This window comes from Streptomyces sp. NPDC055506 (assembly GCF_053643595.1).
In genome coordinates this window covers 1-112,277 of the sequence record NZ_JBSHKH010000006.1, presented here as the reverse complement: position 1 = coordinate 112,277, position 112,277 = coordinate 1, and the positions used below count along the sequence as shown (strand labels likewise).

Annotated in this window: 100 protein-coding genes, 1 other RNA gene, 3 pseudogenes and 1 riboswitch (1 of these 105 running past the window's edge); of the genes and pseudogenes, 54 read left to right on the top strand and 50 right to left on the bottom strand. The window is 71.7% G+C overall.

The annotated features are described in order from the left end of the window. Positions 1–1,881 carry the 3' portion of a DHA2 family efflux MFS transporter permease subunit gene (locus ACWIF2_RS04430; protein ID WP_454358537.1) on the top strand. Its footprint begins 198 nt before the window's first position, so only the last 1,881 of its 2,079 coding nucleotides appear in the window; its start codon lies off the left edge, out of view; the stop codon is at positions 1,879–1,881. A gap of 8 nt (positions 1,882–1,889) precedes the next feature. Here the strand turns inward: ACWIF2_RS04430 and ACWIF2_RS04425 are convergent, their stop codons facing one another. Continuing rightward, complete coding sequence (locus ACWIF2_RS04425; RefSeq protein WP_454358536.1) at positions 1,890–2,381, bottom strand: GNAT family N-acetyltransferase; 492 nt, start codon at positions 2,379–2,381, stop codon at positions 1,890–1,892. Positions 2,382–2,529: 148 nt separating this feature from the next. Between ACWIF2_RS04425 and ACWIF2_RS04420 the strand changes: the two genes are divergently transcribed. Together ACWIF2_RS04420 and ACWIF2_RS04415 are read left to right on the top strand one after the other, a co-directional pair. Next, complete coding sequence (locus tag ACWIF2_RS04420) at positions 2,530–3,237, top strand: hypothetical protein (RefSeq protein WP_454358535.1); 708 nt, start codon at positions 2,530–2,532, stop codon at positions 3,235–3,237. 4 nt (positions 3,238–3,241) lie between these two features. Further along, positions 3,242–3,736, top strand: coding sequence for a hypothetical protein (locus tag ACWIF2_RS04415; protein WP_454358534.1), 495 nt, complete (start codon positions 3,242–3,244; stop codon positions 3,734–3,736). A 24-nt stretch (positions 3,737–3,760) separates the two neighbouring features. On the opposite strand, the gene ACWIF2_RS04410 is transcribed toward ACWIF2_RS04415, so the two are convergent. Further along, positions 3,761–4,168 carry a DnaJ family domain-containing protein gene (locus tag ACWIF2_RS04410; RefSeq protein WP_454358533.1) on the bottom strand — a complete coding sequence of 136 codons (408 nt, stop codon included), beginning with the start codon at positions 4,166–4,168 and terminating at the stop codon, positions 3,761–3,763. Between the two features lie 80 nt (positions 4,169–4,248). On the opposite strand from ACWIF2_RS04410, the gene ACWIF2_RS04405 reads away from it, so the two are divergent. Then, positions 4,249–4,641, top strand: a complete 393-nt coding sequence (locus ACWIF2_RS04405; protein ID WP_382492868.1) for a hypothetical protein — start codon at positions 4,249–4,251, stop codon at positions 4,639–4,641. A gap of 16 nt (positions 4,642–4,657) precedes the next feature. Here ACWIF2_RS04405 and ACWIF2_RS04400 read toward each other — a convergent pair whose 3' ends face one another. Both ACWIF2_RS04400 and proP read right to left on the bottom strand, forming a co-directional pair. Beyond that, the gene (locus tag ACWIF2_RS04400; protein WP_454358532.1) at positions 4,658–5,329 is read right to left on the bottom strand and encodes an O-methyltransferase; all 672 of its coding nucleotides are present in this window, start codon (positions 5,327–5,329) and stop codon (positions 4,658–4,660) included. A 104-nt stretch (positions 5,330–5,433) separates the two neighbouring features. Next, on the bottom strand, positions 5,434–6,828 hold the full coding sequence (proP, locus tag ACWIF2_RS04395) for a glycine betaine/L-proline transporter ProP (protein ID WP_454358531.1): 1,395 nt from the start codon (positions 6,826–6,828) through the stop codon (positions 5,434–5,436). Positions 6,829–7,103: 275 nt separating this feature from the next. Here proP and ACWIF2_RS04390 point away from each other — a divergent pair, with 275 nt between their 5' ends. The 4 genes from ACWIF2_RS04390 (at position 7,104) to ACWIF2_RS04375 (ending at position 12,338) form a co-directional block, all read left to right on the top strand. Further along, positions 7,104–9,155, top strand: coding sequence for a bifunctional glycosyltransferase 87/phosphatase PAP2 family protein (locus ACWIF2_RS04390; protein WP_454358530.1), 2,052 nt, complete (start codon positions 7,104–7,106; stop codon positions 9,153–9,155). Between the two features lie 142 nt (positions 9,156–9,297). Beyond that, complete coding sequence (locus ACWIF2_RS04385) at positions 9,298–10,506, top strand: argininosuccinate synthase-related protein (protein WP_454358529.1); 1,209 nt, start codon at positions 9,298–9,300, stop codon at positions 10,504–10,506. An 81-nt stretch (positions 10,507–10,587) separates the two neighbouring features. After that, complete coding sequence (locus ACWIF2_RS04380) at positions 10,588–11,319, top strand: 2OG-Fe dioxygenase family protein (protein WP_454358528.1); 732 nt, start codon at positions 10,588–10,590, stop codon at positions 11,317–11,319. A gap of 50 nt (positions 11,320–11,369) precedes the next feature. Then, positions 11,370–12,338 (top strand): DMT family transporter, encoded by a 969-nt coding sequence (locus ACWIF2_RS04375; RefSeq protein WP_454358527.1) that lies wholly within the window; start codon positions 11,370–11,372, stop codon positions 12,336–12,338. Here the strand turns inward: ACWIF2_RS04375 and ACWIF2_RS04370 are convergent. Then, positions 12,273–13,265 carry a helix-turn-helix transcriptional regulator gene (locus ACWIF2_RS04370; protein WP_454358526.1) on the bottom strand — a complete coding sequence of 331 codons (993 nt, stop codon included), beginning with the start codon at positions 13,263–13,265 and terminating at the stop codon, positions 12,273–12,275. The genes ACWIF2_RS04375 and ACWIF2_RS04370 overlap by 66 nt on opposite strands. Positions 13,266–13,636: 371 nt before the next feature. Here ACWIF2_RS04370 and ACWIF2_RS04365 point away from each other — a divergent pair, with 371 nt between their 5' ends. Beyond that, positions 13,637–14,449: a hypothetical protein gene (locus ACWIF2_RS04365; RefSeq protein ID WP_454358524.1), complete on the top strand. Its 813-nt coding sequence runs from the start codon at positions 13,637–13,639 to the stop codon at positions 14,447–14,449. Positions 14,450–14,454: 5 nt separating this feature from the next. Here ACWIF2_RS04365 and ACWIF2_RS04360 read toward each other — a convergent pair. Beyond that, positions 14,455–14,844: pseudogene (locus ACWIF2_RS04360) on the bottom strand (ATP-binding protein); the annotation flags it as partial. Between the two features lie 93 nt (positions 14,845–14,937). Here ACWIF2_RS04360 and ACWIF2_RS04355 point away from each other — a divergent pair. Then, positions 14,938–15,774, top strand: coding sequence for a helix-turn-helix domain-containing protein (locus ACWIF2_RS04355; protein WP_454358523.1), 837 nt, complete (start codon positions 14,938–14,940; stop codon positions 15,772–15,774). Then, positions 15,746–15,943 (top strand): DUF397 domain-containing protein, encoded by a 198-nt coding sequence (locus tag ACWIF2_RS04350; protein ID WP_454358522.1) that lies wholly within the window; start codon positions 15,746–15,748, stop codon positions 15,941–15,943. The genes ACWIF2_RS04355 and ACWIF2_RS04350 overlap by 29 nt, the downstream gene beginning before the upstream one ends. On the opposite strand, the gene ACWIF2_RS04345 is transcribed toward ACWIF2_RS04350, so the two are convergent. After that, positions 15,927–17,096, bottom strand: coding sequence for a steroid 3-ketoacyl-CoA thiolase (locus ACWIF2_RS04345; RefSeq protein ID WP_454358521.1), 1,170 nt, complete (start codon positions 17,094–17,096; stop codon positions 15,927–15,929). The two genes, ACWIF2_RS04350 and ACWIF2_RS04345, sit on opposite strands and share 17 nt — an antisense overlap. A 217-nt stretch (positions 17,097–17,313) precedes the next feature. Between ACWIF2_RS04345 and ACWIF2_RS04340 the strand changes: the two genes are divergently transcribed. Further along, positions 17,314–18,549 carry a cytochrome P450 gene (locus tag ACWIF2_RS04340; protein ID WP_454358520.1) on the top strand — a complete coding sequence of 412 codons (1,236 nt, stop codon included), beginning with the start codon at positions 17,314–17,316 and terminating at the stop codon, positions 18,547–18,549. 11 nt (positions 18,550–18,560) lie between these two features. On the opposite strand, the gene ACWIF2_RS04335 is transcribed toward ACWIF2_RS04340, so the two are convergent. The 7 genes from ACWIF2_RS04335 to ACWIF2_RS04305 form a co-directional block, all read right to left on the bottom strand. Next, complete coding sequence (locus ACWIF2_RS04335; protein ID WP_454358519.1) at positions 18,561–19,559, bottom strand: CU044_5270 family protein; 999 nt, start codon at positions 19,557–19,559, stop codon at positions 18,561–18,563. After that, positions 19,556–20,197: an RNA polymerase sigma factor gene (locus ACWIF2_RS04330; RefSeq protein WP_454358518.1), complete on the bottom strand. Its 642-nt coding sequence runs from the start codon at positions 20,195–20,197 to the stop codon at positions 19,556–19,558. The genes ACWIF2_RS04335 and ACWIF2_RS04330 overlap by 4 nt, the downstream gene beginning before the upstream one ends. A 226-nt stretch (positions 20,198–20,423) precedes the next feature. Next, a complete protein-coding gene (locus ACWIF2_RS04325) occupies positions 20,424–21,263 on the bottom strand; it encodes an ECF transporter S component (protein ID WP_454358517.1) in 840 nt (279 codons plus the stop codon). Further along, positions 21,260–22,927 carry an ABC transporter ATP-binding protein gene (locus ACWIF2_RS04320; protein ID WP_454358515.1) on the bottom strand — a complete coding sequence of 556 codons (1,668 nt, stop codon included), beginning with the start codon at positions 22,925–22,927 and terminating at the stop codon, positions 21,260–21,262. The genes ACWIF2_RS04325 and ACWIF2_RS04320 overlap by 4 nt, the downstream gene beginning before the upstream one ends. Further along, positions 22,924–24,042: an energy-coupling factor transporter transmembrane component T gene (locus ACWIF2_RS04315; RefSeq protein WP_454358574.1), complete on the bottom strand. Its 1,119-nt coding sequence runs from the start codon at positions 24,040–24,042 to the stop codon at positions 22,924–22,926. The genes ACWIF2_RS04320 and ACWIF2_RS04315 overlap by 4 nt, the downstream gene beginning before the upstream one ends. Then, a complete protein-coding gene (locus ACWIF2_RS04310) occupies positions 24,038–24,676 on the bottom strand; it encodes an SCO2322 family protein (protein WP_454358514.1) in 639 nt (212 codons plus the stop codon). Before ACWIF2_RS04310 ends, ACWIF2_RS04315 begins: the two co-directional genes overlap by 5 nt. Further along, entirely contained in the window at positions 24,673–25,881 is a 1,209-nt protein-coding gene (locus tag ACWIF2_RS04305) for a prenyltransferase/squalene oxidase repeat-containing protein (RefSeq protein WP_454358513.1), read from the bottom strand. The genes ACWIF2_RS04310 and ACWIF2_RS04305 overlap by 4 nt, the downstream gene beginning before the upstream one ends. A 109-nt stretch (positions 25,882–25,990) precedes the next feature. Next, a riboswitch (cobalamin riboswitch) is annotated at positions 25,991–26,132 on the bottom strand. A 42-nt stretch (positions 26,133–26,174) separates the two neighbouring features. Here ACWIF2_RS04305 and ACWIF2_RS04300 point away from each other — a divergent pair. Then, positions 26,175–26,843, top strand: a complete 669-nt coding sequence (locus ACWIF2_RS04300; RefSeq protein ID WP_454358511.1) for a phosphotransferase — start codon at positions 26,175–26,177, stop codon at positions 26,841–26,843. Between the two features lie 42 nt (positions 26,844–26,885). Next, positions 26,886–27,701: an SAM-dependent methyltransferase gene (locus ACWIF2_RS04295; protein WP_382492804.1), complete on the top strand. Its 816-nt coding sequence runs from the start codon at positions 26,886–26,888 to the stop codon at positions 27,699–27,701. A gap of 17 nt (positions 27,702–27,718) precedes the next feature. On the opposite strand, the gene ACWIF2_RS04290 is transcribed toward ACWIF2_RS04295, so the two are convergent. From ACWIF2_RS04290 to ACWIF2_RS04280, 3 genes are all read right to left on the bottom strand, one after another. Then, positions 27,719–28,627, bottom strand: coding sequence for a helix-turn-helix domain-containing protein (locus ACWIF2_RS04290; protein WP_454358510.1), 909 nt, complete (start codon positions 28,625–28,627; stop codon positions 27,719–27,721). 92 nt (positions 28,628–28,719) lie between these two features. After that, complete coding sequence (locus tag ACWIF2_RS04285; RefSeq protein ID WP_454358573.1) at positions 28,720–29,175, bottom strand: nuclear transport factor 2 family protein; 456 nt, start codon at positions 29,173–29,175, stop codon at positions 28,720–28,722. A gap of 53 nt (positions 29,176–29,228) precedes the next feature. Beyond that, on the bottom strand, positions 29,229–30,281 hold the full coding sequence (locus ACWIF2_RS04280) for an MBL fold metallo-hydrolase (RefSeq protein ID WP_454358509.1): 1,053 nt from the start codon (positions 30,279–30,281) through the stop codon (positions 29,229–29,231). A gap of 90 nt (positions 30,282–30,371) precedes the next feature. On the opposite strand from ACWIF2_RS04280, the gene ACWIF2_RS04275 reads away from it, so the two are divergent. After that, on the top strand, positions 30,372–31,823 hold the full coding sequence (locus ACWIF2_RS04275; RefSeq protein ID WP_454358508.1) for an aldehyde dehydrogenase: 1,452 nt from the start codon (positions 30,372–30,374) through the stop codon (positions 31,821–31,823). A gap of 2 nt (positions 31,824–31,825) precedes the next feature. Further along, the gene (locus tag ACWIF2_RS04270) at positions 31,826–32,059 is read left to right on the top strand and encodes a ferredoxin (protein WP_382499620.1); all 234 of its coding nucleotides are present in this window, start codon (positions 31,826–31,828) and stop codon (positions 32,057–32,059) included. 57 nt (positions 32,060–32,116) lie between these two features. Here ACWIF2_RS04270 and ACWIF2_RS04265 read toward each other — a convergent pair whose 3' ends face one another. Together ACWIF2_RS04265 and ACWIF2_RS04260 are read right to left on the bottom strand one after the other, a co-directional pair. Next, the gene (locus ACWIF2_RS04265; RefSeq protein WP_454358507.1) at positions 32,117–32,437 is read right to left on the bottom strand and encodes a GYD domain-containing protein; all 321 of its coding nucleotides are present in this window, start codon (positions 32,435–32,437) and stop codon (positions 32,117–32,119) included. Positions 32,438–32,767: 330 nt separating this feature from the next. Beyond that, a complete protein-coding gene (locus ACWIF2_RS04260; protein ID WP_454358506.1) occupies positions 32,768–33,481 on the bottom strand; it encodes a TetR family transcriptional regulator in 714 nt (237 codons plus the stop codon). Positions 33,482–33,640: 159 nt separating this feature from the next. Between ACWIF2_RS04260 and ACWIF2_RS04255 the strand changes: the two genes are divergently transcribed. From ACWIF2_RS04255 to ACWIF2_RS04245, 3 genes are read left to right on the top strand one after another with little or no spacing between them, the layout of a single operon-like run. Further along, the gene (locus ACWIF2_RS04255) at positions 33,641–35,101 is read left to right on the top strand and encodes a glycosyltransferase family 4 protein (protein ID WP_454358505.1); all 1,461 of its coding nucleotides are present in this window, start codon (positions 33,641–33,643) and stop codon (positions 35,099–35,101) included. Next, positions 35,095–35,844, top strand: a complete 750-nt coding sequence (locus tag ACWIF2_RS04250) for a class I SAM-dependent methyltransferase (RefSeq protein ID WP_382499613.1) — start codon at positions 35,095–35,097, stop codon at positions 35,842–35,844. Before ACWIF2_RS04255 ends, ACWIF2_RS04250 begins: the two co-directional genes overlap by 7 nt. Further along, positions 35,841–36,911, top strand: a complete 1,071-nt coding sequence (locus tag ACWIF2_RS04245) for a prenyltransferase (protein ID WP_454358504.1) — start codon at positions 35,841–35,843, stop codon at positions 36,909–36,911. Before ACWIF2_RS04250 ends, ACWIF2_RS04245 begins: the two co-directional genes overlap by 4 nt. A 121-nt stretch (positions 36,912–37,032) precedes the next feature. Here the strand turns inward: ACWIF2_RS04245 and ACWIF2_RS04240 are convergent, their stop codons facing one another. The 5 genes from ACWIF2_RS04240 to ACWIF2_RS04220 form a co-directional block, all read right to left on the bottom strand. Further along, a complete protein-coding gene (locus tag ACWIF2_RS04240; protein ID WP_175432264.1) occupies positions 37,033–37,326 on the bottom strand; it encodes a hypothetical protein in 294 nt (97 codons plus the stop codon). 46 nt (positions 37,327–37,372) lie between these two features. Then, positions 37,373–38,383 (bottom strand): LLM class F420-dependent oxidoreductase, encoded by a 1,011-nt coding sequence (locus ACWIF2_RS04235; RefSeq protein ID WP_454358503.1) that lies wholly within the window; start codon positions 38,381–38,383, stop codon positions 37,373–37,375. Between the two features lie 98 nt (positions 38,384–38,481). After that, complete coding sequence (locus ACWIF2_RS04230; RefSeq protein ID WP_454358502.1) at positions 38,482–39,318, bottom strand: DUF5336 domain-containing protein; 837 nt, start codon at positions 39,316–39,318, stop codon at positions 38,482–38,484. 238 nt (positions 39,319–39,556) lie between these two features. Continuing rightward, entirely contained in the window at positions 39,557–40,048 is a 492-nt protein-coding gene (locus ACWIF2_RS04225; protein ID WP_454358501.1) for a hypothetical protein, read from the bottom strand. Positions 40,049–40,227: 179 nt separating this feature from the next. Beyond that, the gene (locus tag ACWIF2_RS04220; protein WP_454358499.1) at positions 40,228–41,178 is read right to left on the bottom strand and encodes an N-acetylmuramoyl-L-alanine amidase; all 951 of its coding nucleotides are present in this window, start codon (positions 41,176–41,178) and stop codon (positions 40,228–40,230) included. A gap of 126 nt (positions 41,179–41,304) precedes the next feature. On the opposite strand from ACWIF2_RS04220, the gene ACWIF2_RS04215 reads away from it, so the two are divergent. Continuing rightward, positions 41,305–41,676, top strand: coding sequence for a hypothetical protein (locus ACWIF2_RS04215; RefSeq protein WP_454358498.1), 372 nt, complete (start codon positions 41,305–41,307; stop codon positions 41,674–41,676). Between the two features lie 145 nt (positions 41,677–41,821). Here the strand turns inward: ACWIF2_RS04215 and ACWIF2_RS04210 are convergent, their stop codons facing one another. The 3 genes from ACWIF2_RS04210 to ACWIF2_RS04200 all read right to left on the bottom strand — a co-directional run bounded on the left by ACWIF2_RS04210 (position 41,822) and on the right by ACWIF2_RS04200 (position 44,740). Further along, positions 41,822–42,133: a hypothetical protein gene (locus ACWIF2_RS04210; protein WP_454358497.1), complete on the bottom strand. Its 312-nt coding sequence runs from the start codon at positions 42,131–42,133 to the stop codon at positions 41,822–41,824. A gap of 108 nt (positions 42,134–42,241) precedes the next feature. Beyond that, the gene (locus tag ACWIF2_RS04205) at positions 42,242–42,895 is read right to left on the bottom strand and encodes a class I SAM-dependent methyltransferase (protein WP_454358496.1); all 654 of its coding nucleotides are present in this window, start codon (positions 42,893–42,895) and stop codon (positions 42,242–42,244) included. Positions 42,896–43,000: 105 nt separating this feature from the next. Beyond that, a complete protein-coding gene (locus ACWIF2_RS04200; RefSeq protein WP_454358495.1) occupies positions 43,001–44,740 on the bottom strand; it encodes an MFS transporter in 1,740 nt (579 codons plus the stop codon). A gap of 197 nt (positions 44,741–44,937) precedes the next feature. On the opposite strand from ACWIF2_RS04200, the gene ACWIF2_RS04195 reads away from it, so the two are divergent. After that, the gene (locus ACWIF2_RS04195; RefSeq protein ID WP_454358494.1) at positions 44,938–46,368 is read left to right on the top strand and encodes an MFS transporter; all 1,431 of its coding nucleotides are present in this window, start codon (positions 44,938–44,940) and stop codon (positions 46,366–46,368) included. A gap of 40 nt (positions 46,369–46,408) precedes the next feature. On the opposite strand, the pseudogene ACWIF2_RS04190 reads toward ACWIF2_RS04195, so the two are convergent. Together ACWIF2_RS04190 and ACWIF2_RS04185 are read right to left on the bottom strand one after the other, a co-directional pair. After that, a pseudogene (locus ACWIF2_RS04190) lies at positions 46,409–46,961 on the bottom strand (response regulator transcription factor). Positions 46,962–47,002: 41 nt separating this feature from the next. Beyond that, complete coding sequence (locus ACWIF2_RS04185) at positions 47,003–48,226, bottom strand: hypothetical protein (protein WP_454358493.1); 1,224 nt, start codon at positions 48,224–48,226, stop codon at positions 47,003–47,005. A gap of 1,136 nt (positions 48,227–49,362) precedes the next feature. Between ACWIF2_RS04185 and ACWIF2_RS04180 the strand changes: the two genes are divergently transcribed. Genes ACWIF2_RS04180 through ACWIF2_RS04170 form a run of 3 tightly spaced genes read left to right on the top strand, consistent with a single transcriptional unit; the run spans position 49,363 to position 52,297 of the window. After that, the gene (locus ACWIF2_RS04180; protein ID WP_454358492.1) at positions 49,363–50,220 is read left to right on the top strand and encodes a MaoC/PaaZ C-terminal domain-containing protein; all 858 of its coding nucleotides are present in this window, start codon (positions 49,363–49,365) and stop codon (positions 50,218–50,220) included. Positions 50,221–50,267: 47 nt separating this feature from the next. Beyond that, entirely contained in the window at positions 50,268–51,344 is a 1,077-nt protein-coding gene (locus ACWIF2_RS04175) for a Zn-dependent alcohol dehydrogenase (RefSeq protein ID WP_454358491.1), read from the top strand. Positions 51,345–51,355: 11 nt separating this feature from the next. Beyond that, positions 51,356–52,297, top strand: a complete 942-nt coding sequence (locus tag ACWIF2_RS04170; protein ID WP_454358490.1) for a 3-oxoacyl-ACP reductase — start codon at positions 51,356–51,358, stop codon at positions 52,295–52,297. A gap of 69 nt (positions 52,298–52,366) precedes the next feature. On the opposite strand, the gene ACWIF2_RS04165 is transcribed toward ACWIF2_RS04170, so the two are convergent. Beyond that, positions 52,367–52,534: a hypothetical protein gene (locus tag ACWIF2_RS04165; protein ID WP_454358489.1), complete on the bottom strand. Its 168-nt coding sequence runs from the start codon at positions 52,532–52,534 to the stop codon at positions 52,367–52,369. Between the two features lie 97 nt (positions 52,535–52,631). After that, on the bottom strand, positions 52,632–53,891 hold the full coding sequence (locus ACWIF2_RS04160; protein WP_454358488.1) for a hypothetical protein: 1,260 nt from the start codon (positions 53,889–53,891) through the stop codon (positions 52,632–52,634). A gap of 280 nt (positions 53,892–54,171) precedes the next feature. Here ACWIF2_RS04160 and ACWIF2_RS04155 point away from each other — a divergent pair, with 280 nt between their 5' ends. From ACWIF2_RS04155 to ACWIF2_RS04145, 3 genes are read left to right on the top strand one after another with little or no spacing between them, the layout of a single operon-like run. After that, positions 54,172–55,026, top strand: a complete 855-nt coding sequence (locus ACWIF2_RS04155; RefSeq protein WP_454358487.1) for a Nif3-like dinuclear metal center hexameric protein — start codon at positions 54,172–54,174, stop codon at positions 55,024–55,026. Further along, the gene (locus tag ACWIF2_RS04150) at positions 55,023–55,766 is read left to right on the top strand and encodes a zinc ribbon domain-containing protein (RefSeq protein ID WP_454358572.1); all 744 of its coding nucleotides are present in this window, start codon (positions 55,023–55,025) and stop codon (positions 55,764–55,766) included. The genes ACWIF2_RS04155 and ACWIF2_RS04150 overlap by 4 nt, the downstream gene beginning before the upstream one ends. Before the next feature lie 14 nt (positions 55,767–55,780). After that, positions 55,781–57,064: a bifunctional RNase H/acid phosphatase gene (locus tag ACWIF2_RS04145; protein ID WP_454358486.1), complete on the top strand. Its 1,284-nt coding sequence runs from the start codon at positions 55,781–55,783 to the stop codon at positions 57,062–57,064. On the opposite strand, the gene ACWIF2_RS04140 is transcribed toward ACWIF2_RS04145, so the two are convergent. The 4 genes from ACWIF2_RS04140 to ACWIF2_RS04125 all read right to left on the bottom strand — a co-directional run bounded on the left by ACWIF2_RS04140 (position 57,039) and on the right by ACWIF2_RS04125 (position 59,927). Beyond that, positions 57,039–57,686, bottom strand: a complete 648-nt coding sequence (locus tag ACWIF2_RS04140; RefSeq protein WP_454358485.1) for a bifunctional 4-hydroxy-2-oxoglutarate aldolase/2-dehydro-3-deoxy-phosphogluconate aldolase — start codon at positions 57,684–57,686, stop codon at positions 57,039–57,041. The genes ACWIF2_RS04145 and ACWIF2_RS04140 overlap by 26 nt on opposite strands. A gap of 74 nt (positions 57,687–57,760) precedes the next feature. Continuing rightward, the gene (gene yaaA, locus ACWIF2_RS04135; protein ID WP_454358484.1) at positions 57,761–58,543 is read right to left on the bottom strand and encodes a peroxide stress protein YaaA; all 783 of its coding nucleotides are present in this window, start codon (positions 58,541–58,543) and stop codon (positions 57,761–57,763) included. Between the two features lie 53 nt (positions 58,544–58,596). Beyond that, on the bottom strand, positions 58,597–59,175 hold the full coding sequence (locus ACWIF2_RS04130) for a hypothetical protein (RefSeq protein ID WP_454358483.1): 579 nt from the start codon (positions 59,173–59,175) through the stop codon (positions 58,597–58,599). After that, positions 59,172–59,927: a MerR family transcriptional regulator gene (locus ACWIF2_RS04125; RefSeq protein ID WP_454358482.1), complete on the bottom strand. Its 756-nt coding sequence runs from the start codon at positions 59,925–59,927 to the stop codon at positions 59,172–59,174. Before ACWIF2_RS04125 ends, ACWIF2_RS04130 begins: the two co-directional genes overlap by 4 nt. A 132-nt stretch (positions 59,928–60,059) precedes the next feature. Between ACWIF2_RS04125 and ACWIF2_RS04120 the strand changes: the two genes are divergently transcribed. From ACWIF2_RS04120 to ACWIF2_RS04040, 17 genes and pseudogenes are all read left to right on the top strand, one after another. Then, positions 60,060–60,626 (top strand): Uma2 family endonuclease, encoded by a 567-nt coding sequence (locus ACWIF2_RS04120; protein WP_454358481.1) that lies wholly within the window; start codon positions 60,060–60,062, stop codon positions 60,624–60,626. Between the two features lie 42 nt (positions 60,627–60,668). Next, positions 60,669–61,499, top strand: coding sequence for an AraC family ligand binding domain-containing protein (locus tag ACWIF2_RS04115; protein ID WP_454358571.1), 831 nt, complete (start codon positions 60,669–60,671; stop codon positions 61,497–61,499). A gap of 19 nt (positions 61,500–61,518) precedes the next feature. Next, positions 61,519–62,298 (top strand): annotated as a pseudogene (locus ACWIF2_RS04110) (DMT family transporter); the annotation flags it as partial. Positions 62,299–62,413: 115 nt separating this feature from the next. After that, positions 62,414–62,823: RNase P RNA component class A (gene rnpB / locus ACWIF2_RS04105), an RNA gene on the top strand. A 174-nt stretch (positions 62,824–62,997) separates the two neighbouring features. Beyond that, on the top strand, positions 62,998–64,029 hold the full coding sequence (locus tag ACWIF2_RS04100; protein ID WP_454358480.1) for a lytic transglycosylase domain-containing protein: 1,032 nt from the start codon (positions 62,998–63,000) through the stop codon (positions 64,027–64,029). A gap of 55 nt (positions 64,030–64,084) precedes the next feature. Then, the gene (locus tag ACWIF2_RS04095) at positions 64,085–65,185 is read left to right on the top strand and encodes a sigma-70 family RNA polymerase sigma factor (protein ID WP_454358479.1); all 1,101 of its coding nucleotides are present in this window, start codon (positions 64,085–64,087) and stop codon (positions 65,183–65,185) included. A 138-nt stretch (positions 65,186–65,323) separates the two neighbouring features. After that, on the top strand, positions 65,324–66,256 hold the full coding sequence (locus tag ACWIF2_RS04090) for an ABC transporter ATP-binding protein (protein ID WP_454358478.1): 933 nt from the start codon (positions 65,324–65,326) through the stop codon (positions 66,254–66,256). Next, positions 66,253–67,023, top strand: coding sequence for an MlaE family ABC transporter permease (locus ACWIF2_RS04085; protein WP_184592005.1), 771 nt, complete (start codon positions 66,253–66,255; stop codon positions 67,021–67,023). Before ACWIF2_RS04090 ends, ACWIF2_RS04085 begins: the two co-directional genes overlap by 4 nt. Before the next feature lie 3 nt (positions 67,024–67,026). After that, entirely contained in the window at positions 67,027–67,830 is an 804-nt protein-coding gene (locus tag ACWIF2_RS04080; protein WP_086842861.1) for an MlaE family ABC transporter permease, read from the top strand. Between the two features lie 8 nt (positions 67,831–67,838). Then, positions 67,839–69,089, top strand: coding sequence for an MCE family protein (locus ACWIF2_RS04075; RefSeq protein WP_454358477.1), 1,251 nt, complete (start codon positions 67,839–67,841; stop codon positions 69,087–69,089). Continuing rightward, entirely contained in the window at positions 69,086–70,123 is a 1,038-nt protein-coding gene (locus tag ACWIF2_RS04070) for an MCE family protein (RefSeq protein WP_454358476.1), read from the top strand. The genes ACWIF2_RS04075 and ACWIF2_RS04070 overlap by 4 nt, the downstream gene beginning before the upstream one ends. Further along, complete coding sequence (locus ACWIF2_RS04065) at positions 70,120–71,280, top strand: MCE family protein (protein ID WP_454358475.1); 1,161 nt, start codon at positions 70,120–70,122, stop codon at positions 71,278–71,280. Before ACWIF2_RS04070 ends, ACWIF2_RS04065 begins: the two co-directional genes overlap by 4 nt. Next, positions 71,277–72,392: an MCE family protein gene (locus ACWIF2_RS04060; RefSeq protein ID WP_454358473.1), complete on the top strand. Its 1,116-nt coding sequence runs from the start codon at positions 71,277–71,279 to the stop codon at positions 72,390–72,392. The genes ACWIF2_RS04065 and ACWIF2_RS04060 overlap by 4 nt, the downstream gene beginning before the upstream one ends. Continuing rightward, a complete protein-coding gene (locus ACWIF2_RS04055; RefSeq protein WP_454358472.1) occupies positions 72,389–73,699 on the top strand; it encodes an MCE family protein in 1,311 nt (436 codons plus the stop codon). The genes ACWIF2_RS04060 and ACWIF2_RS04055 overlap by 4 nt, the downstream gene beginning before the upstream one ends. Next, positions 73,696–74,973, top strand: a complete 1,278-nt coding sequence (locus ACWIF2_RS04050) for an MCE family protein (protein ID WP_454358471.1) — start codon at positions 73,696–73,698, stop codon at positions 74,971–74,973. The genes ACWIF2_RS04055 and ACWIF2_RS04050 overlap by 4 nt, the downstream gene beginning before the upstream one ends. Positions 74,974–74,993: 20 nt before the next feature. Then, positions 74,994–75,458: a hypothetical protein gene (locus ACWIF2_RS04045; RefSeq protein ID WP_454358470.1), complete on the top strand. Its 465-nt coding sequence runs from the start codon at positions 74,994–74,996 to the stop codon at positions 75,456–75,458. A 48-nt stretch (positions 75,459–75,506) separates the two neighbouring features. Then, a complete protein-coding gene (locus ACWIF2_RS04040; RefSeq protein ID WP_454358469.1) occupies positions 75,507–76,295 on the top strand; it encodes a hypothetical protein in 789 nt (262 codons plus the stop codon). Between the two features lie 81 nt (positions 76,296–76,376). On the opposite strand, the gene ACWIF2_RS04035 is transcribed toward ACWIF2_RS04040, so the two are convergent. The 4 genes from ACWIF2_RS04035 to ACWIF2_RS04020 are packed head-to-tail and all read right to left on the bottom strand — an operon-like array spanning position 76,377 to position 82,105. Further along, positions 76,377–78,371: an acetoacetate--CoA ligase gene (locus tag ACWIF2_RS04035; protein WP_454358468.1), complete on the bottom strand. Its 1,995-nt coding sequence runs from the start codon at positions 78,369–78,371 to the stop codon at positions 76,377–76,379. An 11-nt stretch (positions 78,372–78,382) separates the two neighbouring features. After that, positions 78,383–79,960, bottom strand: coding sequence for a bifunctional 3-(3-hydroxy-phenyl)propionate/3-hydroxycinnamic acid hydroxylase MhpA (gene mhpA, locus ACWIF2_RS04030; protein ID WP_454358467.1), 1,578 nt, complete (start codon positions 79,958–79,960; stop codon positions 78,383–78,385). A 59-nt stretch (positions 79,961–80,019) separates the two neighbouring features. Then, positions 80,020–80,958 carry a fumarylacetoacetate hydrolase family protein gene (locus ACWIF2_RS04025; protein ID WP_454358466.1) on the bottom strand — a complete coding sequence of 313 codons (939 nt, stop codon included), beginning with the start codon at positions 80,956–80,958 and terminating at the stop codon, positions 80,020–80,022. Positions 80,959–80,986: 28 nt separating this feature from the next. Then, positions 80,987–82,105, bottom strand: a complete 1,119-nt coding sequence (locus tag ACWIF2_RS04020) for a VOC family protein (RefSeq protein ID WP_454358465.1) — start codon at positions 82,103–82,105, stop codon at positions 80,987–80,989. Between the two features lie 136 nt (positions 82,106–82,241). Here ACWIF2_RS04020 and ACWIF2_RS04015 point away from each other — a divergent pair, with 136 nt between their 5' ends. Both ACWIF2_RS04015 and ACWIF2_RS04010 read left to right on the top strand, forming a co-directional pair. Then, the gene (locus tag ACWIF2_RS04015; protein ID WP_454358464.1) at positions 82,242–82,877 is read left to right on the top strand and encodes a TetR/AcrR family transcriptional regulator; all 636 of its coding nucleotides are present in this window, start codon (positions 82,242–82,244) and stop codon (positions 82,875–82,877) included. 15 nt (positions 82,878–82,892) lie between these two features. Beyond that, positions 82,893–83,537 carry a TetR/AcrR family transcriptional regulator gene (locus ACWIF2_RS04010; protein ID WP_454358463.1) on the top strand — a complete coding sequence of 215 codons (645 nt, stop codon included), beginning with the start codon at positions 82,893–82,895 and terminating at the stop codon, positions 83,535–83,537. A gap of 39 nt (positions 83,538–83,576) precedes the next feature. Here the strand turns inward: ACWIF2_RS04010 and ACWIF2_RS04005 are convergent, their stop codons facing one another. Next, complete coding sequence (locus ACWIF2_RS04005) at positions 83,577–84,155, bottom strand: TetR/AcrR family transcriptional regulator (RefSeq protein WP_454358462.1); 579 nt, start codon at positions 84,153–84,155, stop codon at positions 83,577–83,579. A 126-nt stretch (positions 84,156–84,281) separates the two neighbouring features. Here ACWIF2_RS04005 and ACWIF2_RS04000 point away from each other — a divergent pair, with 126 nt between their 5' ends. Continuing rightward, positions 84,282–85,913: an MFS transporter gene (locus ACWIF2_RS04000; protein ID WP_454358461.1), complete on the top strand. Its 1,632-nt coding sequence runs from the start codon at positions 84,282–84,284 to the stop codon at positions 85,911–85,913. A gap of 21 nt (positions 85,914–85,934) precedes the next feature. Here ACWIF2_RS04000 and ACWIF2_RS03995 read toward each other — a convergent pair whose 3' ends face one another. The 4 genes from ACWIF2_RS03995 to ACWIF2_RS03980 form a co-directional block, all read right to left on the bottom strand. Continuing rightward, the gene (locus ACWIF2_RS03995; protein ID WP_454358460.1) at positions 85,935–96,602 is read right to left on the bottom strand and encodes an amino acid adenylation domain-containing protein; all 10,668 of its coding nucleotides are present in this window, start codon (positions 96,600–96,602) and stop codon (positions 85,935–85,937) included. Then, the gene (locus tag ACWIF2_RS03990) at positions 96,562–97,899 is read right to left on the bottom strand and encodes an MFS transporter (RefSeq protein ID WP_454358459.1); all 1,338 of its coding nucleotides are present in this window, start codon (positions 97,897–97,899) and stop codon (positions 96,562–96,564) included. Before ACWIF2_RS03990 ends, ACWIF2_RS03995 begins: the two co-directional genes overlap by 41 nt. A gap of 114 nt (positions 97,900–98,013) precedes the next feature. Beyond that, a complete protein-coding gene (locus ACWIF2_RS03985) occupies positions 98,014–98,355 on the bottom strand; it encodes a MazG-like family protein (RefSeq protein ID WP_454358457.1) in 342 nt (113 codons plus the stop codon). Positions 98,356–98,402: 47 nt separating this feature from the next. After that, positions 98,403–98,960 carry a DoxX family protein gene (locus tag ACWIF2_RS03980; protein ID WP_454358456.1) on the bottom strand — a complete coding sequence of 186 codons (558 nt, stop codon included), beginning with the start codon at positions 98,958–98,960 and terminating at the stop codon, positions 98,403–98,405. Between the two features lie 157 nt (positions 98,961–99,117). Here ACWIF2_RS03980 and ACWIF2_RS03975 point away from each other — a divergent pair, with 157 nt between their 5' ends. Next, a complete protein-coding gene (locus ACWIF2_RS03975; protein ID WP_454358455.1) occupies positions 99,118–99,444 on the top strand; it encodes a nuclear transport factor 2 family protein in 327 nt (108 codons plus the stop codon). 272 nt (positions 99,445–99,716) lie between these two features. Here ACWIF2_RS03975 and ACWIF2_RS03970 read toward each other — a convergent pair whose 3' ends face one another. After that, on the bottom strand, positions 99,717–100,475 hold the full coding sequence (locus ACWIF2_RS03970; RefSeq protein WP_454358454.1) for an SDR family oxidoreductase: 759 nt from the start codon (positions 100,473–100,475) through the stop codon (positions 99,717–99,719). A gap of 134 nt (positions 100,476–100,609) precedes the next feature. Here ACWIF2_RS03970 and ACWIF2_RS03965 point away from each other — a divergent pair, with 134 nt between their 5' ends. After that, the gene (locus ACWIF2_RS03965; RefSeq protein WP_454358453.1) at positions 100,610–102,250 is read left to right on the top strand and encodes an alkaline phosphatase D family protein; all 1,641 of its coding nucleotides are present in this window, start codon (positions 100,610–100,612) and stop codon (positions 102,248–102,250) included. Here the strand turns inward: ACWIF2_RS03965 and ACWIF2_RS03960 are convergent. Beyond that, positions 102,237–103,280 (bottom strand): Gfo/Idh/MocA family protein, encoded by a 1,044-nt coding sequence (locus ACWIF2_RS03960; protein ID WP_454358452.1) that lies wholly within the window; start codon positions 103,278–103,280, stop codon positions 102,237–102,239. The two genes, ACWIF2_RS03965 and ACWIF2_RS03960, sit on opposite strands and share 14 nt — an antisense overlap. Positions 103,281–103,366: 86 nt before the next feature. Between ACWIF2_RS03960 and ACWIF2_RS03955 the strand changes: the two genes are divergently transcribed. Genes ACWIF2_RS03955 through ACWIF2_RS03945 form a run of 3 tightly spaced genes read left to right on the top strand, consistent with a single transcriptional unit; the run spans position 103,367 to position 106,847 of the window. Continuing rightward, a complete protein-coding gene (locus tag ACWIF2_RS03955) occupies positions 103,367–104,683 on the top strand; it encodes a multidrug effflux MFS transporter (protein WP_454358450.1) in 1,317 nt (438 codons plus the stop codon). Further along, positions 104,617–105,810, top strand: coding sequence for a serine hydrolase domain-containing protein (locus tag ACWIF2_RS03950; RefSeq protein ID WP_454358449.1), 1,194 nt, complete (start codon positions 104,617–104,619; stop codon positions 105,808–105,810). Before ACWIF2_RS03955 ends, ACWIF2_RS03950 begins: the two co-directional genes overlap by 67 nt. A gap of 47 nt (positions 105,811–105,857) precedes the next feature. Further along, on the top strand, positions 105,858–106,847 hold the full coding sequence (locus tag ACWIF2_RS03945; RefSeq protein ID WP_454358447.1) for a small ribosomal subunit Rsm22 family protein: 990 nt from the start codon (positions 105,858–105,860) through the stop codon (positions 106,845–106,847). Here ACWIF2_RS03945 and ACWIF2_RS03940 read toward each other — a convergent pair whose 3' ends face one another. Then, positions 106,848–108,203, bottom strand: coding sequence for a S28 family serine protease (locus tag ACWIF2_RS03940; RefSeq protein WP_454358445.1), 1,356 nt, complete (start codon positions 108,201–108,203; stop codon positions 106,848–106,850). Between the two features lie 129 nt (positions 108,204–108,332). Continuing rightward, the gene (locus tag ACWIF2_RS03935) at positions 108,333–108,545 is read right to left on the bottom strand and encodes a DUF6243 family protein (RefSeq protein ID WP_454358444.1); all 213 of its coding nucleotides are present in this window, start codon (positions 108,543–108,545) and stop codon (positions 108,333–108,335) included. 111 nt (positions 108,546–108,656) lie between these two features. On the opposite strand from ACWIF2_RS03935, the gene ACWIF2_RS03930 reads away from it, so the two are divergent. Continuing rightward, entirely contained in the window at positions 108,657–109,286 is a 630-nt protein-coding gene (locus ACWIF2_RS03930; RefSeq protein ID WP_454358442.1) for a TetR/AcrR family transcriptional regulator, read from the top strand. On the opposite strand, the gene ACWIF2_RS03925 is transcribed toward ACWIF2_RS03930, so the two are convergent. After that, complete coding sequence (locus tag ACWIF2_RS03925; RefSeq protein WP_454358441.1) at positions 109,265–110,185, bottom strand: glycerophosphodiester phosphodiesterase; 921 nt, start codon at positions 110,183–110,185, stop codon at positions 109,265–109,267. The genes ACWIF2_RS03930 and ACWIF2_RS03925 overlap by 22 nt on opposite strands. Before the next feature lie 192 nt (positions 110,186–110,377). Between ACWIF2_RS03925 and ACWIF2_RS03920 the strand changes: the two genes are divergently transcribed. Further along, positions 110,378–111,106, top strand: a complete 729-nt coding sequence (locus tag ACWIF2_RS03920; protein WP_454358439.1) for a bifunctional DNA primase/polymerase — start codon at positions 110,378–110,380, stop codon at positions 111,104–111,106. A gap of 27 nt (positions 111,107–111,133) precedes the next feature. On the opposite strand, the gene ACWIF2_RS03915 is transcribed toward ACWIF2_RS03920, so the two are convergent. Continuing rightward, positions 111,134–112,126: a hypothetical protein gene (locus tag ACWIF2_RS03915; RefSeq protein ID WP_454358438.1), complete on the bottom strand. Its 993-nt coding sequence runs from the start codon at positions 112,124–112,126 to the stop codon at positions 111,134–111,136. Positions 112,127–112,277 lie beyond the last annotated feature (151 nt).

Below are 112,277 nucleotides of genomic sequence, written 5' to 3'. Positions count from 1 at the left end.
CTGTCCTGGGTCGTCACCGCCTACCTGCTGGCCGCCACCGCCGCCACCCCCCTGTGGGGCAAGCTCGGCGACCAGTACGGCCGCAAGAGGCTGTTCCAGACGGCGATCGTGATCTTCCTCATCGGCTCCGCGCTGTGCGGGGCCGCGCAGGACATGACCCAGCTCATCGCCTTCCGGGCCCTGCAAGGGCTGGGCGGCGGCGGGCTGATCGTGCTGTCGATGGCCGTCGTCGGGGACCTCGTCCCGCCCAGGGAACGCGGGCGCTACCAAGGGCTGTTCGGGGCCGTGTTCGGCGCGACCAGCGTGCTCGGGCCGCTGCTCGGCGGGCTGTTCACACAGCATCTGAGCTGGCGTTGGGTGTTCTACGTCAATCTGCCCGTCGGCGTCGTCGCGCTCGCCGTGATAGCGACCGTCCTGCACCTCCCGCGCCGGTCGCAACGGCACGTCATCGACTACCTCGGCACCTTCCTCATCGCGGCCGTCGCCACCTGCCTGGTGCTGGTCGCCTCCCTCGGCGGGACGACCTGGGGATGGGGATCCGCGCAGATCGTCGGGCTCGCCGTCCTCGGCGTCGTCCTCGCGGTCGCCTTCGTGGCCGTCGAGCGGCGCGCCGCGGAACCCGTGCTGCCGCTCAAGCTGTTCCGCGTCCGCACCTTCACGCTCGCCGCCGTGATCAGTTTCGTCGTGGGCTTCGCCATGTTCGGCGCGATGACCTACCTGCCGACCTTCCTCCAGGTCGTGCAGGGCGTCAGCCCGACCATGTCCGGAGTGCACATGCTCCCGATGGTGCTGGGGCTGCTGCTGGCCTCGACGGCCTCCGGGCAGATCGTCAGCCGTACCGGGCGCTGGAAGGTGTTCCCGGTCGCCGGCACCGGCGTCACCACGCTCGGGCTGCTCCTGCTGCACCAGCTCGACGAGCACAGCTCCACCGTCCAGCTGAGCGGCTTCTTCCTTGTGTTCGGGCTGGGGCTCGGTTTGGTGATGCAGGTCCTCGTGCTCATCGTGCAGAACGCCGTCCCGTACGAGGACCTGGGCGTCGCCACGTCCGGGGCGACGTTCTTCCGCTCGATCGGCGCGTCGTTCGGCGTCGCCGTCTTCGGCACGATCTTCGCGGGCCGGCTCGGCGACGAGCTCACGGACGCCTTCCGGGGCGCACGGCTGCCGCCCGGAGTCTCCGTGGACTCGCTGGAGGCCGACCCGCGCGGCATCGCCGCCCTGCCGTCCGGCCTGCAGCCGCCTGCCCTGCACGCCTACGCCGTCTCCATCACGGACGTCTTCCTCTACGCCGCCCCGGTCGCGCTCCTCGGCTTCGTGCTGGCCTGGTTCCTGAAGGAGGACCGGCTGCGCGGCTCGGTCACCGCGCCCGACGTCACGGAGACCCTGGCGAGCAACCCCGTCCAGCGGACCTCGTACGACGAGGTGTGCCGCGCGCTGTCGGTGCTCGGCACCCGCGCGGGGCGGCGCGAAGTCTACCGGAAGATCACCGAACGGGCGGGCTACGACCTGCTGCCCGCGGCGAGCTGGCTGCTGCTGCGGATCCGGAGATACGGCGAGGTGGAGCCTGCCGTGCTGGCCGACAGCATGCCCGTGCCGCTGACCGTGATCATCGAGGCCGCCCGGCAGATCGAGGAACGGCGGCTCGCCGTGCGCGAGGGCCTCGGCCTGGTCCTGACCGGCCAGGGCCGCGAGGTCGCCGACCGGCTGGCCCGAACCCGCGAGGAGTCCCTCGCCGAGCTGCTCGGCGACTGGTGGACCCCCGACCGGCCGGCCGATCTGGTCCAACTCGTAAAGGAGTTGAACGGCGAACTCTGCGGGTCACGCCGCGAGCGACCGTACGACGACGGCCCCTCCGAGGAACGGCGCGTGGCACAGCTGGGCTGAACGCCGGTTCAGACGAGGGACTTGGCGAACCAGTGCTCGGCGTACCGGTCGTCGTTGTACGGCTCGGTCTCCGCGTAGCCCAGCCGGGCGTAGAGGGCACGGGCCTCGACGAGATCACCGCGGGTGTCGAGAATCAGCCGCACGGCACCGAGCGCACGGGCGGCGTCCTCGGCGGCCCGGACCAGGAGCTGGGCACCGCCCCTGCCGCGCATCGACGGGTGCAGGAACACCCGCGTGAGTTCGGCGGTCGTGCCGTCGTACAGCCGTACGCCCGCGGTGCCGGCCGGTTCACCGCCGTACCGGGCGACCAGCAACCGCCCGCGCGGCGGCGCGAGGTCGCATCCCGGCTCGGCGGCGATCTCCCGCTCCAGCTCCTCCGGGTCGGTCCTGCGACCCTCGTGCAGCAGGTACCAGCGGTCGCTGACCTCGGTGTAGTACGCCCGCCACAGAGCGGCGGCGACGGGGGAGTCGTACGGCTCCGGGGCCACGGTCCAGGTCATGAGCGCATTCTCGGCCACTGCCGCACCGTGCCCGCAACCGGATTTGTGTGACCGCCGTGTGCCGTTTGGGGGCGGGATTCCGGGCTACCCGGTGCGGCGAACCGGTCCGTGAGGAGGGCCGGTTGGGCCGAGAACCCGGAAGGCATCCATGTCCACTGGCCTGATCATTGCTCTGATCGTGATCGCGGCGGTCGTCATCATCATCGCGGCCGCCATGACCTTGCGCGCCCGCGGGCCTCGTCGCGGCCCGAGCCTGAAGCGGCGCTTCGGACCCGAGTACGAGCGGGCCGTCGCCCGCCACGACGGCGACGCCAAGGCCGCCGAGCGCGAACTCACCGAGCGGGTGCACCGCCACGGCGACCTGCGCGAGCGGTCGCTGGACCCGGCGCAGCGCGAGCGGTACGAGGCGCGCTGGACGGCCGCCCAGGAGCGGTTCGTCGACTCGCCGCGGGAGGCCGTCGCCGAGGCGGACCGGCTGCTCGCCGAACTCGCCGGCGCCCGGGGCTTCCCGGACGGCGGCCAGTACGAGGAGCAGCTCGCCGCGCTGTCCGTGCACCACGCCCATCACGTCGACGGCTACCGGCGCGTGCACCGTGCGGCACATCTGCGCGCGGAGGACGCCCGCGACGGCGGCACCGGTACGGAAGACATGCGGGAGGCCATGGTGGCGGCCCGCGCCCTGTTCGAGGAACTGGTACGGCCGGCCCGCCACGACGGCGGCACCGGACGGCACGAGGACGGACGCCATGAGGACGGACACCGCCGTGCCGGACTGAACGGCGGCCGCAAGGCCGCGAACACCCGTGGCGGACACCTGCCGTGGGCGCTCAACCGACGCCAGGCGAAGGAGAGTTGAGGCAATGTCCGACGTGACCCGACCGTCCGGCGAGAACACCGCCGCCGCCCCCGACGCTCGAGGCGAGAGCGCCCTGGGCACCGGCCACGGCACCGGCGCCACGAACAAACTCACCGTCCCCAAGGACACCAGCGCCCCCGGCCCCACCCGGGAGAGCACCCCCCGAGAGGGCACCTCCCGAGAGGGCACCTCCCGAGAGGGCAAGCACGCCCACCTCTTCCCCCACGACGAGTCCGACAAGCTCGGCCTGCAGTTGCAGCACGCCGTCGCAGGGTTCGTCGACGGGCCCCGGGCCTCCGTCGAGGAGGCCGACCACGTGCTGGAGGAGATCGCGGCCCGGTTCACCGAGGCCGTGGCGCAGCGTCGCCGCACCCTGCGTCACTCCTGGCAGTCCGTCGAGAGCGGGGAGGGCAAGCCGGTGTCGAGCGCCGACACCGAGCAGCTCCGGCTGGCCCTGAAGGACTACCGCGAGCTGGCGGAGCGGCTCCTGCACGTGTGAGCCACCCCGTTCACCACTCCCCGTTCACCGATCCGCCCGGCGCTCCCGCCACTGCCGTACGACGTCCTCGACGTCGTACGGCTTCTTGCCCAGCGGGGGGCCGGGCGGCGGCTTGAACATCATCTCTCGGATCTTGTCGTTGATCTCCGTGATGATCTTCCGCGCGATCCGTTCCGAGGGCGCCGCGAGGGCCGCGACCAGCGCGTCCTCGGCCTCCTTGCGCAGCGCCAGCGCCGGCGGCAGGACGGAGAAGCCCTCGCGGGCCATCTTCCGCTTGATCCACCACAGTTCGTCGTAGGCGGAGTCCACGTCGGCCGGCAGCGGCTTGCCCGCCCCCGGCAACCGTTCGAACTCGCCGCGGGTCTCCGCGTCGCGGATCTGTTTGTCGACCCAGGACTCGAAGTCGACGCCGGGTGGCTTTCGCTCGGTCATGACCCCATTGTGCCGGACAGCACGCAGCCGGGCGTTCTATCATGCGGCGGGCCCAGACCCACGTCACAGGAGGAGCGCACGTGCTCGAACTCACCATGGCCGCCGTGTCCCCGGCGGAGGAGGGTGCCACGGCCGGCATGCTCATGGCCGACGCGCCCAGCGAGCCGGGTGCCGTGCTGCGGGTGGGCCGCGACAAGTCGGTGTGCCGGCTCTCGACGCCGGACGACTGGCTGTTCGTCTCCCGCGTCCATCTGGAGTTCCTGTGCGGCCCCGACGGGACCTGGCAGCTCACCTGGCTGCGCGGCTCGCAGCCCGACCCGTCCTCCGAAGTCCGGCTGACGGTCGGGGAGTACGCCCAGCCCCTCGCCTACGGCGGCACCGTCCCGCTTCCCCGGGGCGGCAGCGGCGAGATCATCATCCAGGACCGCACCGCCCCGCGCAGCGTCAACGTGGGCTTCTACCACGAGGTCTGACGGCGACCCGGCGCTCTCAGGCCAGCACCCGCGCCACCGCGAACCCGTCGTAGCCCTTCGTGCCCACCGTCTGGATCGCCGTCCCGCTCAGCCTCGGATGGCTGCCGATCAGCTCGATCGCGGCGCGGGTGCCCACCACGTCCGGGGCCGTGCTGGCGGCGTCGGTCACGCGGCCGCCGCGGACGACGTTGTCGAGGACGATCAGGCTGCCCGTGCTGCTGAGCTTCACGGCCCACTCGACGTAGTGCGGGTTGTTGGCCTTGTCGGCGTCGATGAAGACCAGGTCGAACGGGGGCGGGTTCTCGTCGGCCAGCTTGGGCAGCGACTCCAGGGCCGGGCCGACCCGCACCTCGACCAGCTTGTCCAGGCCGGCGCGGGCGATGTTGCGGACGGCGACCTCGGCGTGCAGGGGGTCGTACTCCAGGGAGACCAGCCGCCCGTCGGCGGGCAGGGCGCGGCCCAGCCAGATGGTGCTGTAGCCGCCGAGCGTGCCGATCTCCAGGATGTGGCGGGCGCCCTGGATCTGGGCGAGGAGCTGGAGCAGCTTGCCCTGGTTCCCCGCGACGTTGATGTGCGGAAGCCCTGCGGCGTCGCTGTCCCGCAGCGCCGCCGCCAGGTCTTCGTCGTCCGGTGCGAGGTGGGCGGTGAAGTAGGCGTCGACCTCGCCCCAGACGTGCGACTCGCTCATGCACCTCTACCTTTCGTACGCATAGTTAGATTCGCTAACTACTGACGTTGTCGAAGATAGTTGGTGCGGCGGTCCGCTGCCAGGGGGATTTCACCCGGCGTGTCTCAGCCCGTCACGGACGGTGCCGAGCCGGGCAGCGGGCGCCCCGCCGACTCCGCCATGCGCCACACCGCGAAACCGCCGACCACGGCCGCGGCCATCATGTAGTAGGCGGGCATCATCATGTCCCCGGTCGCGCCGATCAGGGCCGTGACCACCAGCGGGGTCGTGCCGCCGAACAGGGATACGGAGACGTTGAAGCCGATGGAGAGCGAGCCGTAGCGGACCCGGGTCGGGAACAGCGCCGGGAGCGCGGACGGCATCGCCGCCGTGAAGCACACCAGCAGCATGCCCAGCGCGCCCATGCCGAGCCCGACCGCGAGCAGGCTGCCCTGGCGGATCAGCAGCAGGGCCGGGACGGACAGCAGCAGGAAGCCGGCACAGCCGGTGGCGATCACCGGGCGGCGTCCGGCGCGGTCGGTCAGCGCGCCGACGAACGGCTGGGCGATCATCATCAGCGCCATCACACCGAGGACGACGAGCAGACCGTGCGTCTCGTCGTAGTGGAGCTGACCGGTCAGGTAGCTCGGCATGTACGACAGCAGCATGTAGTCGGTGACGTTGAAGACCAGCACCAGGCCGACGCAGAGCAGCAGTGCGCGCCACTGGCCGGTGATCATCTCGCGCAGCGGCACCTTGGGCCGGTTGTGCTCGGCCTTCTCGGCCTCGGCGGCGAACGCCGGGGTCTCCTCGAGGCGCATCCGCAGGTAGAGGCCGACGATGCCCATCGGGCCCGCGATCAGGAACGGCAGGCGCCAGCCCCATGAGGTCAGGTCGTCGGCGGAGAGCAGGGCGGTCATCAGGGTGACCAGGCCCGCGCCGCCGATGTAGCCGGCGAGGGTGCCGAACTCCAGCCAGCTGCCGAGGAAGCCACGCCGCTTGTCGGGGGCGTACTCGGCGATGAAGGTGGAGGCGCCCGCGTACTCGCCGCCGGTGGAGAAGCCCTGCACGAGGCGGGCCACGAGGAGCAGGATCGGCGCGCCGACACCGATCGTCGCGTACGACGGGATCAGACCGATCGCGAAGGTGCCCGCGGCCATCATGATCATGGTGAGCGCGAGGACCTTCTGGCGGCCGACGCGGTCGCCGAGCGGGCCGAAGACCATGCCGCCGAGGGGACGGACCAGGAAGGCCGCGGCGAAGGCGCCGAAGGTGGAGAGCAGCTGCGCGGTGGGGTTGCCCGACGGGAAGAAGACCTTGCCCAGGGTGACCGCGATGTAGCTGTAGACACCGAAGTCGAACCATTCCATCGCGTTGCCCAGTGCGGCCGCCTTCACGGCGCGCTTGACCAGCGCGGGGTCGGTGACGGTGGTGTCCTGGGCCTTCGCCGTGCGGCTCTTGAGCGCGGACGTGGGAGCAATGACTGAGGCAGTCACAAGACTCGCTCGCCTACCTTTCATCGGGGACTGGGGCGCGGTCCGCGCGGCGGCGCTGTCGAACGGGCCGAAAAAGCGACGATAGGCGGAGAATGCCCGCTCACGGGCGGTATGCCTTTCGTTGCAGGGTGCATCTAAACACCGGCTGTGCAGGCACGCATGCCCGGCTGGGAGCGGTTCCCACGTGATCTTGGTGTGATCCTTCTCGCGTTCACGAGAGGCAACCGCGCGTCGCGCGCACTATCGTCAACCGGATGAAGGGGGCGTAAGGGTCATACAGCGCAGAAGGCCGACGAGGCGTGACGAATGCGGAGCGCGGCGGGCGACCGACGGAAGCCTTCGGAGCGACGGCCGTCGGCAGACCTCACGCACGCCTGCGCATGGCCTGCCTCGGGCTCTGGCTGATCGTCGCCGTCCTCGCCGCACGGCAGGTGGCCGTCGTCCTCGGCACCCCGCGCGGGGAGCGGCTGACGGACCTGGAGACCTGGGTCGGGCCGAACGGCGTCCTGCACGTGAACGGCTCGCTCTACGACTCGACGCGCTTCACCGGCACCCCCTTCAACGGACTCGTCCTCAAGCCCCTCACTCGCTCGGCCGAACAGGCCCTCGGCTGGGGCTGGACCTTCGGCACGCTGCTGCTGGTCGCCGCCCTCGGACTGATCGCCGCCCGCGCCCTGCCCCAGCCCATCGGCCGCCGCACGGCGCTGCTGGCCGCCCCCGTCGCCATCGGCCTGCTCATGCTGTCCCTGCCGGTCCGCAACACCCTGTGGCTCGGCCAGACCAGCATCATCCCGGTCCTGCTCGTCCTGCTCGGCTGCTTCGTCGCCCACGGCCAGCGGACCAGCGGACTGCTCATCGGGGTCGCGGCCGCGCTCCAGCCCACCCTGCTGCTCTTCACGCCCCTGCTGTGGTGCACGGGCCGCAGACGCGCCGCGCTCTCCGGCGGCGCCACCTTCGCCGCCTGCACCGCGCTCGCCTGGGCGGCGATGCCGCACGACTCCTCCGTCTACTGGGTCCACCACCTGGCCGGCGCCGGCCTCGGCGGCCGGGCCGACGACCTCGGCAACCAGTCCCTGCACGGCGCCCTGCTGCGACTCGGCCTGAACGGCCCCCTGGAGGTCGCGCTCTTCCTGGCCCTCGGCGCGGCCGTCGCCGTCCTCGCCCTGCGCCGCGCCGTGCGGTACTTCGCCGACGGCCAGCTGCTCCTCGCCGTCGCGATCACCGGCTGCGCCGCCATCGTCGTCTCGCCCACGGCCTGGCAGCACCAGCTGCTGTGGGTGCTGCTCGCGGTCGTCGGCAGGGCCGGCAGACGCGCCCGCGACCGGTACGTATGGCCCGTCGCCGTCGTCCTGGTCATGACCCTGCCGACCAGGCTGCTGCTTCCGGACATGGCGGCACTGGAACCGCTGCGCGCCGACCTCGTCCTGCTGGCCGCCCTGGCCGCCGCCGTGGCCGTCCCGTTCCTGTCCCGCGCCTCGCCGTACTACCAGTCGCCGATACCGACCGAGTACGCGCCCGCCGCCCCGGCCCGCTTCCGGCACATGCCGCTGCCCCTCCTGCGCCGGGCCCTCACCCGGCCGAACCTCCTCCTGGAGCTTCTCCTCCTCCGGGTGGCCTACGCCGCCTACTCCCAGGTCCGGCTCGCCGCCACCGGCGGCAGCATCTCGGCCGGCCGGGCCGAGGCCGAGGAGCACGCCTGGCAGATCCTCGGCCTGGAACGCGCCCTGCGCATCGACATCGAGCACTGGGCCAACCACGCCGTGGTGCGGACCGACTGGCTGCGGGACTTCTCCGACTTCTACTACGAGTCGTTCCACTTCGTCGTCCCGCTGGCCGTCCTCGCCGTCCTGTACTGGCGCCGCCCCGCCGACTACCGCTGGGCCCGCTCCGCCATCGGCTTCGCCACCCTGCTCGCCCTGGCCGGCTTCTGGCTCTACCCGCTCGCCCCGCCGCGGCTGATGCCGACACTCGGCTTCATCGACACCGTCCACGGCGTCCAGGACTTCTCCCAGCCCGACTACGGCACGCTCACGGGCATCACCAACCAGTACGCGGCGATGCCGTCGCTGCACTTCGGCTGGGCATTGTGGTGCGGCGTCGTGATCGCCGTGCTGCCGCGCCGTTGGTGGCTGAAGGCCCTGGGGCTGGTGCACCCCCTGCTCACCGGCTGCTCGATCGTGACGACCGGTAACCACTGGGTGCTGGACGCGGCCGGGGGAGCGGTGGTGGTCGGAGCGGGCTTCGCGCTGACGTACCTGCTGTCCGGGCCCCGGGCGGCCACCGCAGCCGCGCGCCGGGCGTCCCGGGCGGCGGATCCGAGCACCGGCCGGTCGGCCAGTTCCGTCGGCTGACGCACCGCACCGGCCGGATCAGCGTGTCGGAAACCGTTTCCGGGTCCGGTCATGGCCGGGCACGGACGCCGGAATCCGTTGTCGGGCGCTTCCCGGCACGGAAGTCTCCTCCTCTGTGACCAGTGCAGAGGTTGAAGAGGCCATGCGTTCCCCGCTCATACGTTCCTTCTCGCAGCTCGGCTCCCTGGACCCGGGCCGCCCCGTCGTGACGCTGTTCAGCGGCGGACTCGACAGTTCGTATCTGCTGCTGCGGCTGCGCCGGATGGGCATCCGCGAGGTGCACGCCGTGAGCGTCGACATCGGCGAGGACGAGTCCAGTACCTACAAACGCCAGGTGGCCGAAGCGCTCGGCGCGACGATCCACATCCTCGACCGGCGTGCCGAGTTCGCCGACCGGTACGTGGCTCCCGCGATCGCCGCTCAGGCCGTCTACCTCGGTATCCACCCCGTCAGCTCCACGCTGAGCCGCCCACTGATCGCCCACAGTGCGGTCGGGCTGGCCCGTGCGCTCGACGCGCAGGCCGTGCTGCACACCGCCAACCGCTCCCAGAACACCCTGCGCCGCCTCAACGGGGCGCTGGGGCTGCTCGGTTACGAGGGCGCGTTCGGCAGCCCGTACGATCTCGATCCCGTCACTCGCGACGAGAAGCTCGTCGAACTGCGCGCCGCCGGCATCGATCTGCTCGCCGGGCGGATCGTCAGCGGCGATTCCAACCTGTGGTGCCGCGAGTTCGAGTCGGGCATCCTCGACGACCCCGAACTCCACGAGGTCCCCGAAGAGATGTACACCTGGAGCCGGCCGACCGCCCGCCCCGGTGACACCGACACCCTGACCGTCACCTTCGAACACGGGCTGCCCGTCGCTCTCGACGGAGAACCGCTGCCGCTGACCGGGCTGGTCGAGCGGCTCAACCGGCGGGTCGGCGCGTACGGGCTCGGCCGCTACTCCGGCCTGGAGCACCTCGATCACGGCGAGAAGGTCCTCGAGATCCGTGAGATGCCCGCCGCCTGGCTCCTGCTCAGCAGCTACCGGCACATCGAGAGCGCCTGCCTGGACGCCGAACTCATCCGCGAGAAGCGGCATCTGGAACAGGTCTGGACGCGGGAGGCCCTCGAGGGCCGCTGGTTCGGCGAACTGCGGCTCGCGGCCCAGGTGTTCATCGACGCCTGCGCCGCCCGCACCACCGGGTCCGTGACCTGGCGGCTGCGCACCGGCGGCGCCGACACGCGCTCCATCGCCGTCGGATCACCGCTGTATCTGCGTGACCGGGAGGCGTGGGAGGAGCGGGCGATCAGCGCGGAGTCGGCGCCGTTCGTCCCTGCGGCGGAGACCGTTCTCGCCGCGGTCTGAGTGCTCCCTCCCACCCTTCTCGCCATCTCCCCCCCTCCCCGCGTCGTCCCCTCGTCTGCTCTTCTCCCTCTGGAGTACGCCATGACCACTGCCGCCATCCATCACCCCGCTGCCGTCGATGCCGTCAACGCCCTCGCCGGGCCCGGCGGTCATCTGATGCCCGCCGCACAGCTCTCCGCGCTGGCCGGTGTCGGCTCAGCCGACTGGGCGCGCTTCGCCGCCCACTGGGACGAGCTCACCCTCGACACGTACATGGCCGACGGAGGCACGTACCGGTTCCGTCGCTACGGACAGTTCGAGCTCGACCCCGTCGAGGGCGAACTGACCCTGCTTCCGCACGCGCCGTACCGCCAGGAGTCGGACATCAATCCGCTCAACGGCGGCATCGAGCGGGTATTCGACCCGCTGACCGAGTCCTTCGCCGGTGACCCGCTGCTGCGTTCCGTCCTCGTCGAACTCGGCCGCATCTTCACCGCCGTCGACGGCACCGAGTCGTGGAACGTGAAACTGCACCCGTACCGCATCAGCGCCTCCACGGACCAGCAGGGTCAGCCGGCGCCCGAGGGCCGGCACCGTGACGGCGTCACCTTCATCACCTCGCTGCTGATCGGCCGCAGCAATGTCACCGGTGGTGAGAGCGGCGTCTACACCGACGAGGGCGATCACCTGCTCACGGTTACCCTGTCCGAGCCCGGTGACCTGCTGCTGGGCGACGACCGCCGCACACTGCACTCGGTGACCCCGGTGCAGCCGGTGGACCCCGAACTCGCCGCCCATCGCGACGTGCTGGTGATCGCCTACACCGCGCGCTGAGCCGCCGCTCCAGCCCCATATTTCATCGTCCGCCGCCCTAGGAGTCCCCCATGCCCGTCAACGCGGCCCGCCGTGCCTGGCTGACCGATCTGCCCGTCCTGCTGGTCGCGGTGGTGTGGGGCTCCAGTTATCTCGCGGCCAAGGACATCACCACGACCCAGACCGTCCTCGCCGTGCTCGTCCTGCGGTTCGGGGTGGTGCTGCCGGTCCTGGTCGTCACAGGGTGGCGCAAGCTGCGGGCGCTCGACGGGGCACAGATACGGGGCGCCGGCGTCCTCGGGCTGATCCTGTCCGGGATCTTCCTCCTGGAGACGTACGGCGTCGTGCACACCTCCGCGACCAACGCCGGGCTCATCATCAGCCTCACCATGATCTTCACGCCGCTCGCGGAGAGCCGGCTCACCGGCACCCGGCCCTCCCGGTCGTTCGTCGCGGCCGCGGGGCTCTCGGTGCTGGGTGTCCTGCTCCTCACCCAGGGCGCCGGGTTCAGCGCACCGTCCCTCGGCGACCTGCTGATGCTGGGCGCGGCCGTGGCCCGTACCGTGCACGTCCTGGCGATGTCGCGCATGCGGTCGGTGCAGGGTGCGGACGCGCTGTCGATGACCACGGCTCAACTGGGCAGCGCGGTCATGGTGTTCGCGCTCTTGCTCGCGGCGCCCGGTACCGGCAGCACCCCGTGGGCGGCCGCGGCGGACTTCGACGCCGGGGACTGGCTCGGACTGCTCTACCTGTCGGCGTTCTGCACCCTGTTCGCGTTCTTCGTGCAGATGTGGGCCGTACGCCGGACCTCGCCCTCCCGGGTCAGCCTGCTGCTCGGTACCGAGCCGGTGTGGGCCGCCGTCTTCGGAATCGCACTCGCCGGGGACCGGCCGGGATGGCTGGGGCTGCTGGGCGCGCTCCTCGTGCTCGCGGGCACGGCATGGGGCCGCAGCGCGGCCGCCCCGCGGCAGACGTCAGTCGTCGAGCCAGCCGAGCCGGACGGCGCAGACACCGGCCTGGAATCGGCTGGCCGTTCCTAGCCGTTCGGTCAGTTCGGAGACGAGGCGGCGGACCGTGCGCTCGGAGACCCCGAGCTTGCGGGCCATCGCCTCGTCGGTGAGTCCGCCCCCGAGCATCCGCACCAGCTCGCGGTGGCGGCCGGTCGGGTGCCAGTCGCCCTCGGGGCTGTCGGTCGCGGACTCGGTCAGCACAGTGGCACTGGCCCAGCAGTGCTCGAAGATCCCCCGGAACACCCCGACCAGCGTCTCGCCGCGCAACACGACGGCGGCGATCTCCCCGTCCGATGTCTGGGACGCGGGCACGATCGCCAGCGAGCGGTCCACCACGATCAGCCGCAGCGGCAAGGTGTGCGCGGTGCGGACCTGGGCGCCCGCCCCGTTCAGCCGCCGCAGATAGGCCGTCATGTGCGGAACGGCGGCCGCCGAGCTCAGATGGATCGTACGCATCCGTACGCCGCGGCCCAGCACGATCCGGTCGCGTTCGAGTCCCGCCTCGACCATCCCGGCGGGCAACGCGCGGCCGGGGTGCAGTGAGAGCACCTCCTCCTCCGCCCGCCGCGAGGCGTCCTCCAGGACCGTCGACACGTTGGCCAGACCATTCACCACCTCCATCTGCGCGGAGGCCAGGTCACGGGCGTGCACCGGCTGGAAGTCCGCCAGGACCTGGGCGAGCGAGGAGCGTGTCTGCCGGACGGTGGTCAGCAGGGCGTTCGTGTGCCGCTCCTCGTCGAGGAGCAGCTTGCGCAGCGCGGTGTCCGGGGCGAGCGCCGTCCAGCCGTTGTGGTTGTCCGAGGACGGTACGAACAGGCCGAGTTCGCCGAGCAGCCGGAGCGCCTCGGCGAGTTCCGTCCCGCTCCAGCCGCGGTTCTCGGTGAGGGTCTCCGGGCGCCAGGCCGCGTTGTCGAGAGCGAGCCGGTAGAGCTCCTGTGCTCGGGCGCGTGCGTCCACGTGGATATCCCCCCACCGATCAACGGGCGCCGTCCCCCTGACGCTCCGTCGGGGATCTTAGAAACGGTTCTGTCCATCGGGAAAGCCACCATCCGCTATACGGACAGCCGGCCGGTTCCGCGCCGCGCCCCGGCCGTCGTCCGCCCCTGGCCATGGCCGGTCCCGGAACTCCCGTCGCCGTAGCCGCGAACGGGTTCGCCACAACATGCTGAGCCCCCGGCCTTCGCCGCTGACCACACGCTCGACGACCGTCGAACGACGACCTTTCGGACGACAATCCAGGGGGACCCTCATGTCTGCTCCTACTCACCTGCTCCGTGGCCTGATCGTGGTGCTCGCGAGCAGCGACTCGCTGATCTGGGGATGAGCCGATGGCCGGACCGAGAGTCGCCGTCGTCGCACCGCTGACCGGTCCGCGTACGGACTGGGGAGCGACCCTTCTCAGTCATCTGGAACGGGTCAGGGCGGCCCGCCCGGACGCCGCAGAATGGCACATACATGATGAGACACCGGAGGTCGCCCGTACTGTCGCCGCCGCCGGTTACGCGGCCGTCGTCGGCCACACCGACGCGGCGGGGGCCCGCCGAGCCCTGCCGGTGTACCAGGCCGCTGGGCTGCCCTGTCTGATGCCCTTCGTACGGGCCGGGGCGCCCGCACTGAGCTGGGCGCCCGACGGGGACGCACTGGCCCGCAGGATCGTCGAGGGAGCGCTGGCCCTGGGGGTGAACGCGCTCGCCGTCGCCCACGACGAGGAGCCCGGCTGGGCGGCGCTCGGGCTCGCGGTCGGCGAGGAGGCCGGGCGAGCGGGGCTCGCGCCGGGCCCCGGTGGCGCGCTGGCGGTGCTGGCACCGCAGGGCCGGTTCGCGCGCTTCGCACAGGGTGCGGGCCCCGTCCTCACCCCGACGGACTGCGGGCTGGTCTCCTTCGCTCAGCTGCGCCACGCGGCATCGGACCGCGAGGTGTGGGCCGTCCACCCCCAGATGTGCGCGGCACGCCGGGTCGGAGCCGCCGTCACGGCACTCGCGCAGGCACTCTCCGAGGCTCCCGCACTGCGCGGAACGGAACTGCTGGATGCCGTACGAGTCCGCTCGGGAACCCTGCTCACCGCCGAGGGAGCCCCCTTGGGCGACGGCTGGCTGATCTCCCGGCTGCCGTGGGCGTGCGCGGTGGGGACCCCGCTCTGACCCTCTGTTCCGCATTCGAACCACACGGTCTTCCCACCGTCACGCCATACCGACACGCCCCACTTGTCGGTCATCGCGTCGAGCAGGAGCAGTCCACGGCCGTTCTCGGACTCCGGGTCCGGCCGGGGCGGGGAGACGGGCAGCCGGTCGCTGCCGTCCGACACCTCGACCCGCACGCCGTGCGGCTGCCGCAGCAGCAGCAGGGTGCAGCGCCGGTCCGGGACGTGCCGTACGACATTGGCGAGCAGTTCGGTGACGCCGAGTTCTACGGCGTCGGACAGCTCGGGCGTACGCCACTCTTCGAGGAAGGAGCGGACGATACGGCGGATGTGGCGGGCGGCGTGATCACCGACGGTGAGGCGGATCGTGTACTGGGCGGGAAAGTATTCGTTCACAGGACGAGGCTGACGTGCGGTGACTACTCTCGGCTATGGAACGGATACAACCGGTCCTGTAGTGGGCCGTGTTGCGCGAGAGGGGCTTCTGTCGTGACTCACATCAATGCCCTTGACCCGGGTGCGTCGCCGCTCGATTACTACGGCTTCGAGTTGCGGAGGTACCGGGAGGCGGCCGGGCTGACGCAGAAACAGCTTGGGGAGATCGTCAACTACACCGGCTCGCTCGTCGGCCAGATCGAAACGGCTCGGAAGCTTCCGACGCCGGAGTTCAGTCAACGGGCGGATGCGGCACTGGAGACGGGAGGGCAGTTGTCCCGGCTGGTCGACCTGGTGCTGCGCAGTCAGCTTCCGGCATGGTTCCAGCAGGTGGCGGAGCTGGAGGCGCGGGCCACGGAGATCTGTACGTTTCAGACTCACGTGGTGCATGGGCTCCTTCAGACGCGGGCGTACGCACGTGCCGTGCTCGGCGTGCTGGATCAGACCAACCTCGACGACCGCACGGCAGTCCGGCTGGCTCGCCAGCGCATCTTCGAGAAGGAGGAGTCGCCGGTCCTGTGGATGGTCATCAGTGAGGCGGCTCTGTATCAGGAGATCGGCGGGTCAGAGACCATGCGAGGCCAACTGGCCCACTTGTTGTCCTTCTCGCACAACCCCCGGATCAACATTCAGGTGCTCCCATTTTCCGCCGGAGCGCACGCCGGACTCCAAGGCGCATTCAATCTCTATCGGTTCGATCGCGACCCGGACATTGTCTATACCGAGGGGTATGGCAGCGGGCATCCGACCGCGAATCCGGACACCGTCAAGGACTGCTCGCTCCGTTACGATCATCTTCAGGCCGCCGCGCTCTCCCTCAGGGATTCGGCGGAGTTGATCCGGCGACTGATGGAGGAACGCTATGGCGAGCAAGGGGATCCAGTGGCGTAAGTCCAGCTACAGCGGTGACCAGGGCGGTGATTGTGTAGAGGTCGGCGAAGACCCTGCCATCATCGCAATACGCGACTCCAAGAACCCGGCGGGACCGATCCTCACCCTCGATCCCGCCACGTTCACCACCTTCATCAACTGGACGACGGCGACTACAGCCGCTGAATGATCGTGCCGGTGGCCAAACCGCCCCCCGCACACATGGTGATCAGCGCGAACTCCTTGTCCGTGCGCTCCAGTTCATGAAGCGCCGTCGTGATGAGCCGGGCCCCGGTGGCTCCCACCGGGTGCCCGAGCGCGATCGCGCCGCCGTTCACGTTCACCTTCTCCAGGTCCTGCTCGAAGACCCGCGCCCAGCTCAGCACCACGGACGCGAACGCCTCGTTGATCTCGACCAGGTCGATGTCCTCGAGGGACATCCCCGCCTTGCCCAGCACGGCGTTGGTCGCGTCGATCGGTCCGTCCAGGTGGAAGTGGGGGTCGGCTCCCACCAGCGCCTGGGCGACGATCCGGGCCCGGGGCCGCAACTTCAGGGCGCGAGCCATCCGCTTCGACGCCCACATGATCGCGGCCGCCCCGTCGGAGATCTGCGACGAGTTGCCGGCCGTGTGCACCGCCGTAGGCATGATCGGCTTCAGGGAGGCCAGCGCCTCCGCCGACGTGTCGCGCAGACCCTCGTCCTTGTCGACCAGGCGCCACATGCCCTGCCCGGCGTGCTGTTCCTCCTCCGTCGTCGGGACCTGGACGGCGAAGGTCTCTCGTTTGAAGCGCTCCTCCGCCCAGGCAAGGGCGGCTCGTTCCTGGGAGGCGAGCCCGAGGGCGTCGACGTCCTCCCTGGTCAGGCCACGATGGCGGGCGATGCGCTCGGCCGCCTCGAACTGGTTCGGGAGGTCGACGTTCCACTCGTCGGGGAACGGCTTCCCGGGTCCGTGCTTCGAGCCCGACCCCAGCGGCACCCGGGACATCGACTCCACCCCGCACGAGATGCCGACGTCGATCACGCCGGTGGCGACCATGTTGGCCAGCATGTGCGAGGCCTGCTGGGAGGAGCCGCACTGTGCGTCGACGGTCGTCGCCGCCGTCTCGTAGGGCAGCCCCATCGTGAGCCAGGCCGTGCGCGCGGGGTTCATGGACTGCTCGCCGGCGTGGGTGACCGTGCCGCCGACGATCTGTTCGACGCAGTCGGCGGGGATGCCGGTGCGGCCCAGGAGTTCGCGGTAGGTCTCGCCCAGCAGATAGGCGGGGTGCAGATGGGCGAGCGCGCCGCCGCGCTTGCCGATCGGGGTGCGTACGGCTTCGACGATCACGGGTTCGGCAGCCATGGGTGCGGGTCCTCTCCGGGAGGCTACGCGGAACTAGTACGCGTTCTAGTTCTGTCAGCAGTGTGCTGACGGCCACTCGGTGACCGCAAGGGTCGTGCGGGCAATTGAGGGGTCCATGCCTCTTGCTAGTTGTAGAACCCGTTACTACCGTCACCGCAACTCCGCACAGCTGATGGACCGTCAGAACAAGAGTCGGTACGAGTGGTGGGAGCCGCCCATGCCCTGTCCCGCGCTGCCCGACGGGTTCGACTTCACCGACCCGGACCTGCTCCATCAACGCGTGCCCCTGCCGGAGTTCGCCGAGCTGCGCCGGGTCGAGCCGGTCTGCTGGGTGCCACAGCCGGCTGGTCTCGCCGGTTTCCAGGACGAGGGGTACTGGGCCGTCACCCGGCACGCCGACGTCAAGTACGTCTCCACGCACCCGGAGTTGTTCTCGTCGTACCTCAACACGGCGATCATCCGCTTCAACGAGCACATCGACCGGGACTCCATCGACGCCCAGCGGTTCATCCTGCTCAACATGGACCCGCCGGAGCACACCCGGGTCCGGCAGATCGTGCAGCGCGGGTTCACGCCCCGGGCGATCCGCGCCCTGGAGGAACGGCTGCGGGCCAGGGCCCTCGCGATCGTCGGACACGCCCGTACGCACACGGGGCCGTTCGACTTCGTCACCCAGGTCGCCTGCGAACTGCCCCTCCAGGCGATCGCGGAGCTGATGGGCGTGCCGCAGGAGGACCGGGACAAGATCTTCGACTGGTCCAACAAGATGATCGCGTACGACGATCCCGAGTACGCCATCACCGAGGAGGTCGGAGCCGAGTCGGCCACGGAGATCATCGCCTACGCGATGAACATGGCCGCCGAGCGCAAGCAGTGCCCCGCCCATGACATCGTCACGCAACTGGTCGCGGCGGAGAACGAGGGCAACCTCAACTCGGACGAGTTCGGCTTCTTCGTGCTGATGCTGGCCGTCGCGGGCAACGAGACCACCCGCAACGCCATCACCCACGGCATGCACGCCTTCCTCACCCACCCCGAGCAGTGGGAGCTGTACAAGAGGGAGCGCCCCTCGACGACGGCGGAGGAGATCGTGCGCTGGGCGACCCCGGTCGCCGCCTTCCAGCGCACCGCCACACAGGACACCGAGCTGGGCGGCAAGCGGATCCGCAAGGGCGACCGCGTCGGCCTCTTCTACGCCTCCGCCAACCACGACCCCGAGGTCTTCGACGAACCGGACGACTTCGACGTCACCCGCGACCCCAACCCGCACCTCGGCTTCGGCGGGGGCGGCCCGCACTACTGCCTCGGCAAGTCCCTCGCGGTACTGGAGATCGACCTCATCTTCAACGCCATCGCGGACGCCATGCCGGGTCTGAAACTGGTCGACGATCCACGCCGGCTGCGGTCGGCGTGGATCAACGGTGTGAAGGAACTCCGGGTGAGTACGGGCTGACAGAGGTCGGCCTAAGGGGCTTGTCCGGCCCCGTCGACGATGCCGCTGTTGACGACGGCGACGGAGGTGACGACAGTGCCGGCCTTGCCCCAGGCGGTGTCCTCCACGAGGACTGTGCGCTCACCCAGCAGGCGTGCCGTGCTCTTGTCGAAGATCCACTCAGTGCGTTCGCCGTCGTGTGTTCGGGCGACGGCGACCCCGTTTCGGCCTGCCGCGTCGACGGCGTCGGGGGCGACGTCGACTCCGGGAATGAGAGCAGCGGCGCGGTAGAGGGCCGCAGTGGTCTCGGGGGGAGTCACTCCGTTGCGCAGCAGGTCGCCGATCATGACGAAGGCTTCCTGGTCCGGTCCCGTCGTGGAGTCGGAACCGGCTCCGTGATTCTTCTCAGCGTCGTCGCGGATCCGCTTCAGCAGAGCGCCGGGGTCGGTTGGCAGGGCAGCCAGGAAGTTGTAGGTCGGTGAGTTCAGATCGCCTCGGCCCGGAGTGCCCGGCAGCAGTTTGTCGTTGCCGTCTTTGCGCTGCAGAGTCTGTTCATTGCCGTCCACCGAGATCCACTGCTCCATGGCCTCGTTTTGGCGCAGGAGTTCCATCTCGCCGGACTTGGTCTCTGACAGCACCGATGTGTGGCCGACCGTCTTCACGTACGAGTACTGCCCGGCGCGCACCTTCGTCTGGGGCGTCGTAGCGGCGGCCAGAGCGGCTCTCTCCAGCAATTCGACCGACGCTGCCGAAGCCGGTGGCACGTCAGGCCGAGCGCCAGGGGAGCCGAAGTCGAGCGTGAGAACGACGACGGCCGCTCCAGCGGCCACTGCCGCTCCCAGCATCAGCCCCCAGCGCCCTGTCGACCGCAGCGCCAGACGGGGAGAGCGGGATCGCGCCTGCCGGTCGACCTCGCCTAAGAAGTGCTCACGGCGGGCTTCCACTCGTCCGGGTGCAGGCTCCGGACAGGGAGCCGGAGGCAGCATCCGACTCGCCTGCTCACGCTCGAGCCTTTCCTGCTCCGAACTCATCGTGCACTCCTCCTGTGGGAAGGGCGGGCTGCGGCCTCCCCGCTCTGCGATATGTGTCCGCTGCCGGTCCGCAGTTCCACACCTCGCGGATCTGCCACAAGCTCCTCCTCGACGAGCCGACGCAGCTTCTCTCTCGCTCGGGAGAGCCGGGAACGTACGGTGCCCACAGGAATTCCCAACGCCTCAGCGGCCGCGGCGTACCCCAGATCGGACCAGACGACCAAGGTGAAGACCTCGCGTTCGGTTCGCTTCAGACGTTGCAACGCTCGGGCTGCGGCGGACAGCCGCTGAGCGTCGGCCAACTGGCCGACCACCTCATCCGAGAAGTCAGGCAACGCTTCCGGCGGTGGTAGACGGGACATCGCCTCCCGATGCCGACGTGCCGCCCGGGCGATGTTGCGCATCACATTGGTCGCGATGCCTAAAAGCCACGCCCGGACGCTTCTGACCTCCTCGCGCAGCTTGTCGCGCAGCCGCCAGGCCTCCAGAAAGGTGAGGGACATGACGTCCTCGGCGAGGGCCCAGTCACCCGTAGTCCTGATCGCATGGGCATAGACGACACGCGCATGTTCGTCGAAAATCTCGGCGAACGCCGTCCGATCGCCAGACCGAACCCGTTCATGCAAGGGGGAGTCCACAGCAACAAGTGTCCGCACAGCTACAGCGGTTCCACTTCCACTCCGCGACTGCCGTCTGAAAGGCGGCGGCCCCGGGGATCAGGGGACCGCCGCCTGGTCGTCAAGAGAAACAGCGTCTGCCGATGCCTGCAATGTCCACCTTTACTAGGTGCGGCAACATTCAGTGGTGTGGTCCGGCCGGTGACCGGGACTGGTCCCTACGGCCTCGCTTCGTACGTGACGTGGGTCATGTGGGGGGCTTCACTGCCGTGGGCGCGTCGAACGTGACCGGCGTCTCGAACGCCGCCCGGCGCGTGGCTCGGCGCAGCGCCCTGAGCACCGCCGGACCGAGGGTGAGCGTCAGGACGACCGTGACGACGGCTCGGCCCAGGTCCCAGCCGAGCGAGGTGGCCAGGCAGTACGCCAGGAAACGGGCCAGATTGGCGGGGACCGCCGCCTGCGGGTCGAAGGCGACGTTCGAGGCGAGCGCGCTCATGAAGGGCCAGCCCGCCATGTTCATCACCGTGCCGTAGGCGAAGGCGGCGAGGAAGCCGTATGTCGCCAGGAGGGTCAGTTCCGTACGGCCGCGGAGGCGGTCCGGGCCCGGCAGGAGGCCCGCGCCCATGGCGAACCAGCCCATCGCCAGCATCTGGAACGGCAGCCACGGGCCCACCCCGCCCGTGAGCAGCGCGGACGCGAACATCGTCACCGAGCCGAGGACGAACCCGAAGCCCGGGCCGAGAACCCGGCCGCTCAGCACCATCAGGAAGAACATCGGCTCGATCCCGGCGGTACCGGCGCCGATCGGCCGCAGGGCCGCCCCCGTGGCGGCCAGCACGCCGAGCATCGCCACCGCCTTCGGGCCCAGACCGGACTCCGAGATCGCCGCGGCCACCACCGCCACGAGCAGCACCAGCAGGCCCGCGAAGAGCCAGGGCGCGTCCTGCGCGTGGGCGCTGAGCCGCGAGGTGGGCGGGGCGAGCAAGGGCCACCCGAACGCGGCCACCCCCACGGCACTGACCAGGAGCAGGGCGATGATGGAGCGGGGGCCGAGGCGGACTGCCCGGGCCTGGCGCTGGGCGTTCACGCATCCGTCCCGGGCTGGAGCGCCGCGCGGACCTCGGAGACCGTGAGCCAGTGCTGCGGGGCCAGGATCTTGGTGACCTGCGGGGCGAAGGACGGGGAGGAGACCACGATGTCCGCCGTCGGGCCGTCCGCGATCACCTCGCCCTCGGCCAGGAGCACCACCCGGTGGGCGATCTCGGCGGCCAGCTCCACATCGTGCGTGGCCAGCACGATGGCGTGTCCATCGGTCGCCAGCTGTCGCAGCACGCCGACCAGGCGGGCCTTCGCCGCATAGTCCAGGCCACGGGTGGGCTCGTCCAGCAGCAGCAGCGGGGGCCTTGCCGTCAGTACGACGGCCAGGGCGAGGGCGAGGCGCTGGCCCTCCGAGAGGTCCCGGGGGTGGGTGTCGTCGGTGACGCCGGGGAGCAGCTCGGTGACCAGGGCACGGCAGGTGCCGGGTGTTGCTCCGGCGTCCTGGTCGGCCGCCGTGCACTCGGCGGCGACGGTGTCGGCGTAGAGCAGGTCGCGGGGTTCCTGGGGGACCAGGCCGACCTTGCGGACGAGGTCCTTGGGGGCTGTGCGGTGGGGGGTGGCTTCGCCGAGTTTGACTGTTCCTGAGGTGGGGGTGATGAGGCCGACGAGTGAGTTGAGGAGGGTGGATTTTCCGGCGCCGTTGCGGCCCATGAGGGCGATGGTTTCGCCGGGGGTGATGGTGAGGTCGATGTGGCGTAGGGCTTGGATGCGGGAGCGGGTTACTGAGAGGGCTTGGACTTCGCCCAGAGGGGTGGGGGGTGTGGAGTGTTGGCGGGTGCGGGTTGGTTGTGGCTTGTCGCGCAGTTCCCCGCGCCCCTTGAGGACGATGCCCTCTTGTGCCTCAAATTGCTGCCGTAGATCTGCTGCCCGGCGGCGCGCGTCTCGGACCGTCAGTGGCAAGGGAGTCCAGCCCGCCAGGCGGCCCAGGGCCACCACCGGTGGATACACCGGGGACACCGCCATCACCTCGGCCGGGGGGCCGACGATCGGGGGCGCGCCCGGGGCCGGTAGGAGGGCGACCTGGTCGGCGTACTGGATGACGCGTTCCAGGCGGTGTTCGGCCATGAAGACCGTCGTGCCGAGGTCGTGGACGAGGCGCTGGAGGACCGCCAGGACCTCCTCGGCGGCCGCGGGGTCGAGCGCGGAGGTCGGCTCGTCCAGGACGAGGACGCTCGGGTGCGGGGTGAGGACCGAGCCGATCGCCACGCGCTGCTGCTGGCCGCCGGAGAGCGTGGCGATCGGGCGGTTGCGCAGATCGGCCAGGCCGAGGAGGTCGAGCGTCTCCTCCACGCGGCGGCGCATCACGTCCGGGGCGAGGCCCAGCGACTCCATGCCGTAGGCGAGTTCGTCCTCGACGGTGTCGGTGACGAAGTGGGCGAGCGGGTCCTGGCCCACCGTGCCGACGACGTCGGCGAGTTCGCGCGGCTTGTGCGTGCGGGTGTCGCGTCCGGCCACCGTGACCCGGCCGCGCAGGGTGCCGCCGGTGAAGTGCGGCACGAGCCCGCTGACCGCGCCCAGGACGGTGGACTTGCCGACACCGGACGGGCCCGCCAGCAGGACGAGTTCGCCCTCCGGGACCTCGAAGTCGATGCCCTGGACGGTGGGTTCGGAGGCACCGTCGTAGGTGACGGATACATCCTCGAAGCGGATCACGACGGTTCCTTGGGCTCGGGGGCGACGAACGCGGGCAGCAGGCCGAGGAGGATCGCGGCCGCGGGCCAGAGGGGGAGTGTGGGGGCCACGAGCGGCACCACGCCGGGGTGCAGGGCCGCGGGGTCACGGACCGAGGCGAGCACGAGGAGCGCGGCGACCGCCACGCCGGAGGCGACGACCAGCAGCGCGCGCACGTCCCAGCGGTCCGGGCGGTACCGGGTGCGCGGCGACCTCCGGCCGCCGAGCCGGAGACCCGCGAGAGCGGCGGCGAGGCCGACGAGGAGGACCGGGAAGCCGTAGGCGGCGCCTTCGGCGGTGAGCAGCCCGTACGTTCCGGCGCACACGCCGAGCAGGCCGCCGAGGGTGAGGGCGGCGGTGGTACGGCGGACCGCGGCCGGGACCCGGGCGGTACGGCCGTAGCCGCGGGCGTCCATCGCGGCGGCCAGGGACACCGAGCGCTCCAACGCGCCCTCCAGGACCGGGAGACCCACCTGCAGCAGGCCCCGGAGACCCTTGTCCGGGCGGCCCCGCAGCCGGCGGGCGGCGCGCAGGCGCTGGACGTCGGCGATGAGGTTCGGCGCGAAGGTGAGGGCGACGACGACGGCGACGCCCATCTCGTACAGGGCGCCCGGGAGGGACTTGAGCAGGCGTGAGGGATTCGCGAGGGCGTTCGCGGCGCCGACACAAACGAGCAGGGCGGCCAGTCTCAGACCGTCGTACAACGCGAAGGCGAGGGCCTCGGCCGTGACGTCGCCGCCGAGGCGGATGCCCTGGGCCCAGTCGGGGAGGGGCACCTCGGGGAGGGTGACGAGAGTGTGCGTGCCGGGGATGGGGGAGCCGAGGACGATCGCGAAGAGAAGGCGGATGACCAGGACGGCGAGGGCGAGTTTGACGAAGGCGCCGTAGGAACGGGACCAGGGGGTCGCGGGGCGGCAGGTCGCCACGACGTAGGCGGAGACCGTGATGAGGAGGGTGAGGAGGAGGGGGTTGGTGGTGCGGGTGGCCGCGGTGCCGAGGGAGAGGGCCCAGAGCCACCAGGCGCCGGGGTGCAGAGGGGCTCGGGGCCGGCGCGGGGGGTGGGAGGGCGCGTGGCTGAGCCGGTCCGCGCTGCTAATCCTGGTCACGCCGCCGTACCTGCCAGATCGCCGCCGCCCCCAGTGCCGTCACCACGGCGATGCCCGCCAGCAGGCCCAGGGACGGGCCGTTGTCGTCGGACGTGTCCGTCTTCGCCGCCGGTGACGACTTCCGGGAACCGGACACCTGCTCTCCGCAGCCCTTCTCCGGGTAGCCCGCGATCGCGCACAACAGGGCGTTCGTGTCGTAGCGGAGGGGCTTGGCGACCGTCGCGAGGGCCTCTGCCGTGGTCGCGTCGGGGGCGACCCGGGCACAGGCCGTCCGGGCGGGGGGCGGGGTCTCGCCCTGGGGGGCGTCCGACTTCGTGCCGGGGTCGATGACGAGCGCTACCCGCTTCTTGCCGTCCTGCGCGGGCGTCTTCGAGCAGATGGTCCCGAAGTCGGTCGTGCCGCGCGGCCGGGCGGCCTCGGAGGAGTCCTCGCTCACCGCGAAGCGGAAGCCCTGGACGTCGCCGTCCGAGGGGCGGGCCATGGACGGGCCCTGGGTGGCGTAGACCCAGCGGTCGCCTTCGCGGTCCCAGAACGACCAGTACCGGTAGCCGGCGGCCTGGGCCTGGCCCGCGCCCGCGCACAGCAGGAGCGAGGCCAGGAGGAGGAGAACGGCCCGGCGAATCACGACTGCTGCCTCTTGCGGCCGGTGAAGAGGAAGCCGATGCCGATACCGGCGACGAGGCAGACCCCGACGTACCACCAGACGCCGAAGAAGTCCGACTTCGAGTCGCTCTTGTCCTGCGCCGACGCGGTCTTCTCGGACGTCTGCGGGGCCGGGCCCGTCGCGTTGAGCTGCTTCACCAGGTCCGTGCCGCCGAAGTCGCGCGGGTTCGCGCCCGTCGCGTGCGCGGCGAAGATCAGCTGGGCGTAGGCGGCGGGACCGCCCTGCTCGGCCCAGGTGGCGGAGTTCTTCTCCAGCCACCGAACGGACTTCTGGGCCTGCTCCGTCTCACCCCGCGCGGCGAGTGCCACGACCGCGTCGGCGGTGTTGCCGTGGTCGGGCTGGGGGTCCGCGCCGGCGAGGGCGGAGGTGAGGTGGTCGTCGTCCTTGGCGAGGGTCTTCGTGAGGTAGGCGGCACCGTTGGCGGCGGCTTGGTCCGGCGTACCGGGCTCCGCACAGGTGGCGTCGGACTTCTTACCCGCCTCCACCACCATGCCCTTGCCCAGTGCGCCCAGCACACCCGCCGCTGTGGCGTCCGCGTTGGCGGCCGGCTTGCCCTTCTTGTCCGGCTGGAAGGCGAAGGCGCCCGCGTCGTCGCCGTCGTCGCAACCGAGGGCGAGTGCGAGCAGGGCGTCGTAGGGCGACTTCCCGCCCTTCTCGACCTGGTCCGGCTTCTCGCCGACGGCGGTCAGCGCGCCTATGACGACGGACGTGGAGTTGGTGTCGCTGGCGCCGCCGGGCGCGTAGCCCCAGCCGCCGTCCTCGTTCTGGACGGACTTCAGCCAGCCGACGGCCTTGCCGGTGACGGCGTCCTGTCCGCCGAGCGCGGCGAGGGCCTGGACGGCGGCGGCCGTGGCGTTGGTGTCGAGCATGGTCTTGGCATCGCACGCGGCGGCGGGATCGGGACGGTACGCGGCGAACCCGCCGTCCGCGCACTGCTGACGCTCCAGCCACGTGACGGACTTGGCGGCCGGCTTCACACCCACCGTGTCCTGGGCCAGCAGGGCGAGCGACTGGCGCCAGACGCCGTCGAACTTCGGGTCCTTGTCCCCGTACAGGGCGGAGGGGAACGCCTGGGACGGAGTCGGCGACGGTGCGGCGGCGGCCGGCGTGGCGGCGCCGATCACGGTGGCGGCGGCCAGGACCGCGGCGCTGCGGCGGACGTTCATGATCGGCGGGTGCCTCTCCCTGTGAGGGAGCCGGACAGCACGGGACACCCCGGCGGCTCGGCTCCGTATACCTCGACGGTGCCGTGCACCGACGGGCGCCGGGCACGTGAGCCGGTCACGAACCGTACGGGGCGATCCGGCTCACCGCCTGCCTCGGCGGGCGGTTCACGGTTGCGGGTCAGCGCCGGAATTGCACCGGCTTCCCCCTGTACGGGTGTGATGACGACCCGCTCACTGTACCCGCACGTCCAAAACGGGCCGAGGGGCACCGTACGGGCGGGTAGCTTCGGCCCATGCCGACGACACCACCAGGCCGACTGCTCGGCTCGGGCCGCCGCGCCGACGTGTACGAGATCGACGAGGGGTGGGTGCTGCGCCGCGAACGGGAGGGCGGGGGAGACGCGGCTGCGGAGGGCGCGGTGATGGAGCATGTGCGCGCCCACGGCTTTCCGGTTCCCCGGGTGCGCCCGACCGGCTCCCGCGCCGACCTGGTGATGGAGCGGCTCTCCGGCCCGACCATGCTCCAGGCCTGCCTGGCGGGCACGCTGGGGGTGGCGGAGGCCGGTTCGATCCTGGGCGGGCTCCTGCGCGACCTGCACACCGTCCCCGCCCTGCACTCCACCGATCCGGCGGCCCGCGTCCTCCACCTGGACCTCCACCCGGAGAACGTGATGCTCACGCCCGAAGGGCCGCGCGTCATCGACTGGTCCAACACGGAGGAGGGCGACCCGGGGCTGGACTGGGCGGCCTCGGCGGTGATCCTCGCTCAGGCCGCGGTCTCCGACGACCCCCTGTCCCCGGCCGCTCGCACCATGCTGGCCGCCCTTCTCGCGGACCCGTCCCCGCTCACACGGCCCGCCCTGACGGAGGCCCTGCGCCGCCGCGCCTCCAATCCGACGATGAGCCCGGCGGAGGTCGAACTGCTGGACACGGCTGAGGAGTTGATCCTGTCCCTGAGGTAAACCGGTTAACGTGAAGCTCCACGACCACACGCAGGAGCGTCCATGACTGAGCAGGTGGAGAACTCCGAGCAGGAGCCGCTCTCCAAGATCGACACCTCGGTTCCGCACTCGGCGCGGATCTGGAACTACTGGCTGGGCGGGAAGGACAACTACGAAGTCGACCGTGTGGCCGGTGACGCGTTCCGGGAGATCTTCCCCGGGATCGAGACCGGGGCGCGCGCCGCCCGTTACTTCCTCGCCCGCGCCGTTCGCCATCTCGCCGCCGAAGAGGGCATCCGCCAGTTCCTGGACATCGGCACCGGGCTGCCCAACGTGGACAACACCCACCAGATCGCCCAGCGGGTGGCCCCGGAGAGCCGGATCGTCTACGTCGACAACGACCCCCTGGTGCTGGCTCACGCCCGCGCGCTGCTCACCAGCACACCGGAGGGCGTCACCAACTACGTCGACGCCGACCTGCGCAAGCCGAGCACGATCGTCCGGGAAGCCGGTAAGACGCTGGACTTCGACCAGCCCGTCGCGCTCATGCTGATGGGCATCCTCGGCCACATCGAGGACCACGACGAGGCACGCGAGATCGTGCGGCAGCTGGTGGACGCGCTGCCTTCCGGCAGCTATCTGGTGCAGTACGACTCCACCGACACCAGCGAGGACTACCTCCGGGCCATCAATCAGTACAACGACGGCGGCTCGATCCCGTACATCCTGCGCAGCCCCGAGCAGATCGCCCGCTACTTCGACGGCCTGGAGCTGCTGGAGCCGGGCGTCACGTCCTGCTCGCGCTGGCGTCCCGACGCCGAGGCCCTGGGCCTGCCGGCGGAGGTGCACCAGTACGGCGGTGTCGCCCTCAAGCGCTGAACCCCGGGGAGCCCGGCTCAGGTCTCCTGAAGTATGCGGTGCAGGATGGTCGGAGTCTCGTCCGGTGACTCGGCTTCGACCACCAGCCGGTTCATGGCGTCCCAGTAGCGTTCGATGTCGGCCGCCTTGTCGGGATAGAGCGCGGTGGTGAGCTGCTCGAGGTAGACCACGTCGGGCAACTGGCCGCCGGGCAGCCGCAGAATGGTGACCGGACCGCCCTCCGCGGCGTGCCCGCCGGAGAGGAACGGCAGGATCTGGACGGTGACCTGCGGAAGCCGGCAGACCTCGATGAGATGCCTGAGCTGGGCCCGCATCACCTCCGGCCCGCCCACCGGGCGCCGCAGCGCCGCCTCGTCGATCACGGCCCAGAGCTGGGCCGCGCCCGGCTGCCGGTGCAGGATCCGCTGCCGGGTCATCCGCAACGCCACCCGGCGCTCGACCTCCCGCGCTTCGGCGCCGGCGTGGGCGAGCCGGACGGCGGCACGCGCGTAGTCGGGGGTCTGGAGCAGTTCGGGGACGCGCTGTATCTGGAAGCAGCGGATGACGCTCGCCGCCTGCTCGGCGCCGAGGTAGCTCTGCGTCCAGGAGGGCACCACGTCGCTGTAGTACTGCCACCAGGCATGGGTGTTGGCCTGTTCGGCCAGCGCCAGCAGCGTGGCGCGTTCGGCCTCGTCCGTGACGCCGTAGTGCGTGAGCAGGTCGGCGACGTCCCGCAGTTTGAAGCCGTGGCGGCCGGCCTCCATGCGGCTGATCTTGGAGGGGGAGGCACGGATGACATCACCCGCCTCCGCTCTGCCGATGCCTCGGGCGTCCCGCAGCCTGCGCAGCCGGGCGCCCAGCGCCAGCCGAGGGACCATGGGCCCGGCGGATCTCCCGTCCAGGACTCCGCTGAAGGGCGACGTTCGAGCGGCCTCTTCCGTGCCCATGGGCATGTCTCCTTGCGGTGGTACGCAACGCCGCACGCGTGGGGGCGCCGCGGCTCGTTCATCCTAGAGGCCCTGCCCTGACCCCATCCCGCTTATGCCAAAGGCGAGTTCGACCGCGGTGTGGGACCGCCGAAGGGCAGGTGAAGACTCCGGCAAGCGAGCAGCCAGACGCCGCCGACCCGGTGGAAGACGTCCTCGTAGTGCCCGACCTGGACCGGCGGCCCGGCCGGGATGACGCCGCCGTCGTAGCCGTCGACGCGGTACGTGGTGAAGTACGAGATCGCCCCGGCGGTGTCCGGGGACTCCACCGTGACCAGGACGTTGGACATCATGCGACGGGAGAGCCGGTCGGCGGGGCGGGAGCCGAAGTAGGCGCGCAGGGCGTCGCGGCCCTTGATCAGGCGTCCGTCCCGCGGCCACTGCCAGACGCCGTCCTCGGTGAACAGCTCGGCGACGGACGAGGGGTCGCCCAGGTCGAGCCGGTGGACGAAGTCGAGGATCAGGCGCTCGCAGGCGCGTTCGGCGAGGAGGCGCTCGATGGGGTCCATGGGGTCCATGGACTTGGTTGTAGCACCCGGCCCGGACGGTCGCGCAGGCGCGCTTACACCGCCACGTACCGCACCGGCTCGCTCCCCGGTACCGTCTCCGCCCGGCCCAGTTTGACCAGGCGGCGCAGGTGGGCCTCGGCCTCGGAGACCGCGATGTTGCGGGAGCCGTAGGGGATCCGGTCCCAGGGGCGGTTCCACTCCATGCGTTCGGCGAGCTGCCAGGGCGTGAGGGGCTCGGCGAGGAGGGACCGCAGGGCGGTGAGGCGGGCCTCGTGGTGGTCGAGCAGTTCGCGTACGCGGGCGGGGGCGTCCGGGAACGGGTGCTGGTGGGCCGGGAGCACCTCGGCGGGGGCGAGGCGGCCCACGCGTTCGAGGCTGTCGAGGTAGTCGCCGAGGGGGTCGGTGACGGTGGCGTCGTCGGGGTCCTCGTAGAGGCCGATGTGCGGGGTGATCCCGGGGAGCAGGTGGTCGCCGGAGAACAGGCGGCCGTGGCCGGGCAGCCGGGCCGGGTGGTCCTCCTCCAGGTGCAGGCAGACGTGGCCCGGGGTGTGGCCCGGGGTCCAGATCGCGCGCAGGCGGCGGCCGGCGAGGTCGAGGAGTTCGCCCGGGGCGATGTCGCGGTCGGGCAGGGCGGGGGAGAGGCCGGGCAGGGCGTGGGGCCGGGGCGTGCGGAGCGGGGCGATGTGCTCCTCGGGGGCTCCGGCGGCGGTGAGCTTGGCCGTCATGTACGAGAACCAGCGCTCGGGACGGGCGTCCCGGGTCCGTCGTACGACCGCGGTGTCCGCCGCGTGCATCGCGATCCACGCGCCCGACGCCTCGCGGACCCGGCCGGACAGGCCGTGGTGGTCCGGGTGGTGGTGGGTGATGACCACGCCGTGGATCTCGGCCACCGAGGTGCCGCACGCCGTGAGGCCGGACGCGAGGGTGTCCCAGGACTCCGGGTCGTCCCAGCCGGTGTCGACGAGCACCGGCCCCTGGTCGGTTTCGACGACGTACACGAGCGTGTGGCCGAGCGGGTTGTCCGGGATGGGGACCCGCAGGGACCGAACGCCTCCGCCGTGGTCGTACACCGCCGGTGTGGGTTCCCGGTCCTGGCTGCTTGTCATCTGCCCTCCGTCCGTCCCACGGCCATTGCCCACTATAACTAGAACTGGTATCAGTTCCTGAAACACCGTCAGATGCGAAGGCAGTCGGCCATGACCGAACTCGTGGAACACGGACAGCTGTTCATCGGCGGGGAGTTGACCGACCCCCTGGGCCAGGACGTCATCGAGGTGATCTCGCCGCACACGGAACAGGTCATCGGACGCGTCCCGCACGCCTCGACCGCCGATGTGGACCGGGCCGTGGGGGTGGCACGGCGGGCCTTCGACGAGGGGCCCTGGCCGCGCATGAGCCTCGACGAGCGGATCGAGGTCGTGAGCCGGATCAAGGACGGGATCGTCGCCCGGCACGAGGAGATCGCCCGCGTGATCTCCGGCCAGAACGGCTCGCCGTACTCCTGGAGCGTCCTCGCCCAGGCCTTCGGCGCGGTGATGGTCTGGGACTCGGCGATCACCGTCGCCCGGAACTTCACCTACGAGGAGCGGCGGGACGGCGTGCTCGGCCGCATCCTCGTAAGGCGCGAGCCCGTCGGGGTCGTCGCGGCCGTCGTGCCCTGGAACGTCCCGCAGTTCGTCGCCGCCGCCAAGCTCGCCCCCGCGCTGCTCACCGGCTGCACGGCCGTCCTCAAGCCCTCGCCCGAGTCGCCGCTCGACGCGTACCTGCTCGGCGAGATCGCCCGCGAGGCCGGGCTGCCCGAGGGCGTGCTCTCGATCCTGCCCGCCGACCGGGAGGTGAGCGAGTACCTGGTCGGGCACCCCGGCATCGACAAGGTGTCCTTCACCGGGTCCGTGGCCGCCGGGAAGCGCGTGATGGAGGTGGCCGCCCGCAACCTCACCCGTGTGACGCTCGAACTGGGCGGCAAGTCGGCCGCCGTCGTCCTGCCCGACGCGGACGTCGAGACGGCCGTCGCGGGCATCGCCCCCGCGGCCTGGATGAACAACGGCCAGGCCTGCGTCGCCCAGACCCGCATCCTGCTCCCGCGCTCCCGCTACGACGAGTTCGCCGACGCCCTCGCCGCGGCGGCCGGCGCGCTCGTGGTCGGCGACCCGCTGGACCCCGCCACCCAGGTGGGCCCGCTCGTCGCCAGGCGGCAGCAGCAGCGCAACCTCGACTACATCCGCATCGGGCAGGAGGAGGGCGCGAAGATCCTGACCGGTGGCGGGCGCCCGGCCGGTCTGGACCGCGGCTGGTACGTCGAGCCCACCCTCTTCGGCGACGTCGACAACTCCATGCGCATCGCCCGCGAGGAGATCTTCGGGCCCGTCATCTGCCTGCTGCCCTACGACGACGAGTCCGACGCCGTGAAGATCGCCAACGACTCCGACTACGGGCTGAGCGGCAGCGTCTGGACCGCGGACGTCGAGCACGGCATCGACATCGCCCGGCAGGTCCGGACGGGCACGTACTCCGTGAACACCTTCAGCCTGGACATGCTGGGCCCCTTCGGCGGCTACAAGAACTCGGGCCTGGGGCGGGAGTTCGGACCCGAGGGGTACGGGGAGTACCTGGAGCACAAGATGATCCATCTCCCGGCGGAAGCGTAGCGATGGGCGACCGCTGGCACGTCGAGGTCGACCGCTCCCTGTGCATCGGCAGTGCCCAGTGCGTCCACCACGCCCCGGACGGCTTCCGCCTGGACCCGGCCCGCCAGTCCCATCCGCTCGCCCCGGACACGGACGCGAACGAACGGGTCCTGGAGGCGGCGGAGAGCTGCCCGGTGGAGGCGATCGTGATCACGCTGGGGGGTGGCGGCGAGGCGGTTTTCCCGCCGGAGGAATAGTGCCTGCCGCCTGCCGCCTGCCGCCTGCCGCCCGCCGCCCGCCCGGCGGTGCGGGGGTCAGGCGCCGGGGGGCCGGTACTGCACCTTCTGCCGGACCGCCTCGTCGACCTCGTCGGCCGACAGGAGTACGACCGTGCGCGTGCGCACCCCGCCGGCGGCCGACACGACCATGCTCATGGCCGCGGCGGAGGTGTTTCCGGGCAGCTCCGCCGTGAGGTAGACGTCGTCGTCGCCGAACGCCCAGTACATCGTCTCCACCTGGCCCCCGAGGCCCTCGACCATGCGCCCGACGACCTCACGCCGCGCGCTGCCGCCCTCGCTGAGCAGACCCTTCAGCCCTTCCGGGGTGAGCTTGACCTTGAAGAGGTACTTCGACATGAGGACACCTCCACGTCCGGTATGTCCCAGCAGTCGCTCTTACCTCTTATGATCCACCAGTCGGAACAATTCGGAAAAATCTCGCATAAGGGGGTTCCTTCTGCGGGCAGAAGTTCTAGCCTGGAATTGGCCTACGAGGCGAGTGAGGGAGTCCGACCGGAGTAGCCGACGTTGGCAGGAAACCAGGAGGTATGGGTTTCCGCCGGTGCCGACTGCGACGGTAGGGCTGAGAGGCCGGAAGGACGCAAGGTCGAGAGGCCGAGCGAACGGAAGGCGACCCCCATTACCTGATCCGGACCATGCCGGCGAAGGGAACCCGTCTCGTAGGTCCTACTTCTGCCCTTCCGGCCCCTGCCCCTCCGGATTCGTCAGGGCGATCAGCCGGCACACCGTCTCGATGTCGATCCGCACCTGGGCGATCGAGGCGCGGCCCGACAGCCACGTGATCAGCGCCGAGTGCCAGGTGTGCTCGATGACCCGGACCGCCGAGAGCTGCTCCGGCGTCGGGTCCTCGAGACCCATCGCGTCCAGGATGATCGCCGTCGTCTGCCGCGAGACCTGGTCGACCTCCGGGCTCACGCTGCGGTCGGCGAAGGTGAGAGCCCGGACCATCGCGTCGGCCAGATGCGGCTCGCGCTGCAGTGCGCGGAAGGCCCGCATCAGCGTCTCCGCGACCCGCTCGGCCGCCGACTCGCCCTGCGGCGGCTTCTTCCGCAGCGTGCCGTGCATGTGCTCCAACTGGTCCTGCATCGTGGCGACCAGCAGATGGATCTTGGAGGGGAAGTAGCGGTAGAGGGTGCCGAGCGCCACCTGCGAGGACTCGGCGACCTCGCGCATCTGCACGGCGTCGAAACCGCCCCGGCTGGCCAGTTGCGCGCTCGCGTGCAGGATGCGGCGACGGCGGGCCTCCTGCCGCTCCGTGAGGGGAGGGGAGGCGGGGGCTGCGGCTCTGGCTTCCACCTTGGCCACTGTGTTCACCTTGGCTTCCGCGGGGCTCGGGTCCCGTTCCGTGACGGTCCGTGAGGGCTGGTGATCAGACAGCATGGCACGGCACCGGCCGTGGCGTGAATCACCTGATCCACTGGTCACAGCGCCCCTACCTGCCGGTAGATTCAGAGCCTCCGAACGATCAAGTCTGAAACTTGTTCTAGATTAGCGTCCCGGCGTAATCTCGCGGGACAGTGCAGGGAGAAGGGGGCCAGAGTGACCGCTGAGGCCAGGGAGGCCGGGCCCTCGGAGGACCCCGCCGCCGACGGCTTGCGACCGCTCCGCATCGCGCTCCTCACCTATAAAGGGAACCCGTTCTGCGGCGGCCAGGGTGTCTACGTCCGGCACCTCTCGCGCGAACTGTCCCGCCTCGGCCACCGCGTCGAGGTCATCGGTGCCCAGCCCTACCCCGTCCTCGACGAGGGCTACGACGGCCAGAGCCTCACCGAGCTGCCCAGCCTCGACCTCTACCGCCAGCCGGATCCTTTCCGCACCCCGAAGCGCGACGAGTACCGCGACTGGATCGACGTGCTCGAAGTGGCGACCATGTGGACCGGCGGCTTCCCCGAGCCCGTGACGTTCTCGCTGCGCGCCCGCCGCCATCTGCGTGCCCGCCGGGGCGATTTCGACGTCGTCCACGACAACCAGACGCTCGGATACGGGCTGCTGGGAGACGTGGGCGCGCCCCTCGTCACCACGATCCACCACCCCATCACCGTCGACCGGCAGCTGGAGCTGGACGCGGCGGACGGCTGGAAGCGGCGCCTGTCGGTGCGCCGCTGGTACGCCTTCACCCGCATGCAGAAGCGCGTCGCCCGCCGGCTCCCCTCCGTGCTCACCGTCTCCGGCACATCCCGCCAGGAGATCGTCGACCACCTCGGCGTACGCCAGGACCGGATCCATGTGGTCCACATCGGCGCCGACACCGACCTGTTCTCGCCGGATCCCTCGGTGCCCGTCGTGCCGGGCCGGATCGTCACGACGTCCAGCGCGGACGTGCCGCTCAAGGGCTTGGTCCATCTGGTCGAGGCGCTCGCCAAGGTGCGCACGGAGCACCCCGGCGCGCACCTCGTCGTCGTCGGCAAGCGGCCCTCGGAGGGGCCCGTCGCCCAGGCGATGGAGCGGTACGGCCTCGACGGCGCCGTCGACTTCGTCAAGGGCATCTCCGACCCCGAACTCGTCGACCTGGTGCGCTCGGCGCAGGTCGCGTGCGTGCCGTCGCTCTACGAGGGCTTCTCGCTGCCGGCCGCGGAGGCCATGGCGACGGGCACGCCCCTGCTCGCCACGACCGGCGGCGCCATACCCGAGGTCGCGGGCCGTGACGGTGAGACCTGCCTGGCGGTGCCCCCCGGGGACGCGGGCGCGCTGGCCGCCGGTCTGGGCCGGCTGCTGGACGACGCGGAGCTGCGCGCGCGGCTCGGAGCGGCCGGTCGGGAGCGAGTGCTGCGGCACTTCACCTGGGCCAGGGCGGCGGAGGGCACGGTGGCCAGGTACCGCGAGGCGATCGCCAGGTCCCAGAGCGCCGTTGCGGGCCGCTCCGCAGCGGACGACGGAGACTCCGGGACCCACCGCCCCGCGGCCTCGACAGGGGCTGAGCCCGCGGCTCCCACGGGTGCGGTGTCCGCGGCTCCCACAGATGTACAAGGCGTCAACTCCGAAAGCAGGGCCACGTGCTGACCGTCGACTTCTCCCGGTTCCCGCTCGCCCCGGGCGACCGCGTCCTGGACCTCGGCTGTGGTGCCGGCCGGCACGCGTTCGAGTGCTACCGGCGTGGCGCGCAGGTCGTGGCGTTGGACCAGAACGGCGAGGAGATCCGCGAGGTCGCCAAGTGGTTCGCGGCGATGAAGGAGGCCGGCGAGGCACCCGAGGGCGCCACCGCCACGGCCATGGAGGGCGACGCCCTGGCGCTGCCCTTCCCCGACGAGTCCTTCGACGTCGTCATCATCTCCGAGGTGATGGAGCACATCCCGGACGACAAGGGCGTCCTCGCGGAGATGGTGCGGGTGCTCAAGCCCGGCGGCCGGATAGCCATCACGGTCCCGCGCTACGGCCCCGAGAAGGTCTGCTGGACCCTGTCCGACGCCTACCACGAGGTCGAGGGCGGCCACATCCGCATCTACAAGGCCGACGAACTCCTGGCGCGCATCCGCGAGGCCGGCCTCAAGCCCTACGGCACCCACCACGCCCACGCGCTGCACTCGCCCTACTGGTGGCTGAAGTGCGCGTTCGGCGTCGACAACGACAAGGCGCTGCCGGTGCGGGCGTACCACAAGCTCCTCGTCTGGGACATCATGAAGAAGCCGCTGGCCACCCGGGTCGCCGAGCAGGCGCTGAACCCGCTGATCGGCAAGAGCTTCGTGGCGTACGCGACCAAGCCGCACCTGCCGCGTCTCTCCGGCGCCGGGGCGGACGCCCAGTGACCACTCCCCGGACGGAACATCTGGTCCTGCCCGGGGTCCTCACCGCAGGGCAGGCCGCCGCGACCGTCGCCGGCATCCTCGCCGTGCAGCGCGAGGACGGTGCGATCCCCTGGTTCCGGGGGCACCACCTCGACCCGTGGGACCACGTCGAGGCGGCCATGGCCCTCGACACGGCCGGCGAGCACGAGGCCGCCGAGCGGGCCTACGTGTGGCTGGCCCGGCACCAGAACGAGGACGGCTCCTGGTACGCGGCCTACGCCGACGGCGAGCCCGGCGACGTCACCGACCGCGGCCGGGAGACCAACTTCGTCGCCTACATCGCCGTGGGCGTCTGGCACCACTACCTCTCCACCGGCGACGACACGTTCCTGGAGCGGATGTGGCCGGCGGTGTACGCGGCGGTGGAGTTCGTGCTGCGCCTGCAGCAGCCGGGCGGGCAGATCGGCTGGCGGCGCGACGACGACGGCACGGACACGGCGGACGCCCTGCTGACGGGCAGCTCCTCGATCCACCACGCCCTGCGGTGCGCGCTGGCGATCGCCGAGCAGCGCGAAGAGGCGCAGCCGGACTGGGAGTTGGCGGCCGGTGCCCTGCGGCATGCGATACGGCGGCATCCGGAGCGGTTCCTCGACAAGAACCGGTACTCGATGGACTGGTACTACCCGGTGCTGGGGGGTGCGTTGACCGGGGCCGAGGCCAAGGCCCGTATCGAGGAGGACTGGGAGCGTTTCGTCGTCCCGGGGCTGGGGGTGCGGTGTGTCGTGCCCAACCCGTGGGTGACGGGGGGTGAGTCGGCCGAACTCGCCCTCGCGCTGTGGGCGATGGGCGAGTCCGACCGGGCGCTGGAGGTGCTGCAGTCGATCCAGCATCTGCGGGACGCGGAGAGCGGGCTGTACTGGACGGGGTACGTCTTCGACGATGACGCGATCTGGCCGCGGGAGTTGACCACGTGGACCGCGGGGTCGTTGTTGCTGGCCGTGGCCGCGTTGGGTGGACACGAGGCCACGTGCCAGGTGTTCGGTGGGGATGAGTTGCCCGTGGGGCTGGACTCGGACTGCTGCGCCTAGGAGCTCGGGGGGCTCGCCGGTTTTGCGGGCGCGGGTTGTGTGTGGCTTGTCGCGCCCACGCGGCGGAGCCGCATGTCGACACGGCCCCGCGCCCCTGAAGGGCGAGCCCCTTAAGGCGATTTCAGTGGCGATGGGCCCTGTTGGCTATCGCGTGGCCCACGAACAGGTAGACCACCGCTGCCAAGCCGTAGCCGCAGACCACTCGGGCCCAGGCTTCGTCGAAGGTGAAGAGGTCGTGGGACCAGCCGGCGAGCCAGCGGGCCGCGTCGTGGATGAACTGGACGAACGAGTTGCCGGGGTTCGCGTCCAGCAGATACATCAGGATCCACAGACCCAGGATGAGAGCCATGATGTCGGCCACGACCGCGACGATCGTGCCGGCCTGATTCGCACCGTTGCGATATCGAGGGGACATGTCATCCGTGTTGCCCTTGAACTCTGGATGAAACCCGTGGATTCGCTCAGGCGTTCAACTCGGCGAGTACGCGCAGCGTGTGGCGGTCGGGGCTGAGCACCAGCAGGTCCGTCACCGGCCCCTTGCGCCACGACTCCAGCCGCTCCGCGATCCGTTCGCGCGGGCCGACCAGGGAGATCTCGTCGGCGAAGGCGTCGGGGACGGCGCGGACGGCCTCCTCGCGGCGGCCGGAGAGGAACAGCTCCTGGATGCGGCGGGCGTCTTCCTCATAGCCCATGCGCGCCATCAGGTCGGCGTGGAAGTTGCGGGCCGCGTGTCCCATGCCGCCGATGTAGAAGCCGAGCATCATCTTGACGGGCAGCAGGCCCTCGGCGACGTCGTCGCAGACCCGGACCTGGGCCATCGGCGCGACCAGGAAACCCTCGGGCAGGCCGGCCAGGGCCGGGCCGTACACCTCCGGCCGGGTCGGCGACCAGTACAGCGGCAGCCAGCCGTCGGCGATCCGGGCCGTCTGGGCGACGTTCTTCGGGCCCTCCGCCCCGAGCAGGACCGGCAGGTCGGCGCGGAGCGGATGCGTGATCGGCTTGAGGGGCTTGCCCAGTCCGGTGGCGTCCGGGCCCTGGTACGGGTGGGAGTGGAAGCGGCCCGGCAGTTCGACCGGGGCCTCGCGGCGGAGCACCTGCCGTACGACGTCGACGTATTCGCGGGTGGCGGTGAGCGGTGACGCCGGGAACGGGCGGCCGTACCAGCCCTCCACCACCTGGGGGCCGGACAGTCCGAGGCCGAGCATCATGCGGCCGCCGGAGAGATGGTCCAGGGTGAGGGCGTGCATCGCGGTGGTGGTAGGCGGGCGGGCCGCCATCTGGGCAACCGCCGTGCCCAGCTTGATGGTGGAGGTGTGGGCGGCGATCCAGGCGAGCGGTGTGAACGCGTCCGAGCCCCAGGACTCCGCCGTCCACACCGAGTCGTAGCCCAGCCGTTCGGCCTCCTGCGCGAGCGGTACGTGGTCGGGGGAGGGGCCGCGGCCCCAGTAGCCGAGTGCGAGACCGAGCCGCATACCTGCCTCCTGACGGTGCGTCAGCCGACTGGGGCGACGACTGTACGGCAACGGCCCCCCGCCCGGAAGGGCGAGGGGCCGTGAAGGGGGGCGTGGGCTCAGCCGCGCTGGATGCCCGAAGTGTCCTGAAGGACACCGCGGCGGCCGTCCTGCGTCTGCGCGACCAGGGCCGGGCCGCGCTGCTCGACGGCCAGGTACCAGGTACCCGGGGCGAGTTCGGCGATCGGCGTCGGCGAACCGTCCTCGGCGAACAGCGGACGCGGCACCGGCACCGCGAACCAGAACGGCGAGAAGTCCCCGGCCGGTGCCTGCGGCGCCTGCGCCTGCTGCGGCTGCGGCTGACCACCGAACGGCTGCCCCGGCTGACCGGGCTGGCCGGGCTGACCCGGCTGCCCGGGCTGCGGGTGACCGTAGCCGCCGGGCTGCTGGGCGCCCGGGTAGCCGTAGCCACCGGGGGGCTGGGCACCGTAGAGCTGCGGGGCGGCCGGGCGGGGGGCCGGGAGGAGGGCGCCCTTGAGGGCCGGGACGAGGGGGGTGGCGATGGCGGCGGCGGCGAGCAGAAGAGCAGCGATCAGGCCGAAGATGAGACCGGAACCCGCGCTGACATCCGCACCACCGAGGTTGTCGCTGAATGCCCCCAGCGGGTCGAAGATCGTCCAGAGCGAAGTCCATGCGGCGAAGAGCGAGAGCGCGACACCGAGTTGGCCGAGGTCGAGGCCGACGACCTTGCGCTCCGGGAGGAGGCGGGAGAGGACGATCAAGGCCGCACCGATGATGCCACCGACGTACATGCTCATCACCAGGCCGAGGTTGTCCCAGGCGTTGGGGATGTCGCTGCCGGAGGTGTCGTACGTGTCGAGGAACGACGCGATGAACAGCAACACCGCTGCTCCGATCACCACGCCGTCGCCCCGAGTGAGGGAGCGGATATTCACTTCAGTTCCTTCGCCAGTCGTCTCGTCGTCGGTGGAGGCGCCGCTGTCACCGTGGCGCCGCGAGGGCGTGGTGGGAAGCGCGGGGGTGGCCCCTCATGGTACGGATGAGGGTATCCCCCGCTCGGCAGAGGTGTCTGCCCGGGATCAACGGCTGATACTGCGTCTCCTGCGAGAACGTCGCCCGCCGGGAGCCCGGCGGGCGACTCTGACCCATGCGGGTGACAGTTCCTACACGCCGTTACTTCTCCGAGTACGTGAAGCAGACGCCGATCGGCTTCCAGGCTGTCTTGTTCTTCTCGACAATCTTGAACCGGACCTTGTCATAGATGTCGAACTTCTTGCCGCTGTACTTGGCGTAAGCGGTCAGCGTTCCGTGCTTGCCGCGAGAGACTTCCCTGCTTCCGCTGACTGTGATGCTGCGGCTCTTCTGTACGTCCCAGCCGACACCCGCGCTGATGACGTCGGTGGTCACCCCGATGTTCTTCGACAGAGTGGTGCTGACCGACTTGGTCTCGGATATGCCGATCCTGGTGCCGCCCGGGCCGGACGCCTTCGCGAGCGGCTTCTTGCCGCACTTCGTTCCGAGGGACTTGACGTGCACCAGCTTGCCGTACGGGTAGAAGGGCGCTCCGGCCGCACTGACCGTATGGGCCTCTGTGGTGAGTGATACCGGCTGGGCCTGGGCTGTGGCGGCGGTGCCCGCAAGGCATGCGGTGAGAGCGACGGCCATCGCTCCGAACCGGGCTGTACGACGCTTCAATGTGTTCCCCGTTCCTCGTTGGAGGCCGTGAGTACCTCTGGTCGAAGCAAGTTGATCAAGCTTTCGTACGCATATGCAATCAACTTGAGGAAGAACTGAGCATGCGCATGGCAGGGCTGTGTGGTCGCTGTCGAAACCAGTGCAACTTTCTACCTGTTCAGGAACCCCGCGATCCCCTCAGAGATCCCTTGCGCCGCTTTCTGTCGCCATGCGCCACTGGTCAGTGATGCCGCGTCCTTGCTATCGCGCATGTTGCCGCACTCGATGAACACCTTCGGAACCGTTGACAGATTGAGACCGCCCAGGTCCTTACGCGTGACGAGACCGGAGCCGTCGCCGATGTAGTTGGAGGGCGCGCTGCCGGTGACGGCCACGAAGCGGCCCGCGACCCGCTCGCCGAGATCGCGCGAGGGAGCGACGATCGCGCGGGTGTCGGCGGAGCCCGCGTGGACCGCGCCGGGCAGGATGACGTGGAAGCCGCGGTTGCCGGTGCCCGAGCCGTCCGCGTGGATCGAGACCACGGCGTCGGCCTTCTCCTCGTTGCCGATCCGGGCCCGCTCGTCCACGCACGGGCCGTACGGCCGGTCGGCGTCCTGCGTCATCTTCACCGTGGCGCCCTGCTCCTCGAGGAGCGTGCGCATCCGGTGCGCGACGTCCAGGGTGAACTCGGCCTCGGTGTAACCGTCGTTGGTGGACGTACCCGTGGTGTCGCACTCCTTCCAGTTCGTCCCGATGTTCACCTTGCGGTTGATCTCGGACGGGTGCTGGAAGTTGTCCGGGTTGTGGCCTGGATCGATGACGACGACCTTGCCCTTGAGCGGGCCGGAGGCGGCGGGTGCCGACGCCGACGGGGCGTCTGTGGGCTCGGGGGAGGCGTTCGGCTTCTTGGCGTCGTCGGAGGGCGTGCTCGATGCGGCGGGCGCGGAGGGCCGCACGCTCGCCCGCCCCGAACCCCCGTCGTCCCCCGAGTCGCCGGCCGTCTCGTATACCAGCCAGCCGAGCAGCGCCCCCGGCACCAACGCAGCGAGTGCGACGGCCAGGGGGCCGCGACGGGGGCGGCGGGGCTGGGGAGGTTCGAAGTCCGGGTCCGTGTGCGACACGCCTGTCAGCTTACGGCGGGCTCCGACTGCCCTCACGTCGCAACTTGACTCGAAAGTGCGTGCGATTGCCCTGTGGGCGAGCTAATGTTAGCGCGTACACGTCATCATCAAGATTGCGGGGGTTGCGTGAAGTTCACGAAACGGGTTGCGTCGCTTCTGGCCACCGGCGCTCTGATGGGGGTGTCTCTCGTGGGCATCAATGCGTCGAGTGCCAGTGCGGACGACTACTGCTGGTCGAACGCCATAAAGGTCAACAATTCCAGCGGAGTCTTCCGGCTCAAGAAGACGCTCCCCCTCAAGAAGGGTCCCTACTCGGCCTGCGAGGATGGGAAGTTCGCGCTTGAGGGCAGAAAATTCTACGCATGGTGCTATGAGAGCAATATTCACGGCAACATGTGGTACTACGGGCGGGAACAGTTCGACGACGACATGGGGTGGGTATACGTCGGCAACCTCACCTTCCTGTCCGGCACGTTGAGGCCTTGCCCTTTCACCTAAATTGTCCGGAGTCGTGACGGCGGAGGCTCCCGACCTCATGCGCGTGAAGCGTGTGCCGGGTGCCTCCGTCCGGGGAGCGGCTGCATAGAGCGAGGGGCTGCGATCTGCGGTCCGTACTTCGCGTCGTGTGTCGGCGCGACAGCGCTCACGCGCTGGGCGGTGGCCCGGCCCCGGGAGTGCCCGGGTCGCCGTGCCGTACCGCATCCTTCACCTCCGCCTCGACCTTTTGGCGGGGTGTGTCCTCCTGCTTCGCGTACGCGGTCACCGCCGCCTGTACGTCACGGGCGAGGTCCCGCCAGGCCCGCCAGGCGGTCTCCCACGTCGTGGTCTGCTGGTCGCTCCACTTGGTCTGGGTGGGCGGACCGTAGGCGTCCCGCAGTTTCCGCATACGGGCGTGCGCCTCGTCCGCCGCACGCTGCTTCTCCACGAGCTCTGCGAATGCGATGGTGTGTGCCACGCGCCCGGATCCTCGAACAGCAACCGCCCCCCAAACGCCACGCCACGCCGCCCGTGGGCCGACCGGGAGGGGGCACGGGGGGCTCGGTTCACCCGGCCAGCCGTTCGCCTAGATACCCGGGCCGGTACGCCGCAGTACGCGCAGGGAGTCCGTCGCCGAGGTCTCGGTGAACGCGCCGGAGGCGAGGGCGCGGAGGTAGACGCGGTACGGGGCCTGGCCGGTGAACTCGTCCTGGGGGTCCGGGAAGACGTCGTGGATGACGAGCAGGCCGCCCTCCGCGAGGTGCGGTGCCCAGCCCTCGTAGTCGGCGGTGGCGTGCTCGTCGGTGTGGCCGCCGTCGATGAAGACCAGGGCCAGGGGAGTGCGCCAGAACCCGGCGATCTGCGGGGAGCGGCCGACCAGGGCCACCACGTGGTCCTCCAGGCCCGCCTTGCGCAGGGTCCGGCGGAACGTGGGCAGCGTGTCCATCAGGCCGATCTCGGGGTCGACCGTCTCGGGGTCGTGGTACTCCCAGCCCGGCTGCTGCTCCTCGCTGCCGCGGTGGTGGTCGACGGTCAGCGCGCTCACCCCCGCCTCACGGGCCGCGTCGGCGAGCAGGATCGTGGACCGGCCGCAGTACGTCCCGACCTCCAGCAACGGCAGCCCCAGCCGCCCGGCCTCCACCGCCGCCGCGTACAGGGCCAGCCCCTCGTCCACGGGCATGAACCCCTTCGCCGCCTCGAACGCGACCAGGATCTCGGGCTTCGGGGCCGCGGGCGGCATGGGGGTCCTTCCGGTCGTACGACGGCTATGGGCGCCCATCGTGCCGTACCCCCTGCCGACGCACGACAGGGGGTACCGGTGAGTAGCGGAGTAGCAGGGCGGCGGTCAGGCGGGGACCGTCTCGCCCGGCAGGGGCAGGTCCAGGTCGACCGGGCGGTCGTCGCCCGAATGGGTCGCCGACGAGGCGAGCGGCGCGTGGCCCGGGGCCCGGGCGGCGACGACGTAGGAGCCCCGGTCGGGGACGGTGAGCGCGTAGCTGCCGTCCTCGGCGGAGAGGGTCGCGCCGGCCTGGCGGCCCCGCCGGTCGATCAGCGTGACCTTGGCACGGGCGACCGGAGCGCCGTCCGCGTCCAGGACCCGGCCGCGGAAGCCGCGCAGGACGGCCTCGGCGTGCTCCAGGTTGGCGTCCTCCTCGCTGCTCGCCCGCAGCTGCGGGTGCGCGGCCGGGCGGCGGCCGGGCAGGAAGAGGGCGAAGAGCAGGCCCACGGCGACCGCGGCGGTCGCGATCAGGAAGGAGACCCGGAAGCCGTGCATGGTCGGGATCGCGACCCCGCCGACGTTGTTCGCGGTGTTGGCCAACACCATGCCGATCACGGCGCTCGACACCGACGTACCGATGGAACGCATCAGGGTGTTGAGGCCGTTCGCCGCACCCGTCTCCGAGGCCGGGACCGCGCCCACGATCAGCGCGGGCAGCGAGGAGTAGGCGAGGCCGATACCCGCTCCCAGCAGGACCGCGATGACCAGGCTCTGCCAGGCGGCGCTCATCAGGCCGAGGCCGGCGCCGTAGCCGATCGCGATGATCAGCAGGCCGAGGATCAGGGTGACCTTGGGGCCGTACTTCGCGGACAGCCGGGCGTAGACGGGCGCCGTGAACATCATCGTCAGGCCGAGCGGCGCGACGAGCAGACCCGCGACGACCATCGACTGGCCGAGGCCGTAGCCGGTGGACGTCGGCAGCTGGAGCAGCTGCGGCAGGACCAGGGAGACGACGTAGAAGGAGACGCCGACCATGATCGAGGCGAGGTTGGTGAAGAGGACGGCCGGGCGGGCCGTGGTGCGCAGGTCCACCAGCGGGGCCTTGAGGCGCAGTTCCATCACGCCCCACAGGAGCAGGACGACCGCGGCGGCGCCGAACAGACCGAGCGTGGTGCCGGAGGTCCAGCCCCAGTCGCTCCCCTTGGTGATCGGCAGCAGGAACAGCACGAGACCGGCGGACAGGCCCAGCGCGCCCAGCAGGTCGAAGGAGCCCTCGGCGCGCATCGGGGACTCCGGTACGACGAGGAGGGTCAGGACGATGGAGAGCACACCGAGGCCGGCGGCGCCGTAGAAGAGGGCGTGCCAGTCGGCGTGCTGGGCGACCAGGGCGGCGGCGGGCAGGGCGAGGCCGCCGCCGACGCCTATGGAGGAGCTCATCAGGGCCATCGCCGAGCCGAGCCGTTCCCGGGGCAGCATGTCGCGCATCAGGCCGATGCCGAGCGGGATCGCGCCCATCGCGAAGCCCTGGAGCGTACGGCCGGTGATCATGAGCAGCAGATCGCTGGTGAGCGCGCTGAGCAGCGCGCCGACGACCATGACGGCGAGGCTGAGGATCAGCATGCGCCGCTTGCCGTAGAGGTCGCCGAGGCGGCCCATGATCGGGGTGGCCACCGCACCCGAGAGAAGGGTCGAGGTCAGGACCCAGGTCGCGTTGCCGGGGTCGGTGTCCAGCAGTTGCGGCAGATCCTTGATGACCGGGACGAGCAGGGTCTGCATCACCGCGACAACGATGCCCGCGAAGGCGAGCACCGGGACCACGGCCCCGCTCGCTCTGCCGGCGGGACGGTCTGTCGTCGTCTGCGTCATTGAGAGGGGCCTCCAGGCCGGGGGGTGTGGTTACGTGGTGCGGTTACGTGGTGCCTGAACTTGTATGTGCAGGCAACTATTCCGTTGCTTCGGCACTCTAACGAATTCTTGACCTTCTCTTGGGGAAGGGGCCTAGGTCCGGCCCCGCCGGCCCTAGGCCGAAATCCCGATGCCAGGAGCATGGAGTGGTTGAGAGCATGACACCCATGCTTGAAGCCGCGGAAAGGACCCGAACACCCCGCCGTACCGCGTCGCCTCCCACCTGGCTCGTGGTGGCGCTCACCTGTGCCGGCCAGTTCCTCGTCGTACTGGACGTGTCCGTCGTCAATGTGGCGCTGCCCTCGATGCGGACCGGGCTCGGGCTGAGCGAGCAGGGCCTGCAGTGGGTGGTCAACGCCTACACCATCGCTTTCGCCGGGTTCATGCTGCTCGGCGGGCGGGCCGGAGACCTCTACGGCCGCAAGCGGATGTTCCTCGTCGGGCTCGGTGTGTTCACCCTGGCCTCGGTGGCGGGCGGACTGGCGCAGGACGACTGGCAGTTGCTGGTCGCACGGGCCGTACAGGGGCTGGGCGCGGCGGTGCTGGCGCCCTCGACGCTGACCATCCTCACCTCGTCGGTGCCGGAGGGCCCGGCCCGGGCCCGGGCGATAGGGACTTGGACGGCGGTCGGCGGCGCCGGCGGCGCGGCGGGCGGTCTGGCCGGCGGGCTCCTGGTGGAGGCGCTGTCCTGGCGGTGGGTGCTGTTGATCAACGTGCCCGTGGGGGTCGTGGTGCTCTGCGCCGCCGCCTGGTTCCTCGTCGAGGGCCGGGCCGGGGACCGGCGGCGGCTCGACCTGCCGGGCGCGCTGCTGGTGACGACCGGGCTCGGCACGCTCGCCTACGGCATCTCCCAGACGGAGGCGGAGGGCTGGACGGCGGCGGCCACGCTGCTGCCGCTGCTCGCCGGGCTCGTGCTGATCGCCCTGTTCCTCGCCGTCGAGGCCCGCACCGCGAGCCCGTTGATGCCGCTCGGGCTGCTGCGCCTGCGGTCGGTGGCGTCGGCGAACGTCTCGATGTTCCTGTGCGGCTTCGCGATGTTCTGCATGTGGTTCTTCATGACCCTGTACGCGCAGAACGTCCTGGGCTACACGCCCCTGGAGGCCGGAGTCGCCCTGGTCCCGAGCTCCCTGGCCGTCGTCCTCGGCTCCAAGCTCGCGCCCCGGCTGATGCGGGCGGCCGGCCCGCGCACCGTGGCGGTGCTGGGCACACTGGTCGCCGTGGCCGGCTTCGCCTGGCAGTCCAGGATGACCGCCGAGGGCTCCTTCGCCACGGCGATCCTCGTCCCCGGCATCCTCATGATGCTCGGCGCGGGACTCGCGTCGACACCGCTCGCCGCCCTGGCCACCTCCGGCGCGGCCCCCGGCGAGGCCGGCCTGGTCTCCGGCCTCGTCAACACCTCCCGCACGATGGGCGGTTCACTGGGCCTGGCCGTCCTGTCCACCCTCGCGGCGGCCCGGACGGCGGGCAGCGGAACACCGGCCGCGCTGACGGAGGGCTACGCGCTGGCCTTCCGGGTGGGGACCGGGGTGCTGATCGCGGGCGTGCTCCTGATGTGGGTCTGGCTGCCGCGGATGCCGCGGGAGCGGTAGGGCGGCCGGTGTTTCCGGGACCTGCTACCGGACTCGGGGCTCAGAGCCAGTCCTGGCCGCGGGCCTCGCGCAGGGCCTCCGCGCGGTTGCGGGTGCCTGTCTTGCCGATGGCGGAGGAGAGGTAGTTGCGGACGGTCGACTCCGAGAGATGAAGCCGGGCGGCGATGTCGGCGACGGTCGCGCCGTCCGCCGAGGACTTGAGAGTGTCGCTCCTGCGGCTGGTCGGCGGGTCGGGGCCGGCGCTGGGCGGGTCGATCACGGTCTCGCCGGCCAGGACACGGCGGATGGCGGCGGCCAGTTCCTCCACCGGGCCGTCCTTCACGAGGAAGCCGGTGGCCCCCGCCTCCACCGCCCGGCCGGATAGCCGGGGCGCCGAACGTGGAGAGGATCAGCACGCGGCAGTCCGGGACCCGGGTCCGCAGGTCGGCGGCGGCGTCCAGGCCGCTCCTGCCCGGGAGTTCGATGTCGAGGAGGGCGACGTCGGGGCGGTGGGCGAGAGCCGCGTCCAGGATCGCGTCACCGGCCGCCACCTGGGCGACCACCTCGCTGCCGTCCTCCATGCCGAGCAGCAACGCGAGCGCGCCGCGCATCATGCCCTGGTCCTCCGCGAGCAGTACGCGGATGGGTCTGTCGGTCACGCGCCCGGGGTAGGGCGGGGCGAGTCGAGCAGCGAGGCCAGTGTTCCGGTGAAGGCCTTCGCCGAGTGGTCGGCGTGCTCGCGTATGCGGGTCGCCACGGCGTCGGCCCCGCCGCCCTCCACGAGCCGCACGATCCGGTCGATGCTCTGCTCGTGCGGTTCCTGGGTGGACAGATAGAAGTCCGTCGCGTCGTACGCCATGTGGAAGACGTGCTTCTTCACATCGCTCAGCGTCAGGTAGTCGTCGTGGGTCTTCGGGGTCGGCTCGGGCGCGCCGACACACACCGCCGGGGTGCCGGCGCCCCAGGCGTTGACCGCCAGGTGGTAGGTGTCCGTGATGACCAGCCGGTAGCGGGGCAGGACCCCCACCAGGTCGCCGATGGTGTGGTCGCCCGGGCGGGCCCCGATGTGGCCGACCGGGGCGGGCACGTCCCGGTCGAACCAGGGCAGCCACTCCAGGGGAGCGCCCAGGCGGTCGGACAGGTCCTGGCAGGCGGCGGGCAGCCACTCGGGGACGGGTGTCCTGGCGCCGAGGAACACACCGATCGCGCCGCCGTACGGTACCGACCGGGACCAGTCCGTCGTGGGGAGGTGGTCGAGGTCGCCCGGGCGGGACAGCAGCGCCGCGTCCGAACCGAAGTAGTCGGTCGTACGGTCCCCGCGCAGGTGCGCGATCTTCGCGGCCGAGAGCGGGTCACGCACCCAGGTGCGGTGGTTGCGCGTCACCAGCCGGGCGAACAGGGGGCCGTACTCCTTGTCCTCGTAGTCGGACTGCGTGTTGTGCAGGATGGTCCCGCCGTAGCTGAGGGTCCGGGTGAGGAGTTCGTCGGGCTGGTCCGCGAACAGCAGGGTCCGGTTCAGCAGGTTCCGGGCGGCGTCCCGGTCCGCTGCGATGCCGAAGTCGAGCAGACGGTTCGTGGCGTCCTGCGCCAGATAGTGCCGGGTGTGCAGGAAGTCGCCCCAGAAGACGACCGCGTCGTGGTCGCGGAGCGTGTCGAGGTGCTCGGCCAGCGGAAGGAAGCGGAACGGGAAGCCGGTGCCTCGTGCGCACTCGCGCAGCGGCACGGTCTCCGGCGTGTGCAGGGTGAACCAGGTGGCGTCGACCTCGACGCCCTCGGCGGTCATCCGCCGCCGCAGGGACTCGAACGCCAAGTCCACGGTCAGCATGCCCGTGTTGCGGTACCCGATGTTCGGCGCGGTGATGACGGCGACGCGTCCCATGTGCTCCATTTCCCCCAGCCGTTGCCAACGCCGTCGTACTACGACGCGACTCGTCGGCCAACGTACACGGGGGTGTCCTGCCGTAGGGGGCCTGCCCCCGGTGGGAGGGGGAGGGGGCGGTGGAGCGCTTGGGCCTGGCTTGGACTGTCGGGGGCCTGGCATCGGACGGCGGATGGCCACGCCGGTTCGGCCACGGCCGGTGGCGCATCCGCGGCAGGGAGCCCGCCGGGCCGCGCCTCTCGGGGGCTCGGGCCGTCGGGGGAGGACGGTAGCGGCTGGGCGTTTGCCGCCTGCTCTCAGCCCCAGCCGCTTGCCGTCGGCCGGCGAACTGTCACGCCGGTTCCGCCACCGCCGGGCGCGCGTCCGCCGTATCGACGTCGAGCGGCAGCTCCGCCGTCACCGCGAACCCGCCCCTCGCCCGCGGCCCCGCCGTCTGCGACCCACCCGCCATCGGAAGCCGCTCCGTCAGCCCGGTCAGACCCCCCGTCCCGCCGAGCCCAGCGGAGCCCCAGGGCCCGCCCAAGGATCCGAGCTCACCAGCGGCACAGACCTTGCCCATACCGACCGCCCCGCCCGCGCCTCCGCCGCCCGCACCCGCCCCGCCTTCGGCCGCGGCGGCCGTCCCGTTCCCGCCTCCGGCGGCCGCCCCGGCCGTGCCTTTGGCGCCCGCGCCGTCCCTGCCTGTGGCGACTGCCCCGGGCCTGCCTACGCCGCCCGCACCTGCCCCGGCCGCGGCGGCCGTCCCGTTCCCGCCTCCGACGACCGCCCCGGACGTGCCGTCGGCGCCCGCGTCGCCCCCGCCTTCGGCGCCCGCCCCGTCCCCGATCCGGCGCGGTGGGCGGCAGATGCGGTTGTACGGAGTTCGGCAGGACAAACGTCACCCCCGGGTGGCCGTCCTCCCGGAACCCCGGCATCTGACACAGCGTCAGGAGGCTTCACAAGTGTGGGGGCCTGGGCTATACAGAGGGCGCGGGACTGGAACGCGTTCCAGTTGAAGTCGGTCCTTTCCGGTTCGGTCCGTTCCGGTCCGTTCCGGTTCGGTCCCAGACGGCCTCGGTGCGGCCGACGGTGCGGACGGCCGTGCCGAGGTCTCTTCCACGGCGAGCCGAGGTCTTCCTACGGCGATCAGGAGCCCCATGCCCATCGACGCAGTCAAGGCGCTCGCCGCCGAACCCCGGACCGGCGAGATCACCTGGGACCACAAGGACGTGCAGCTCTACCACCTCGGCATCGGCGCGGGCACCCCCGCCACCGACCCCGACGAGCTGCGCTACACCCTGGAGTCCCGGCTGCACGTCCTGCCGAGCTTCGCCACCGTCGCGGGCGGCGGAAAGCCCGGGGTGACCGGCGGGCTGTCCATGCCCGGCATCGAGGTCGACCTCGCCCGTGTCCTGCACGGCGGCCAGAGCCTCGTCATCCACCGGCCCATCCCCGCGACGGGCACCGCCACCGCGACCAACCGGATCGCCGCCGTGTACGACAAGGGCAAGGCGGCCGTCCTGGTCCTGCGTACCGAAGCCGGCGACTCCGAGGGCCCGTTGTGGACCAACGACGCCCAGATCTTCATCCGCGGCGAGGGCGGCTGGGGCGGCGACCGCGGCCCGTCCGCCCGGCTCGACCCGCCCGCCGGTGAGCCGGACCGGGTCGTCGACCGGCAGGTCCGCGAGGACCAGGCCCTCCTCTACCGCCTCTCCGGCGACTGGAACCCCCTGCACGCCGACCCCGAGTTCGCCAAGGTCGCCGGGTTCGAGCGGCCCATCCTGCACGGGCTGTGCACCTACGGCATGACGCTCAAGGCCGTCGTCGACACGCTGCTCGGCGGGGACGTGACCCGGGTGCGCACCTACACCACCCGGTTCGCCGGGGTCGTGTACCCGGGGGAGACGCTGCGGATCCGCATGTGGCACACGCGCGAGTCCACCAGGGTCGCCGTCGGCGCGGCAGGGAGGGACGACGCGCCCGTCCTCGCCGACACCATCGTCGAACACACCTGAGTCCAGAACGACGTTGATCCAGAACGCCGTACGAGGGGAGCCGCACCATGCGCGCAGCCGTACTGCACGAGATCGGCCAGGACAAACTGGAGGTCCTCGACGACGTCGAGGCGGTGGGCTTCGGACCCGGCAAGGTGCGGATCAGGGTGCGCGCCACGGGCCTGTGCCACTCGGACCTGTCCGCGATGAGCGGGGTGCTGCCGCAGCCCGCGCCGTTCGTGCCCGGGCACGAGGGGGCGGGGGAGATCCTCGAAGTCGGCGAGGGCGTAGGCCACCTGAAGGCCGGTGACCGGGTTGTCGTGTGCTGGCTGCCCGCCTGCGGCGCCTGTCCCGCCTGCAAGCGCGGCCAGACCGAACTGTGCCTGGCCGGGTTCATGAACGCCGGCACGCCCAACTTCAAGCGCCCCGGCGGGGACGTCTTCGGTTTCGCCGGCACCGGCACCTTCACCGAGGAGGTCGTGGTCGACGCCGGCTGCGCGGTGCCGATACCCGACGACGTGCCCTTCGACATCGCCGCCCTCATCGGCTGCGGTGTGACGACCGGACTGGGCGCCGCGCTCAACACGGCGGACCTGGAGGCCGGCTCGTCGGTGGCGGTGATCGGGTGCGGGGGCGTCGGCATCTCGGTGATCCAGGGGGCCAGGCTGCGGGGCGCCGCCGAGATCGTCGCCGTCGACCCCATCGCCTCGCGCCGTGAGGCCGCTATCGGGTTCGGCGCCACCAGGGCCATCTCCCCGGACGAACTGCCTGACGCCAAACAGCAGGTCACCGCCGGTGAGGGCTTCGACTACGTCTTCGAGGTCGTCGGCAAGTCGGCCACGGCACGGACCGCGTACGACACCACCCGGCGCGGCGGCACCCTCGTCGTGGTCGGCGCCGGCGCCATGGACGACTTCCTCCAGCTCAACATGTTCGAGCTGTTCTTCGACGAGAAGCGCGTCCTGCCGTCCATGTACGGCGGCGGAGACGTCCTGCGCTCCTACGAACGCACCATCGCCCTGTGGCGCGCGGGCCGGGTCGACCTGGCGGGCCTGATCACCCACCGGGTCCCGTTCGCCGACGTCAACGAGGCCCTGGACCAGATGCGGACCGGGACCGCCCTGCGTACATGCATCGAGATGTGAGGACGCCCACCATGCCGCTGCCTCTGCAGGGACTGTCCGCCGTCGTCACGGGCGCGGGCCGCGGGCTCGGCCGGGCCGAGGCGCTGGAACTCGCCCGGCTCGGCGCCGCCGTGGTCGTCAACGACTACGGGCAGCCCGGCCGCGACGGCAGCGGCGCGGCCTCAGCCGGGCCCGCCGAGGAGGTCGCCGCCGAGATCCGGGCGTCGGGCGGGACCGCCCTCGCGCACACCGGCGACGTCTCCGACTTCCGGCAGGCGGGCGAACTGGTCGAGTCGGCCGTCGCCGAGTACGGCAGGCTCGACATCCTGGTCAACAACGCGGGCATCCTGCGCGACCGCATGGTCTTCTCGATGGCCGAGGAGGAGTGGGACGCCGTGCTCCGGGTGCATCTCAAGGGGCACTTCAACACCACCCGGTTCGCCGCCGCCCACTGGCGGGAGCGGTCCAAGCGGGCGGGGGAGCCGGTGTTCGGGCGGATCGTGAACACCTCCTCGGAGGCGTTCCTCGCCGGTTCCGCCGGGCAGCCCAACTACGCGGCGGCCAAGGGCGGGATCGTCGGCCTCACCACCTCCACGGCCCTCGCCCTCGGCAAGTACGGCGTGACGGCCAACGCGATCTGCCCCCGCGCCCGCACCCGGATGACCGAGGACGTCTTCGCGGGCGTCGAGCAGCCCTCCGGCAACGCCATCGACCCACTCGCCCCCGAGCATGTCGCCCCGCTCGTCGGCTATCTGGCCTCACCCGCGGCCGCCCACGTGAACGGGCAGCTCCTCGTGGTGCACGGCGGGATGGTCGCCGTCGTCGAACGGCCGCGGGTCGCCGCCAAGTTCGACAGCAAGCAGGACACCTTCACGTACGACGAGCTGGAGGCCGTCCTCGGGCCGTACTACGCGGACCGGCCGATGGGGGAGACCTTCGCGGCGGCGGAGGTGCTGGGACTGAGACGCGGCTGAGGAACGCCGAACGGCCCCGCCCCTCATACAAGGGGTGGGGCCGTTCGCTGTTCGGTCACTGACGTTCCGTCAGGCCGCCGTCTCGGTCTGCTCGGTCTCCGCCACCGGCTTGCGGTGGCGACCGCGCGGAGCCGTCTCGCCGTCGTGCGTGGAGACCTCGCCACGGTGCCGGCCTGGGCCGGTGGAGGTCTCCTGGACGTCGTCAGCGTGCAACTGGTTGGTGCCGGCGTCGCTCATCGGATGGAATTCACCCCGTCAACATGATCTTTCTTACAGCCGGGCGAGTGTAACCGGCACCCCGCACCCGGGATCCAGGCGGCCACGCCAACCGGCACTAGTTCGTTACAAGCCGTCCCAATGGCGCTTGCTGCAGCGGCACCGGGCGGGGGGCGGAGGGGGGCGGGGGTGCCGGTTCCGCTGCCGGGCCTGGTTCCGGTCCCGGTCCTGGTTCCGGTCCTGGTTCCGGTTCCGGTCCCGGTTCAGGGGGATGCCCCGGTGCGGCGGTCGTGCCGGCTGTCCGCGCGCCCGCCTCCTGCCCTGATTCCTTGCCCGGCTCCTGCACCGCCGCCCCGGGCGGGCTCACCTGCGCCACTCCGCACGGCACGAGCTCCGTCGCGTACGGCAGCCGCAGCACTCCCTCCGGCGTCCACAGGCCGGTGCCCGCCAACCACCCCTCGGGCGCCGGGAGATGGTGCACCCGCCGCTCGGCCGGCCGCCACACGGCGACCCAGCTGCCCGCCGGCCCGTCCACGCGCAGCGCCACCGCACAGCTCTCCGGCGTCAGCACCTGTCCCGGCTGGATCGCGAACGGCGTGACCGCGCAGTCCCGCAGCCGCAGGCACTCCGGGAAGCGCACCGGCAGGGTGCTGCCCAGGACGCCCCAGCCCAGCCGGTCCTGGCCCGGCGAGGGCGCGTCCGAGCGGACGATCAGCAGCCCGCTGTCGTGGTCGGCGAGCAGCAGCCGGTCGTCGCTGTCGGCGGCGATCTGCAGTAGCGGGGACACCTGGCCGCCGCGCTCCAGATCCACCGCAACGGCCTTGGTGGGGCCGCCGGTCTCCCGGTCCAGGGCCAGCAGCCGCCCCGTCGGGTCCAGCCAGACGCCGCCCGAGCAGCGGCCGGGCAGCTCGGCCAGCTGTTCGGGCCCGGAGGGGCCGCCGGCCACCAGCCACACCGCCGTCGAACGCCGGCCGACCGCCAGGGCGTACGCCCGCTCGCCGCCGGGGGCGGGCGGCAGCAGCCGCAGCCGGGCGGCCGGGTCCGGGCACTCGATCGCGCCCAGGGGCAGCTCGCCGGTGCCGGGCCCGGTCGGGTACAGCAGTGAGAACGCGTGCCGCCCGGCCACCAGGCGGTGGATGAGGACCCGCCCGTCGGCCATCGGCTGCACCTCGGTGCCCGGCTCCTCCGGCTGATTGCGGGGCAGCGGCACCGCGTAGGGTTCGGGGCCGTCCAGGGTCCAGCGCTCCGGGAACCAGGAGTCGCCGGCCGACGCCAGGCGTGCGGCGTAGGCACCGTCGGCGGAGAGCGCGCAGCTCACCGGCCCCGCCCTGTCCCCGTCCTCGTGTGCCGCCGAAGGCTCGATCGCACAGGCAGTCATCGTTCGGTCACCTCCAGTGACGAACGTAGTTTTCGTCCCACACGCGGGGAATCCGGGCGCTCCGGCTTCACACATAAGGGTGTTCCAGGAACGATTCGCCTGAGGAAAAGGGGCATTTGTGCTCGGCGGGCCGAGCGGTGGCCTACGGGGCCGGTGACGGTGGCGGTGGCGGTGAACGCGGTGGTGACGATGGCGGTGACCGTGGCGGGGGCGGTGGCGGTGACCGCGACGGTGGCGGTGGCGGTTCAACGCCACAGATCAGACGGGTAGCCTTGCTCCCGTGCCCCGTCTGTCTGAAGTCATCGCCGCGCTCGAGAACCTGTGGCCCGCCGAGCGGGCCGAGTCCTGGGACGCGGTCGGCACCGTCGTGGGCGACCCGGACCAGGAGGTCACCCGGGTGCTGTTCGCCGTCGACCCGGTCCAGGAGATCGTCGACGAGGCGGTGAAGCTGGGCGCCGACCTGCTCGTCACCCACCACCCGCTCTATCTGCGCGGCACGACGACCGTCGCGGCGACCCACTTCAAGGGCCGTGCCGTCCACACCCTCATCAAGAACGACATCGCGCTGCACGTCGCCCACACCAACGCCGACACCGCCGACCCGGGTGTCTCCGACGCCCTCGCGGGCGCCCTGGACCTGCGCGTCACCGGACCGCTCGTCCCTGACCCCACCGACCCGGAAGGTCGCCGGGGCCTGGGCCGCGTCTGCGCCCTGGACCACCCGCTGACCGTTCGCGAGTTCGCCGCCCGCGCCGCTGAGCGGCTGCCCGCCACCGCGCAGGGCATCCGCGTCGCCGGCGACCCCGAGGCGGTGCTGCGCACGGTCGCCGTCAGCGGCGGCTCCGGCGACAGCCTCTTCGACCACGTACGCGCCGCGGGTGTCGACGCCTTCCTCACCGCGGACCTGCGGCACCACCCGGTCTCCGAGGCCCGCGCCCACAGCCCCCTCGCGCTGCTCGACGCGGCGCACTGGGCCACCGAGTGGCCCTGGTGCGAGCTGGCCGCGAGCCAGCTCGACGAGATCTCCGACCGGCACGGATGGGACCTCCGCGTCCACGTCTCGAAGACGGTCACCGACCCCTGGACCGCGCACGCGGCCTCCGCCACTTCTGACCCCCTGGGAGCCCCGAACTGAACGCCGCGCCCGCCGACCAGATCCGACTCCTCGACGTCCAGAACCTCGACGTCCGCCTCCAGCAGCTCGCGCACAAGCGGAAGTCGCTGCCCGAGCACGCCGAGATCGAGTCGCTCGCCAAGGACCACATCCAGCTGCGCGACCTGCTCGTGGCCGCGCAGACCGAGGAGAGCGACACCGCCCGCGAGCAGACCAAGGCCGAGCAGGACGTGGACCAGGTGCGTCAGCGCGCCACCCGCGACCAGCAGCGCCTGGACTCCGGTGCCGTCACCTCCCCCAAGGACCTGGAGAACCTCCAGCGCGAGATCGCCTCGCTCGCCAAGCGGCAGGGCGATCTGGAGGACGTCGTGCTGGAGGTCATGGAGCGCCGGGAGGCCGCGCAGGAGCGGGCGGCCGAGCTGACCGAGCGGGTCGCCTCCGTCCAGTCGAAGATCGACGACGCGACCGCGCGCCGGGACGCGGCCTTCGAGGAGCTCGACGGCGAGGCCGCCACGGCGTCCAAGGAGCGCGAGGTCGTCGCCGCGTCGGTGCCCGCCGATCTGCTCAAGCTCTACGACCGGCTGCGCGAGCAGCAGGGCGGCATCGGCGCGGCGAAGCTGTACGCGCGCAGCTGCCAGGGCTGCCGGCAGGAGCTGGCCCTCACGGAGCTGGCCGAGATCCGCAAGGCGGCGCCCGACACGGTGATCCGCTGCGAGAACTGCGGGCGCATCCTGGTGCGCACGTCCGAGTCGGGGCTGTAAGGGGCGACAGGGCGGTGGCCGTACGGGAGTTCATCGTCGAGGCCGACGGCGGGTCGCGGGGCAACCCGGGGCCCGCGGGCTACGGGGCCGTGGTGAGCGACGCGGCGACGGGGGAGACCCTACGGGAGGTGGCCGAGTACATCGGCGTCGCCACGAACAACGTCGCCGAGTACCGCGGCCTCCTCGCCGGCCTGCGCGCGGCCCATGAACTGGACCCGGCCGCGACGGTCCACGTCCGGATGGACTCCAAGCTCGTCATCGAGCAGATGTCGGGCCGCTGGAAGATCAAACACCCCGACATGAAGCCCCTGGCGGCGGAGTCGGCCCGGGTGTTCCCGCCGGGCCGGGTCACGTACGAGTGGATTCCCAGGGAGCAGAACAAGCACGCGGACCGGCTGGCCAACGAGGCGATGGACGCCGGGGCCAGGGGAGAACAGTGGTCGGAGTCGACATCGACGGCTGAGCTGGACACGTCCACGGCCGAGCTGGACACGTCTGACGGTGCGGGGCCCGATGCCGAGCAGGCCGACGCCGATGTACCGGGCGTCCGTGCCGACGCGGATACACCCGACGTCCGTGCAGATACCGACGCCGACGCCCGCTCGGTGAAAGCCGACGCCGACGCCCGTGCCGCCAAGGCCGTTGCCGCGCCGGGCTGGGCGCCCGCCGACATGGGTGCCCCCGCCACCTTCGTGCTCCTGCGTCACGGCGAGACCCCCCTCACCCCGCAGAAGCGCTTCTCCGGCAGCGGTGGCACCGACCCCTCCCTCTCCGACGTCGGCCGGGAACAGGCCGAGCGGGCCGCCGCACTGCTGGCCAGGCGCGGCACGATCCAGGCCGTCGTCTCGTCGCCGCTCACCCGCACGCGGGAGACCGCCGGTATCGTCGCCGCCCGGCTCGGGCTCGACGTGAGCATCGACGACGGACTGCGCGAGACCGACTTCGGCGCCTGGGAGGGACTCACATTCGCCGAGGTGCGCGAACGCCACCCCGACGACCTGAACGCCTGGCTGGCCTCCCCGGACGCCGAACCCACCGGCGGCGGCGAGAGCTTCGCGGCGACGGCCACCCGGCTCGCCGCCACCCGCGACAAGCTGGTCGCGGCGTACGTGGGCCGCACGGTGCTGCTCGTCACCCACGTCACACCGATCAAAACGCTCGTCCGGCTCGCCCTCGGCGCCCCGCCGGAGTCCCTGTTCCGCATGGAGCTCTCGGCCGCGTCCCTGTCGGTCGTGGCGTACTACGCCGACGGCAACGCCAGCGTCCGCCTCCTCAACGACACGTCCCACCTGCGCTGAGCCCCGCCGCCGCACGGGCCAGCTCCTCGACCCGCCCCCAGTCGCGGGCGGCGACCGCGTCCTGCGGGAGCATCCAACTCCCGCCCACGCAGCCGACGTTGGGCAACGCGAGATAGTCCGGCGCGGAGGCCGGGCCGATCCCGCCCGTCGGGCAGAAACGGGCCTGCGGCAGCGGCCCCGAGAGCGACTTCAGATACGGCGTACCGCCAGCGGCCTCGGCCGGGAAGAACTTCATTTCCCGCACCCCGCGCTCCAGCAGCGCCACGACCTCGGACGTGGTCGACACCCCTGGCAGGAACGGCACCCCGGACGCCCGCATCGCGTCCAGCAGCAGCTCCGTCCAGCCGGGACTGACCAGGAACCGGGCGCCCGCGGCCACCGACTCCTCGACCTGGCCGGGACTGATCACCGTCCCGGCACCCACCACCGCCCCCGGCACCTGCCCGGCGATCTCCCGGATCGCCTCCAGCGCCGCCGGCGTCCGCAACGTCACCTCGATCGCGGGCAGCCCACCGGCCACCAGCGCCCGCGCCAGCGGTACGGCGTCGCCCGCGTCCTCGATGACGACGACAGGGATGACGGGCGCGAGGTCCAGCACGGAGGCGGGCGGGGGAGAGACCATGGCGGTATCCTGCCGCCGACTCGGCAGCATGCGCAAAGCTCATTGCGCATGCTGCAACATGCGTCACGTGGCGGTCAGTGAACCTCGTCCACCAGCACGTCCAGCGCCCACGCCTGCCCCGCCCTGCCCGGCGCCTCGGCCTCCACGACGTACCCGAGCTCCCGCAACGCCGTGACCAGCTCGGCCGGGTTCTTCGGATCGGCCCCGGCGGTCAGCAGGCCGCGCACGATCCGCCCCTTGGTCGCCTTGTTGAAGTGGCTGACCACCTTCCGCGTCGGCGCGTGCAGCACCCGTACCGACGCCGTCCGCCCGGCGATCTCGCCCTTCGGCTTCCAGGCGGCGGCGTACGCGGCGGACCGCAGATCCAGTACCAGCCCGCCCCCGGCCACCTCGGGAAGCACCGACGCCATCGGCGTACGCCAGTGCGCGCCCAGCGCCCCGAGCCCCGGCAGCCTCACCCCCATCGAGCACCGGTAGGACGGAATCCGGTCCGTCACCCGCACCGCACCCCACAACCCGGAGAACACGAGCAGCGAGCGCGCCGCCCGCCGCTTGGCGGCGGCGTCCAGGGTCGCCAGGCCGAGGGCGTCGTAGAGCACGCCGGTGTAGATCTCCCCGGCCGGCCGCGCTCCCGCCGTCCGCAGCTCCGCGTTCTTCGCGACCTCGCCCCGCAGCCCCTCGCTGAGCCCGAGCACCTCGCGCGCCTTGTCCTCGTCGCCGGCGCACAGCTCGACCAGCTCGGTGAGAACGGCCTCCCGGGCGTCGGTCAGCCCCGGCAGCGACAGCGACTCCGGCTTCAGCGGGGCTCCGCGGCCGGAAGAGGCCTTGCCTTCGGACGGCGGCAGCAGGACAAGCACGCGTACTCCTTCAATCGAACTCCGCCGACAGCGTACGGGGACCTGCGTCGACCTCAGACGCGCGCCCGGCCGAGGGCGCGGACGAGGCCGTCGGCATCGTCGGCGTGGAAACGGACGACACGCACCGCCCGCCGACGCCCGAGGAAGGTGAGATGGGTGACGGGTTCCGTCAGTTCGATCGTGACGGTCGTCTGGGCGCCCACCTCGACATTGAGCTCGCCGTCGGCCCGCTGGTGCGTCATCCGCAGCTCGCGCCGCACCGAGGCGATCAGCTCCAGCGGCACCCGCAGATCGACATGGACGTACCGCCGGATCCGCAGCTCACCGCCGACCGGATCCAGTACGTGCGGACGTACGACCGACGAGGCGTGCAGCCCGACGACGAAGACGAGGCTGTACACGTCCACGAAGAGGAAGACGGCGTGCACGGTCGGCCAGTCCCGCAGCAGCACGGACATCGCCACGGTCTCGACGACACACACGAAGCCGAACCCGAACATCATCGCGCCCTGCCCGCGCGCGTACCCGAAGACCTGACCACCCCTGGTCCCCTGCGTACGCCGCGCCACCCACATCACCAGGCTCACGAGCACGCGCACCTCGTGCCGGACCAGCAGCCGCGCGATCCTCATCGTCGCTCCTCGGTGAGGATGTGGAGCGTCCGGCGGATCGCCTCCGCCTGGGCCGGAGCGAGATCGGCGTAGAAGGCGCGCATGACACTGTCGTCGTGGTCGAGATCCCCGACCTCCGGGAACAGTTCCGGGGGAATGCAGTCGGCCAGGGCCCGGGCGGCCCCGTCGACCCGCGGATCGTCCGGCTCGGCCTCGGCGAGCGCGTCGAGCAGCGCGTACGCCTCATGGGCCCGCGCCACGGCCTCGGGATTCCCCAGGGCCTCACCCAACGACGACACGAGCTGCTCCCGCGCCTCGTCCGGCATGGCCGTCTCCAGGAAGGCCATGATCTCGCGGTCCTTGGCGGCCATGGGCGAGTCCGACAACTGCTCCGACCCGGCGAACAAGGCGGCCAACTCCGGCGACACAGGCCCTTCGACCGGCAGCCCGCCCTCCGCCTCCAGCAGGATCCGCAACCGCCCCCGCCGCTCCCGGATGGCCTCCTCCTGCCGCGCCAGATCCTCGTCCAGCTCGGTCAGCACCTCGACCAGGTCCTTACCGGCCTCGTCCGCCAGCACGTCCCGCACCTCGGCGAGCCCGAGCCCCAGCTCGGTCAGCCGCCGGATCCGCGCCAGCACGACGGCGTGGCGCAGGCCGTACTCCCGATACCCGTTCGCCCGCCGCTCCGGCTCCGGCAACAGGCCCAGCTGGTGGTAGTGCCGCACAGCCCGCGTGGTGACGCCGACGGCGGCGGCGAGTTCTCCGATCCGCATGGGACCAGTGAAGACGTTGACGTTGCGGCAAGGTCAAGCGACACCATCGAGGGAACGGCTCCCCAACCCACGGACGTGATCCGCGCAGTGTCCCAGTCTGGTCAGTGATCGTCGGAGGGGAGCATCACCGCTATGGCGCAGGACCCGTACACGCAGAAGCTGCTGCTGGACTGGTTCGTCAAACTGGACACCCCGGAGGGTTTCCGGGCGGAGCTGGTCGAGGGCGAGTTCGTCCTTACATCACTTCCGGACGGTCATCACGAGCACTGCATCAGCCGGATCGTGAGACAGCTCCATCTGCGCTCAGAGTTCGACGTTCAGTTCTCCGGGAACAAAGGGCTGAAGCTGGGGCACGCGCACGGCCATCCTCAGGACCATGTGATTCCAGACGGCACGATCGTCGCCCGCGCACCGTGGCTCTTCCGAGGGGCCCCACCATGGATGCCCTGTGCGGGAGTCACCATGGTGCTGGAGGTGACCTTCACCAGGCCGGATATCGACCGCGAGGCCAAACGCCGTTGCTACGCCCGCGGTGGCATCCCCTTCTACCTGCTCGTCGACCGCGACGCCTCCTCGATCACCCTGTTCACCGAGCCGGAGAGGAGCGACTACCACCGACTCTGCACCGCGGCCTTCGGCAGACCGCTGACTCTCCCGGAACCCTTCGCCTTCGATCTGGACACCACCGACTTCCTCTGATCCCCTGTGAGCCGGGGGTATGAGGTGAGCACACAGGCACAGATGCGAGAACAGGCCAGCTGGACCAGGGCACGCCTGGGTCGCGCCGGCCCGCCCCTCGACCTCCTCACCGCCCACTTCGACCAGCACGTCTACGCGCCGCACGCACACTCCGAGTTCACCATCGGCGTCACGGTCGGCGGCTCGGAGGTCATCGCCTACCGGGGCGGCCGGATCCACTCCTACCCCGGCTCGATCGTCGTCCTGGAGCCGGGCGAGATGCACACCGGCGGCCCGGCCGCCTCCGACGGATACGCCTACCAGGCCCTCTACGCCGAGCCGTCCCTCCTCACCGACGGCACCGACGGCACCCCCGGGGGCTTCCCGCACTTCCGGGACGCCGTGCTCCACGACCCGGACCTGGCCACCGCCCTCCGCCGCGCCCACACGGACATCAGCACCTGCCCCGACCCCCTGGAGGCCGAGTCCCGCCTGCCCTGGCTGCTCACGGCCCTGTCCCGCCGCCATTCCACGGCCCGCGCGAGCAACGACACCCTGCCCGGCGCCGACCACATCGCCAGGTCCGTACGCGACCGCCTCGCCGACGAACTGCTGGACCCTCCCTCCCTGGCCGCCCTCGCCACCGATCTCGGCCTCTCCCGCTACCAGCTCCTGCGCGCCTTCCGCACGACGATGGGCGTACCGCCGTACGCCTGGCTCGCCCAGCACCGGGTCGCCAGGGCCCGCGGACTCCTGGAGTCCGGCCTGCGCCCCGCCGAGGTCGCCGGACTCGTCGGCTTAGCCGACCAGGCGCACCTCACCCGCTGGTTCCGCCGGGTCCTGGGAGTGACCCCGGCGGCGTACCGCAACAGCGTTCAAGACACGACGGGGTGACGCGGCCGAGACTCGCCGCATGACTGCACGCGGCTGGTTCCTGTTCTCCCTGATGGGAGTGGTCTGGGGCGTCCCCTACCTGATGATCAAGGTGGCGGTGGAAGCGGTGTCCCCGTCCATGGTGGTGTTCACACGCTGCGCCCTCGGCGCCGCACTCCTGCTCCCCTTCGCGATACGCCAGGGCGGCCTGCCCCGCACGATCCGCGCCCACTGGCGCCCGATGCTCGCCTTCGCGTGCATCGAGATCATCGGCCCCTGGTGGACCCTGACCGACGCCGAACGCCACCTCTCCAGCTCGACGGCGGGCCTGCTGATCGCCGGCGTGCCGATCGTGGGCGTGGCCCTGGCCCGCTTCTTCGGCGAGACGGAGAGGCTGGGGGCGAGGCGGGCCACCGGACTCGGCCTGGGCCTGGCCGGCGTAGGGGTCCTCACGGTCCCGCACCTGACGGGCGGCGACGCGAAGTCGCTGGCCGAGGTACTGGTGACGGTGGTGGGCTACGCGACGGCGCCCCTGATAGTGGCCCGCCACCTGAAGAACGTCCCGACCCTCCAGCTCATCGCCCCCTGCCTGGCCCTGGCGGCACTGGTCTATGCCCCGGCGGCGGCGCTGACCTGGCCGTCGGCCATGCCCTCCGCCTCGGTCCTGGCGGCGCTGGCGGCGCTGGGCGTCGTCTGCACGGCGATCGCCTTCGTGGCCTTCCTGGAACTGATCAAGGAGGCGGGCCCGACCAGGGCGACGGTCTTCACGTACGTCAATCCGGCGGTCGCGGTGGCGGCGGGCGCGATCTTCCTGGACGAGCGGCTGACGGCGGGCATCGTGGCGGCGTTCACGCTGATCCTCGCGGGCTCGGTCCTCGCCACCGCCGCCGGTCCGCGCCCCCGCTCCCGCCCGGTACCATGGTCCACACGGCAGACGAGCCGGGCGGACGGCCGCGTGGAGTCCCCCTGACGGGGAGCTTCCCGAGGAACGTCCGGGCTCCACAGGGCAGGGTGGTGGCTAACGGCCACCCGGGGTGACCCGCGGGACAGTGCCACAGAAAACAGACCGCCCAGCACCTCGGTGCTGGGTAAGGGTGAAACGGTGGTGTAAGAGACCACCAGTGCCCAGGGTGACCTGGGCAGCTAGGTAAACCCCACCCGGAGCAAGGTCAAGAGGGGCCGCCGTAAAAAGCGGCTCTGCGCGGACGATCGAGGGCTGCCCGCCCGAGTCCGCGGGTAGACCGCACGAGGCCGGTGGCAACGCCGGCCCTAGATGGATGGCCGTCGCCCCGGCTCCCGCGAGGGAACCGGGGAACAGAACCCGGCGTACAGCCCGACTCGTCTGCCGTTCCCCATGCCCGCACGGTCCACGCCGTCCGACCCGCAGATGGACAGAGCGCGACGGACCCGCCGCCCCGCCCCGTAGAGCAGTGGACAGACAGTCCACAGGGATGGGGAGCAGGACGTGGCAGGGCACAGGGGTAGACGCGTCACGGGGACGTTGGCCGCATTGGCGGCGATGGCGGCGCTCACGGCGTCACAGGCGCCGGGGGCGGTCCCGGCGCGGGCTTCCGCACCGGCCCCCGGTCGGGTACCCGCCGAGGACGGACCGAGCGTCTCCGGCGACGCGCCGTACCAAATCGAGTTGCCGCCACTGCGGACCGGGAGGCGCGCAGGCGGCGGGGCGGCGACGGAGGTGGGCGGCGCGCTGCCGGCGAGTGTGTTCGCCGCCTATCGGCGGGCCGAGGACCGGCTCGCGCGCGAGGCGCCCGGCTGTCGGCTGCGCTGGCAGCTGCTGGCGGCGATCGGGCAGGTGGAGTCGGGGCAGGCGCGCGGTGGCAGGGTGGGGTCGGACGGTACGACCTTGGCGCCGATCCTCGGGCCGCGGCTGGACGGCGTGGCCTTCGCGCTGATCCGGGACACCGACGGCGGCGCGCACGACGGGGACACGGCGTACGACCGCGCGGTCGGGCCGATGCAGTTCATCCCGTCGACCTGGGCCCGCTGGGGCGCGGACGGCAACGGCGACGGGCGCAGGGATCCGAACAACGTCTTCGACGCGGCACTCGCCGCCGGACGGTATCTGTGTGGCGGCGGACGGGACCTGTCCGTTCCCGCCCAGCTGGACCGCGCGATCCTCGGCTACAACCACTCGGCGGCCTATCTGCGCACGGTCAGGGCCTGGTACGCGTACTTCATGGAAGGGCACCGGGTGGTGCCGGACGGCTCCGCCGGGTCCTTCGCCGAGTCCTCCTCCGCTCGCCCGGAGCCGTCCCGGCCGGCCACCACGCCGAAGCCGCCCTCGCCGACACCCTCCGCCCAGCCGAGTGCCCCGCCGTCTCGAACTCCGGCGACCCCTGCCTCCCCGGCCCCGGCCAGAACCCGCCCGGCCACCGACCCCGAGAAGCCGGATGGTCCCCGACTCCCCGCGCCTGCCCCGGACTTCGAGCTCCCGGGCGATGACCTGCTGCCCAGCGGCGCCCCACCCACCAGTAACAGCGCGGACTCGATGACCGCCTCCCCCTCCACAACCGCCGATACTCGGCGGTAATGTCGCCACCCGCCGGACGGCACCAGACCGGTGGGTGAGCGCGAAGGGGTCCCTCATGGCGACGGACATGCCTGCGGACATGCCCGCAGAGATACCTGTGGAGAGGCACGCGGCCGACGAGCGGTGGCGGCGTATGTGGAGCCACCGCGAGCAGCTGCTCAAGGTGGCCCGGCGCAGGTCGATGAGCCAAGAGGACGCCGAGGACGCGGTGCACGAGGCGATGCTGCGCGCCGCCGAGCGGCCCGACCTGGACGAGGAGCGGCTCGCGGCCTGGCTGACGACGGTGACGATGCGGCTGTGCGTCGACCGCTACCGGCAGGTGAACCGTGAGGCCGAGGTGCGTACCAGCCCGACGCTCATCGCCCCCGGTCCGGTGCCCGTCGAGGAGGCGGTGTGCGACCGGGCCGAGGCGAAGTGGCTGGCGGTGCGCAGTGGTGAGCTGCCCGCGCGGCAGGCCGAGGCGCTGCGGCTGAAGTCGGAGGACCTGGACGTCGGCCAGGTCGCCGTCCGGATGGGGCTGAGCTACCGGACCGTCGAGTCGCTGCTCGCCCGGGCCCGGCGGACGCTGCGGCAGTCGCTGGCGGCCACGTTCGGGTTCGCGCTGTTCCTGATCGGGTGGGGACGGCCGCGCGGAGTCGGCAGGGCACAGGCCGTGGCGGTCGCCTCGACGGCGGCGTCCCTGGCGGTGGCGGGGTTCGTGCTGCCGTACGCCCTCGACGGCAGCGGGGGTGGGGGCGGTACGGTGCCTCGCCCCGCCGCCGCCTCGCCGGGCGCGGAGACGTTGCGGCCGGACGGCGGTGGCGGGGGCCGTACGGCTCGGGGGAGTGGGCCCACGGCTGCGGCAGCCGAGCGCGGAGCGGCCGAGTCCCGCGCCGGCGAATCGTTCCTCCCCCTGTCCGTGCCGTCGCTGCCTGAGGTCCCGGATGTGCCGGACGTCCCGGTGTCGCCGCTGCCTCCGCTGTCCGCGCCGGAGGTCCCGCAGGTGCCCGACGTCCCGAAGCCGGATGTCCCCGATCTGCCGGTGGAGCCCTCCGCCGTGCCGACGGACACGGCGGACACGGCGGTCCCGGCGGTCCCGGCGGTCCCGGAATCTCCAGAGGCTCCCGCCACACCGTCCGCCTCGCTCCCCGAGCCCATCGTGCGCCCGCTTCCGTAACGCCCGGAAGCCCGCCCGGAGACCTGTCTGGAAACCCGCCCGAAAAAAATCCGCCACTCGAGCGACGGACCCCCCGCCCCTCCCCGTAGAGCAGATGTCAGAGCTGCTCCACGGACATGGGCTGAAGGGCGGGACCGGATGGGTGTCGAGATCTGTGTGGAAGGGCTGACCAAGTCCTTCGGTCACCAGGTCATTTGGCAGGACGTGTCGCTGACGCTGCCCGCCGGGGAGGTATCGGTCATGCTCGGGCCCTCGGGCACGGGCAAGTCGGTGTTCCTCAAGACGCTCGTCGGCCTGCTCAAGCCGGAGCGCGGCTCCATCACGATCCAGGGCCGGGACATCACCAAGCTCCGCGAACACGACCTGTACGAGGTGCGCAAGCTGTTCGGCGTGCTGTTCCAGGACGGGGCGCTGTTCGGCTCGATGAACCTGTACGACAACATCGCCTTCCCGCTGCGCGAGCACACCCGCAAGTCCGAGAGCGAGATCCGGCGCATCGTGCTGGAGAAGATGGACATGGTCGGGCTGATCGGTGCGGAGGGGAAGCTGCCCGGCGAGATCTCCGGCGGGATGCGCAAGCGCGCCGGGCTGGCCCGGGCCCTCGTCCTGGACCCGGAGATCATCCTCTTCGACGAACCCGACTCGGGCCTCGACCCGGTCCGCGTCGCCTACCTCAACCAGCTGATCGTCGACCTGAACGCCCAGATCGACGCGACCTTCCTGATCGTCACGCACGACATCGCCTCGGCCCGCCAGGTGCCGGACAACATCGGGCTGCTGTTCCGCCGCGAGCTGGTGATGTTCGGGCCACGCGAGGAGCTGCTGGCCAGCGACGAGCCCGTCGTACGGCAGTTCCTGAACGGCCGGATGCAGGGCCCGATCGGCATGGCGGAAGAGAAGGACGCGGCGCAGGTCGAGCAGGAGCTCGCGCAGATCGACGACAGCGCTCGCGTTCACGAGCCGCCGGCTCCACGCCTGCTGCCGGGGCCGGGCATCTCCCGGCCACCCCGCTGGGAGGCCATCGCCCGGCGCGAGGCGGCGCTGCTCCAGAGGGAGGTGGCCGGCGCGTGAGCCTGTCACCGGTGGGAGCGCTGCGGCACTCGGGCAGCCTCTTCGCGATGGCGCTGGACGTCGTCCGCACGATTCCCCGAAGGCCCTTCCAGGCCCGGGAGTTCATTCAGCAGACGTGGTTCGTCGCGAGCGTCACCATCCTGCCGACGGCCCTGGTGTCGATCCCCTTCGGAGCGGTGATCGCGCTGCAGATCGGCAGCCTGACCCGGCAGCTCGGCGCCCAGTCCTTCGCCGGGGCGGCCTCCGTGCTCGCCGTGCTGCGCGAGGCCTCGCCGATCGTCACCGCGCTGCTGATCGCGGGCGCCGGCGGCACGGCGATCTGCGCCGACCTCGGGGCGCGGAAGATCCGCGACGAGATCGACGCGATGCAGGTGCTGGGCATCGACCCCATCCACCGGCTGGTCGTCCCCCGCGTGCTGGCGTCGATGCTGGTGGCGGTGCTGCTCAACGGCCTGGTGTCGGTGGTCGGTGTGGCGGGCGGCTACTTCTTCAACGTCGTTCTCCAGAACGGCACCCCGGGCGCCTATCTGGCCTCCTTCACCACGCTCGCCCAGCTGTCCGACCTGTGGGCCGCGGAGATCAAGGCGCTGGTTTTCGGAGCGATCGCGGCGATCGTCGCCTCGTACAAGGGGCTTACGGCCAAGGGCGGTCCCAAGGGGGTGGGCGACGCCGTGAACCAGTCGGTGGTGATCACCTTCATGTTGCTGTTCGTGACGAACTTCGTGATGACCGCCGTGTACTTCCAAGTCGTTCCCCAGAGGGGCTGAGGCATGGCGCTGTTGAAAGGCCTGGAGGAGCTGGGAGCCCAGCTGTCCTTCTACGGGCGGTCGTTGGCCTGGACCGGCCGTACCGTGCGCCGCTACAAGAAGGAGATCCTGCGGCTGCTCGCCGAGGTGAGCTTCGGCCGGGGCGCGCTCGCCGTCGTGGGCGGCACGGTCGGCGTGATCGCCTTCCTGTCGTTCTTCACCGGTACGGAAGTGGGATTGCAGGGGTACGCCGCGCTCAACCAGCTCGGCACCTCCAACTTCGTGGCGTTCCTCTCGGCGTACTTCAACACCCGTGAGATCGCCCCGCTGGTGGCCGGACTCGCGCTCTCCGCGACCGTCGGCGCCGGGTTCACCGCCCAGCTCGGCGCGATGCGGATCAGCGAGGAGACGGACGCGCTGGAGGTCATGGGCGTGCCCTCACTGCCGTTTCTCGTGACGACGCGGATGATCGCCGGGTTCGTGGCCGTCATCCCGCTGTACGTGATCGGCCTGCTGTCCTCGTACCTGGCCGCCCGCACCATCACCACCGGCTACTACGGGCAGTCCACGGGCACGTACGACCACTACTTCCAGCAGTACCTGCCCCCGGTGGACGTCCTGTGGTCCTTCGGGAAGGTGCTGGTCTTCGCCGTCCTGATCATCCTGGTGCACTGCTTCTACGGCTACTACGCGAGCGGCGGCCCGGCGGGCGTCGGCGTCGCGGTGGGCCGTGCCGTACGGACCTCGATCGTGGCGATCAACGTCCTGGACTTCTTCCTGTCGCTGGCGATCTGGGGCGCCAGCACGACCGTACGGATCGCGGGGTGAGCCGCCGTATGAGGGTGCTGAGACTGCGGTTGTACGGTGTCGTCTTCATCGCCGTGCTCGCGTTGCTGCTGTCCCTGTCCGTCGCCGTCTACCGGCAGGCGTTCACGCCGGTCGTGCGGATCACGCTGGAGGCCGACAGCCTCGGCAACCAGCTCGATCCGAGCGCCGACGTCAAGCTGCGCGGGCTGCTGGTCGGCGAGGTGCGCGAGGTGCGGGCCGACGGGACGAAGGCGACGCTCGGCATCGCGCTCAAGCCGGAGCACGTCGCCCACATCCCGTCCGACGTGCACGCGCGCCTGCTGCCCAAGACGCTGTTCGGCGAGAAGTACGTCGACCTGGTCCCGCCCGAGCGCTCTGCGCCCTCTTCAGCTCGGCCCATCCGTGCCGGTGACGTCATCACCCAGGACCGCACCCGCGTCGGCATCGAGGTGCAGCAGCTGATGAACGACCTGCTGCCGCTGCTGCGGACCGTGCAGCCCGGCAAGCTCAACGCCACGCTCTCCGCGTTCGCCACCGCCCTCGACGGCCGCGGCGACCGGATCGGCGACAACCTCACGCGAGTGGAGGCCTACCTGCGCCGCCTCAATCCCCACCTGCCGTCCCTGAAAGAGGACATCGCACGCTTCGCCGACGTCGCCGAGGTCTACGGCGACGCCGCGCCCGACCTGATGGAGATCCTGCGCAACACCGTCACCACCAGCCGCACGATCGTCGAGGAGAAGGACCGGCTGGCAGCGGCGCTGAAGAGCACGGCCACCGTCGCGGGCACCGCCGAGGACTTCCTCGACGCCAACGGCGCCAGACTGATCACCCTCGGCCGGGTCTCCCGCCCCACGCTGGAGCTGTTCGCCCGCTACTCACCCCAGTACCCCTGCCTGCTGGCCGGCCTGGTCCGGCAGGAGAAGGCGTCCGAGGAGGCGTTCCGGGGCGGCACAATGCACATCACGCTGGAGGTCGTACGGGCGCAGGGTGCCTACGAACCGGGTGAGGAACCGCGCTACGGCGAGCGGTCGGGCCCGAACTGCCGTGATCTGCCGCACCCTCCGGTTCCGGCGCCCGGCGCCCACCTCAACGACGGTTCCAAGAAGGCAGGTTCGACTTCGGGCGGCCCGCACGGCGTCTCCGCCACCCGGGCCGAGCAGCGGGCCGTCGGCTCGCTCGTGGCGCCGGTGCTGGGCGTACCCGCTGACGAGGTGCCGCCGGTCGCGACGCTGCTGTTCGGGCCGATGGCGCGCGGGACGGCGGTGAGCGTCGCATGAGCACCACAGGAGCGCGGCAGACCGCCGCTCCGCTGATCAAGTTCAGTCTCTTCGCGCTGGTGACGGTGCTGGCGACGGCCCTGCTCGCCGCCACCATCGTGAACATCTCCTTCACCCCCGAGCAGGAGTACCGCGCGGTCTTCAGCGACGTCACCGGCCTGGAGGAGGGCGACGACATCCGGGTGGCCGGAGTACGGGTCGGCGAGGTCGAGGGCATCCGGATCAAGGACCGGACGCTGGCCGAGGTCACCTTCACGGCAAGCCGGGACCGGCCGCTGCTCACCAGCACGGGCGCCGTCATCCGCTACCGCAATCTGGTCGGGCAGCGGTACGTCGCGCTGACCGAGGGCGCCGGCGACGGCACCCGGCTGCCCCCCGGCGGCACAATCCCGCTCGCGCGCACCCAGCCCGCCCTCGACCTGAACGCGCTGCTGAGCGGCTTCAAGCCGCTGTTCGCCGCGCTCAGCCCGAAGGACGTCAACCAGCTCGCCACCGAGATCATCAAGACCCTCCAGGGCGAGGGCGGCACCGTCAACAGCCTGCTGACGCACACGGCATCGCTCACCACGACGCTGGCCGGCCGCGACAAGCTGATCGGCTCGGTGATCGACAACCTCAACACCGTGCTGGAGACGCTCGACAAGCGCGGCGCCCGCTTCTCCGGACTGCTCAAGCAACTGCGCCGGGTCATCTCGGGCCTGTCCGCCGACCGCAAGCCCATCGGGGAGTCGCTGGTGAGCATCGGCGATCTGACGGAGGCCACCTCGGGCCTGCTGAAGGACGCGCGTCCGCCGCTCAAGGACGACATCGCGGAACTGACCGAACTCACCGGGACGCTGAACGACAACGAGAAGACGGTGGAGGGCGTGCTGAAGCGGCTGCCGAACAAGCTCACCGAGCTGACGGGGACGGCGTCCTACGGCTCGTGGTTCAACTTCTACCTGTGCGACTTCGACGGCCGGATCGTGCTGCCGAAGACGAAGCAGGTGCTCACGCCCGAGATGCACGTGGCGAGGGCGAGGTGCGGGGCATGAGCCGCAGGAAGCGTCCGGAGCCGCTGTTCAAGGTGCGGGTGGAGCCGCCGAGGCTGCCTCGCGTGCGACTGCCGAAGGTACGGCTCCTGCCGCGCCGCAAGCCCCGTCCGCAGCCGTTGATCAAGGTCCGTGTCGAGCCGCCGAAGCTGCCGAGGATACGGCTCAGCCGCCCGCACCTCGGCCCCTTCCGCGAGCGCAACCCCGTCGTCATCGGGGCGGTCGGCCTCACCGTCCTCGCGCTGCTGACCGCGGCCGCGTTCAACGCCGACCGCCTGCCGGTGATCGGCGACGGCGAGACGTACAGCGCCGCCTTCGCCGAGGCGGGCGGTCTCAAGCCGGGCGACGAGGTGCGGATCGCCGGAGTCAAGGTCGGCAAGGTCGAGGAGGTCGACCTGGACGGCGACCACGTCAAGGTCACCTTCAAGATCAAGGGCGAGCCGGGGTTCGGCACCGGGACCGGCGCGTCGATCCGGGTCAAGACGATCCTCGGCGCCAAGTACCTCGCCCTGCACCCCAAGGGCCGGGGCCGGTTGGAGCCCGGCAGCGAGATCCCGCTGGAGCGGACCGTGCCGGCGTACGACGTCGTGCAGGCGTTCAGCGACCTCACCACCACGACGGAGAAGGTCGACACCGACCAGCTGGCGAAGGCGCTGGACACCATCTCCACCACCTTCGAGGACTCACCGGAAGAGGTACGGGCGTCCATCAAGGGCCTGTCGAAGATCTCCCGGACGGTGGCCTCGCGCGACAAGGCCCTCAAGGAGCTCCTCGACCACGCGAACGGCGTGACGGGCGTACTCGCCGAACGCTCGGGCGACTTCACCGCCCTGGTCAAGGACGGCGACAAACTGTTCAGGGAGATCAGCAAGCGGCGTGCGGCGATCCACAAGCTGCTGAAGACCTCCGCCGCGCTCGGCATCCAGCTCTCCGGCCTGGTCCAGGACAACGAGAAGGAGATCGGGCCCGCGCTCAAGGGCCTCGACACCGTGGTGAAGATGCTCGAACGGAACCAATCAAGCCTGGACCGGAGCATCAAGCTCCTGGCCCCCTACGTGCGGGTCTTCACCAACACCCTGGGCAACGGCCGCTGGTTCGACTCCTACGTCCAGAACATGGTCGCCGCTCCGGTGGTACCGCGGACGGGAGGCGCGCAGTGAGCAACCCTTGGAGGAAGCGCCTGGCCCTGCTGACCGCCCTGGCCCTGGTCGCCGCCCTCACCTACGTCCTGTGGCCGCGGACCGAGCCGGCCCGCGTCACGGCGTACTTCCCACGGACCGTCGGCATCTACCCCGGATCGGACGTCCGCGTGCTGGGCGTGCGGATCGGCGAGGTCAAGAAGATCACGCCGGAGGGCGGCCGGGTGCGGGTGGAGCTGGAGTACGACGCGGACCGCAAGGTCCCGGCGGACGCGCAGGCCGCGATCATCAACTCCTCGGTGGTCAGCGACCGTTACCTGCAGCTGCTGCCGGTGTACCGGAGCGGTCCGGTGCTGCGGGACGGGGACGAGATCCCCGAGTCGCGTACGGCCGTACCGGTCGAACTGGACCGCGTCTTCGACAGCCTGCACACCACGGCCGAGGCGCTCGGACCCGAGGGCGCCAACAAGGACGGCGCCCTGTCACGGCTGCTCGGCGTCAGCGCCGACAACCTCGACGGCCAGGGCGAGAACCTCCACCGGACGGTCGAGGACCTCTCGGAGGCGGTCACGACTCTTTCCGACGGCCGCACGGACCTGTTCGGCACGGTCCGGAACCTTCAGGTGTTCACGGCGGCGCTGGCGGCGGACGACAAGAGCGTGCGGTCGTTCAACACCAGCCTCGCCAAGGTCGCCGGGCAACTCGCGGGCGAACGCAAGGACCTGGCGGCGGCGCTGAAGAACCTCGGCACGGCGCTCGGAGACGTGTCCGGCTTCGTGAAGAAGAACAAGAAGTCGCTGACGTCGAACGTGGAAGGCCTGAGCAAGGTGACCAAGGTGCTCGTCACCCAACGCGCCGCGCTGGAGGAGCTGTTGGAGGTCGCGCCGACGGGCATGTCGAACCTGAACAACGCCTACAACCCCTCCGCGGGCACCCTCGACACCCGCAACAACCCCGATCATCCGCAGGACCCGGCCGCACTGCTGTGCTCGATCCTGAAGACCGCCGGGGAGAAGACCGACTGCAAGGACCTGAGGGACCTCTTCGACTCCCTGCCCGAAGTGCCCCAGGGCACCGCGGTCACCGGCACGGTCGACCGCACCCTCGGCGGAATCCTGGGGGCGAGCGCATGAGGCCACTGCGCAAGGGCGGGGCCGTCGCATGGGCCGCCGTCGGGACGCTGCTCCTGTCCGGCTGCGAGGTCAACGGCTGGTACGACGTCCCGCTCCCCGGCGGAGCCGCCGCCGACGGGCATGCCTACCACGTCACCGTCGAGTTCCGTGACGTCCTCGACCTGGTTCCGCAGTCGGCGGTCAAGGTCAACAACGTCACTGTCGGCGCGGTGGAGAAGGTGGAGCTGGAGGGCTGGCACGCGAGGGTCCGCCTCAGGGTCGCCGACTCGGTGAAGCTGCCCGCCAACGCCATCGCCGAGCTGCGGCAGACCAGCATGCTCGGTGAGAAGTACGTGGCGCTGTCCAGGCCGCTGGAAGGCACGCCGGCCGGCCGGCTCAGCGACGGTGATGTGATCCCCCTGTCCCGCAGCGGCCGCAACCCGGAGGTCGAGGAGGTGCTGTCCGCGCTGTCCGCCCTGCTCAACGGCGGCGGCGTGGCCCAGCTCAAGACGATCACCACGGAGCTGAACAAGGCCCTGGAGGGCCGCGAGAACCGGGTCAAGTCCCTGCTCAAGGAGCTCGACACGTTCATCGGCGGCCTGGACGACCAGCGCCAGGACATCGTCCGCGCGCTGAAGGCCGTGGACCGGCTGGCCAAACGGCTGGGCAAGGAGAAGACGACGATCGCCGAGGCCGTCGACACGATGCCGCCCGCCCTGAAGGTCCTGGCCGACCAGCGCCGCGACCTGACGAGGATGCTCACCGCCCTGTCCAAGCTGGGCAAGACCGGCACCAAGGTGGTCAACGCCTCCCACGACGACACGGTCGCCAACCTCAAGCAGCTGCGGCCGATCCTGCGACAGCTCAACAAGGCGGGCAGCGACCTGCCCCACTCCCTCGAGCTGCTGACGACGTACCCGTTCCCGCGCAACGTGGTGGACGCCATCAAGGGCGACTACGTCAACCTGCACATCACGGCGGACCTCGATCTGGCCGGGATCTACGGCAACCTGACGGACGAGCCGGGCGGCGGGAACGGCGGGGACACCGGGCCCGGGCTTCCCGAGACCCCGGACCTGCCGGACGTACCGGACCTCCCGGACGTGCCGGAGCTCCCGGACGTGCCGCGCGTGCCGAAGCCCACCGCGCTGCCGAGCGGTCCGAGCGTGCCGTCGTCCCCGTCGGCCCCCGACGGCGGCGACGACCCGCTGTGCCCGCCGGTGTGCACCGCCGGCTACGGCGCCGGCGGCCACCGCACCGGGGGCGACCGGCCCGACGGGATCAACCTCGAACTCGCCGAGCTGATGCTGAAGGGGGTCCAGCCGTGATCACCCGTACGGTCAAGGCGCAACTGATCGCCTTCGCCACCCTCACCGCCGTGGGTGTGTCGTACGTCGGCGCCGAGTACACGGGCCTGGTGGACGAGGTCCTGGACCGCGGCTACACCGTGCGGGCCGACTTCGCCGACTCCGGGGGCGTCTTCCCCGGAGCCGAGGTCACGTATCGCGGGGTGCCGGTGGGCAAGGTCGGCGCACTGCGCCTGACCGGCCCGGACGGGGTCTCGGTCGCGCTCGACATCGAGGACGGGGCGCCGCGCATCCCGGCGGACACGCTCGCGGTGGTGGCGAACCGTTCGGCGGTGGGCGAGCAGTACGTCGACCTCCAGCCCCGCACCTCCCACGGCCCGTACCTGCTGAACGGCAGCTCGATCCCGCGCGAGAGCACGCGGGTGCCGCTGCCGACGACGGACCTGGTCCTCAGCCTGGACCGCCTGGTGAACTCGGTCGGCAAGGACGACCTACAGGTCACGGTCGACGAGTTGGGCAAGGCTTTCGCCGGCACCGGCCCGAACCTGGGCCGCCTGGTGGACTCGGGCAACACCCTGGTCGAGTCGGCGTCCGAGGCACTGCCGGAGACGATCGCCCTGATCGAGGACTCACGGAAGGTCCTGAAGACGCAGGCCGACCAGGGCTCGTCGATCAAGTCCTTCGCGCGCGATCTGGCGGCGCTCTCGGCCCAGTTGAAGGCCAGTTACGGGGACCTGCGCAAGCTGATCGGCAACGCGAGGCCGGCGGCGCAGGAGCTGAACTCGCTGCTGAAGGCGACCGGGCCGGAGCTGTCGGTCCTGCTGGCCAACCTGATCAGCGGCGGCCAGGTCACGCTGGCCCGCCTCCCCGGCGTGGAGCAGGCCCTGGTCACCTTCCCGCTGATGGTCGCGGGCAGCTACACGGTCGTCCCGGGCGACGGCACCACCCACTTCGGCCTGGTGCTGAACGCCGACGACCCGCCGGCCTGCACCCAGGGGTACGGCACGGCACGCCGCGACCCCGCGGACACCAGCACACGCGAGGCGAACACCGACGCCCGCTGCACGCTCCCGCGCGGCAGCGAGTCGTCGGTGCGGGGCGCTCAGAACGCCCCGGGCGCGTCGACCACCGGCGGCGGCGCGAACCAGGCGACGTACGTCACCCCGTACGACCCGGAGACCGGCACCACCACCGGCCCGGACGGAAGGAACGTCGAGATCGGCTCGACGGGCGGCCAGCAGGCCGTGTTCGGAAAGGAGTCGTGGCAATGGCTGCTCGTTGGCCCCATGGCATGAGGCGGGTGCGCCCCGGAGCGATGACGGCGGGACTCGTCGCGGCGACCGTCATCACCACAGCACTGACACTCTGGCTGGCCCTCGGCCTCTACGAACAGCGCGAGGCGGACCAACGACACCAGGGCATCCTGGCCGCGGCCCGCCAGTCCGCGCTGAACTTCACGTCCCTCGACTACCGGCACTACGACCGCGACAGCGAGAACGTACTGGCGGGCGCGACCGGCGACTTCAAGAAGCAGTTCACCGCACAGACGGACCAGTTGACGAAGCTGGTGGCCCAGAACAAGTCCGTGTCGGAAGGCCAGGTCCTGGAGGCGGGCATCGTCCGCTCCGACGAGGACTCGGCCCGTGTGCTGGTGGTCGCCGACAGCAAGGTGACCAACACCGCCGCGCCCGAGGGGGAGGCGCGCACGTACCGGCTCCAGCTCGACCTCGTGCACAAGGACGGCCGCTGGCTGACGTCCGACGTCGAGTTCGTCGGCTGATCCACGGGCCGATCCGCCGACCGACAAGCACCGACGAGGAGTACCACCATGCCGAAGACGACCACCGGCCGCGCACCCGGTCCCGGCACCCGCCGCACCATGACGGCGGCCGCCCGCGCGGCGGCGAAGCGCGCGGAGCGCGGCCACCGCGAAGCGGGCGCGGCGACGGCCACGGCCGGCGACGGGGAGTCCCCGCGCCGGGCCGAGCGGGTGCTCGCCGGACGCACCGTCCTCGTCGAGGCCCCGAAGGACGGCTGGGACGACCCGCCGGAGCCGTCGCCGGAGTCGTTCGACGAGGACGGCCCAGAAGAGCGCAGCGGGCCCGGCACCGGCGGCCGCCGGAGGCTGCTCACCTCGGTCCTGGCCGTCCTGCTCGTCGCCGGCCTGGTCGCGCTCGCCGCCCTCGGATGGCAGTACCGCGACGGCCGCCTGGCGGAGACCGCCCGGACCGAGGCGCTCGCGGCCGCGCGAAAAGCGGCGCCGATCGTCCTGTCGTACGACTACCGCCACCTGGACAAGGACTTCTCGAGGGCCCGCGCCCACCTGACCGGCGACTTCCGCGACGAGTACGGCAAGACCACGAAGACCGTGGTCGCCCCGACGGCCGAGAAGTACCACGGCGTGGTGAAGGCAAGGGTCGCCGCCCCCGGCTCCGGCGGCGCCCCGGCCGCCTCCGTCGTCTCGGCCTCCCCCGACAAGGTCGTGGTCCTGCTCTTCGTCAACCAGGTCACCGAGAGCACCCAGGTCTCGGGGACCCGCGTGGACCAGAACCGGGTGCGGATGACGATGGACCGCACGGGCGACGGGTGGAAGGTGAGCGCGGTGGACGCACTGTGAAGGCGACTCCCGGGACGCCATGTACCGCCGAGCAGGCGATGCCGGACGCCGTCGCCAGGTCGGAGTCCGCTACCGCCGTTCTCATGCTCTGCTGATCCTCCGCCCGCGGCGTTCCGCTCCCAGCCGGGCGTAATAGTCCACGAGCTCGGGAACATCCACTGCCGCCCGGTTGACCACCTGCTCGGCGGGCGCCCCCTGAAGAAGGCGTTTGACGGGAACCTCGAGTTTCTTGCCGGTGCGGGTGTGCGGGATGGCCGGTACTTCGAGGATCTCGTCGGGGACGTGGCGCGGTGAGGCGCCGGTGCGGATCGCGTTCCTGATCTTCTCGCGGAGGGACTCGTCCAGAGTCGTCCCAGCCGCCGGCACCACGAACAGCGGCATCCAGTAGCCCCCGTCCGGTTCCTCCGCGCCGATGACCAGCGCTTCGGCGATCTCCGGCAGACGTTCCACCACGTCGTGGATGTCCGCGCTGCCCAGGCGTACGCCGTTGCGGTTCAGGGTGCTGTCGGAGCGGCCGTGGACGATCACCGAGCCGTGCGGGGTGAGGGTGATCCAGTCGCCGTGGCGCCAGACGCCGGGGTAGGAGGAGAAGTAGGCGTCCTGGTAGCGGGCGCCGTCGGGGTCGTTCCAGAAGTGCAGGGGCATGGAGGGCATGGGGCGGGTGATGACCAGCTCGCCTACCTGGCCGGTGACCGGGCGGCCCGCCTCGTCGTATGCCGCCAGGGAAACTCCCAGGTGAGGTGCCGACAACTCGCCCGCCCACACCGGGGTGGTGGGCGCGCTGCCGGCGAAGCCGGAGACCACGTCCGTGCCGCCGCTGATGGAGGCGAGCAGGACGTCGGCGCCCACGTGGTCGCGGACCCAGGGGTAGGCCGAGGCGGGCAGGGCGGAGCCGGTGCAGCCGACCACGCGGACGGACGACAGGTCGTGGGCCGTCGGGTCGATGCCGAACTTGGCCATGCCCAGCAGGTACTGGGGGCTGGTGCCGAAGACGGTCACCCGGTGGCGGGCGGCCAGTTCCCACAGGATGTCGAGCCGGGCGAAGGGTGCCGGGCTGCCGTCGTAGGTGCAGGTCGTGGCGCCGGTCAGCAGCGTCGAGGCGACCAGGTTCCACATCATCCAGTGTGTGGTGGTGTACCAGAGGAGGCGGTCGCCGGGGCCCAGGTCCGAGTGCAGGCTCAGGGTCTTCAGGTGCTCCAGCACGACGCCGCCGTGGCCGTGGACGATGCCCTTGGGCAGGCCGGTGGTGCCGGAGGAGAAGACGACCCACAGGGGGTGGTCGAACGGCACCGGAGTGCAGACCAGTTCCTCGGTGCGGGTGGTCGCGTCCTCCCACGGGACCGCCAGGGTGGGGTGGCCGGTGTCGGGCCAGGGCAGGCCCACGTGGTCGACCAGGACGGTGGCCTTCAACGTCGGGAGTGACCCGGTCAGTTCGGCGGTGGCGTCGCGGCGGTCGTGGGTGGTGCCGTTGAAGAGGTAGCCGTCGGCGGCGATCAGGACCGTGGGTTCGAGCTGGGCGAAACGGTCGGCGGCGGCCTGGGGCGCGTAGTCCTGGCCGCACACCGACCAGACCGCGCCCAGGCTCGCGGCGGCCAGGAACGCGACGATCGCGTGCGGGGTGTTGGGGAGGTAGCCGACGACCCGGTCGCCCCGGCCCACCCCCAGGTCGCGCAGGGTCGCGACGAGCGAGGCGACGTGGGCGCGAAGCCGGTTCCCGGTCACCTCGTATCCGGAGCCGGTCTCGTCGAGGGCGATGATCGCCACGTCGTCGTCGGTGAGGTTGCGCAGGGCGTGGTGGGTGTAGTTGAGGGTGGCCCCTGGGAACCAGCGGGCGTCCGGCATGGTCTCCTCGGCCAGCACCTGCTCGTACGGGGTCTCCGCCTCGATGTCGAAGTACTCCCAGACCGCGCCCCAGAAGCCTTCCAGGTCGGTGACCGACCAGTGGTGCAGGGCGGCGTAGTCGGCGTCGGCCGCCACGCCCCGGTGCCGGGCGGCCGCCCAGCGGGTGAAGTCCACGATGCGGCTGGCCGCCGCGGCCTCCGGATCGGGGGTGAAGAACGGGTCCGGGTGCTTCATCTTGGTGCTCCTCAACAGGCTTCGGGCAGTGGTGGTGTGCGTGCGGTGTGCAGCAGGGGCGCCCAGGACGCCGTGGCCGTGAACGCGTGGGCGCCGCGCGGGACCACGTCCAGCACGACCCGGTCCGGCCGCAGGAGTACGGCGTCCGCCCGCCCGGCGCGCAGCCAGGCCGCGAGCCGGCCGTCGTCGCCGAGGCCGGTCACGAGGACGGTCCGGGCGCCGAGGGCGTCGGCGATCGCGCCGAGGGAGGGGGAGGGTGGCCCGGCTGTCAGGACCGCGAAGGAGTCGCCCAGCAGGTCGTCCAGGCGGGTGCGGTGTCCCTGGGGACCGGCCGTCACCCACGGCTGGGGGCAGAAGCGGCCCACGAGACGACGGCCCGCACCGTGGGTCCGGCGGCAGACCAGCGGGCCCGCGGTCAGGGCCGGACTGAGGTCGCGGGCGGCGGCCGTACCCAGCCCGGGGATGCGAACGGCCGCGTTCAGGGCACCGCGTCGGAGAGCCGCGGCGCCGTCCTGGCCGCCGGTCATCGCCCAGCCCATGGCGACCGCGAGCCGGATCATGTGGCGGGCGTGCGGCCTGCGTTCGCTCTCGTACGTGTCCAGCAACCGCTCGTCCGCGCCCCGACGCAGGACAGCGGCGAGCTTCCAGGCCAGGTTGTGGGCGTCCCGCAGGCCCGCGCACAGGCCCTGCCCGATGAACGGCGGAGTGAGGTGGGCCGCGTCGCCGAGGAGGAAGACCCTGCCCCGGCGCCAGCGGTCGGCGATCCGCGCCCGGAAGGTGTACTGAGCCCGGCGCAGCACCTCGAAGTCGGAACCATGCGTGAGGTCCACCCACGGGGCTACCAGTTCCTCCAGCCGCTCGGGAGTCGGCTCCGTGTCGTCCCGGAGGCGGAACTCCCAGCGGTAGCGGTCCTCGCCGACACGCATGAAGGTCGCCGGGCGCCGTGGATCACAGACTTGTTCTACGCCTTCCCAGCAGCGGACCGGGAGGCTCGTGCGGACGTCGACGACGGTCCAGCGTTCCTCGAAGCGCAGGTCCTCCCAGGTGGCGCCGATGGCGTCGCGGGTGAGGCTGTTGGCGCCGTCGCAGCCGAGGACGGCGTCCGCCCGCAGCAGATGTTCGCCCGTGTCGTCGCGGTAGGTCACGCGGACCGGACCGTCGCCGCCCTGCTCGACGCCGACGACCTCCACCCCGTCGCGCAGCTCGCACTCCGGGGCGCGGGCCAGGGCCTCGCGCAGGACCCGCTCCAGCTCGGGCTGGTCGAACATGCTGGTCTGCGGGAAGCCGTGGGCGCCCTGCGCGGCGCGTGGGAACTCGGCCAGCACCCGGTGCCGGGCGTCCAGCAGCCGAAGCCCGCGTGCGGGGCGGGCGATCGCGGCGAACTCCGCCTCTACTCCGGCGGCTTGGAGGATGCGGCGGACCTCGTCGTCGGTGGCGACGGCACGCGGCAGGGGGTAGACGCCGTGGTGGCGTTCGAGGACGACGGTACGTACGCCGCGCCGGGCCAGGAGGAGGGCGGCGGTCACGCCCACGGGTCCGGCTCCGACGATCACCACGGGTACGTCGGCCGAGTTGTGCTCGACGGTCATGTGCGGCTCATTCAGGTCTCAGGGCTGAGCGATCAGGTCTCGGGTGTCGGTTCGCGCGGTCATTCCGCGTGGGACACGGGTGTGCGCTGCTCTCCGAGGTCCATGCGCCCGTCCGGCGTTGCGATGGTCGCGGTCACCACATCACCGTGGCGCAGATAGCGGGGGTTCTTCGCCTGGCCCTTGAAGAACGCCTTCCACTTCACCGCGGGCGGCAGCAGCGCGCCGATCTTCTCGACGGGCTTCGGCGGGGCCTTGAGGGCGGTGCCGCCGGGCGTGCCGGTCAGCAGCAGATCGCCGGGGTCGAGGGTCTGGAACCGGGCCAGCAGGGTGAGCGCCCGCGCCGGACGGACGATCATGTCGGCGAGGGTGCGGTCCTGACGCGGCTCGCCGTTCACCGACAATCTCAGGCGCAGGTCGAGGAGATGGGCGAAGTCCTCCGGCTCCAGCAGGCAGAGGACGGGGCCGGTCGGGGTGAAGGTGGGGTACGACTTGCTCTCGTAGAACTGCGTCCTGGTCAGCTGTACGTCCCGGGCGCTGACGTCGTTGGTGATCACGAGCCCGGCGACGTACGAGGGCAGGTCGCCTTCCTCGACGACGGTGCCGACGGGCAGAGGCGCGCCCATGACCAGGCCCAGCTCGATCTCGTAGTCGAGGAGCCGGACGTGCGGCGGCCGGACGATGGTCTCGTGCGGGCCGCTGACCGACCCGGATGCCTTGCGGAAGAAGGCGGGCGGGATGTCGCCGGTGAAGCCCGAATCGCGGGCGTGGCTGCGGTAGTTGACCATCTGGGCGACCACCCGGCAGGGGGTGGTGACCGGGGAGAGGGCCACCAGGTCGGCGACGGGTGTGCCCGCATCGTCGCTGGCGGCGGCCTCGCGTACGGCGGCCCGGTCGGCCAGCAGTTCGGCTGTGGTGACGGCCTCGGTGTCGACGGGGACGGCGCGGTCGCCGAGGGCGACCCACCAGCCGTCGGCGGTGCGCAGGACGTTGGTGCTCATGTCGGTTGCCTTTTCGCGTGAAGGGTGGTCAGGAGTTCGCGGCCTTCAGCAGGCCCAGCAGACGTGCCGGGTCCAGTTCGTTGTCGCCCCGCAGGGCCTGGACGACATCGCGGACCCGTTGCGGGGAGGGGCTCGCGCCGAGGAAGTCGCGGGTGGCAGGCGGGCCCCACTGGGCCAGGCCGCTCGTCGACATGGGCGCCCAGCCGGGCTCGACGTCGCAGGAGAACAGGTCGCCGTCGGCGTAGTGCTCCAGCATGAAGCGGTCGGGGTCGCGCCAGTAGTCGAAGAGCTGGCTGCCCTGGATGTGCCGGCCGATGCCCCAGCTGCGCCGGTAGCCCCGCTCGGCCAGGTACTCGCCGCCGGCGGCGATCGAGTCCAGGTCGGTCACCTGGTAGGCGGAGTGGACGTAACCCGTGCCCGGCCCCAGATGCATCGCCAGCGTGTGGTGGTCCACGGCCAGGCCGCCCTGGTCGCACCGGATGAACGCCATGGTCGGGCCGCGGTCGCGCTGCCCGTCCAGGAACAGGAAGTCGGACACGATCATGCCGAGGGTGTCCAGGTACCAGTCCAGGGCCCGGGTGAACACCCGCGTCTCCAGCACCACATGGCCCAGCCGCTGGATCCGGGACGGTTCGCGCGGGGGCCGCTGCGTGGCGTTCGTACGGTGATGCCCGGTGCCGGAGTTGAGGAGGAGCGGCCGCTGCTCGGGCAGCGCGGGCAGGTCCTCGCCGCAGTGCACCACACGCACGGGGAAGCCCGAGGGGTCGAGCAGATCGACCGCCCTGCCGCCGCCGGGTACATCGGCGTCCCGTACGGCCGTGCCCGTCGCCCGGGCCAGCCGGTCCAGGTCGGCCCGCTCCGCCGCGCGGAAGGCCGGGCCGATAAAGCGGGACGTACGACCGCGCCGGATCCCCATGCACGGTGAGCCCGCGAAGGTGCCGCGCAGCCACAGCTCCCGCTCGGTGCGGGAGGCGATGGCGAAGCCGAAGTCCCGGGCGAAGACCTCGGCGCGGTCCAGGTCGGGCTTCTCGAACTCCAGCCAGGCCAGGTCGGCCACCTTGATCACCGGGTTCCGGGAGCGACCGGGGTGCTCGCCGCGTAGGGCGCCCTGCTCGCTGTGGAGGTCCTGATGAGCCGTCTTGGACATGACGTCCTCCAAGCAACATTGCCGTAGTGATGGAATCATCAGCTTTGACTTTTCGATCGTCAATAGCTGTCGGCAAGAAGGCTGAGGATTTCGTCAGAACTGTGGCGTCCTGAGGGGTGTTGTTAGACTCGCGCGCATGCCGTCGTCAGCCCCGCCCCGCAACCGCTTCGAACGGCGCCGTGCCGAGACCCGTCAGGCGCTGGTGCGCGCGGCGCGGCAGATCCTTGCCGAGACCGGGGGCACCAGCGCGAGCATCCAGCTGATCGCGGAGCGCGCGGACGTCGGTTTCGGCTCCTTCTACAACCACTTCGAGTCGAAGACGGAGCTGTTCGACGCGGCGGTGCTGGACGCCCTCGAAGAGCTCGGCCAGGCCTTCGACGAGCAGCTGCGGGGCGTCGACGATCCGGCGGAACTCGTCGCGGCCGGCTTCCGCCTCAGTGTGCGCCTGGCCGAGGCCCGGCCCGAGCTGATGCAGGTGCTGCGCCACCGCGGCCTCGGGCACATCCACTCGGAATCGGGGCTGGCGCCGCGCGCGGTGCGTGATCTGGAGGCCGGTATCGCCTCCGGCCGGTTCACCGTCGCCGATCCCACGGTCGCGGTGACCGCCCTCGGCGGCTCGCTGCTGGCGCTGGTGGAACTGCGGTTCGCCCGGCCCGGGCTCGACGGCGACGAGGCCGCGTCCAACCTGGCCGAGATGCTGCTGCGCATGCTGGGAGTGCCGCCCGAGGACGCCCGTGACGTCGCCCGCCGCCCCCTGCCCGACCTCGACTGACAGGGGCTGAGCGCCGTGACCAGACCCGCTGCCCGTGAACCGCTGCGCCGCAACTCCCGTTCCAACCGGGCCCGCATCCTCGCCACCGCCCGGCAGGAGCTCGGCCGGAACCCCGATGTGACCCTGGAGGAGATCGCGCGGGCCGCCGGGGTGGTCCGCCGTACGCTCTTCGGGCATTTCCCTGGGCGCGCGGCCCTGCTGGAGGCGCTCGCCGAGGAGGCGTCCGAGACGCTGCGCGGCATCGCGGCCGGTGTGCCCGGTGCCGAGGAGGCGCCGGAGCGGGCCCTGGCCCGGTTCGTCCTGTCGATCTGGCCCGTCGGTGACCGCTACCGGCTGCTCCTCGCGCTCGCCCGCCAGGACCTGGGCACGCAACGGGTGTCCGAGACCCTCGCCCCGGCCCGCGACGAGGCCACCGCGATCCTGGAGCGCGGCCAGCGCGCGGGCGTGTTCCACGATCATCTGCCGGCGGCGGTGCTGAGCGCCGCGCTGGAGGCCGTCACGCTCTCCCTGCTGGAGAGCGTCAACTCGGGCGCGTGGGAGGACGACGGGACCCGGACGGCGGTCGCCACGTTGGTCGCCGCGGGTGTGTCGGACGAGGCGGCGACGTCGATCGTCGGGGACGTGGCGTCGGAGAAGCGGGCCGACGCGTCCGACGGCTGATCGGGGCGGTGCTGGTGAGCCGCTGACCTGTGTGTGAGCTCATCCCGGGGGCTCCATGGAGGTGTCCGCCCCTACCGCGATCAGCGCCGCCCTCGCGCTGCGCGTGCCGTCGTCGCTCCACGTGCCGGCGTTCACGCACTCCAGGAGGGCCAGGAGGAACTTCTCGAGCGCTCTGCCGAGCGGGACCGGCGGGATGCCGGTGCGGAAGGCGCCCTGTCGCTGCCCCTGCTCGATGATCGCCGTCGCCATGTCCCGGGCGGGGGCGAGGATTTCGTCGACGCGTGCCGTCTCCAGGTTCTGCGGCCCGAGTCTCAGCAGTATGCGGTAGCGGTCGCCGACGGGCCACAGCGCCCGGACGAAGCGCGTCAGGGCGATGACCGCGTCGGGGTCGGGGGCCGCCGCCGCCAAGGCTTCGCGCAGTGCGTCCGCGGCTTCCGTGGCGAGGCCCTCCACCAGTGCGGACCGGCCGGCGAAATGGCCGTAGACCGTGCGGCGCACCACCCCGGCGGCCTCGGCGATCTCCGTGAGGCTGCTGTCGGGGTCGCGGCCGAGTTCCCGTCTCGCCGCTTCCAGGATGCGGGCCCTTGTGGGTGGTGCCGGGCGGCGTGGGCGGGTCATGGCGGATCGGACCTCTGGTCGGCGGGGGAGGGTGGCTCGATATTTGCACACCAGTGGGCAATAAACTAGTCTGCACATCGATGGGCAAATAACTGCCCCCGTCGCTTCGCCCCCGAGGAGCCTGTGATGCCGCTGCTTGCCGACACACCCGCCGAGAAGCTGACAGCCCCCTATCCACGGCGCTGGTGGGCCCTGCTGGTGCTCTGCCTGAGCCTGCTGATCGTCGTCATGGCGAACACCTCGCTGATCGTGGCGGCGCCGGACATGACCAAGGACCTGGGCCTGACCAGCAGCGATCTGCAGTGGGTCGTCGACGGCTACACGGTCCCGTACGCCGCGCTGATGCTCGTCCTGGGTGCGATCGGCGACAAGTACAGCCGCCGCGGGGCACTGATCCTCGGTCTGCTGATCTTCGCGGGCGGCTCGGTGATGGGCGGGATGGTCGACGAGACCGCTCTCGTCATCACCGCTCGCGCGATCATGGGCATAGGTGCCGCCGTCGTCATGCCGGCCACCCTGTCCCTGCTGGTCGCGATCTTCCCCAGGGCCGAGCGGGCCAAGGCCATCACGGCCTGGAGCGCCACCTCGGGCCTCGCCATCGCCGCCGGCCCGCTCGCCGCCGGCTGGCTGCTGGAGAGCCACGCCTGGGGCTCCACCTTCCTGATCAACGTCCCCATCGCGGTCCTCGGCGTCGTCGGCGCACTCCTGCTGGTGCCGCCGTCGAAGGCGGAGCGGATGGGCGCGATCGACTACGTCGGCGGCCTGCTCTCCATCGTCTCCATCGGCTCCCTGGTCTACGCGGCCATCGAGGGCCCGCACTTCGGCTGGGGCACCGGCCCGATCGCCGCAGCCGTGGTCGCCGGCGTCGGCCTGCTCGCCTTCGTCGCCTGGGAGCTGCGCCACCCCAACCCCATGCTGGACGTCCGGAAGTTCAGGGAGCGCCCCTTCAGCGGCTCGATGCTCGCGGTGCTGTTCTTCTTCTTCGGCACCTTCGGCTCGATCTACTACTCCACCCAGTTCCTGCAGTTCGTCCTCGGCTACAGCGCGCTGGAGACCGGCGTACGGCTGCTGCCGCTGGCCGGAGCCGTCTTCGCCGGTGCCGTGGTGACCGGCCGGCTGGCCCCGAAGCTGGGCGTCAAGCTGGTGGTGGGGACCGGCATGGCGCTCGGCACGGTGGGCGTCCTGCTGCTCGCGCGGATCGAGTCGGCCTCCACGTACACCGACTTCCTGGCCCCGCTGCTGCTGCTCGGCTTCGCGATCGGCCTGAGCCTCTCCCCGGCCACCGACACCATCATGGGCTCCTTCCCCGAGTCGGAGCTGGGTGTCGGCGGCGGCGCCAACGACACCGCCCTGGAACTCGGCGGCGCCCTCGGCATCGCCGTCCTCGGCTCGCTCCTCGCCACCTCCTACAAGGACAAGCTGTCCGACCTGGTCGGCGGACACCTCCCGGCCACCGCGATGGACACCGCCCAGGACTCGGTGGGCGGCGGCCTCGCGGTCGCCCAGCAGGTCGCGAAGACCCCCGACGGCGGCGCCCGGCAGGCCCAGGCCCTCATCGACGCGGTCCACGAGTCCTTCGCCCACGCCATCGCCCAGACCAGCCTCGTCGGCGCCCTCATCATGGCCGCCGGAACCATGATCGTCATCGCCGTGCTGCCCGGGCGCAAGGCCACGGGCAAGTCCGGCGACGACGACCCGGCGGCGGAAGCGGACCGGGACGAGGAGTCCGTGGAGCCCGCCGGATCCGCCCGGCGGTGACCTGCGGCGGTGACGCCCGGCCTACCCCCTCAGGAACCGGGTGAACGACCTGGCCCACGCCTCGACGGTCTCCCCGCTGAACAGGTCCGTCGAGTACTCGAAGGTGACCGTGACGCGGTCGGCCTCCGGGGCGATCACCACGTACAGCTCGTTGCGCGCCACGCCCTCGACGGGGAGGGCCTGCACGGAAGCCGCCACGCCCTGGAGGTCCAGGGCCGGTGGCTCCGTGGTGATCACCGTGAACAGGACCGTGGGGAACAGGGCTCCCTTCAGGTCGGGTGACACCAGGGACACCACGTCCGTCAGGGGGAGTTCCTGGTGGTCGAGGGCCGTGAAGAGGGAGGTGCCGAGTTGCGCGACCAGGTCGGCCAAGGTCTCGGCCTCGCCGAGTCGGGCCCGCAGCAGTACGGCATCACCCAGGATGCCCACGATCTCCGCACTGTCACGTCGGACACGGTTCGCGCTCGACGCCGCCAGGACGATGTCGTTCTCCTCGCCGCACAGGTCGCCCAGCCACCTGGCGAACAGGGCCGCGAGGACCGTGTAGGTGGTAGTGCCCAGCCGGGTCGCCGTGTCGGCCAGGAGGGCGGGGGTGTCATCGTCGATGACCCAGGTGTGCAGGGCGCCCCGGCCGGACAGCGTGCCGGGGTGCGGGTGGTCGTAGGGGAGGGGCGGGCGCAGGGGGATGCCTTCGAGTTCCGTGCGCCAGAAGCGTTCCAGGGCCGTCCTGCGGTCGTCCGGCAGTGCGTGTTCCGATCGGGCGAAGTCCGTGAACTGGCTAGTATCGCCGGGTAGTTGAGGATGCCTTCCCGCTCGTCGGGCGTTGTACAGCTCCTCCAGGTCGCCCCGGATGATGCCCAGGGACCAGCCGTCGCAGACCGCGTGGTGGAAGACCGTCACCAGGATCCAGTGGTCCGGGGCGACCCGCGCCAGGCGGAAGCGGTGCAGCGGGGCCTGGTCCATCGCGAAGGGAGTGGACACCTGCTCGTCGCACCAGCGGTCCACCGCGTCCGCCGGCGCACCCCTGAGGTCGGTGATCGGCAGCGGTACCGGGATCTCCGCCAGGATCTCCACCGCGTACTCCCCGTCCTGCCGCGGGACGGAGCGGCTGCGCAGGGCGTGATGGCGGGCCACCAGATCGGTGAGGGCCCGGTGCAGGGAGTCGGGGTCCACCTCGCCGCGCAGGTCCATGCGGTGGGCGATGTTGTAGACGCTCGGGTCGGCGAGCGCGTGGTGGCGGCGCCACAGCCGGCGCAGGGTGGACGGCATCGGCGCGGTGTCCACGACACGGCCCCGTGCGGCGATGCCCCGGACGGTCGGATCCAGGAAGAAGTCGGCCATCGTGAGGTCGACGCCGGCCTCGTCCCGCATGCGGTTCAGCAGCCTGATAGCGCTCAGGGAGTGGCCGCCGAGTTCGAAGAACGACGTGGTGACCGGGACCGGGTCCGCGTCCAGCTCCTCACGCCACAGGTCGTGCAATGTTTTCTCCAGGGCCGTGGCCGGCGTGGCATCCGGGTCCCCGCCGGAGCCGTCGCCCGGCTCGGGCAGGGCCGTGCGGTCCAGCTTGCCCGAGGCGTTCACCGGGAGGCGGTCCAGTGGCACCCAGCGGCGGGGCACCAGGTGGTCGGGCAGGTCGACGGCGAGTGCGGCGCGCAGGGGGTGGAGGCCGGCTGCCGGGTCGGTGGGGACCACGTACGCGACCAGTTCCGTGTCGCTGTGGCGGTCGCGGCGGGTGAGGACCGCCGCGTCCCGGACGGCCGGCAGCGCCGTCAACGCCGCCTGGATCTCGCCGGGTTCGACCCGGTAGCCGCGGATCTTGACCTGGTCGTCCGCACGGCCCAGGTAGTCCAGGGTGCCGTCCGTCCGCAGACGGCCCAGGTCGCCCGTGCGGTACAGCACCCCGCCCGTGCCGTCGTCGAGGAAGGCCGCGGCGGTCTCGGCGGGGCGGTCGTGATAGCCGTACGCCACCGGCGTCCCGCCCACATGGATCTCTCCGACCGCCCCGACCGGTACCTGCCGGCCCGCGCCGTCCAGCAGCAGGACGCGTGCCCCCGGCACCGGGGTGCCGATCGGCGGCCATTCCCCGCCGTCCGGGTCGACGCGGTGCGAGGTGACGATGACCGACGTCTCCGTGGGGCCGTACTGGTTGTACAGCGCGCAGTGCGGGTGCGTGGCGAGGAAGCGGCGGAACGCGGCCGTGAGCTGGAGCGCCTCACCGGCGGAGAACAGCTCGCGCAGGGACGGCAGTTCGGGGGCGGTCTCCATCAGGTACTTCAGCGGGGTGCAGGGCATGAACATCCGCTGCACCTCGTGACGGCGCACGGCCTCGGCCACCGCCGCCGGGTCGTGCCGTACGGCGTCGTCGACGAGGACCAGCGCGGCCCCCGAGGCCAGGGTCGTGAAGATCTCCTGCACGCTCACGTCGAACGCCGGTGACGTCCACTGCAGGGTGCGGAGCGCCGGGTGGCGGCTCAGCTGCCCCTGGACCAGGTTCGCCGGGCCTCGATGGGGTACGACGACGCCCTTCGGCCGGCCGGTCGAGCCCGAGGTGTGGATGCAGTACGCCGGATCCTCCGGGCGGGCTCCCTCCGGTACGGGCCCGGTGGGGAGCGTGTCGTCCACCTGCTCCACCCGCTGGACGGGCAGCCCGGTCGCCAGGTCCGGGTGCCCGGCGAGGGCGGCGTCGGAGGTGAGCAGGAGGACGGGGGCGGTGTCGGCGAGCAGCAGTGAGAGACGGGGGGTGGGGAGGGACGGGTCCAGGGGGAGGTACGCCGCCCCGCTCTTGAGCACCGCGAGCAGCGCTGTGATCAGCTGCGGGCCGCGCGGCAGGAGCACCGCCACCCGTTCCCCGCGTGCCGCTCCCCGGGTGCGGAGCTGCCGGGCGAGGCGGTCGGCCGCCGCGTCCAGGTCCGCGTAGGAGAGCCGCTCTTCCCCGCTGATCAGCGCCACGGCCTCCGGGGTGCGGCGGGCCTGCCGCTCGAACAGGCCGTGCAGGGTGCCTGGGGACTCCGCGTCGGCCACGCCGGGCGGGTGCTCCCAGCGGGCCAGGGACTCGCGGTCGGCGGCGGTGAGGGCGGTCAGTTCGGGGAGCGGCGCGTCGGGGGTGGCCAGGGCGCGGCGCAGCACCTGCTCGACGTAGTCCACGAAACGGCGCACCGTGGTCTCGTCGAACAGGGCCGTGTCGTACTCGACCATGAACCGGACGCCGCCCGCGTGATGGGTGAGGTAGACGCTGAGGTCGAACGGGGCACGGGCGCTCGGCACGTCGAGCAGGGTGGCCGTCAGACTCGGCGGGTCGAAGGGGGCCTCGCCCTCGTTCTCGTACTCCACCATCACCTGGAACAGCGGATTGCGGCCCGGGTCGCGACGCGGATTGAGCGCGCCCACCAGCTCGTCGAAGGGGACGCCACTGTGTTCGTACGCCGAGGTGCTGCTCTCGCGGACCCGGTGCAGCAGGGCCGGGAAGTCCGGGTCGCCGGTGAGGTCCAGGCGCAGCGGCACGGTGTCGAGGAACAGGCCCACATGGTCCTCGGCGCCGGCGGGACGCGCGGCGACCGCGGTGCCGATCACCACGTCCCGCTGCCCGCTGAACCGGCCGAGGACCGCGCCGATCGCGCCGGTCAGCGTCATGAAGAGCGTGGCGCGGTGGCGGGCGGCGAATGTCCGCAGACCGCCTACGAGTTCCCCGTCGAGGGCGTGCGTGAGGCTCGCGCCCGCTCCCGACCTGACCGGCGGACGGGGCCGGTCGGTGGGCAGGGCCAGCTCCGGTGCGCCGCCGAGGCGCTGCCGCCAGAAGTCGAGTGACGCGGGGTCCGGTTCGGCGGACGCCGGCGGTTCGGACAGTGGTCCCGGTGCGGAACCTCCGCCCCGCCGGGCCCGGTAGTACGCGGCCAGATCGCGGGCCAGCACGGCTGTGGACGACGAGTCGAAGACGATGTGGTGCGCCATGAGGAAGAGCAGGTGGCGGTCCGGGGCCAGGCGGATCAGGCGGGCCGTGACCAGCGGGCCCGAGGCGAGGTCGAGTCCGTGGTCCGCCGCGAGTGTCGCCCGCAGGGCCTCCTCCGGCGTCGACCCCGTGTGGTCCTCCACCGGGCAGTCGAGCGGCATACGGTCGCGTATCTCCTGGTACGGGACACCGGCCGTGTCACCGAAGACCGTGCGCAGCGCCGGGTGCCGGTCGGCCACCCGGTCCAGCGCCCAGCGCAGCGCCGGTACGTCCAGGGGGCCGTCCAGCCGGATCGCCTTGGGCTCGTGGTACATGGCGGTGCCCGGGTGCAGTTGCTCCAGGAACCAGATACGGCGCTGGGCCGGGGTGAGGGGGGTGCGGGACGTAGTACGGCGGGGCTCGGGCAGGGCCCGCGCCGCCGTACTGGGCGGCGTTGTCCGTCTCACCCGGTCCAGCACCGGCAGCGCCGCCAGCACCTTCTCCCTGGGTACGCCGAAGTCCACGAAGCAGGCGATCTCGTCCGCTCCGGCCGCCAGCAGCCGCCCTACGGTCTCCGCCGCCGTCCGCTCGTCGCCGATCAGCGCGCGGGAGTCGCAGTAGCGCTCGTAGGCGCGTCCCAGGAGGAACTCCACGTCCTCCTCCGGGGTGTTCTCCAGATCCACCTGGAAGCCGAGACTGTTGGTGACCTGGTCGAAGAGGGAGAGGGAGGATCGCAGATACGACAGGAACGGCCGGTACGCCTCGGCCCGCGCCCGTTCCGCGTCGTCCTCCAGGTATGTGTGCACGAGCACCACGACCCGCCCGGCCGCCGGGTCCAGACCGTGCTCGGCACGGCAGCGCCGGTACAGGGCGATGTTCTCGGCCAGTTGCTCCACCGTCTGCGTCATCAGATTGGTGACCACGCCGAGGTCCTCGGCGGCCGCCCGGCGGTAGCTGTCCGGGTTCCCGACGACGGCCACGTACATCGGCGGCCGTTCCTGTACGGGGCGCGGATGCAGGCGGACCTCCACCGGTGTGCCGTCGCCCGCCGTCGTCCGCAGCGGCTGCCCCGACCACAGGTCCCGTACGGCCGCCAGGTGCTCGTACATCACCTCGCGGTGCCGGCCGAAGTTCTCCGGGGCGAGCGCGAAGTCGGTGGCGTGCCAGCCGCTCGCGAAGCACAGGCCCGTCCGGCCGCCGGAGATGTTGTCGACGACCGACCACTCCTCGGCGACCCGGGCGGGATGGTGCAGCGGCAGCACCACGGAACCGGCGTGCAGCCGGACCCGGCTGGTCCGTGCGGCGAGGGCAGCGGCGAGGACGGAGGGGTTGGGGAAGAGCGCGCCGAAGGAGTTGAAGTGCCGCTCGGGGAACCACAGGGCGTGGAAGCCGTGCTGGTCGGCGAAGTCGGCGGCGGCCATGATCAGGCCGTATTTGTCGTGGTCGGTGTGCTCGGGGTAGTCGCCGAAGAAGTAGAGGCTGAAGTCGAACGTCTCTGAGGAGGAGGGGGCGGGGGCGGGAGTGGGCTTGGCAACGGGTACCGGTGGCTGGGCGGGCGCCGTCGTGGTGCCGGGCGCTGCCGCGAGTACGTCCAGCTGGCGGGAGATCATGTCGCCGACCTGGTCGACGAGTTGCTCCGCCAGGCGTAGCTGCTGACCGAACAGGGCGTGGAGGTCGGGGGAGACCTCCTGCGGAGCGGCGGGAGCCGGCGGTGGGTCCTCGGCCACGGGCTCCCGTACCACGGGCTCCTGCGCGACCGGCTCCCGCACCACGGGCTCCCGCACCACCGGCGCGTCGCTTTCGCCTGGGACCCCTCGCAGCCGCGCGACCCGTTCTGCCAGCCTGCGCGGTGTGTCGGCCGAGTCGAACACCTCCCGGACCGGGACCCGGACGCCGTACCGCTGTTCCAGCTCGGTCGTCATGCTCATCAGGGAGAGCGAGTCGGCGCCGAGCTCGAAGAAGGAACTGTCGGGGGTGACGTCGGCGGTCGAGCGGCCCAGCTTGTCCGCCGTCAACTGCCTTATGAAATCCACGACTTCATCAGAGTGAGGTGCGGGCCGCTCAGCTGCCGCCACCGGCGTTTCCGTTCGGTACGGCACCCTGCTCCGCCGCAGGGGATGCCCGGGGAGCGGCACCCGGCCGGCGTCGTCGCCGAGGAGCGCCCGCCAGTCCAGGTCGGCACCCCTGCGGTACAGCGAGCCGAGCGCCGTCAGGAGACCGTGCGCCTGCTCGGCGGCCCCGTCCCCTTCGCCCTGCCCGCTCAGCCAGCGGCTGTCGGGAACGCAGTGCCGGCCGAGCCCGGTGAGGGTGCGCCCGGCGCCGATCTCCACGAAGTCCCGGAATCCCTGCTCGACGGCGGTGTCCATGGCGAGGTCGAAGCGGACCGGCTGCCGGGCCTGCCGGCAGAGGTAGTCCACGTCGACCGTCCAGCCCGGCGGGCGCGGCTCGCCGTCGGCCGTGGTCACCAAGGGGATGTGCAGCGGCCGGTACGTCACCTCGCGCGCACGGGTCCGGAACTCGTCCAGGGCGCTGTCGATGTCCGCGGAGTGGAACGCCCGGTCGACCGGCAGCGCACGCCACCGCAGGCCGTCCAGGTCGAGCAGTCGTGCCGCCTCCCTCAGGGCCCCCGGCGGGCCCGAGAGCACCTGGGCGCGCGGGCCGTTGACGGCGGCGAGTTCCGCACCGGCGGCGTCCGCGACCCGTTGGGCGGTGGCCCGGTCGGTCCGGACGGCGAGCATGCCCCCGGCCGGGCAGCGGGCCTGCATGAGGCGCCCGCGCCAGGCAGTGAGCCGCAGCCCGTCCTCCAGGGCCAGGGCGCCGGCCGCGTACAGCGCGGCGTACTCGCCGACGCTGTGGCCGAGCAGAAGTCCGGGGCGTATTCCGGCGGCCCGCCAGGCGTCCGCCAGCGCCGCCTGATGGGCGAAGAGGGCGGCCTGCGCGGTCTCGGTGGGCCAGATGTCGTCTTCTGTGGAGGGACCGGCGAGACCGGTGGGATCGGCGAGCGCGGGGGCGGCCAGCAGTGGTTCCAGCAGACTTCCGCCGAACTCCCCGGCGTAGAACTTCTCGCACCGGTCGAGCGTGCCCCGTGCGGCCGGGTGCGTGGCGTACAGGCCGCTCGCCATGCCGCGGCGGGCGCTGCCCTGGCCAGGGAAGGCGAAGGCGACCGGGCCGGGAGCGGAGACCTCGGAGGCCTCGGAGCGGTCGTCCTCCTCCAGCGCGCGGGCGAGTTCGCCGGCCGTGCGGCCGACCACGGCGGTGCGTGCCGCGCGCTGCGGCCGGCCGAGCGCCAGGGTGGCGGCCACATCGGCGGCCGGGAGGTCCGGCCGGGCCAGCAGCCGGTCGCGGAGCCCGGCCGTGAGTTCGGCGAGGGCCTCGGTGTCGCGGGCCGACACGGGGACCAGCACGGGAAAATCGAGAGCGGGTCGGGGGCGAGCGGGCGGGGCCTCCTCCAGCACCACATGGGCGTTGGTGCCGCCGACGCCGAGCGCGCTGACCCCGGCGCGGCGGGGCACGCCGTCCGGCACCGTCCAGGGCCGCAGCTCCGTGGCCAGCGTCAAGGTGCCGTCCGCCAGGGGGAGTTCCGGGTTGGGCTGGTTCAGATGCGGTGTCGGCACCAGGGTGCGGTGGCTGAGCATCAGGACCGTTTTGATGAGCCCGGCCATTCCGGCACAGCTGTCGAGGTGCCCGATGTTCGGTTTCACCGAGCCGACGACACAACCGCCGGGACGGCCCGATCGCCTCGCGTTCTCGCCCAGCACCCGGGCCAGCGCGGTGAGTTCCACCGGGTCGCCCAGCCGCGTTCCCGTGCCGTGCGCCTCCACGTACGAGATCGTCTCGGCGGGTACGTCGGCCCTGCGCAGGGCCTGCCGTACGACATCGGCCTGTCCCTCGACGCCGGGGGCGCTGAAGCCGACCTTGGCGGCGCCGTCGTTGTTGACCGCGGAGCCCAGGATCACCGCGTGCACGGTGTCGCCGTCGGCCAGCGCCCGGTCGAGGCGCTTGAGCAGGACGGCGGCCACGCCGTTGCCGCCGACCGTGCCGTCGGCCTCCGCGTCGAAGGCGCGGCACCGCCCGGTGGGGGACAGGATGGAGCCGGGGTGGCTGTGATAGCCGGTCTCCTGGGGCAGATGCACGGCCGCCGCGCCCGCCAGTGCCAGGTCCGTCTCGCCGGTCAGCAGCGCCTGGACCGCCAGGTGCACGGCGACCAGCGACGTGGAACAGGCCGTCTGCACACCGATCGCCGGGCCGGTGAGACCGAGCCGGTAGGCGACCCGGGTGGCGAGGAAGTCCGGCTCCTGCCCGATGGCCGTCTGCATTCCGGCGGCCGGGTCGGACGGGTCGTACGGCGAGCCGGTGACGGACGGCTGCTGATGGCCGTAGAGGTTCATGCCCGACCCGGCGAACACCCCGACCCTGACGCCCGGCGCGGTCGCCGCGTGGCCGCCTTCCTCCAGGGCCTGGTGGCAGCACTCCAGGAACAGCCGGTGCGCGGGATGCGTGAGCCCGGCCTCCTTCGGGCTCAACCCGAAGAAGTCCGGGTCGAACTCCTCGACGCCGTCGAGGACCCCGGCGACGGGCACGTGGCCGGATGTCATGGGCTGCGGCGCGTCGAACACCCGGACGCTGTCCACGCCGTCTCGCAAGTTGGCCCAGAACCCCTCCGCCGAATGCGCGCCGGGGAAGCGCAGAGCCAGTCCGATGACGGCGATGCGTCGCTCGGGGGAGGTGACCTCGTTGGTGACCGCCTCGGGCCCGGCCGCCGTCACCGGCCCGCTCGCGAGATGCGCGGCGAGTGCCGTGACCGTCGGATGCTCGAAGAACGCGGTCTGCGCGATCGGTATGCCGAGACGTTCCGCCAGCCGGTTCCGCAGGCGCACCAGCAGTACGGAGGTCAGGCCGAGTTCGTAGAACGGCACGTCCGCGTCGACCGGGCCGCCCAGCACGGCGGCCAGTTCCTCCCGGACGGCCCGGGTCACGGTGTCCGCGTCCGGCCGGACGGCCCGGGTCACGGTGTCCGCGTCCGTCGGGGCAGCCGGGGCCGTGCCGCCGAAGCCGCCGTCGATCAGCCTGCTCTGGAGTTCGGCGCGGCGCACCTTGCCCGCCGGGGTGCGCGGGAACTCGTCCGCCGGTACGGGCAGGACGTACGCGGCGGTGAGTCCGAGGCGGGTGAACAGCGCCTTCTTCAGCTCCGCGGTGATCCGCTGGTCCTCGGGGGCGCCGCGGCTGACGAAGAACACGGCGAGTTCCTCCGTGCCCCGCTCCGGATGCGGGATGCCGCAGGCGGCGATCTCGCCCTGCCGGACGCCGTCGACGGCGGTGGCGGTCTCCTCCACCTCGTGGGAGTACACGTTGTGGCCGTTGAGGATGATCAGGTCCTTGCGCCGGCCCGTGATGACGACCTGGCCGCTGTCGAGGAAGGCCAGATCGCCCGTGTCCAGCCAGTCCCGCCCGGCGGGGTAGGCCGCGGCGTCCGCCTCGGGGTTGTCGACGTAGCCGGGGGTGAGCCGCGCGGCGGAGTGGACCTGGAGCCGCCCGATCCGGCCCGGCGGGGCGAGGTCGCCCTGGTCGTCGACGACGCGCAGGGTGACGCCGTGCGCGGGCGAGCCGGACGCGACGAAGGTGACGCAGTCGGCGTCCGGGGTGTCCGCACCGGCCGGGACCAGGTCGCCGCCCAGGCTGCTCTTGAGCAGGCGGTGCACGGTCCCGGGCCGGTCGAGCCGGCCGTAGGTGACGGCCGTGACCGTCTCGGCCATGCCCCAGGCCGGCGCGATGTGCTCCTCGCGCACCCCGTACGGGGCCGTCGCGTCGAGGAAGCGGCGCAGCACCGGCAGCACGACCCGCTCGCCCCCGCACAGCAGGGACTTGAGGCCGCCCAGGTCCCAGTGGCCGTCGGGCCGCTCGGCGAGCGCGTCCGCGACCAGCCGGTAGGCGAAGGTGGGCGCCCAGCTGTGCCGCGCCCGGTGTTCGTGGAGCAGGTCGAGCCAGCGCAGCGGGTCGGTGAGCACCTGCTCGGTGGGCGCGTGGACGTTGGTGCAGCCGGTGAAGACCGCGAGCAGGTGGTAGAGCAGAAAGGCGCCGCTGTGGTCGACCGGCAGCCAGTTCACCATCGTGTCGTCCGGGCGGACGTCGAGGATCCGCCGGCTGCTCGCGGCGAAGTCGGCGAGCCCGGCGTGGGTCAACCGCGCCGCCTTCGGTGCGCCGGTGCTGCCCGAGGACAGCATCAGCAGGGCGGTGTCGGACGGGTCCGGCGTGACGTGGTCGTCGTCGGTGTCCCCGGCCGGCGCGTTCAGGCAGTCCCCGGCGAGGACGACGCGCGGTGCGGGCGTGGCGTGGGCGAGCGCCGCGGCGCCGGGCGCGTCGGTCAGGACCAGCGGCCGGTCGAGTAACGCGCAGGCCTGCCGCAGACGTTCGAAGGCCGGGGAGCCCGGCGCGGGATGCTCGGCGATGGCCACCGGCAGGGCACCGCCCAGCACACAGGCCCAGAAGGCGGGGAAGAACTCGGCCAGGGGCAGCCCGCACAGCACCACCGTGTCGCCGCGGCGCAGCCCATGGGTCCGCAGGCCGGCGAGCATACGGCGGGCCGCGTCCAGCAGTTCGGGATACGACCGCGAGATCGTGGTGCCGTCGGCGGCGACGGTGACGACGGCTCCGCCGGAAGCGGAACGGGCGGCGCTCAGCAGCGCCCGCACGGCGTCGACCGGATCGGCCTCGGTGCGCTCGGGCTCAGGGCCCCGGCAGAGGGCGTGCCCCCTTAGACGTTCCATGCGTGTCCTCTTCCTTTTCCCCGCTGATGGACGATCGGTCTGAGTGGTCCTGGTCTCTACGCGCGTCGCGCCGCCGGACGGTGAGCAGCAGCAGAGTCAGCGCCCCGCACGCCGCGGCCCCGTGGAAGACACCCACGACGGCGAGCGCGGGCAGGCCCTCGAGCGCGGCCGCGGCGGCGATCGTGCCGAGCGCGAACCCGGACTGCTCGGCGGTGGCGGACAGTCCGAACAGCCGGCCGCGCTGCCGGTCGGGGGCCGCCTGGAGGCGCGAGGTGTAGACGATCTCGGTCCAGCCGTCCGCGAACCCGGCCGCCACGGCCGCCGCGATCAGGGCCGGGGAGGGCAGTCCGGTGAACGCGGCCACGAAGCACAGCGACATCGCGCAGGTGCCGACGGCGAACGCGCGCTCGCCCCAGGACGTCCCGTGCGACCGGCGCTTGAGGACCTGGTGGGCGAGCAGGGTGCCCACCGCCCACGCCGCCCAGAACCGGGCCATGAACACGGCCGGGTCGGACGGCTCGGCCGCGTGCGCCGCCAGGGGCAGGGCGACGTTGTGCGACGCGGACGACAGCGCGTCGAGCCCTCGCAGCGCGATCAGGCCGAGCAACGGGCCCGCGAGGCCCGCGATTCGGCGTCGCAGCCACCCCTCACGCTTCAGCGAGGACCCGGCCCGGCCGTCTTCCGTGGCCCGACCGTCTTCCGTGGCGCCCGCGTCGCCGCCGGTGTCGCTCTCGCCGTCGCTGTCCGTACGCGGCCGGAGCAGCAGCACCGCGCCCGCGGACACCGCGAAGCTCGCCGCGTTGACCCCGAACGCGACGCCGAAGCCGCCGAGGGAGATGACCGGCGCGGCCGACGCGAAGCCCAGCACCGTGGCAACGGACCGGGCCGTGACCAGCACCCCGTTCGCCCGGGCGCGGTCGTGCTGCCCGACCATGACCGGAACCGCGCTGCGCAGGGCGACGTTGAAGTACGTGTTCCCCGCGCCCAGCACGACCACCGCCGCGAGCAGCACCCACAGCGGCGTGCGCGACGCCCAGAGGGCGAGCAGCACCATGGCGAGGGTCTGGGCGAGGTCCGTGGCCACCATGACGGTCCGGCGGGTGAGCCCGGCGGTCACGACCCCGGCGGTGAGACCGGCCGTGACCCCGGCCAGCAGCCGCACCGCCATCACCGCGCCCACGCCCAGGGCGCTACCGGTGACCTCGTACGAGAACAGGCTGAGCGCGATCAGATTCAGATAGGTCCCGTAGGCCGACACGGCGTGCGCGACCACCAGGGACCGGAACCGTAAGTCCACCCCCGTCACCCAACTCCTCAACCCGGCAGGGCCAGGATTCGGCCGCTCGGCATATTCATTCGCAGCGTAGCCCGACGAAGCGGCGGGGGCGGGGTGTTGTCGAGTATCGGGTGATCAGCCCGGCGAGGCCCGCGACCGCTCCGCCACCCGCTCCAGATGCCGGGCGAACACCTCGCGCGCGTCCGGCGACAGGGTCCGCAGGGCCACCAGCGCCGTGATCACCACGTCGCACAGTTCCGACCGGACGTCGTCCCAGCCGTGGGTCATGCCCTTGCGCGGGTTCTGGCCGGTCGCGCCGATCACCGCCTCGGCGACCTCCCCGACCTCCTCCGACAGCTTCAGAATGCGCAGGAGAAGGCCCTCGCGGCCCTCGACGGGGCCGTTGGTGTCGAGCCACTCCCACAGGGTGTCGATGGTGGCCCACAGATCGGGTCCGGGCGATGTCTGATCGTTCATGGGGCGGCAGCCTGCCACGAGGGTCTGACAACGCCCGGCCCGCGGCCCTACTCCAGGTACTCCTCGTCGAACAGCGGGTCCTGCTCGCCCTCCCTCGCCTTCCGCAGCCGGCTGGTGCGCGCCCCCACGACCAGCACGGTCCCGGCCGCCGCCGTGGCGAACGCCGCCGGAATCATCCAGCCCCGGTTCACCGCGTGCCCGAGCAGATGGTCCAGGGAGAGCCGCCCCGGGCCGGTGACGGCCAGGCCGGCGGCCGTCAGGCCCAGCGTCGCCGCGTACTCGTAGCCGCCGCCCTGGTTGAAGAACCCGTTCGGCGTGTGCACCGCGGCCGCCCCCGCCATCGCGCCGGCCGCCGCGGCACCGGCCGCCGGAGTGGCCAGGCCCAGGGCCAGCAGTGTGCCGCCGCCGGTCTCCGCGAGGCCGGCGGCCGTCGCGCTCACCTTGCCCGGGACGTAGCCGACGGACTCCATGAACTGCCCGGTGCCCTCGATGCCGCCCCCGCCGAACCAGCCGAACAGCTTCTGCGTGCCGTGGGCGGCCAGCACACCGCCCGTCCCCAGCCGGAGCAGCAGCAGGCCCAGATCACGTCGGTCGTAACGCCTCACGTCGTCTCCCGGAGCAGACAGCAGGAACAGCGGAGCAATCTCGTCGTCTTCCCACCGTCGCACCCCCGACCTCCCGTGACACCCGGCGGAGCCGCCACGGACGCCGTTCGGGTGGCACGGGTGGCGTGGTCCACCGGCCGGCACGAGGCTGACCGGTATGACGATTCAGACCACGCGCCTCAGTGACCCGGCCGTCCGCGCCTTCGTGACCGCCGTGAACAACCACGACCGCGAGGGCTTCATGGAGCTCCTCGCGCCGGGCGCGACCATGGCGGACGACGGCTCCGACCGCGACCTGACCGACTGGGTGGACCGGGAGATCTTCTTCTCGCACGGCCATATGCAGGTCGACAGCGAGTCCAACGACGGCCGTTCCCTCATCGCCCACTACAACAACGACACCTGGGGCGAGATGCGCACCCGCTGGAGCTTCACGGTCGACGACGACGGCAGGATCTCCCGCTTCGAGACCGGACAGGCCTGAGGGACACCGCCCCGTTCCTCGCGCCGCACGTTGTGCGGCAGTCGTTCCACGTACCGGTGCGTACCCCGCGGTCCCACGCGGGGTCCACCCCCACCCGGTGCCGTGGAACGACTGCCGCCTCCCCCCTGGATGTGGTCGACGGAAGCTCTATGCTCCAAGTGTGAAGCTTTGGTGTAGGAGAGTTGAGCATAAGCGCCCGACCGGCCGCAATAGTGCGGACGTTGTTATTCCGGTTGTGCAGGTTGACGAGTTGACGACCGCGCGGCCGGTGCTCAGCCGCGCCCGATGTACGGCATCGCCGTAGCGAGCACGGTCGCGAACTGCACGTTCGCCTCCAGCGGCAGCTCCGCCATGTGCCGCACCGTGCGGGCCACATCGGCCACGTCCATCACCGGCTCCGGTGCCACCTCACCGTTCGCCTGCAGCGCTCCCGTCTGCATACGGGACGTCATGTCGGTCGCCGCGTTGCCGATGTCGATCTGCCCCACCGCGATCCCGTACGGCCGCCCGTCCAGCGACAGCGCCTTCGTCAGGCCGGTCAGCGCGTGTTTCGTCGCCGTGTAGGCCACCGAGTGCGGCCGGGGCGTGTGCGCCGAGATGGACCCGTTGTTGATGATCCGCCCGCCCCGCGGGTCCTGCTCCTTCATCTGCCGGTACGCCGCCTGCGCGCACAGGAACGCCCCGTTGAGGTTGGTGTCCACCACGTGCCGCCACGCGTCGTAGGGCAGCTCCTCGACCGGCACGCCGCCGGGCCCGAACGTGCCCGCGTTGTTGAACAGCAGGTCGACCCGCCCGAAGCGCCCGACGGTGCCGGTGAAGAGGGCGGACACGTCCTCGGGCCGTGAGACGTCCGTCCGTACGGCGAGAGCCGCGCCCCCGGGCGCCAGGGCCGCCGTCTCCTCCAGTGTCTCGACGCGCCGGCCCGCCAGCGCCACCGACCAGCCCGCGCGGAGCAGTTCCACGGCGACCGCCCGGCCGATACCGGAACCCGCCCCGGTCACCACCGCGACTGCATTTTCCTTGGCATTCATGGGCCCGCAGCGTACGGGAGGCCCCGCCATCCGGAACTCATCCGTCCGTCACGTGGGTGCGGTGTACACGTCGACCGGGTGTCGACCCCGGCCACTCCAATGCCCCTTGCAGCCATTCGCAAGGGGAGGACCGGATGACACCCGCAGCACGCCCGTCCCAGCACGCCCCCGAACTCCGCGCGGCCGCCCGGCACATCGGTCGCCGCGGCTTCCTCACCACCACCGGGGCCGCCGCCGCGCTGGCCTTCGCGACCAATCTGCCCTCGGCCGGAGTCGCGGCCGCCGCCGAACTCGACGCCGCGCGGATCACCGAGAACCCGTTCACGCTGGGCGTCGGCTCCGGCGACCCGCTGCCCGGCTCCGTGATCCTGTGGACCCGCCTCGCGCCCGCCCCGTTCCGGGCCGACAGCGGACTGCCCGCCGAGCGCGTCACCGTCCAGTGGGAGCTGGCCCACGACGAGCGGTTCCGCCGCGTCGCCCGGCGCGGCACCGTCACCGCGCACCCCGAGTTCCACCACACCGTCCACGTCGAGGCGAGCGGCCTTGAGGCCGGCCGCGGCTACTACTACCGCTTCCGCGTCGGCCGTTGGGTCAGCCCGGCCGGCCGCACCCGCACCGCCCCGGACCCCGGCAGCCGCGTCTTGGGACTCACCCTCGCCGCCGTCTCCTGCCAGGCCTACACCGACGGCTACTACACGCCGTACGCCCATCTCGCCGACGACGACGTCGACCTCGTCTTCCACCTCGGCGACTACCTCTACGAGTACGCCGTCAACTCCGTCGGCGGCCGGCGCAACTACACCGACCGCACGCTGCCCGACCTGTTCAACCGCGAGACGCTGACCCTGGAGGACTACCGGCTGCGGTACGCCCTCTACAAGTCCGACCCCGACCTCAGCGCCGCACACGCCGCGCACCCCTTCGTCGTCACCTGGGACGACCACGAGACCGAGAACAACTACGCCGACGAGATCCCCGAGAACGACGTCCCGCCGGAGGAGTTCCTGCTGCGCCGCGCCGCCGCCTACCGCGCGTACTGGGAGAACCAGCCGCTGCGCCGCCCGCAGCGCCCGGCCGGACCGGACATGCAGCTCTACCGTCGGCTGCGCTGGGGCCGCCTCGCCCAGTTCGACGTCCTGGACACCCGCCAGTACCGCTCCGACCAGGCCTACGGCGACAAGGCGCACGTCCCAGGACCCGAGTCCGACGACCCGGCGCGCACCATGACCGGCGCCACGCAGGAACGGTGGCTGCTCGACGGCTGGCGCTCCTCACGGGCGCTGTGGAACGTCGTACCGCAGCAGGTCATGTTCGCCCGGCGGCACATGGACGCGACCACCCCGTCACGGGTGTCGATGGACGCCTGGGACGGCTACAGCGCCTCACGCCGGCGCGTCCTCGACGGGGCGAAGGCCGCCGGCGTGGAGAACCTGATGGTGCTCAGCGGCGACGTCCACTCGGCGTACGCCTTCGACATCAAGGACGACTTCGCCGACCAGTCCTCGGCCACGCTCGGTACGGAGATCGTGGCGACCTCGATCTCCAGCGGCGGGGACGGCGCCGACAAGCCCCCGACCTGGGGCACCTACATGGGCGCCAACCCGCATCTGAAGTTCTTCAACGGGCGGCGCGGCTATGTGACGGTCGCGCTGGGGCAGGAGTCGGCGCGGGCCGACTTCAAGACCGTGCCCTATGTGACCACGCAGGGGGCGCCCGTCACGACGGCCGCGTCCTTCGTGACCGAGGTGGGGGAGCAGGGGCTCAAGCCGGCGTGAGGCGCGGCTCGCCCGCCCCGCCGGGGTACTCGCCCGTCTCACCCGGGTAGCGGACGCCGACGCGTTCCCGGATCGCGTCGAGCGTCCGCATCACCGCGAGCGTGCCGTCGAGCGGGACGAGCGGCGACTCGGTCTCGCCGGCGCGTACGGCGCGCATCACCTCGGTGGCCTCGTGGCGCAGGCTGTTGCGCGGCCCGTCCGCCGGGTCGGCCGTGAACTCCTCGGCGTCACGGCCGTCCCGGTGCAGCACGAATCGGTCCGGGAAGAAGAAGCCGCCAGGGATGTCGATCCGGCCCCGCGAGCCGGTGACCGAGGCGGAGGTCGCCGTACCGCCGACGATGGAGCAGTGCACCGACCCGAGAGCGCCGCTCTCCCAGGAGAGCAGGGCTCCCGTCTGGAGATCGACGCCCTCCTCGGAGAGCACCGCTCGCGCGGCGATGTCCGACGGCTCCCCGAGCAGCAGCTGCGCGAACGACACCGGATACACGCCGAGATCGAGCAGCGCACCCCCGCCCAGCTCCGGGTTCCGCAGCCGGTGCGAGGGCGGGAAGGGGCCGGCCAGCCCGAAATCGGCCTGCACACTGCGCACTTCGCCGATGGCGTCGTCGTCCACCAGCGACTTCAGCCGCCGCACCAGCGGATTGCAGTACATCCACATCGCCTCCATCAGGAAGCGCCCGTGTTCCCGCGCCAGTGCGACGAGTTCCGCCGCCTCGCCGACGTTCAGCGTGAACGGCTTCTCGCACAGCACGTTCCGCCCGGCCGCAAGGCACAGACCGGCGGCGGTCCGGTGCGCGGTGTGCGGCGTGGCGACGTAGACGACATCGATGTCCTCGTCCCGTGCCAGCGCGTTCCAGTCGCCGTACGCCCGGGGTATCCCGAACCGCTCCGCGAACGCCTTCGCCGACTCCTCGGACCGCGAGGCCACCGCCACGACCTCCGCGTCCGGCAGGTCGAACAGATCCGCCGTGAACGCGGCCGCGATCCCGCCGGTCGCCAGGATCCCCCACCGCACCGTGTCAGCCGTCATTACCGCCCCGCCTTCACCTTGTGACCCCGAGCAGTCCGTACGAGCTGAGAGCATAGGGGGCGATCGAATCGAACAGGGAGGGACTCATGCCCGAGGGTGGGGCGTCCATATCGAACACCGCACAGGGGGCCGCAGCAGGCACGGAGCGCCCCGACCTCGCGTCGCACCGCCGCACCGGGCTCCTCGTCACCTTTCTCCTCGGCAGCCTGACGGCCGTACCGCCGCTGGCGATGGACATGTACCTCCCGTCGCTGCCGGAGGTCACCCGCTCCCTGCACGCCCCGGCCGCGACCGTCCAGCTCACGCTCACCGCCTGCCTGGCCGGCATGGCGCTCGGCCAGCTCGTCGTCGGGCCGATGAGCGACCGCTGGGGCCGCCGCCGCCCGCTGCTCGCCGGTCTCGCGGTCTTCGTCGTCGCCACCGTCCTGTGCGCCCTCGCCCCCACCGTCGAACTCCTGGTCGCCTTCCGGCTGGCCCAGGGCCTCGCGGGCGCCGCCGCGATCGTCATCGCCCGGGCCGTCGTCCGCGACCTCTACGACGGCATGGCCATGGCCCGCTTCTTCTCCACCCTGATGCTGATCTCCGGGGTCGCCCCGATCGTGGCGCCGCTGATCGGCGGACAGGTCCTGCGCGTGACGGACTGGCGGGGCGTGTTCGTCGTCCTCACCGGCATCGGCATCGCGATCGGCGTCCTGGTCTGGACGAAGCTGCCCGAGACCCTGCCGCCCGCCGAGCGCCACAGCGGCGGCGTCGGCGAGGCCCTGCGCGCGATGCGCGGCCTGCTCGCCGACCGGGCCTTCGCCGGCTACACCCTCACCGGCGGCTTCGCCTTCGCCTCGCTCTTCGCCTACATCTCGGCGTCCCCGTTCGTCATCCAGGAGATCTACGGCGCCTCCCCGCAGACGTTCAGCCTGCTGTTCGGCGTCAACTCCGTCGGGCTGGTCCTCGTCGGCCAGATCAACGGCAAGATCCTGGTCGGCCGGGTCAGCCTGGACCGGGTGCTGGGCATCGGCCTGACGATCGTCATCACCGCCGCGACCGCGCTGCTGCTGATGTCCACGGGCGTGTTCGGCGAGGTCGGTCTCGCGCCCGTCGCCGCCGCGCTGTTCGTGCTGATGTCCGCGATGGGCATCACCCTGCCCAACACCCAGGCCCTCGCCCTGATGCGCACCAAGCACAACGCGGGCTCCGCGTCCGCCCTGCTCGGCACGTCGTCGTTCCTCATCGGCGCCATCGCCTCCCCGCTCGTCGGCGTCGCCGGCGAGGACACCGCCGTCCCGATGGCCGTCGTCCAACTGGCCGCCGCACTGGTGGCAGTGGCCTGCTTCGTGGGAATGTGCCGACCCTGGAAGGCCTCGAAGACGGAGAGCACGCGCGTGAGCGTGGAGGGAGAAGAGAGCTGAGCGCACCGAGACTGCGCGACGGCACGCCGGAACGGGCCGGACTCGACCCCGCGGAGCTGCGTCAGCTCGTCCGGGAGGTCCACGTCCTCACCACCGGGCAGCGCCCCTGGGCACCGGGCGCGGTCCTGGTCGTCGGGCGCGGCCCCGTGATCGCGGTGGAGGAGGCGGCGGGCTGGGCCGTGCGGTACGCGGCCTACGACGAGGACGCCGACGCCGGTGTGGAGCTGCCCGCCGAGGACCGGGTCCCGATGACCGTCGGCACACCCTTCGACCTGGCGTCCCTGACGAAACTGTTCACGTCCGTGGCCGCCGTGCAGCAGATCGAGCGCGGCACGCTGGGCATCGACGCGAAGGTGGGCGCGTATCTGCCCGACTTCACGGCGGCGGCCCGGCACGGCCTCACCGTACGGCAGCTGCTCACCCACACCTCCGGGCTGCGGCCCGAACTCCCGCTGTACGACTGCGCCGACGCCGCGCACCGGCTGGCGATGCTCCAGGCGGAGCCGCCGGTCGGCGTGCCCGGCACGTACTGCTACTCCGACCTGAACATGATCCTCCTCCAGTACGTCCTGGAACGCGTCACCGGCCGCACCCTCGACGTCCTCGTCCGCGACGGCATCACCCGGCCGCTGGGCATGACGGCGACGGAGTTCGGGCCGTGCCCCGGGGCGGCGGCCACGGAGGACCAGCGGCGGCCGTGGGCCAAGGCGGACCGGGGCATGCTGCGGGGCGAGGTCCACGACGAGAACGCCTGGGCGCTGGGCGGTGTGGCGGGCCACGCGGGCCTGTTCTCCACGGGCCGGGACCTCGCGGTGTTCTGCCGCACCCTCCTGGCCGGCGGCTCCCACGGCCCCGCCCGGATACTCGGCCCCGACTTCGTCGACCTCCTCTTCACCCCGCCCGGCCTCGGCTTCTCCCTGGACCAGCCGTGGTTCATGGGCGACCTGGCCGGCCGCGGCGCGGCCGGCCACACGGGCTTCACCGGCACGTCCCTCGTCCTCGACCCGGCGACGGACACGTTCCTGATCCTCCTGACGAACGCGGTCCATCCGCGCCGGCGCCGCCCGGACAGCGCACCGAGGGCGGCGGCGGGGACCCGGGTGGCACGAGCGGTGCGGGGGATCTGAGAGCACCGCTCTCTGCCGCCCGCTCGGGCCCCTCGTAGAATCGCCGGGTGAACGCCCCCGCAGCCCCGGCCGCCGAAATTCTCCGAACCGCTCTCGCCGGTCTGCTCGACGGGCTGCCGGCCCGGCAGGCCTCACGGGCGGTCGAGCGGCTGATCGCCAGTTATCGCGGGGCCACGCCCACCGACGCTCCCATCCTCCGGGACCGGGCCGATGTCGCCGCTTACGCGGCCTATCGGATGCCCGCGACCTTCGAGGCGGTGCGGTCGGCGCTGGAGGCGTTCGCGGATGCCGTGCCCGGGTGGGTGCCAGAGGGCCATCTGGACGTCGGCGGAGGTACCGGCGCCGCGGCCTGGGCCGTGGCCTCGACCTGGGAGGGGCAGCGGCCCGTCACCGTGCTCGACTGGGCCGAGCCCGCGCTGGCCCTGGGCCGGGAGATCGCCGCGGCCAGCCCGGCCCTGCGGGACGTACGGTGGCAGCGCTCCCGGATCGGAGCGGCCCTCACCCTCGAGAGCACTGATCTCGTCACGGTCTCCTACGTCCTCAACGAGCTGACCGCCCCCGACCGCGCCGCCCTCGTCGACGCCGCCGCGGCCGCCGCCCAGGCCGTCGTGATCGTCGAACCCGGCACCCCCGACGGCTACGCCCGTGTCATCGAGGCCCGCGACCGGCTGATCGCCGCCGGCTTCCGCGTCGCCGCCCCCTGCCCGCACAGCGCGGCCTGCCCCATCGCCCCGGGCACGGACTGGTGCCACTTCTCCGCCCGGGTCAGCCGTTCCTCCCTGCACCGGCAGGTCAAGGGCGGCTCCCTCCCCTACGAGGACGAGAAGTTCAGCTACGTCGCGGCCGCCCGCTTCCCGGTCGAACCGGCCCCCGCACGCGTCGTACGCAAGCCCCAGATCCGCAAGGGCCAGGTCCTCCTCGACCTCTGCGAGACGGACCCGGCCCTGAACCGCACGACCGTGACCAAGCGCCACGGCGACCTGTACAAGGCCGCCCGCGACGCCGACTGGGGCGACGCCTGGCCGCCCGCCCTCTGATCACCGGCCTCCTGCCGGACCGGCCCAGCGGAACAACGCCGCCTCCGCCGACGCCCGGTCGGCGGGGGACAGGTTCGCGATGTCGACGCTGTGATTGCCGCCCGGCACCCACAGGAGCCGTGAGTCGGCACCCCCGGGCCGGAAGTGCTCGGCCACGGCCGGGTCCTGGGCGCCGTTGACGAACAGCAGCCGGCTGCCGCGGCGGCGGACCCAGCGGTCGATGTCCGGCATGGCGGCCGTGTCGAACACCATGGGGACGTCCCGGGGGACGAAGTTGCGCGCCGCGATGCCGTCCGGGTGGCGCAGCAGGTCAGCCACGTGGGCGGTGGGGACGTCGCCGTACCCCAGCTGCGTGCCGATCTGGTACCAGTACGGGATGTACCGCCCGGCCGCGGTGTCGGCGTACAGGGACAGCCCCGCCCAGTTGTCCAGCCACGCGTACAGCTCGTCGGTCGTCGCCTCCGGGCCCGGGATCCCGGCGGTGTCGGCCGGAGTCGCGCGCTGCCAGAACATGAACAGCACCCGCAGCACGGCGATTTCGAACGCCTGGTCCGCGCTGCCGATGATCCGGAACGTGTCGCCGGTGGTGGAGGCCCAGGCCTCGTAGCGGGCGACCAGCTCGGCCCGGTGCTCCAGCATCCGGCGCTGGGCGGCCTTGACGGCGTCGCGTGCGGGCGCGGTGCCGACCGTCTCCAGGAAGCGCAGACAGGCGGAGTCCTCGCGGTCGTCGACGTTGTTCGGGGCCGAGTAGACCACTGTGCCGTCCACGTCACCGGGGTGGAAGCGGCGGTGGTAGACGCTCGCCATACCGCCCTTGCTGCCGCCGGTGGAGAGCCATGCGCCGGGGTAGACCCGGCGGAACAGACGGACGACACGGTGATGGTCGTCGGCGGCCTGGCGGATGGTGAGGTGGGTGTAGCCGGGGTCCGCCGGGCGTGAGACGCCGAAGTAGCGGTGTTCCACCTGGAGTTGGTTGGCACCCAGCAGTGTCGCCGGTTCGGTCAGCCGCGGAGTGAGGACCGCGTGGTAGCCGGTGCTGAACAGCACCGTGGGGCGGTCGGCGGCGGTGTGGAGCAGGGTGAGGCGCTGCTCGAAGGTGCCGGCCGCGGGGTCGGTGTGGTCCACCGGCTGGCGCAGGCCCAGGACGAAGTGGCGGTACCCCGGCTCGGCGTCCTGCCGCTCCTCGATCAGCCGCAGCCCGGGCAGCGACCGCAGGGTGTCCGCGATGTCGGCGTCCCACGGCCGGGGCCTTCCGGCCGTCGCCCGCGCGGGTGCGGCCGCCGTGGCGGCGAGGCCCGCCGCCGAGACCGCCGAGACCGCCGAGGTGAGCAGCCGTCGTCTCGTCCACACGTCCATCGTGTTTCCTCCCGGGTGTCCGTCGGTCGCCGTTCGGTCGCGGTGTCCCGCGACCGGTTCAGTACATCCGCCGGACGACCCGGGAGGATCCCGCGCGCGAGGGGACGGTCTCCCCCGGGCGGGGGAGGCTCACGACGACCGGTCGGTCGTACCGCCCTCCTGCGCTTCCCGCTGTTGCTGTCGCTTCTCCTGAAGCTTGCGCAGCAGCTCGCGTTTCTGGGCCTGCGGGTCGAGACCGCCGCCGATCCGGCCGCCCCGGCCGCCGCCGCGCAGCTCCCTACGGCCGAGGTTCTTGCGCGATCCGCCGACACCCAGCATGTTTCCGGCTCCGCCTCGGGTCATTTCGGGGCTCCTCTTGTGAGTGGAACTGATTTGACGAGACGTCTCGTCTCGTTCGCATGTTCTCCACTGTCGGCGAGACGCACCGTCTTGTCAACCTGATAAGTTCGATCCATGCCCGCACAGAAATCCGCCCAGTCCGCCCCCGACTCCACCCGGCGCAGCGAGAAGTCCCGTCGCGCCATCTACGACGCCGCCCTCACGCTGGTCGCGGAGGTCGGCTACCCCAAGACCACCATCGAGGGCATCGCCGCCCGGGCCAGTGTCGGCAAGCAGACGATCTACCGGTGGTGGTCCTCCAAGGCCGATGTCCTGCTGGAGGCCTTCCTCGACCTGAGCGAACAGGCGGCCCGGGACGCCGGCCCGGAGTACGAGTTCGCCATCCCGGACACCGGTGACCTCGCCGCCGACCTCAAGGCCGTCCTGCGCCTCACCGTCGACCAGCTCCGGGACCCCCGCTTCGACGGCCCGTCACGCGCCCTGGCCGCCGAGGGAGTGGTCGACGAGCAGCTGGGCCGCATCGCCGTGGCCAAGCTCCTCGAACCGTCGCTCCAGATGTACGCCGACCGGGTGCGCTCCGCGCAGGAGGCCGGCCAGGTCCGCCCGGACGTCGACCCGCGCATCGCCCTCGAACTCTGGGTCTCCCCGCTCGCCCAGCGCTGGCTCCAGTACACCGGCCCGATCTCCTACGAGTACACCGACACCCTCGTCGACTACGCCCTTCACGGCCTCGCGCCCCGCTGAAGGGCCCTCCGGGCGTCCCGCTGGGCGTCGTCCCGGGCCTCCCGGGCCTGCCAGGCCTTCCGCTCGGCGATGCGCGCCAGCCGCCCCGGCGCGTCCGTGATCACCCCGGTGCACCCCAGCTCCAGCACCCGGTCCCGCTGCGCGTCCGTCATCACCGTGTGCGCCCACACCCGCGGGATCCCCGAGTTCACGGCCCGCACCAGGTCCGCGTCGCGCGCCCGGTGGTCCACGTCCAGCAGATCGACGTACGACCGCCAGCGCTCAGGACGGTCCGTGCGCAGCTGCCGCGCCGAGCGCCACACCTGGGTGAGCAGGCCGAGGCGATGGGCGCGCCGGGCCACCCCGGGGTCGTTGGAGTTCACGAAGACCGAGCGGGTCAGGCCACGGGCCCGGATCAGGCCGGCCAGCCGGTCCAGGCTCCGCGGATCCTTCGCCTCCAGCATCAGCACGATCCGCCCGCCGAAACGGTCCAGGACCTCCGCGACCGTCGGCGGCCGCTCCGACCGCCAGCTCCCGGGCAGCACGTCCCTCGGGCGCAGCCGTACGCCCTGCCACTCCCGGGCGTCCAGGCCGCGCACCGCACCGCCCAGGTAGGTGGTGCGGTTCAGGGACTCGTCGTGGAACACCACCGGTGTGCCGTCGCGCAGGAGCCGCGTGTCGAAGTCCAGCACCTGCGCCGTACCGCGCCGGTAGGCGGTCATCAGCCCCGACATGCTGTTCTCGGGGACCTCGTGGGCGCCGCCCCGGTGTGCGACGTACGTGATCCGGGGGAGTGCCGCCACCGTCAGCGGGGCGGTGCCCCACTCCAGCGGCATCGGTGCGGTGCCGTGTCCCGCGAGGGTCAAAGCGGCCACGGAAGCCGCGGTGGCCAGGCCCGTCAGCGCGATCGTTGTGACCATGGCGATACGGTAGGGCGACATATCGGGTCAGGGCGGGCAATGACACCGATCTCGGTGCGGCATATGCCTCGCTCGCCCCACCGGTACCCGTCTCATAGCTCCTGCCCCGGATGTGGGCACTGGCCCCCCGGTGCGAGGGAAGATGGGACCATAGGGCATGCTGTTCCGCACGACGGCGAGGCGAGGGGATAGATGAGCGCGGAGTTCGGCGGCCGGACCGGCCTGTGGGGCAAACTCACCCAGTGGCTGCGCGCCGGGCGCCGGCCGAAGGAGACCGCCGGTGACGGCGGCCGTGAGGCCCTGCTGCTCGCCGCCGCCGGCGCGGGACTGCCCCTGGCACCCGCCGCCCACCCGGCCGGTTACCGATGTTCCTGCGACCGCGTCGGCTGTCCCACCCCGGCCCGGCACCCCGTGTCCTTCGCCTGGCAGACGCAGTCCACCACCGACCGCGCCCAGATCGAGCGCTGGGCCCGCCATCAGCCCGAAGCCAACTTCATCACCGCGACCGGCATGGTGCACGACGTCCTCGACGTGCCCCTGGATGCCGGTCGCGATTCGTTGGAGCGGCTGCTCGCGCAGGGTGTCGAGGTCGGTCCGGTCGCCGAGAGCGACGACGGCCGCATGCTCTTCTTCACCCTCACCCGCGGCACCCCCGAGGACGAGGACGAGTGGTGGCCCTGCGAGCTGGACTCCCACCCCGAGACGGCGGACGAGCACCCCGGGCTGCGCTGGCACTGCCGGGGCTCCTACGTCCTCGTGCCGCCGGCCCGGCTGCCCGGTGACGGCCAGGCGGTGCGGTGGGTACGCGGGCCCGAGCACGCGCTGCCGGACCCGTTGAGCCTGCTCGAGGTGCTCACGGAGGTCTGCGGCCGGTACGTCGACGCCGACTCCGCGGGCTCGGCGTGGCCCTCGCGGCGCTGAGGCCCTGAACCTGCCGTAGCCCTCGGGCTACGAGCCCTCCGCCGAGGTCATTCCCTGGATCCGGCCCAGGATCGTCACCTTGCCCTGGCCCTTCGGATCCAGCGCCACCTCGTTGGAGACGAACTCCAGCGTGAGGGACTGCTTGATCTCGCCCGTCGTCAGGGCGAGCACGTCCTTGTTGGGGGTCGGGAACGTGGTGCCCGCGTAGGCCGTCTGCTTCTCGTAGTGCCGCGTGGTGAAGAACACCAGCGCCCCGCCGTCCGTCGTGCGCAGCGCCAGCGGCCCGTAGTCGCCGTTCGTCAGCGGCTCGTCGATGTACTGGGTGACCAGGCCCGGCCTCTTGGTGTTCTTCTCGCGCAGGGCACGCCACTGGCTGGTGTGCGCGCCGTCCGCGAAGACGGGCCCGCCGTTCTTCAGGTACGTCGTGTAGGTCTGGCTCAGGTCGCCGGGGTCGGCCGCCAGGCCGGTCGAGTTCACCGGCACCGACTCGGCCCAGCCGTCCGCGTCCTTCTTGAACTCCGGGACCTTGCCGGGGGCGACGAGGGTCAGGTACGCGACCTGGAACGGGTCGTCGAGGCTGCTGCGGGTGAACACGAGCAGCCAGCGGGCGGTGCCGCCCTTGTTGCCTGCGGCGTCGACGACGAACCAGCGGGGCCAGCCGGCCTTCTTCGGGATCGTGAACTTCGCGTCCGTCAGCTTCAGCGGCGTGTGGTTCGGGTTGCCGCCCGGGTTGTTCTTCTGGCCGGCCTTCAGACGGGCCGAGTCGATGTCGGCGAGGGCGCCGGTGGTGTGCTCGGCGTCCAGGGAGGCGTCGTAGGCCTTGTCGGCGTCGTTGTACGCGGTCGTGAACTCCTGGAGGGCCTTGGCGGCTTCGGCGCGGGTGGTCGACGGGAGGATCTCCCGTTCGCCGTGCACGACGACGCATCCGCTCGCCGTCAACGACAAAGCGGTCACCGAGGCCGATATGAGGGTCCTCCGGCCAAGCGGGCGGAGCGTTCGAGGGTCGCGATCCCTGATCATCGGGTGCCTTCACCTTCCCCTTTCCGGAGGCGAACCCTACCGGGTGCCTCCGGCGGTTGGGGCGGGGTGGGTGCGTCTGCGTATGCGCCTGACGCAGGGTGGTGGGTCGGGGCCGCGCCGGGGGGTGTCCGTCCTCGGAACGTCGCGATGG

Excerpts from the sequence above, each read along its gene's own strand:
- ACWIF2_RS03940 (WP_454358445.1), bottom strand. The coding sequence starts at position 108,203 with ATGGACGTGTGGACGAGACGACGGCTGCTCACCTCGGCGGTCTCGGCG.
- ACWIF2_RS04095 (WP_454358479.1), top strand. The coding sequence starts at position 64,085 with ATGGCGACGGACATGCCTGCGGACATGCCCGCAGAGATACCTGTGGAG.
- ACWIF2_RS04035 (WP_454358468.1), bottom strand. The coding sequence starts at position 78,371 with ATGAAGCACCCGGACCCGTTCTTCACCCCCGATCCGGAGGCCGCGGCG.
- ACWIF2_RS04385 (WP_454358529.1), top strand. The coding sequence starts at position 9,298 with ATGCGTTCCCCGCTCATACGTTCCTTCTCGCAGCTCGGCTCCCTGGAC.
- ACWIF2_RS04275 (WP_454358508.1), top strand. The coding sequence starts at position 30,372 with ATGACCGAACTCGTGGAACACGGACAGCTGTTCATCGGCGGGGAGTTG.
- ACWIF2_RS04100 (WP_454358480.1), top strand. The coding sequence starts at position 62,998 with ATGGCGGCGCTCACGGCGTCACAGGCGCCGGGGGCGGTCCCGGCGCGG.
- ACWIF2_RS03970 (WP_454358454.1), bottom strand. The coding sequence starts at position 100,475 with ATGAATGCCAAGGAAAATGCAGTCGCGGTGGTGACCGGGGCGGGTTCC.
- ACWIF2_RS04115 (WP_454358571.1), top strand. The coding sequence starts at position 60,669 with ATGCGAGAACAGGCCAGCTGGACCAGGGCACGCCTGGGTCGCGCCGGC.
- ACWIF2_RS04090 (WP_454358478.1), top strand. The coding sequence starts at position 65,324 with ATGGGTGTCGAGATCTGTGTGGAAGGGCTGACCAAGTCCTTCGGTCAC.
- ACWIF2_RS04040 (WP_454358469.1), top strand. The coding sequence starts at position 75,507 with ATGCCGAAGACGACCACCGGCCGCGCACCCGGTCCCGGCACCCGCCGC.
- ACWIF2_RS04345 (WP_454358521.1), bottom strand. The coding sequence starts at position 17,096 with ATGGCTGCCGAACCCGTGATCGTCGAAGCCGTACGCACCCCGATCGGC.
- ACWIF2_RS04025 (WP_454358466.1), bottom strand. The coding sequence starts at position 80,958 with ATGAGCACCAACGTCCTGCGCACCGCCGACGGCTGGTGGGTCGCCCTC.
- ACWIF2_RS04070 (WP_454358476.1), top strand. The coding sequence starts at position 69,086 with ATGAGCACCACAGGAGCGCGGCAGACCGCCGCTCCGCTGATCAAGTTC.
- ACWIF2_RS04075 (WP_454358477.1), top strand. The coding sequence starts at position 67,839 with ATGAGGGTGCTGAGACTGCGGTTGTACGGTGTCGTCTTCATCGCCGTG.
- ACWIF2_RS03915 (WP_454358438.1), bottom strand. The coding sequence starts at position 112,126 with ATGATCAGGGATCGCGACCCTCGAACGCTCCGCCCGCTTGGCCGGAGG.
- ACWIF2_RS04285 (WP_454358573.1), bottom strand. The coding sequence starts at position 29,175 with ATGGACCCCATCGAGCGCCTCCTCGCCGAACGCGCCTGCGAGCGCCTG.
- ACWIF2_RS04140 (WP_454358485.1), bottom strand. The coding sequence starts at position 57,686 with ATGGTCTCTCCCCCGCCCGCCTCCGTGCTGGACCTCGCGCCCGTCATC.
- mhpA (WP_454358467.1), bottom strand. The coding sequence starts at position 79,960 with ATGACCGTCGAGCACAACTCGGCCGACGTACCCGTGGTGATCGTCGGA.
- ACWIF2_RS04165 (WP_454358489.1), bottom strand. The coding sequence starts at position 52,534 with ATGAGCGACGCCGGCACCAACCAGTTGCACGCTGACGACGTCCAGGAG.
- ACWIF2_RS03955 (WP_454358450.1), top strand. The coding sequence starts at position 103,367 with ATGCCCGAGGGTGGGGCGTCCATATCGAACACCGCACAGGGGGCCGCA.
- ACWIF2_RS04170 (WP_454358490.1), top strand. The coding sequence starts at position 51,356 with ATGCCGCTGCCTCTGCAGGGACTGTCCGCCGTCGTCACGGGCGCGGGC.
- ACWIF2_RS04020 (WP_454358465.1), bottom strand. The coding sequence starts at position 82,105 with ATGTCCAAGACGGCTCATCAGGACCTCCACAGCGAGCAGGGCGCCCTA.
- ACWIF2_RS04130 (WP_454358483.1), bottom strand. The coding sequence starts at position 59,175 with ATGAGGATCGCGCGGCTGCTGGTCCGGCACGAGGTGCGCGTGCTCGTG.
- ACWIF2_RS04380 (WP_454358528.1), top strand. The coding sequence starts at position 10,588 with ATGACCACTGCCGCCATCCATCACCCCGCTGCCGTCGATGCCGTCAAC.
- ACWIF2_RS04280 (WP_454358509.1), bottom strand. The coding sequence starts at position 30,281 with ATGACAAGCAGCCAGGACCGGGAACCCACACCGGCGGTGTACGACCAC.
- ACWIF2_RS04240 (WP_175432264.1), bottom strand. The coding sequence starts at position 37,326 with ATGTCCCCTCGATATCGCAACGGTGCGAATCAGGCCGGCACGATCGTC.
- ACWIF2_RS04295 (WP_382492804.1), top strand. The coding sequence starts at position 26,886 with ATGACTGAGCAGGTGGAGAACTCCGAGCAGGAGCCGCTCTCCAAGATC.
- ACWIF2_RS04340 (WP_454358520.1), top strand. The coding sequence starts at position 17,314 with ATGCCCTGTCCCGCGCTGCCCGACGGGTTCGACTTCACCGACCCGGAC.
- ACWIF2_RS04160 (WP_454358488.1), bottom strand. The coding sequence starts at position 53,891 with ATGACTGCCTGTGCGATCGAGCCTTCGGCGGCACACGAGGACGGGGAC.
- ACWIF2_RS04335 (WP_454358519.1), bottom strand. The coding sequence starts at position 19,559 with ATGAGTTCGGAGCAGGAAAGGCTCGAGCGTGAGCAGGCGAGTCGGATG.
- ACWIF2_RS04005 (WP_454358462.1), bottom strand. The coding sequence starts at position 84,155 with ATGACCCGCCCACGCCGCCCGGCACCACCCACAAGGGCCCGCATCCTG.
- ACWIF2_RS04120 (WP_454358481.1), top strand. The coding sequence starts at position 60,060 with ATGGCGCAGGACCCGTACACGCAGAAGCTGCTGCTGGACTGGTTCGTC.
- ACWIF2_RS04125 (WP_454358482.1), bottom strand. The coding sequence starts at position 59,927 with ATGCGGATCGGAGAACTCGCCGCCGCCGTCGGCGTCACCACGCGGGCT.
- ACWIF2_RS03935 (WP_454358444.1), bottom strand. The coding sequence starts at position 108,545 with ATGACCCGAGGCGGAGCCGGAAACATGCTGGGTGTCGGCGGATCGCGC.
- ACWIF2_RS03965 (WP_454358453.1), top strand. The coding sequence starts at position 100,610 with ATGACACCCGCAGCACGCCCGTCCCAGCACGCCCCCGAACTCCGCGCG.
- ACWIF2_RS04055 (WP_454358472.1), top strand. The coding sequence starts at position 72,389 with ATGAGGCCACTGCGCAAGGGCGGGGCCGTCGCATGGGCCGCCGTCGGG.
- ACWIF2_RS04400 (WP_454358532.1), bottom strand. The coding sequence starts at position 5,329 with ATGAGCGAGTCGCACGTCTGGGGCGAGGTCGACGCCTACTTCACCGCC.
- ACWIF2_RS04410 (WP_454358533.1), bottom strand. The coding sequence starts at position 4,168 with ATGACCGAGCGAAAGCCACCCGGCGTCGACTTCGAGTCCTGGGTCGAC.
- ACWIF2_RS03975 (WP_454358455.1), top strand. The coding sequence starts at position 99,118 with ATGACGATTCAGACCACGCGCCTCAGTGACCCGGCCGTCCGCGCCTTC.
- ACWIF2_RS04205 (WP_454358496.1), bottom strand. The coding sequence starts at position 42,895 with ATGCCGCCCGCGGCCCCGAAGCCCGAGATCCTGGTCGCGTTCGAGGCG.
- ACWIF2_RS04305 (WP_454358513.1), bottom strand. The coding sequence starts at position 25,881 with ATGAACGTCCGCCGCAGCGCCGCGGTCCTGGCCGCCGCCACCGTGATC.
- ACWIF2_RS03925 (WP_454358441.1), bottom strand. The coding sequence starts at position 110,185 with ATGGTCACAACGATCGCGCTGACGGGCCTGGCCACCGCGGCTTCCGTG.
- ACWIF2_RS04080 (WP_086842861.1), top strand. The coding sequence starts at position 67,027 with ATGGCGCTGTTGAAAGGCCTGGAGGAGCTGGGAGCCCAGCTGTCCTTC.
- ACWIF2_RS04365 (WP_454358524.1), top strand. The coding sequence starts at position 13,637 with ATGGCCGGACCGAGAGTCGCCGTCGTCGCACCGCTGACCGGTCCGCGT.
- ACWIF2_RS04195 (WP_454358494.1), top strand. The coding sequence starts at position 44,938 with ATGACACCCATGCTTGAAGCCGCGGAAAGGACCCGAACACCCCGCCGT.
- ACWIF2_RS04425 (WP_454358536.1), bottom strand. The coding sequence starts at position 2,381 with ATGACCTGGACCGTGGCCCCGGAGCCGTACGACTCCCCCGTCGCCGCC.
- ACWIF2_RS04185 (WP_454358493.1), bottom strand. The coding sequence starts at position 48,226 with ATGGGACGCGTCGCCGTCATCACCGCGCCGAACATCGGGTACCGCAAC.
- ACWIF2_RS03930 (WP_454358442.1), top strand. The coding sequence starts at position 108,657 with ATGCCCGCACAGAAATCCGCCCAGTCCGCCCCCGACTCCACCCGGCGC.
- ACWIF2_RS04260 (WP_454358506.1), bottom strand. The coding sequence starts at position 33,481 with ATGCTGTCTGATCACCAGCCCTCACGGACCGTCACGGAACGGGACCCG.
- ACWIF2_RS04300 (WP_454358511.1), top strand. The coding sequence starts at position 26,175 with ATGCCGACGACACCACCAGGCCGACTGCTCGGCTCGGGCCGCCGCGCC.
- ACWIF2_RS04000 (WP_454358461.1), top strand. The coding sequence starts at position 84,282 with ATGCCGCTGCTTGCCGACACACCCGCCGAGAAGCTGACAGCCCCCTAT.
- ACWIF2_RS04420 (WP_454358535.1), top strand. The coding sequence starts at position 2,530 with ATGTCCACTGGCCTGATCATTGCTCTGATCGTGATCGCGGCGGTCGTC.
- ACWIF2_RS04225 (WP_454358501.1), bottom strand. The coding sequence starts at position 40,048 with ATGGCCGTCGCTCTCACCGCATGCCTTGCGGGCACCGCCGCCACAGCC.
- ACWIF2_RS04200 (WP_454358495.1), bottom strand. The coding sequence starts at position 44,740 with ATGACGCAGACGACGACAGACCGTCCCGCCGGCAGAGCGAGCGGGGCC.
- ACWIF2_RS04350 (WP_454358522.1), top strand. The coding sequence starts at position 15,746 with ATGGCGAGCAAGGGGATCCAGTGGCGTAAGTCCAGCTACAGCGGTGAC.
- ACWIF2_RS03960 (WP_454358452.1), bottom strand. The coding sequence starts at position 103,280 with ATGACGGCTGACACGGTGCGGTGGGGGATCCTGGCGACCGGCGGGATC.
- ACWIF2_RS04235 (WP_454358503.1), bottom strand. The coding sequence starts at position 38,383 with ATGCGGCTCGGTCTCGCACTCGGCTACTGGGGCCGCGGCCCCTCCCCC.
- ACWIF2_RS04415 (WP_454358534.1), top strand. The coding sequence starts at position 3,242 with ATGTCCGACGTGACCCGACCGTCCGGCGAGAACACCGCCGCCGCCCCC.
- ACWIF2_RS03920 (WP_454358439.1), top strand. The coding sequence starts at position 110,378 with ATGAGCGCGGAGTTCGGCGGCCGGACCGGCCTGTGGGGCAAACTCACC.
- ACWIF2_RS04290 (WP_454358510.1), bottom strand. The coding sequence starts at position 28,627 with ATGGGCACGGAAGAGGCCGCTCGAACGTCGCCCTTCAGCGGAGTCCTG.
- ACWIF2_RS03995 (WP_454358460.1), bottom strand. The coding sequence starts at position 96,602 with ATGGAACGTCTAAGGGGGCACGCCCTCTGCCGGGGCCCTGAGCCCGAG.
- ACWIF2_RS04375 (WP_454358527.1), top strand. The coding sequence starts at position 11,370 with ATGCCCGTCAACGCGGCCCGCCGTGCCTGGCTGACCGATCTGCCCGTC.
- ACWIF2_RS04045 (WP_454358470.1), top strand. The coding sequence starts at position 74,994 with ATGACGGCGGGACTCGTCGCGGCGACCGTCATCACCACAGCACTGACA.
- ACWIF2_RS03985 (WP_454358457.1), bottom strand. The coding sequence starts at position 98,355 with ATGAACGATCAGACATCGCCCGGACCCGATCTGTGGGCCACCATCGAC.
- ACWIF2_RS04065 (WP_454358475.1), top strand. The coding sequence starts at position 70,120 with ATGAGCCGCAGGAAGCGTCCGGAGCCGCTGTTCAAGGTGCGGGTGGAG.
- ACWIF2_RS04180 (WP_454358492.1), top strand. The coding sequence starts at position 49,363 with ATGCCCATCGACGCAGTCAAGGCGCTCGCCGCCGAACCCCGGACCGGC.
- ACWIF2_RS04270 (WP_382499620.1), top strand. The coding sequence starts at position 31,826 with ATGGGCGACCGCTGGCACGTCGAGGTCGACCGCTCCCTGTGCATCGGC.
- ACWIF2_RS04175 (WP_454358491.1), top strand. The coding sequence starts at position 50,268 with ATGCGCGCAGCCGTACTGCACGAGATCGGCCAGGACAAACTGGAGGTC.
- ACWIF2_RS04265 (WP_454358507.1), bottom strand. The coding sequence starts at position 32,437 with ATGTCGAAGTACCTCTTCAAGGTCAAGCTCACCCCGGAAGGGCTGAAG.
- ACWIF2_RS04015 (WP_454358464.1), top strand. The coding sequence starts at position 82,242 with ATGCCGTCGTCAGCCCCGCCCCGCAACCGCTTCGAACGGCGCCGTGCC.
- proP (WP_454358531.1), bottom strand. The coding sequence starts at position 6,828 with ATGAAAGGTAGGCGAGCGAGTCTTGTGACTGCCTCAGTCATTGCTCCC.